A 114,754-nucleotide genomic window follows, 5' to 3' on the forward strand; every position below is an offset into this window, starting at 1 on the left:
CCCGCCGATTGGTTGCGTCCGGCCCCCGGCCTGTCCGATTCGCACCCCGGCGAGCAGTTTCCTCCAGCGCGTCGCCGATCACGAATCGGCTGCCGTCGAGGGTACGAGAACCGGGGTCCGGCGGCCGAACGCGGTGACGCCCAGGCCGGCGATGCTCGCGGCGGCGGCGACCAGCGCGCAGGTGACGAAGCCGTGAGCCAGATCGTGGGCGGTGCCCAGCAGCGGGCCGAACGTCGCCACACCGATCGCCCCGCCGATCTGCCGGGACGTGTTGAACGCAGCCGACGCGGCGCCGTGCAGGCCGGGCTCGACCGCGGCGATCGACTGTGCGGTCATGGTCGGTACGAGTAGGCCGGAGCTGAACCCGATCGGGACCAGCGCGAGCACCATCGGCCAAACCGCCGGCGACGTACTCGCCCAGGCCAGGGCGAGCAGCGCTACGGTCAGCACCGCTTGGCCGATCGCGAGCACGGCCGGTCTGCCGAGGCGGCGGGTGAGCGGCGCGGAGCACAGGTTGGCGATCGAGATCAGGCCGGTCAGCGGCAGGAACAGCAGCCCGGTGACGAGGGCGCTGAGGTGCCGTCCTTGCTGGAGCAGCAGGCTCATCGTGAACAGCACGCCGTAGAAGGCGAAGTTGAGCAAGGTGCCCTGCAGCGCCGCGGTCGCGAAGCCGCGCTCGGCGTACAGCTTCAACGGCAGCAGCGGCGACCGGACGGATCGCTCGACCAGGACGAAGCTCACCAGACCCGCGACGGTGACCGCGACCGCGACGACGACGGCCGGATCGAGCCAACCGCGTGCCGGAGCCTCGATCAGCGCGAACACCAGCCCGCCGATGAACGCGGTCGCGGTGGCCATCCCGGCGACGTCCGGTCGCCGGAACCGCCGCTCGACCGCCGGCATCGAACGCAGTGCCCAGAGCGCGGCGGGGATGCCGATCGCGACGTTGACCGCGAAGACGGCGCGCCAGTCCGCGAGCGCGACCAGGCCGCCGCCGAGCAACGGCCCGGCCGCCATCCCGGCGCCGCCGGCCGCGGCCCACCAGCTGACCAGGCGGTGGCGTGCGTGCTCGTCGGTCGCGGACGCGGTCGCGAGGACCAGTGCGCTCGGCAGCAGCAGCGCGGAGCCCGCGCCCTGGACCAGCCGGGCGAGGTTCAGCATCAGCATCGAGCCGGCGGCTGCGCAGACGGCGGACGACAGCGTGAACACGAGAAGTCCGGTGAGGAAGGCCCGCTTCGCGCCGAGGGTGTCCGCGATCGCTCCGGCGCCGAGCATCAGCGCCGCGAACGACAACGTGTAGGCGTTCAGCGACCACTCGAGCTCGGCGCGGGACGCATGCAGATGGGTGGCGAGCTGGGCGAGGGTGACGTTCACGATCGTGCTGTCGACGAAGACCATGAACGAGGCGATCAGCGCGAGCGCGACGACCGACCGGCGGTGCTCCAGGGGCATACCGCCACTCTACGACTTTGTTCGATATGCGTCGAACAGTATTTTCTCCGACCGGGACCGGATGCCGGTCGGCTGCGGGAGGGTCTGCGTCAGGTGTCGGGCGTGGCGACGTGGCAGGCGGCTTGGTGGTTCTTGCCCAGGGTGCGGAGGACCGGGGTCTCCTCGTGGCAGCGATCGACGGCGAGGGGACAGCGCCAGCGGAAGCGGCAGCCGGGGGTGGGGTCGATGACCTTGGGAGGTTCGCCGGTGTCGCCCTCGATGCCGGTCGTCAACGGTGCCCGCGGATCCGGTACGGCGCCCAGCAGGAGATCCGTGTACGGGTGCTTCGGGTTCTGCAGCACCGACTCGGTCGGGCCGGTCTCGACGACGTGCCCGGCGTACATGATCATCAACCGGTCGGCAACGTACCGGGCGCTCGCGATGTCGTGGGTGATGTAGAGGAACGAGACGCCTTCGGAGCTGCGCAGTTCCGCCATCAGGTTCAGCAGCCCGATCCGGATCGACACGTCGAGCATCGACACCGGCTCGTCGGCGAGGATCAGCTTCGGCTTGTGCGCCAGCGCCTGCGCGAACCCGATCCGTTGCCGTTGGCCACCACTCAGCTCGTACGGGTACCGCTGCATGATGTCTGCGGCCGGCGACAACCCGACCGCCTCGATGACCCGCTCCGCCTCCTCGAAGCGCTGTGCCCGTGACAGCGAGGGACGATGCAGCTTGAGCGACCGCAGTACGCCGTGCGACACCCGGAACGCCGGGTTCAGCGAGCTGAACGGGTCCTGGAACACCATCGGTACGTCGCCGCGGTACGACAGTTGGTCCTTGCGGGAGCGGTACGTCGACATCGCCCGCCCCTGGTAGAAGATCTCGCCGCCTGTCGGCCGGTACACCCCGGCCAGCAGCCGCGCGATCGTGCTCTTGCCGCTCCCGCTCTCCCCGGCGAGCGCGACGATCTCCTGCCGCCCGATCGAGAAGTTCACGTCGTCGACGGCGTGCAGCAGTTGCCGCGAGAACCCGCGGCCGACGCGGAAGTGCCGCGTCAACCCCTTTGCCTCAAGCAACGGTGCGGCGGCCGTGGACCCGGTCTCCACCTGGGAGATGTCGGCGGTGGTCACTGCGCCTCCCGAACGAGATCAGGGACGTGCAACAGGCAACGAGCCTGCCCGCCGCCCACCTGGTACAGCTCCGGAGCGATCTTCGGGCAGTCCTCGAACGCCTTCGGGCAGCGCGGCTGGAACCGGCAGCCGGGCGGGGGATCGGCCAGGTTCGGCGGGCTGCCCGGGATCCCCGTCAGCGGCACCTTCGGCCCGCGGATCGACGGGAAGGCGTCGAGCAGACCGGCGCTGTACGGGTGCTGCGGCGCGTCGAACACCGCGCGCGTGTCGCCGAACTCGACGACCTGCCCGGCGTACATCACCACCAGCTTGTCCGAGAAGTGGCTGACCAGCGACATGTCGTGCGTGACGAAGACGACCGCGAACCCGAGCTGCTTCTGCAGCTCCTTGATCTGCACCATCAGCGACCGCTGCGCGACCACGTCGAGCGCGGACGTCGGCTCGTCCATGATGATCAGATCGGGCGTGAACAGCAGCGCCATCGCGATCATCGCCCGCTGCCGCATCCCGCCGCTCAACTGGTGCGGGTAGCTGCGCAGGTGGATCGGATCGATGCCGACGAGCCGCAGCACCTCGGCCGGGCGGTTGCTGTCGACCGTCTCGTCGTGCGCCATGATCGCGTCGTGGAACTGCGCCCCGATGCTCTTCACCGGGTTCAGGGCGTTCATCGCGCTCTGCATCACGACCGAGAAGTCGCGCCACCGCAACGCGGACAGTTGCTTCTCGGTCATCGTCACCAGGTTCTGCCCCTGGAAGGTCACGCTGCCGCCGGTGATCGCGGCCGGGGACGACAGCAGCTGCGCGATCGCGAACAGCAGCGTCGACTTGCCGCAGCCGGACTCGCCGACGATGCCGACGAACTCGCCGGCATGGACGTCGAGGTCGACCTGATCGACCGCGACGACCGGGCGGTCCCCGGTGTCGTACGAGACGGTCAGGTCCCGGACCTCGAGAAGCTGCCTGCTCTCAGTGTTGCCGTGCACGTCGCCTCCGAACCGGCCGCAGCGCGGGGTTGCTGATCTCGTCGAACGCGTAGTTGAGCAGGGCGAACGACACACCGAGCAGGGCGACCGCCAGGCCCGGCGAGAGTGCCCACGCGGGCAGGCCGTTCACCAGGGCGCCCTGGTTCTGCGCCCAGTAGAGCATCGTGCCCCAGCTCAGCGAGTTGGGATCGCCGAGCCCGAGGAACTGCAGGCCGGCGGCGGTCAGCACCGCGTACAGCGCGGCGCCGAGGAAGTTCGCGACGATCAGCGAGATCATCGTCGGCAGCACCTCGACCACGATGATGTACGAGCGCCGCTCGCCGCGGACCCGCGCCGATTCCAGGAAGTCCCGGTTCCGCAGCGACAGCGCCTGCGCCCGCATCTGCCGGGCGCCGTACGACCACCCGGTCAGGATCAGCACGACGATGATCACGGTCAGGTTGCCCTTGCCGGCGTAGGTCGCCAGCACGATGATCAGCGGGAACGTCGGCAGCACCAGGAAGATGTCGGTCAGCATCGACAGCCCGTCGTCCGCGAACCCGCCCAGGTAGGCCGCGGAGACGCCGATCAGCACCGACAGGATCGTGGCGCCGAGGCCGGCGACCACGGCGATCACCAGCGATTCCCGGGTGCTGTAGATCAGCTGGGCGTACACGTCCTGCCCGAGTCCCGTCGTACCGAGCCAATGCTCGGCGGACGGCTTCTGCAGCGGCAGGTCGCCGATCGCCTGTGGATCGTGGTGCGCCCCCGGCACGAACAGCGCCGGGAAGGCGGCGAGCAGGATGAACAGGAGCAGCAGACCCGCCCCCACCATGGCCTTGCGGTTGCGTAGCACGGCCCGGAACAGACCACCGCGCGGACGGCGGGCGGAACCGGAGACAGGCGCGGCGGCGCCGGCGACGACTGCGCTCATCGGTTATCCCTTCGTCCGGGCGCGGGGGTCGAGCAGGAAGACCGCGAAGTCGCAGAGCAGGACACAGATCAGCACCGCCAGCGTGACCAGGAGGAAAAGGGCCTGCAGCAACGGGTAGTCGGTGCTCACCGTCGCGTTGTAGAACATGTAGCCGAGCCCGGGGTAGTTGAAGACGTACTCGACCAGGATCGTTCCGGAGATCACGAAGCCGAGCGACATCGCGAACCCGGACAGGTTGGGCAGGAACGCGTTGCGCCCGGCGTACCCGAACATGATCCTGCGGTTCGGGATGCCTTTCGCGCGGGCCATCCGGACGTAGTCCTCGGCCAGCGTGGTCACCATGTTGTTCCGCATGGTGAGGATCCAGCCGCCGACCGCGGTGATCAGGATCGTCGCGGCCGGCAGGATGCCGTGCTTGATCACGCTCCAGGCGAACTCCCCGGTGAACGCCGGCGTCAGGCCCTGGTCGTAGTTGAAGTCGTTCGGCAGGATCGGGTTGCTGCCGATCGCGAACAGCGAGATCAGCAGCAGCGCGACCCAGAAGTACGGCAGCGCCGAGGTGACGATGAACACCGGCGGGACGATCCCGTCGATCAGGCCGCCGCGCCGCCAGCCGGCCACGGTCCCGATCAGCGTGCCGATGACGAACGCCAGCACGGTCGCGATACCGACCAGGCCGAGCGTCCACGGCAGCGCGTCGCCGATCAGCGTCGTCACCGGGACGCCGAGACTGCTGCCGATCGACACGCCCCAGTGCCCGGTGACCATCGACCTCAGGTACTCGCCGTACTGCAAGATGATGTTCTTGTCCGGGTCGAAACCGAACTCGGCCAGGACCGTCCGCAACTGCTCGGGCGTCACCACCGCGCCGCCCTTGCTCAGCCGTTGCCGCAGTGCTTCCTCGGGGCTGCCCGGCATCATCCGCGGGATGAAGAAGTTCAGCGTCATCGCCGCCCACAGCGTGAGCACGAAGAACCCGAGGCGTCGTATCAGGTATCGCACTCCCACCAGCTCCTCGTGCTCACGCTTGTCAGATCCTCACTACTTCTGGGCGGACTTCGAGTACAGGCTGGTCAGCACCTGACCGACGTCGGGGATGTTGTACGGCGCCGGCTGCGCGTACGGGTTGTCCTGGGTCGGCCAGCCGTCCAGGTCCTTGGTGTTGTACTGGTACCAGTCGACCGACTCGGTGGTCGGGATGAGCGGCACGTCCTTGATCATGTACGACGAGATCTGCTTGATCAGCTTGACCTGCGTGTCCGGGTCCGCGGCGGCGTACTGGTCGAACAGCTTGTCCACCTCGGGCTTCATGTAGCGCGAGTAGTTGCTGTTCGCCTGCTTGCCGATCGGCGCCGAGTTCTTGGAGTACAGCAGCTGCCGCAGCTCGTAGTACGGCGTCGGACCGCCGGACAGGCTGGAGTACGCGAGGTCGTAGTCACCGGTGTACAGCTTCTGGTTGTACGACTGCTGCTGCAGGTCCTGGATGGTCAGCTCGATCCCGACCTTCGCGAGCTGCTGCTTCACGACCGCCAGCGACGCGTCCCAGTCGGTGTAGCCGGTGACGGTGATGACGTTCAGCTTCAGCGGGTTCGACTCCGAGTACCCGGCGGTCTGCAGCAGCTGCTTCGCCTTGTCCGGGTTCGGCTTGTCGTACCCGGCCGCGGCCAGCGCGTCCTTGTCGAAGTACTTGTCGAACGTCGGCGTCACCACACCGGTCTGGTTCGCGGCCGGCTGGTACCCGCTCTCACCGATCTTCGAGATCTGCTCGCGGTCGAGCGCGTACGCGATCGCCTGCCGGACCTCGAGCTTGCTGGTCGCCGGCCGGGACGGGTCGTTGTTCGGGACCAGGGCGACGTTCGCGGTCGGCGGGAACCAGTAGTTGTTCTCCGGCGACTTCGCCTTGTAGAAGTTGTCGATGTTCGGGATGTACTGCCCGCCCCACTGGGCCTTGCCGCTGGCGAGGTCGAGGTTGGCCGGGTTGTTGTCCAGGTACGCCGGGTACTGCACCTTCTCGACGTACGGCTTGCCCGGCTGCCAGTAGCTGCCGTTGGCGACGTACGAGATGTTGTTGCTGCTGCACGACTCGACGGTGAACGGCCCGGTGCCGATCGGCTTGGTGTTCGTCCAGGTGGCGGGCTTCGAGGCGGCCTCGCCGGTCGACCAGATGTGCTTCGGCACGATGCCGACCTGGCCGGCGAAGTTGAAGAAGTACGGCTCGGCCGCGGACTTGAACTTCAGCGTGACCTTGTTCCCGGCAGCGGTGACGCTGGTCAGGCCGGCGCCGGTCCACAGCGAGTACAGGTCGAGCGCCGGCTGCTCCTTCATCCGGTTGAAGGTGTAGACGACGTCGTCGGCGCTGAACGGCTGGCCGTCGCTCCACTTCACGCCGTCGCGGATGGTGAAGTCGATCGAGTCCTTCTTCGGTGACCAGGTGAACGCGGTGGCCAGCATCGGCGTGGTGGCCCCGGCCTTCAGCACGTTCACGAACGTCAGCGGCTCGTACACGAACCCGAGCGCCTGCTGGTTGACCGCCGGGTTGAACGGGTTGAACTGGCACGGCCAGGTCTGCCCGCCGACGTTCGCGATCGTGACGGTGCCGCCCTTCTTGTGCTCGCCGGTGGACCCGCCGCCGCTGCTGCTCGACGACGACGGGTTGGACGACGCCGCGTTCCCGATCGGCTTGTCACCGCCGCCGCATCCGGCGGTCAGTGCGCCGACCGCCAGGGCGGCGACGGCGATGCGTGTGATGCCCCTCATCGTCTTCTGCCTTTCGCTACTGGAATCCTGCTCATGCGAATGCTTCCGCGCCGAGGACGGCGCCTGCCGCCTCGACGCCCAGGGCGAGCGCGCCGATCAGCGGCGCCTCCGTCGGGAACCGTGCCACCGAGAGCTCCGGCGGAAACGGGACGGCCGCGTCGAGGGCGCGACGCAGGCCGGGTTCGAGCTGGTCCCAGGACCGGACCAGCCCGCCGCCGACGACGATCCGGGACGGGTCGACCGCGATGGCCAGGTTGGCCAGGTGCAGGGCCAGCTCCCGGACGAACTCGTCGGTGAGGACGGCGGCCGCCGGCTGGGTGCGCGCCATCGTGAAGACGTCGGCGGCCGTGACCGGTCGCCCGAGCCGGGCGCTGCCGGTGGTCTCGAGCGCCTGACCGCTGACGACGTGTTCCAGGATCGTGCGCCCGTCGCCGCCCGCGTACACGTCCGCGGCGGAGCGCAGGTTGTAGCCGATCTCGCCGGACGCGCCGTGCGCTCCGGTGATCACGGTGCCGCCGGCAACGATCGCGACCGCCAGACCGGTGCCGAGATTGACGTACAGCGCGGGGTCGGAACCTGCGAGGGCGCCCCACCGCAGCTCGGCCTCCGCGGCTGCCTTCACGTCGGTGGCCAGCCGGACCGGTACGCCGGGAAACGCGTCCCGCACCAGCCGCCCGAAGGGCAGCTCGCCCCAGCCCGGGAAGGTGGGAGCCAGTTCGACGCGGTCGTCGTACGGGATGCCCAGGGTGGCGGCGCCGACCCCGGCCAGCTGCTGGCCGGGCGCGAGCAGCTCGTGCGCCGCGGCGAGGCTCCGGGTGAGCGCCGCGGCGGCGTCGCCGGATCCGTCCCGGCTGTCGATGACCGTCCCGCTCAGCCGGCGGCCGGTGAGGTCGCCGACGGCGAGTGCGATCTTCGTCCCGCCGAAGTCCAGCCCGAGGACGACCGGTGTCGAAACCACAGGGTGGCACCTCCTCGCGCCGACCAATAGAATCGATAGGAAACTAACTTAACAACCAGCGGACCACAAGCCTTAACTCCGACTTGTTGGCCGAGTTGTTAGCGAGCGAGGGGGTCGACGTGACAGTTGTCGCCGGCGGGGCGCGACCACAGCTGATTCGCGAGATCAACGAGCAGGTCCTGCTCGACCACATCAGGCGGTCCGGCCCGCTCTCGCGCACCGAGCTCGCCGGGCTCACCGGTCTCTCGAAACCGACGGTGTCCGCGGCGCTGGGCTCGCTGGAGCGGACCGGTCTCGTGCATGTCACCGGTCAGCGCACCGGCGTGCCGGGTCCGGCGGCCAGTCTGTACGAGGTGCGGCCCGAGGCCGGTTTCGTGCTCGGCCTCGACGTCGGGCGCGAGTACCTGCGCGGCGGAATCGCGGATCTCGCCGGCACCGTGCGCAGCAGGCTGAGCGTGCGGACCAAGGCCGGCGACGCGATGGCGCGCGTTCAGGAGCTCGTCGATCTGACCGCCACGCTGGCTGCCGAGGCGGGGATCGAGGTCGGGCAACTCACGCAGACCGTGCTCGGCAGTCCCGGTGTCTACGACCCGCGGCTCGACGCGTTGACCCTGACCGGCAGGCTGTCGGGCTGGGATTCGCCGGCGACGCTGGCCGCGCTGCGGGAGCGGTTCGGGCCGTCGCTGATGATCGAGAACGACGTCGACGCGGCCGCGATCGCGGAACGGGTGCACGGCCACGGCAGGGACGTCGAGAGTTTCGCGTTCGTGAGCGTCGGCACCGGTATCGGCATGGGCCTGGTGCTCGACGGCAAGCTCCGGCACGGGTCGCACGGAGTGGCGGGGGAGATCGGGTACCTGCCGTTCACCGAAGGGAGCGGCAGCGATCCGCGCGACGCGCGCAAGCGGGGCGGGTTCGACGCCTCCGCGTCGGCGGCAGCCGTCGTCCGCGCCGCGCGCCGGGCCGGTGTCCGCGGCGCCGCGACGGCAGAAAAGGTGTTCGCGGCCGCCGCGCGGGGCGACGTACTGGCCGCTGCGGTCGTCGCGGAGGAGGCCTTGCTGGTCGCGAAGGCGGTCTGCACGGTGATCACCGTCGTCGATCCGGACCTGGTCGTGCTCGGCGGCGGTATCGGGCAGGCTCCGGGATTCCTCGAGGCCGTCACCAAGCAGCTGCGCCAGCTCGCGCCGGTGATGCCGGAGGTGAAGGCGAGTGTGCTCGGCACCGAGACCGTGGTGGCGGGCTGTCTCGCCGCCGGCGTCGACCGTGCGTGGCAGACGCTGGTCGGAAACTCGGCCGCATAACCGGACGCAGACCGTCCGGAACCGCGGCTAGGGTGCGAGCCATGGCTATCGCAATGTATCCAGCGTTCGTCCTGGATTGTCCTGACTCGGCGCGGCTCGCGCAGTTCTACGGCGAGCTGCTCGGCTGGAAGGTCGAGTCCCGCGAGGGCTGGGCGGACATCCGCCCGGAGGACGGCAGCAACTGCATCTCCTTCCAGCAGGTGGCGGACTTCAAACCGCCGACCTGGCCGACGCAGGACGTCCCGCAACAGCTGCACCTCGACGTCATGGTCCGCGACCTCGACGAGGCCGAACCGGAAGTGCTCGCGATCGGCGCCACCAAGCCCGACCACCAGCCCGGTACGTCGTTCCGCGTCTTCCTGGACCCGGCCGGTCATCCGTTCTGCCTCTGTGTTGATTGAGGATAGATTGAGGGGGTGACGAGCTGGCGGGAGGAACGACGGCAGGCAGCCGCCGAGCACGGCGCCGCGCTGGAACGCAAGCGGGCCGCCGAGGCCGCGCAGGCGCGTGAGCTGCTGGCCGGCTTCGTCGCGACGATGAACGAGCGCGGCGTGCCGCCCGAGCCGCTGCGGGCCCAGGTCGTCGGGTCGAACGCCAGCTACCGCACGGACCTGACCGGGTGGTACCTACGCCGCAACCGCTCGCTCGCCGTGGACGTCGACGGCAACTTCTACATCCTCGGCGTACCCGCCAGTCTGAAGGCCCGCGTCGCCGGGGTGCGGCTCCGGCCGTCCGACCCGCCGCTCGTCGTCGGTCAGGGTGCCCGCGACGGCGAGTCGATGCCGCTCGCCGAGCTGCTACGCCTCCGGCTCGAGTCCTAGCACGCTCGCGATCAACGCGGTGCCGGGCGCCGTCCGGCCGCCCGGTCCCGGCGACGGCTCGACGTCGCCCATGTCCAGCGCCTCGCCGCACTCCGAGCAGCAGACGGTCGGGGTCGTCAGCTTGCCGCAGGTCGAGTGCGTGAATCGGATCGGCTGACCCGCCGGGGGAGTCGCCCAGCGGTCGCCCCAGGCGGTGAGGGCCATCAGGATCGGCACGAGCTCCCGACCTGCCTCGGTCAGCTCGTAGCTGTAGCGCACCGGGTTCTGCTGGTACGGCGTACGTCGGACCAGGCCGCCGTCGACGAGTGTGGCGAGGCGGTCGGTGAGCAGGTTGCGGGAGATGCCGAGGTCGGCGACGAACTGGTCGAAGCGGTTCAGGCCGAGGTAGAGATCGCGCAGGACGAGCGGCGTCCACCAGTCGCCGATCAGCTCCAGGGACTGGGCGAGCGAGCAGTGCATCGAGGCGAAGCTGGTGTTCCGCATGCCCTGAGTGTAGTCAGTTGCGCTATTGAACTCACTGGTCCTACGGTGGAGGCATGGGGATCTACCACCGGATAGTGGCGCGGCAGGTGCGGCACGCGTTCGCACAGATCAGCGAGGGCAACTGGGAGGCGATGGTGGCCGGGATGGCGCCCTCGTTCACGTACCGGTTCTACGGAGACCATGCGCTCGGCGGCGAGCGCCGGACACACGACGCGCTGCGGCGCTGGTGGGAGCGGTGCTTCCGGCTGCTGCCGGGGACGCGGTTCGACGTACAGGACGTGATCGTCAGCGGGTGGCCGTGGAACACGCAGGTCGCGACCGCGGTCACCGTCCACGTCAACGTCGTGGACGGGTCGACGTACGAGAACGTCGTGCACCAGTTCCTGCGGATCAGGTGGGGAAAGATCACCGAGGTCCGCACCCTTGAGGACACGGCCGTCCTGCAACGCACCCTCGACCGCCTCGCCGCAGCCGGCTACCCCGAGGCCCACGCGGAGCCGATCGTCGGCTGACGAGATCTTCCGCCGCCGGGCTCGGGCATCTACCGTGTGGGGGCATTTTCCCTGCGAACGATCCGGAGCGAGCCATGCGGTCGAAGACCTGGAGAACATCCGTAGCCCTGACGTCTGCTGCCGTGCTGACTCTGGCGGCGCTGACGGCCCCCGCCGCGGACGCGAAACCGCCGACGGGCGCCACGACGGCCAAGGCGCTGGTCTTCATCCCGAACCCGGTGCAGTCGAGCGGCGACGAGTCGCTGACCGACCAGAAGGACTCGGCGACGGCTGTGCCGCGGGGCGACTACTACGAGGTGACGCTGACCGACCTGGACGGTTCGGGGTACCTGAGCGGCACCTGGGCGAACGTGCGCAGTACGACCGGCACCCCGGCGTACACGACGAACGGTACGTACTTCTACGACCGGCACGACGACCAGTTCGAGCAGGTGATGTCGTACTTCTGGGGGACCGAGGCCCAGAAGTACCTGCAGTCGCTCGGCTTCGGCAGCACGCTGCCCGCGGTGAACGCGGAGAGCCAGGACTACAAGGTCGACCAGTACGGCGTGGACAACTCGTTCTCCTGGGACAAGCACGACACCATCACGCTCGGCAAGGGCGGTGTGGACGACGCCGAGGACGGTGAGGTGATCGTGCACGAGACCGGTCACGCCGTGCACGACGCGCAGGTGCCGGGCTTCGGCACGTCGCTCGAGGCCGGGTCGATCGGCGAGGCGTTCGGCGACTACTTCGCGGTGAGCGTCGGCTACTGGGTCGCGAAGAAGTACGGCGTACCGATCCAGGCTGATCTGGCCTGCGTGATGGACTGGGACTCCACGTCCTACACGTCGACCGTCCCGCACTGCCTGCGCCGTCTCGATGCCGGCAAGCACTACCCGGAGAGCGTCGTCGGCGAGGTGCACGCGGACGGCGAGATCTGGTCGCAGGCGCTCTACGACATCCGTCTGGCCCTGGGGCCGACGGTGGCGGACCGGATCATCATCGACGCGCAGTTCGGCTTCGACCCGGACACGAGTTTCGCCGCCGCTGCCGAGAAGACGGTCGCGACCGCGCTGTCGCTGTACGGTCCGAGCCAGGCCTCCGCCGTACAGAAGGCCTTCGCGGCTCGCGGCATCGGCTGACGTTTTCCGGCCCCGGCCGGAAACTCGGATGCGTTTTGTCGGTGCGGCCGGTTACGGTCGGTCGAGTGCTGACGTTGCTGCGGTACGGGATTCGTGTTGCGCCTGGAAGCACCCTTCTGACGATGGGTCTGGCCGTTCTCGGCTCGTTGCTGGGAATGGCGGTCACGTTGCTGACCGGCCAGGTGGTGGGGGCGGTGCCGGGGGTCGTCGAGGGACGCCCCGGCGCGATGCCGCTCGGCGAGTTCAGCCTGCTGCTCGGCGCCCTGCTGGCGGTCTTCGTCATCGACAGCCTGTCGCCGGCGCTTCAGCACGTCGCCTCGCTGACGATGGACGCCGGCCTCGTCCGCGCGATCGGCAACCGGATCACCGAGCCGCTGCTCCGGCCGCGCCGGATCGCGCACCTCGAGGACGCCGAGGTGCTGGACGTGCAGGAGCGGGCGAAGGGCAAGGGCGGGTTCCATCTCGCCCAGGGCATGAGCCAGCTGCCGTGGCTGCTGGCCAGCCGGGTCACACTGATCGGGTCCGCGGTCATCGTCGGGGCGATGTTCCGCTGGTGGGTGGCCGCGATGCTGGTCGCGGTCACCCTGCTCCTGGAGTGGTACGGCGGTCGCCTGGTCGAGCGTGAGATCGACGTCTGGTGGGGCAACACCGAGGAACAGCGCCGGGCGCAGTACCTGTTCAACCTCGGCATGCGCGACGCCCCGAAGGAGCTACGGGTCTTCGGCCTGCACCACTGGCTCGTCGAGCGCTATGTGCGCGACTGGACCGCGGGCTACCGCCCGGTGTGGGCTCGTCGTCGCCAGAACGCGAAATGGTCGATGCTGATCGGCGGCGTGCACCTGCTGGCGAACGGCGTCGCGATCCTCGCGGTCGGCCGCGCCGCGATGAACGGTTCGCTGCCGCTCACTCAGGTCGCGACGACGTTGCCCGCGATCCTCGTCATCGGGCAGGCGAACAACGGGTTCGGTGTCGTGCAGGTCCGCCGCGGACTGTCGGCGTACCGGGCGATGCGCGACCTGCCGGACACGATCGCCGAGCGGCACCCGGAGCCGGCTGCCACGACGAAGCACCGGATCGAGTCGATGCCGGCGCGCGAGATCCGCTTCGAGAAGGTCAGCTTCCGCTATCCGGGTTCGGAGACCGACGTGCTGCGCGAGCTCGACCTCACGATCCACGCGCACGAGGCGCTCGCGCTGGTCGGCGTCAACGGGGCCGGCAAGTCCACGCTGGTCAAACTCCTCGGTGGCGCGTACCAGCCGACGAGCGGCCGGATCCTGGTCGACGGCGTCGATCTCGCCGACCTCGACCTCGCGGGGTGGCAGCGGCGGGTGGCCGCGATCGTGCAGGACTTCCTGCGGTTCCCGCTGCCGGTGACCGACAACGTGGTGTTCGGCGCGGTGGAGCGCGCGGGGGACGAACTGACCCTGGTCAGGGTCGCGCGCGAGTCCGGTATCGACGAAGTCGTCCGCGGTCTCCCGAAGGGCTGGGACACGGTGCTGGACAAGACGTTCGACGGCGGCGTCGACCTGTCCGGCGGCGAGTGGCAGCGGGTCGCACTGGCCCGGGCGTTGTTCGCGGTGCACGCGGGCGCGGGGGTGCTGGTGCTCGACGAGCCTGCGGCGGCGCTCGACGTCCGGGCCGAGGCCGAGCTGGTCGAGCGCTACCTCGAGCTCACCTCGGGGGTGGCGTCGCTGATCATCTCGCACCGGTTCTCGGTGGTGCGCAACGCCGACCGGATCTGCGTGCTGTCCGACGGGCGGATCGTCGAGGACGGGACGCATGAGGAGTTGCTCGACCGCGACGGTGAGTACGCCGGGATGTTCCGGCTGCAGGCGGAGCGCTACGTGACCGGACCGGAGGCGATCGATGTCTGAGCGGGGACGCACGGCACGGATCCTGTGGCTGTGGCTGAGCACGTCGTTCCGGGCGGCGCCGGCGCTGATGGCGATCTCGACCGTCCTGGTCGCGGCGCGCGCGATCACCGCACCGGCCCAGACGTACGGCGTCAGCCGACTCGTCGACGGGATCGCGTCGGACCAGTCGAGCACGATCGCGCTCGGCGTCGGCATCATCGTCGGCGGTCTGGCGGTGTCGTTCCTGGCGGACGGACTCGGCTGGCCGCTGCAGGACACCGCGCAGGAGCGGATGGCCGGTCGCGTGCATGCCGACCTGCTGGACGTGACCACCGGCATCCCGGGGCTGTCCCATCACGAGCGGCCGGACGTCGCCGACCGGCTCGAGCTGGTGCGGGAGCGGGCGTGGCGGATGGGCGTCGGGGCCGAGGTGCTGCTGTGGGCGTTCGCCACGGTCACGAACACCGCGACCGTGCTCACGCTGCTCGGTTCGGTGCATCCGCTGTTGCTCGTGCTCCCGTTGCTGGGCGGTGCACGGATCTGGTCGGCGTACCTGAGCAGCACGCGGCAGCAGAAGGCGTGGGAGGACTCGCTGCCGCAGGAACGCCTGGTGGACAAGCTGATCGAGGTCGCGAAGGATCCGCGGACCGCGCTGGAGCTGCGGGTGTTCGGGCTCGGGAACGTGCTGCTGGACAGGATCTTCGCGCTGCAGACCGAGCGCTTCGAGCGTCGCGTCGCCGCCGCCCGGTGGGGCGGGAAGGTGGACGGTTCGGTGCGGCTGGGGTTCGGTCTCGCGTATGCGGCGGCGATCGTCTGGGTGATCGTCCGCGCGCGGAACGGGCAGTCCGACGCGGGCGACGTCGTCCTCGTACTGTTGCTCGCACCGCAAGTGGACCAGATGACCGGCGGGATCGCGCAGAACGTGTACTGGGTCGGCGAGGTCGTGCGGAGTTTCAGCCGCTACGACTGGCTGCGTGAGTACGCGAAGCAGAACTCGTGGCAGTCGAGCACGACGCCCGCGCCCGAGCGGCTGACCAGCGGGATCGAGTTGCGGGACGTCGGATTCTCCTATCCTGGTTCGGAATCCGCCGTGCTGAGCGGGATCAACCTCAGTGTGCCGGCCGGGTCGGCGGTCGCGCTGGTGGGGGAGAACGGCGCCGGCAAGACGACACTGGTCAAGCTGCTCGCGCGGATGTACGACCCGACGACCGGGCGGATCCTGGTCGACGGCGCGGACCTCGCGACGATCCAGCCGGACGCGTGGAGGTCGCGGCTGTCGGCCGGGTTCCAGGACTTCGTGAAGTTCGAGCTCACCGCGCGCGAGGTCGTCGGCATCGGCGACGTGCAGCGGGCCGGCGACGACGACGCCGTACGGGCTGCCGTGCTGCGCGGCGACGCGGTGTCGGTAATCGCCGGGCTGCCGCGCGGGCTGGATTCCCAGCTGGGCAAGAAGTTCACCGACGGCGTCGAACTGTCCGGCGGGCAATGGCAGCGGCTGGCGCTGGCGCGGGCGTTCATGCGCGAACGCCCGCTGCTCCTGCTGCTCGACGAGCCGACCGCGGCCCTGGACCCGGAGGCCGAGCACCGGTTGTACGAGCAGTACGCCGCGGCCGCGAAGGTCGCCGCAGCCGAAACCGGCGGCATCACGGTGCTCGTCTCGCACCGCTTCTCCACCGTCCGGATGGCCGACCTGATCGTTGTCATGCACAACGGCCGCGTAGAGGAGTTCGGCACCCACGAGGATCTCCTGACCGCCAACGCCCGCTACGCCGAACTCTTCGAACTCCAGGCCCGCGCCTACCGCTGAGGCGGACGTTTGGTGCCCGTCGGCTGCAGTCGCCGGTGCTCGAGGACTACGGAAGCAGTTGGCGACCTTGGAGGAACCATCTGATTCGGGCCCACCGTGCCGGAGCACAACCCGCTGCCGCTGGCCGACCCAGTTGTCAGCACGCTCCGCCCCGGAGGCGCGGCCTGTCCTGTGCCTGCTGTCTGCAGACCAGCACCTCGGTCGCGTGGGTCGACGCAGTACCGATTCCTGTTGTGCTGGACCCGCGAAGATCGCCGGGTTGATCGGCCGGTTGTCTTCAGGTCCTTGCATGCCGGCCGAAACCGCGTGTCCACTGCCGTTTGGACCGCTTACGGGTGGCACCTCCACTGAGGCGGCTCCAGACTGGATGGCCCTGAGGGCTGTCGTCAGCTGCCGGATCGTCCTGCCACTCAACCCTTCGGACCGCTGGCCACGCTCTGCCCCGAGGTGCGAGGTGTTTGCTGGTGTGGGCCCACGAAAAGCCCACAAAATAAGGGCATTCCAGCTCAGAAACTGTCGGTGGGATCGTCTAGAGTCAATGCCATGGAACTTCTGGGCGAGCGGCCGGTGTGGTCGATGAGTGGCAGCGAATTGCTGTCCACCCTCGACGAGGTGGAGGCCGAGCTGGCCCGCCGGGAGGCGTACCGGCTGAGCGTGATCGCCGCGATCGAGTCCACCGGGTACGCCGAAGAGCTCGGCGCCCGCGACACTGCCGAGCTGCTGCGGTTCCGGTACCGGCTGGACGCCCCGGCCGCCCGCCGCACCCTGCGGCTGGCCCAGGCCGCCCCGCAGTACCCGGCCGTGGCGGCCGCCCTGGACCGCACGGCCTCCTCCGCACCCACCGACGCACGCACCGACGTCCCCGATGACAGCCGATCCGACGACAGCGGATCGGTAGACAGCGGATCCGACGGCGGGTGGTTGCTGCGGCCGGCGCAGGCGGCCGCGATCGTGTTCGGGCTGGACCGGGTCCGCTCACGGGTACCGGTGGAGCACCTGGACGCGGCCGCGGAGCAGCTGGTCGGGCTGGCCGGTCACCTGTCGCCCGGCGAACTGCGCACGGCCGCGAAGGAGATCGCCGACCTGCTGGACTCCGACGGCCCCGAACCCGACGAGCACAAGGCCTATGAACGGGAGTCCTTGACGCTGTCGGCCGCGGACAACGGCGTGAAGTTCAAGGGCTTCCTGGCCAACGAGAACGCCGAACTGCTGCGCGCGGTCGTGCATGCCGGTGCCCGCCCGCACAAGACCGTCGACGGCGAACACGACCCGCGCCCACGCGACAAGCGCCAGGCCGACGCCCTGTCCACCGCCCTGGGCATCGCCGCCGCCGCGTGGGACACCACCGGACCCACCCCGCCCACCGCACCTACCGGACCCACAGCGGCAGCCACGGCCGCCGCGGGCAGCGCCGGCAATCCCGGCAGTGCGGGCAGTGCGGGCAGTGCGGTTAAGGATCGTCAGGTGGCCGGGTACGGCGCGAAGGCGACCATCACCGTCACGATCGACTTCGACGACCTCAAGGCCGCGACCGCGGACGCGGTCGGGCGCACCGTCTACAGCGGCGGGCTATCGGCCGCCACGATCCGCCGGCTGGCCTGCGACGCGAACATCATCCCGCTGGTGCTCGGCTCGAACTCCGAACCGCTCGACGTCGGCCGCCGGGTGCGGCTGGTCACCAAGGCGATGCGCCGCGCCCTGGAGGCCCGTGACCGCGGCTGCGTGGTCTGCGGAGCCCCGCCGGTCATGTGCGACGCCCATCACCTGATCTCCTGGATCGACGGCGGCGACACCAAGGTCGACAATCTGGCTTTGCTCTGCCGTCGTCATCACACCGATCTGCATAGGGGCCGCTGGCACCTCGCCATCCTCGACGGCATCGTCCGCGTTGCCCGACCGAGCTGGGCCGAACCCGGACCAGCCCCCGCCACAGCGCGACGCACCGCACCGCCACACGCCCAGCCACCCGGACGTGCAGCGCCGCCGGACGCTCAGCCACGACCTACGGCACTCCCGGCTGCCCTGCCTGGATGCACGCCCCTGCCGGATGGTGAGCCAGATCGTGCGGGACCGCCGGACACGCAGCCCGGATGTGGGGCACTGCCGGACGTCCATCCACCTGCCGCCGGAGAGACCGACGCGGCCCGGTCGCGGTGGCGGGCGGACGATGCCGCTTTGCAACAAGCGGCTGCTTTCGCGGCAACCGGTTGAAGCCGGGTAATGCAACACCCTCTGGACTGACGGCACCAGACCAAGATCGGCAACCTGACTCTGCCCTTCCGCCACCACGCCGAGCAGCACAACGGCCCCTGGCATACCCCCATCGCCAGCGGGATCGTCCAGTCACCCGCCCGAGCCGGCCGCGCCGTCGCCGCACCACGACACTCGGCACCGCGGGACGCTCAGTCACGCCGTACGCGGCGCGGGATGCTCAGTCACGCCGTACGGCGCCGCGGGATGCTCAGTCACGCCTGCGGCACCGCAGGCCGCCGAGTCCCGCCGTGCGGCACGGCGGGATGTTCAGCTACGCCGTGCGGCGCCGCGGATGCCGAGTCACGCCGCAGGGCGCTGCGGGATGTTCAGCTACGCCGTGCGGCGCCGCGGATGCCGAGTCACGCCGCAGGGCGCTGCGGGCGGCTTAGCCAGACCGGTGGGAGGGCGTGAGGCTAGGCAAGGCCGTGGGGGGCTGTTGGACTCCGAGTCACGCTGTGCGGCACGGCGGGATGTTCAGCTACGCCGTGCGGCGCCGCGGATGCCGAGTCACGCCGCAGGGCGCTGCGGGAGGCTTAGCCAGACCGGTGGGAGGGCCCGAGGCTAGGCAAGGCCGTGGAGGACTGCTGGACTGCACCAGTCGGTCCGTCCGCGGTACCGACAACCCGAGCAGGTGATACGTCGCCACCAGGCGCGTGAGCTCCGCCTCAGTGTGCCGGTGCCGTTCCAGCAGCCAGGTTGGAGAAGTAGGTCCCTTCGCGCAGTTTGGGGACCGCGACATCCAACGCGCCGACTCGAGGCTCGCGGTGGCGGTCGCCGTTGCGGGAGTTCATCCGGCCGGGGTCGCGGGTCCGAGAGCGGCACCGCGCACGCCGTCGGCGTCCGAGGACAGCAACAGAGCAACGTGTTGATGAAGCCCTCTCCATCAGCCCCTGAGCAGGTCCTGGCCGGCCTGCTCGAGGTGCTCGTGCAGGGACCCGGCAGGGTTGATACCGGGCTGTGCGGTCATCGCAGTGGACCTTCTCTTCGAGTAGGTTGAGTGAGATCTTCGAAGAATCACGCGGTAACCGCACCCACGTCCACGCCCGAGCCGGCCACCACGCCGTACCCACCGTGCTGTAGGCAACTGTGCCGGATGCTCAGCCTGGCCGTGCAGGACTGCCGGACGCGCAGCCTGGATGTGGGGTGCTGCCGGAGGCGCGGGTGGTTGGGCGCTGCCGGACGTTTATTCAGCTGCTGGCGGGGGCCGGTCGTGGTGGCGGATGAGGCTGCTTGCGGGGAGCGGCTGCCTTCGCGTCGACCGGTGGAGGCCGCACGACACGACAACCGCCTACCCGCGGCACGTGGGCCGCCCTGCGAGAGTGCGCGGCTTGTTCTGTCGCCCAAGCCGGACCGTCGAGAGAACCGCCCGCTCGTGGTCAGCTCCACCTCGCGCGGCGGTCATCCGCACCGCACCCACGACTCGGAGCGGCGCCTGGCTTCTGCCGCTCGCGGGGCCGTGGAAAAGGACTGCCGCGAGGGCGGAGTGGTTGTCCTGTCCGCGCGGTTTGCCGGTGCTCGATCAGGTGCTGTGCCGGCGCGGAAACCGACCAGCGTGTTCGCCAACGGTCTGGCTGACGTTTTGGCGCAGGCACGGCGCGCGCCCTCCGAGCCTGTATTTACTGCCGGGCGCGGCGGTCGGCCCGTTCTCTCAGTTCGGCTTCTGGGACCAGGGTGAACATGTCCTGGTGAGGGGCGCACAGCATGGTGACGGTGAACTTCACCGGGATGTCGGAGCGGTTGTTGCCGTCCTGGTAGTGGATGACGTCGCCGCCCGGTTCCCAGAACGCCTCGCCGGCCTTGATCACGCGGGGTGGTTCGCCTTCGAGTTCGAAGAGCATCTCGCCCGCCACGACGTACCCGAAGGCCGGGCCCGAGTGGCGGTGCGGCGGCGCGCCGGGGTCGCCCGCCGGGTACTCGATGTCGACTGTCATCACGTGGAAGCCTTCAGGGATGTACGGCGGCTCGACCTCCTGCAGCATCGTCAGGGCGGTCTGCCAGGCAGTGGACCGGTGTTCGGTCGTGTCGGTCATCGGAGTTCACCTTCCAGTTGATCGGTCTGCAGTGAGAGACCAGGCAGGAAGGCGCGGTGTGACGGTCACAGGGGAGCCGGCTGGGCTGTCTCACCAGGTATGAGCCAGCGCATCGAGACAATTGACAGTCTTCACGAGCACCTGCAGTGGGCGATCGAGCTCGAGCACGCCACGATTCCGCCGTACCTGTGCGCCTTGTACTCGCTGGACCCGGCGCAGAACGCGGACGCGGTCGAGCTGGTGAGCAGTGTGTTCGTCGAGGAGATGATCCATCTCTCACTGGCGTCCAACCTGCTGAACGCCGTCGGCGGTGAGCCGCGTCTCGACACTCCGGACATGCTGCCCGGCTACCCGCGCCGGCTCCCGCACGGCTCGATCGAGCTGGCGCTGTTGCCGTTCGGGCCGGACGCGCTGGAGATGTTCCTGCGCCTGGAGAAGCCCGAAGCGCCCGGCGCTCCGGCCGAGAGCGACCACTACGAGACCATCGGCCAGTTCTACGACGCGATCGAGGACGGCCTGCGGTACCTGGCCGGCGCGCTCGGCGAGGAGAAGCTGTTCTCCGGCGATCCGGCCCGCCAGGTAACCGCCGGACCGTTCCACCACACCGGCGGCAGTCTGCAGCCGATCACCGGCCTCGCGTCCGCACTGGCCGCGCTGGACGAGATCGTCGAGCAGGGTGAAGGTACGTCGCGTGGCGAGGTATGGGACGGCGACCACGACATCTTCCATCCGGACCGCGACGAGGTCGCCCACTACTACCGGTTCGAGGAACTGAAGCTCGGCCGCCGCTACCAGCGCGGAGACACGCCGCAGTCCGGGCCGACCGGGGAACCGGTGACGGTCGACCTGACCGGGGTGTCGCCGATGCAGGCGAACCCTGTTCGCTCGGGCAACGCCCAGATCCGCGCCGCGCAGGAGCAGTTCGACACCACCTACTGCACGGTGTTGTTCCTGCTGGAGCAGGCGTTCACGGGCGAACCCGCGCTGATCCGCGACGCGGTCCGCGCGATGTTCGGACTGAAATCCGAAGCCCTGAAACTGATGCAGCTGAGCGAGGACGATCGCACCACGGCCGGCCCCACCTTCCACTACGTCGATCCGGAGCAACGCGACTGAGAGTCCGCTGAGAGCGGAGCTGAAAGGAGTTCCTCCCAGTTCGCCAATAGTTAACTCTCGGTCTTCACTTCGCCGTACATTGCTTTCTAATGTATTAACCATGGACGCCCCGCCCACTGTCCGTGCCCGCGACCTCGCCAAGTACTTCGGTGAGGTCGTCGCGCTTGACGGTGTAGATCTCGACGTCGCCCCCGGCCAGATCCACGGGCTGGTCGGACCCAACGGAGCCGGGAAGACCACGCTGCTCGGGCTGCTGCTCGGCCTCGCCGTCCCCGACCGCGGCACGCTGGAGATCCTGGGTACGCCGGTCGGTCGCGCCCTCGCCGTTCCCGAGGGCGTCGCCGGCTTCGTCGACGGCCCCGGCCTGTACCCCTCGATGACCGCCCGGCAGAACCTGGCCGCCCTGGCCGCCCTCCGCGGTGACACCACCATGGACATCGACGACGCTATCGACCAGGTCGGGCTGACCGACGTGGCCGACGACCGGGTCCGCGGCTTCTCGCTCGGCATGCGCCAGCGCCTCGGCCTGGCCGCAGCGCTGCTCACCAAACCGCGGCTGCTCATCCTCGACGAGCCGTCCAACGGCCTCGACCCGGCCGGCAAGAAGCATGTGTACGGCGTCCTCACCCGGCTTGCCGCCGATGGCACGGCGGTGATGCTGTCGAGCCACCGCATGGACGACGTCGAGGCGCTCTGCTCCGAGGTGACGATTCTGTCGACCGGACGCGTCGCGTTCTCGGGCCCGATCAGCAAGCTGGCCTCGGAGAACAGCGAGCTCGACTACCGGGTCCGTACCTCCGACCCGGCGGCCGCCCGTCGCCGGGCCGCCGGCGCGCGGGGCATCCGGCTCCGCGACCAGGACGCTGTACAGGACGGCGGAGAGGTGCTGGTGATCTCGGCGTCCGTACCGGCGCTGGACGAGTTCGTGAAGCGACTGGTCGGCGCCGACATCGCGGTCCGCGAGCTCGCGCCGGTGGTGTCGCCCCTCGAGGCCGCGTTCCTCGCCCTCACCGAGCAGCAGGAGACCAACTGATGACAGCCACCGTGGCTGCCCCCGAGACCCCTGCGGTCCGTCGAGTCCCCGTCGTTCGCGGCTACCGGTTCGAGCTGGTCAAGCTGCTGACGCAGTGGCGCGTGCGAGTGCTGATCATCGCGTGCTGGCTGGCGCCCGCGCTCTTCGTCGCCGTGGTCAGCCAGCAGGCCTCGCTGCCGGTCGACACGTTGTTCGGTCGCTGGATGCACAGCACCGGGTGGGCCGGACCCCTTGTCCTGCTGGGCTTTTCCGGCTCCTGGGCGCTGCCGTTGCTGACGTCGCTGATCGCCGGTGACGTGTTCGCCGCCGAGGACCGGCTCGGCACCTGGCGGCATCTCCTGGTCGCGGTCCGCTCGCCGCGCCGGATCTTCGTCGCGAAGGCGCTGGCGAGTCTCACCGTGATCCTCGCGCTCGTGATCGGTCTGGTCGTGTCGAGCACGGTCAGCGGTCTGCTGGTCGTCGGCAACCGGCAGCTGATCGGCCTCGACGGCCACCTGCTCTCGCCGGGCAGCGCGGCCGGCACCGTCTTCCTCGCCTGGTTGTGCGCGCTCGCGCCGACCCTCGCGCTGGCCGCGATCGGCCTCCTCGGCTCGGTCGCGCTCGGCCGGTCGCCGATGGGTCTGCTGCTCCCGGCTGTCGTCGCGCTCGCCATGCAGATCGTTCAGCAGCTTCCGGTGCCGGTGGCCTTCCGTCTCGCGCTACCCGGTTACGCGTTCATCAGCTGGAACGGCCTGTTCACCAGCCCGGCGCAGTTCGGCCCGCTGCTGATCGGAGTGATCGTCAGCCTGGCGTGGGCTCTCGTCGCGACCGGTCTCGCGTACTTGCTCTTCGTACGCCGTGATTTCACCAACCCGACCCACGACGGATCAGGCCGGCTCGCGCTGACGGCCGGCCTGCTGCCCCTCGTCGTCCTGCTCGGAGTGACGACGGCGGCGGTCGCTCCGGTGACCGGCTTCGGATCGGGCATCGACCAGGACAAGGTGCAGCGCGCGGTCGCGGTCGAGTTCGCGCACCTGTACCGGTTGCAGACCAAGCAGCTGAACCGCGCCGACGTCAGCGAGGAACAGCTGCAGACCGCGGCCGAATGCACCAAGGGCGGCGATCAGGTCGCGGCGCGCGGACCCGGCAACGACTGGCGCTGCGTCGTCAGCTGGCACATCCCCGGAGTGGCCGCGGCCGGCTCGGCGATCTACCAGCTCGACATCAACCCACTCGGTCGGTACGTGGCCGACGGGGACGGACCGAAAGAAGTGAACGGCTTCTTCCTGGTCCGCACCCCGTCCGGGGACGAACCGAACCCCCTGTGGCAGTTCGACGGCACTATCGAACTGCTACCTGTCAACCCGAAGGGATAACCCATGCAGGTAACACGCCGCCGCAGGCGTGACGACAAAGGCTCGTCGAGTCCCCTCCGGCGCAGAGTACCACTGCTGACGGCGGGCACCACGGCCGTCGCGGTGACGCTGGCCGGCACCGCTGTCGCCTCGACGACCGGCTTCGGTCACGACCAGGTCGGGCAGGTGACCGACAAGGGCCAGGTCGTCTCCGCCGACCAGTACATCAAGCCGATCGGCGACCGGCTCGTCCTCCAGAAGGGCAAGATCATGTCGTCCACCGTCAGTCCGGACGGCAGCCACCTGGCTGCCTCCGTGACCGACGGCGGGATGGCGATGGCGATCGTCGACCTGAAGAACTGGAAGGTCCAGCAGTACATCGGCAACAACGCCGCCGCGGACCTGAGGATCCCCGGCAACGACGTCGGCCAGGAGGGCCCGACGTACTCGCCGGACGGCTCGCAGGTCTGGCTCGGCCAGGCCGACGGCTACCGGAAGTTCACCGTGAATCCGGACGGCACGCTGGCGAACCCGACGTTCGTCGCGATCCCGGCCGACGGCAGCAAGCGCGCGCTGGCCTCCGAGGCGGTGTTCTCGGCGGACAGTTCGACGATCTACTCCGCCGTGAACGGCCAGAACAAGGTCGTCGCGATCGACACCGCCACCGGCGCGATCAAGCAGACGTGGGCGACCGGCAACGCGCCCCGCGACATGGTGCTGGTCGGCGGCAAGCTGTACGTGAGCAACGAGGGCGGCCGCCCGGCCAAGCCCGGCGACACGACCATCAACTCGTACGGCACCGAGGTCGTCTCCAACCGGAACGCGATCACCACCACCGGTACCGTCAGCGTGATCGACCTGGCGAACCCGTCGGCCGCACCGGCCAGCATCGACGTCGGCCTGCACCCGACGGCGGTCTACGCCAAGAACGGCGCGGTGTTCGTCACCAACACCGCGACCAACTCGGTGTCGGTGATCGACACCAAGCGCGGCAAGGTCACCCAGACCATCGCCACGCAGCCGTGGACCGAGGCGTCGGTCGGCTACGAGCCGGACGGTGTGACGCTGACCGACGACGGCCACCTGCTGGTGTCGCTCGGCCGTGCGAACGCGGTTGCCGTCTACAAGTACCGCAACCCGCTCGAGCCGGTCAGCTACGTCGGTCTGCTGCCGACCGACTACTTTCCGGCCGAGCTCGCACAGGTCGGCAAGGACATCGTCGTGTCGAACACCCGCGGTGTGGACGCCCGCCGGCAGACCACAGCTGCCGGCCACAGCACGCACGACACCACGTCGAGCCTGACCAGGTTCCAGCTGCCCGACGACCACGCGATCAAGAAGTCCACGCAGACCGTCTTCGAGCAGAACGGCTGGACGAACGGCTCCGCCCAGGTCGCGACCGACCAGGGGCACCGCAGCCCGGTGCCGGTCCCGGCGAAGCTCGGCGACCCGTCGACGATCAAGCACGTGTTCCTGATCGTCAAGGAGAACCGGACGTACGACCAGGTGTACGGCGACATCCCGGAGGGCAACGGCGACCCCGCGCTGGCGCAGTACGGCGAGAACGTCACGCCGAACCAGCACGCACTGGCCAAGCAGTTCGGGCTGTACGACAACACCTACGACATCGGCACGAACTCCGCCGAGGGTCACAACTGGCTGATGCAGGCCGACAACCCGGAGTACACCGAGTCCTCGGCCGGTGAGTACCTGCGCAGCTACGACACCGAGAACGATGCCCTCGGCCACCAGAAGAGCGGGTTCCTCTGGACCGGCGTGCAGGCGGCCGGCAAGTCGGTGAAGAACTTCGGCGAATTCCTGTCGATCGAGCAGAAGCCGGCCGACGGAACCTGGCAGAACTACTACTGCGACACGAAGAACATGATCGCCACCGGGGCGGACACCAAGTACCCGATCACGACCGGCTCGGCGATCCCGTCGCTGAACGACGTGTCGGTGCAGGGCTTCCCGCAGTTCGACACCAGCGTCCCGGACATCTACAAGACCGAGATCTGGCGCAAGGACTTCCGCACGAACGGCCCGGCGAACCTGAACATGTTCTGGCTGTCGAACGACCACACCGGTGGTCCCGCCAACGGTCCGGCGCAGGTCGCGGACAACGACCTGGCCACGGGGCGGATCGTCGACGAGATCACCCACAGCAAGTACTGGAAGGACTCGGCGATCTTCGTCGTCGAGGACGACTCGCAGGCCGGTCTCGACCACATCGACGGGCACCGGGCGCCGATCCAGATCATCAGCCCGTACGCGCAGCACGGCGCGGTGGACAGCCACTACTACACGCAGATCACGATGATCCGCACCATCGAGCAGATCCTCGGGATGAAGCCGATGAACCAGAAGGACACCGCGGCCACCCCGATGTTCGGCGCCTTCACCAGCAAGCCCGACTTCACGCCGTTCAGCGCGCTGCCGAACCGGGTGCCGCTGACCGACGGCCTGAAGACCCCGCCGGCGTGCGGTGTCGACGTGCCGGCGGCGCAGAACCCGACCGTCGCCGCCGCGCCGACGGTGTCAGTGCCGGCCGGTATGGAGTCGATGGCGGCGGAATGGTCGGCGTGGAAGGACCAGCAGCGCACCACCGGCCCGAACGCCCGGGCCGACTTCGCGAACCCCGCACAGATGAACCACTACAACTGGTACGAGTCGCACAGCTGGTCCCTGCCCTACCCGGGTGAGGCCCAGATCTTCGCGCCGCAGAACGTTCCCGGCGCGGTGATCCCGGCCGCCGAGAACGACGGCTGACACCGTCGGCCGGTAGAAAGAGCGCATGACTGAACGACCGTCGCGGGCGTCGGTCCGGATCGAGCAACCCGCCGATCCGGCCGACGTCCGCGCGGTCGGTTACGGCCCGGACGACGTACCGGTGGTGCCGGACAGGTACGCCCGGCTGCCCGTGCACAAGGAGGAGTCCGGTCACGTCGGAGACTGGAACGGCAGGTTGATGGAGCCGGCGGCGTCGGCCGTATACATCGTCGACCAGCGGTACCTGTACGTCACCGACGGCCACGGCCGGGTGTCGCACGCCGAGGGCTGGCTCGGCTGGCTGCCCACGGCGGAGAACGACGAGCGCCGCAACGTCGAGGCACAGCGGGAGGCCGGGATCCCCGACCGGCAGCGGACCGACGACGGCGGGCACCTGTTCGCGACGGTGTTCGACGGACCGGGGGAGTCGATCAACCTGACCGCGCAGTCGCAGGAGCAGAACCGCGCGGTCAAGGGCAGCGAGAACTGGCGCCGGATGGAACAGACCTGGCAGGCGATGCGGGTCGCCGGCGTCCAGGTGCACGCCGCGATCGACGTCAAGCACCCGAACGGTACGACCCGCCGCCCGTCCAGCCGGACGGTGGTCGACCGGCATCAGGGTGAACGGTCGCCCCGGCGTATCTTCAGGGAGACCAAGCCGACGACCCGAGGAGCGGGATGAGCGAGATCGAGATCATCGACACGATCGCCCGCGCGCTCGTCGCCGAGCTGCCCGCCGGGTGGCGTGAGGTCAGCGCGGTCTACCGGGCGACCACCTCGTACGCCGAACTCGACGCCGAGGTCGACGGCGCGCAACTGGATCCCCTGCCGGACGACCTCGAGGACCAGTTCGAGGAGCTGCGGCGCGTGATGTACCAGCCGGGCAAGGGCGCCTGGCTGACCGCGCGGGTGAGCGTGACCGCCGACGGGCATTTCGCCACGGACTTCGACTACGACAACCAGCCGGCCTGGTCGATCCCGGTCGACGAAGGCATCTACCCGGCGGACCTCGCCGAGTTCCCCAGGGCCCCGGAGAACACCCCGCCCTGGATGCGGCAAGCCTCCTCGAGTTAATCAGTGGCGACGCTCCGGTGGGGCTGGTAGCGTCGCCGGTCTGTCTTTTCGGGATCGAATCGAACCGGATGGATCTGCTCCGGGGCGGGACCCAGCTCACGATTCGAGGCTCCTCGACGATGGTCGAACCGGAATTAGCGGCCGAACGCGCCTATCTCTCCCAAGCTCGCACCGCACTGCGCGGTATGTACGCCGAGGTCGTGGACCGTGAGGTCCAGGTGATCGGCGGCGAGGACAACGACGAACGCTTCACCAACGAGGCCAACCAGCGGGCCAAACAGATGCGCACCCACGCGCTCCTCGACCTGCCCGACGTCCCGCTCTTCTTCGGCCGGCTCGACTACGAGTACGGCACGATCGAGGACCTGGACCAGATCTACATCGGCCGCCGCCATGTGCACGACGGCACCGGCGTCCCGCTCGTGATCGACTGGCGCGCGCCGGTCTCGGTGCCCTTCTACCGGGCGACCCAGAGCGATCGGCGGCGGGTGCTGATGCGGCGCCGCTACGGGTTCTCCGATCACGCCGAGCTGACCGGCTTCGAGGACGAGCCGCTGACGGGCGTCGTCGAGCCGGATCAGGCCGACGCCTTCCTGCGCGCCGAGATCGAGCGCCCCCGCACCGGTCCGATGCGCGACATCGTCGCCACCATCCAGCCCGAGCAGGACGACCTGGTCCGGGCGCCGCTGCAACCGAGTGTGTGCGTGCAGGGTGCGCCCGGCACCGGCAAGACCGCGGTCGGCCTGCACCGCGTGGCGTACCTGCTCTACACCGAGCGAGACCGGCTCGGCCGCGGCGGTGTCGTGATCGTCGGCCCGAACCGGTCGTTCCTGTCCTACATCCGCAAGGTCCTGCCCGCGCTGGGCGAGGTCGACGTCCGGCAGATCACGATCGACGAGCTGCTCACCCGCCCCACCGCGGCGACGGACGAACCGGGTGCCGAGGCCCTGAAGGGAGACGCGCGGATGTCCGCCGTCCTGCGGCGCGCTCTCTGGTCGTACGTCGGCACGCCGACCGAAGGAGTTCTGTACAGAAAGGGATCCCGGCGCTACCGGGTGCACGACTACGAGGTCGTCGACATCGTGTCGGACCTGCGCGAGTCGACCCGGTACGCGCCCGGCCGGAACGCTCTCGCGCAACGGATCGCCCACGTCGTGCTGGTCCGGATGGAGGAGCGCGCCGAGTCGCCCGACGACCGGGTGCAGAACGCGGTCGCGCGCTCCAAGCCGGTGAAGGACGTGCTCGACGCGGTCTGGCCCCGCGTCGTCCCCGAGCAGATCCTGCACCGGCTGCTCTCGGACGCCGACTTCCTGGCGGCCGCGGCCCCGGACCTGACGGACGCGGAACGGACGGCGCTGTTGTGGGCGAAGCCGCCGCGCTCGTGGAAGTCGGCGAAGTGGTCGTTCGCGGACACCGTCCTGCTCGACGAGCTGGAGGACCTCATCGAGCGGCGCACCGGGTCCCTCGGGCACCTGGTCCTCGACGAGGCGCAGGATCTGTCGGCGATGCAGTTGCGGGCGCTCGGCCGGCGCTGCCGGACGGGATCGGCGACGGTGCTCGGCGATCTCGCCCAGGCGACGACGCCGTGGGCGGCCGGGCCGTGGGACCGGGTGCTCGGTCATCTGGGCAAGAACGACGGCGTGGTGGCCGAGCTCGATCGCGGGTTCCGGGTGCCGGCCCAGATCATCAACTTCGCGGCGAAGCTGCTGCCCGAGATCGCGCCGACGCTCGGCACCCCGAGCGGCGTCCGGACGGTCGCGGACGCGCTGAGCATCGTGACGGCCGACGCGTCGACGTTCGCCGGGCAGGTCGTCGCCGAGTGCCGTGCGGCGCTCGCCGGTGAGGGCTCCGTCGCGCTGATCGCGGCCGACGACCAGATCGGCGGACTGCGGGACGCCGTCGTCGCGGCCGGGCTCGAGACCGCGATGCTCGGTGAGACCGAGGACGAGATCGACACCGTCCGGCTGGTATGCGTGCCGGCCACGCTGGCCAAGGGCCTGGAGTTCGACGCGGTCGTGGTCGCCGAGCCGGCGCACATCGTCGCGGCCGAGCCTCGCGGCCTGCACCGCCTGTACGTCGTCCTCACGCGGGCCGTCAGCCGCCTGCAGATCGTCCATTCCGAACCGCTGCCGGACGCCCTGGTCTGATCCCGTCGCGGCGCTATCGTGCAGGCAGCCGGGACGGATCGGGGGAGTGGAAGTGAGCGGACTGGTCGTCCTGATGGCGATCGCGCTGCTGCTGGTGGCGGCCGCGATCGCCTGGGGGATCGTCGCGCTCGTCCGCCGCCAGCGGTACATCGGGTCGATCCGGCAGCGCGGCTGGAGCTTCGTGAACAGCCCGACGTTCGACGCGGTGGCCCGGCTGAGCAACCCGCCGTTCGGTCTCGGCTTCCTCCGCAAACCCGACGACCAGATCACCGGGCTGACCGCGGCCGGCAGGCCGTTCCAGGTGATCGAGTACAAGTCGACGTACTGGTCGGGCTGGGTCGGCATGGTGACGTTGTCGCGGCGGCTCCCGGAGCTGTGGATCACCGGCGGCGAGACCGCGCCCCGGTACGGCGTCCTCGCGCACGGCGTGGTCGCCCCGCCGCAGCTCGGCCCGGGGTGGCAGATCGGCGCGATGGACCCGGCGTTCGCGCAGGAGGTCCTGACCGCGCAGCTGTGTGGCCGGCTCGGCGCGATGGCCGCCGGTCAGCCCGGGGTGAACCTCGGCATCGACGGCGACCAGGTCGTCGTGCTGAACCCGCCGCGCAAGCAGATCGATCAGCTCGGCCCGTGGCTGGAGCAACTCGGCGCGATCGCGGCGGCGATCGACGCCACGCCGCTCGACCACTGGATCCAGCCGGAGCCCGAGCCGCGGCTGCGGTTCTACCACCACCCGGACTGGTACTGGATCGGGGTCGACGACAGCCTGCTGCAGTACACGCCGATCAATCGCGGCGGCTACGGTCACCGCACCCAGGACGTGATTCGCGGCCGCGACGGTGACGGGCCGCCGTTCGTCGCGTTCCAGCACCACTGGAAGACGTCGCACACCGAGTCGTACACCGACAGCAACGGCAACTCGCAGACCCGGACCGTGGTCGACCACCACTCGGAGCCGATTCTGGGATTCCAGTTGCCGGTCCGGATGCCGCAGCTGAGCGTCGGGCAGCGCGGGCTCCGCAAAGGTATCGGCTTCGAGAGCAACGCGTTCAACGAGCGGTTCGCGGTGTTCTCGGCGGACACGAAGTTCGCCTACGACGTGGTCCACCCGCGCCAGATGGAGTACCTGATGGCGACGCCGGGGGCGCCGTTCCGGATCGAGGGGGACTGGGTCTGGTTCGCGCCGGGGGAGCACAGTCAGCCCGCGATCGCGTTCTGCTCGGCGTACCTGCGCGGCTTCCTCGGCCGGGTGCCGCGGTTCGTCTGGCGCAACCTCGGCCTCCCGGACACGCCGTACCCGAACCGCGAGACAACTGCCGGGTAGGGAATGCGGTTCCCGCTCTCGTGGTTGAGTGTGTCCGTGTCAAGTCAACGAACCGTCGTCATCTTCGGTGCCAGCGGCGACCTGAGCTCCCGGTTGCTGCTGCCGGGCCTGGGCAGTCTGCTCGCCGGACCGCGCGCCTCGAGCGTGCGGATCATCGGCACCGGCCGCTCACCGCTCGCCGCCGACGAGTGGACAGACCGCGTCCGCTCCGCCTTCGGGACCGAGCTGAGTCCCGCCGCGGCCGGCACCCTGGCGACCACGCAGTACCTCGCCGGTGACCCGACCGACGCCGCCCACCTGCGCAGGCTCCTGGAGCTCGCCGGTCCGGCCCCGGTGCTGTACTTCTCGCTGCCGCCCGCCGTGACGACGGAGATCGTCGCGAAGCTGCAGGAGACCGACCTCCCCGAGGGCACCGAGCTGGCGTTCGAGAAGCCGTTCGGCACCGACGCCGCGTCCGCCGCCGCGCTGAACAAGCTCGTCGGCGACCTCGTCCCCGAGGAGAACGTGCACCGCGTCGACCACTTCCTCGGCCGCACCGCCGTGCTGAACCTGATCGGCCTGCGCTTCGCCAACCGGCTGTTCGAGCCGGTGTGGAACGCGGAGCACATCGAGAGCGTCGAGATCGTGTACGACGAGACCCTCGGGCTCGAGGGCCGCGCCCAGTACTACGACAACGCAGGCGCGCTCGTGGACATGATCCAGAGCCACCTGCTGCTCGTCCTCGCGCTGCTGGCGATGGACGCCCCGGCCACGATGGACGCCGTCGAGGTGCGCAGCGAGATGGCCCGCGCGCTCCGCAGCACGCATCTGTACGGCGGCTCCGCCCTCGAGGCGAGCCGGCGGGCGCGGTACACCGCGGGTGTCGCGGACGGTCGCGTGGTTCCGTCGTACGCCGACGAAGCCGGAGTCGACCGGGCCCGGGAGACCGAGACGCTGGCCGAGGTGACCGTCGAGGTCGGCACCAACCGGTGGGCCGGCGTCCCGTTCACGCTGCGGTCGGGCAAGGCGCTCGGCGCGGCCCGCAAGGAGATCGTGGTCAAGTTCAAGCCCCTGCGCCACCTGCCGTCGGGTCTGCACGGCGGCCGCGACGGCGAGACGCTGCGGATCGGCCTGAACCCCGGCGAGCTGTCCCTGTCCGTCCCGGCGCTCGGCGTCGACGGCCCGTACACGATGGGCCAGGTCTTCCTGGACGCGACGCTGCCGTCGTCGTCGGTGCTCCCGTACGGCGAGGTGCTGAACGGCATCCTGCGCGCCGACCCGCTGCTGTCGGTGCGCGGTGACGTGGCCGAGCGGTGCTGGGAGATCGTGGAGCCCGTGCTGGCCGCCTGGCGTGCCGGCGAGGTGCCCCTGGAGGAGTACGCGGCCGGCTCCGACGGACCGGCCGACTGGCAGGCAGAGCGGGAGTCTGCCGCCTAGCCTGCCCGGCGGCAGGCACCGGACCAGGGACTTACCCTGGGGCGACGGGTGGACGTCCGGCCCGAGAGTGAAAGCAGTAGCGATTCACTCTCGAGCATAGGAACGGATCCATGACCACCATCCACTTCAGCGCGGTCACCACGCTGAAGCCTGAGCAGTTCGTCGCGGGGCTGACCGACTTCGGGCCGGGCCGCGCGGAACTCTTCGCCAACAGCCACGACGACTACCTCCGGGTCCACAGTCAGGGACCGGGGTACGCCGATGTCACCGAGGGTGGCGGCGGTGTGTGGGAGCGTCTGAGCTACGACTGGTCCGACCCGCGGCACATCGTCCTCACGACGACCGACTCCAGTCACTGGGGCGGGGCGTCCGGCCACACCTACACGCTCACGGAGCGTGCGGACGGCACGACCACGATCGACGTGGTCGTGGTCCGGGACGGCAAGAACCTCAAGGGCCGCCTGGTCGGCGGCCTGTTCGCGCTGGTCGGCAAGCAGGTCCTGGGCAAGGCATTCGCCGGCACCCTGCGGGCGATCGAGTCCCGCTACCCCCTGACAGACGAGGTACACGACGCATGAGAATCATTCGTTCCCGGCGCCCGCGCGTCCTGCTCGGCGCCGCGGCCGCGGTGCTGGCGGTCGGCGCCGGCGCACTGACCGCTGCCGGAGCCGCCGACGCCAGCTCCACCACCGCAATCTCCAGCTCCGACGAGAGCCTGGTCGTTGCCACCGACAAGGGTGCCGTCCGCGGCCAGTCCGTCGACGGCACGTCTTCGTTCCGCGGCGTGCCGTACGCCGCTGCACCGACTGCGAACCTGCGCTGGCGCCCGCCGCAGCCGGCGGCCGCTTGGCTCGGCGTCCGCGACGCCACGGCGTACGGCGCGAGCTGTCCGCAGGCGCCGAGCGTGGTCGCTCCGCCGAGCGCCGCGCTGTCCGAGGATTGCCTGTTCCTGAACGTCACGACGCCGGCGCTGCACCCGGTCGTCAAGAAGCCGGTGCTGGTCTGGATCCACGGCGGTGGCCTGACCGGCGACAGCGGCTCGAACTACGACGGCACGAAGCTCGCGAAGGCCGGTGCGGTCGTCGTGACCGTCAACTACCGGCTCGGCGCCTTGGGCTTCCTCGCCCACCCGGCGCTGGAGTCGAGGGGAGCGGCCGGCAACTACGGGCTGATGGACCAGCAGGCCGCGCTGCGCTGGGTGCAGCGCAACATCGGCCGGTTCGGCGGCGACCCGCACAACGTCACGATCGCCGGTGAGTCGGCGGGCGGCCTGTCGGTGCTCGCCCACGTCACCTCCCGCAGTTCGAAGGGCCTGTTCCAGCGCGCGATCGTGGAGAGCGGCGCGTTCGCGCTCGAGCAGGAGCCGCTGGCGAAGGCGGAGGCGTCCGGCACGGAGTTCGCGACGAAGGTCGGCTGCGCGGACCAGTCGGCGGAGTGCCTGCGAAACGTTCCTGTGCAGGCGCTGGTCGACAACGTCGACGCAGCCAGCGCCACGATCCCAGGTGTGGTCGACGGCGCGGTGCTGAAGGAGTCCATCGGTACGGCGCTCAGGGCCGGCCGGTTCAACGACGTGACGATCCTGAACGGCAGCAACCACGACGAAGAGGCACTGTTCACGCTGGGCGGCCATGTGGTCAGCCGCGGCTACAACGTCGCGTACACCAGCCCCGTCACGGCGGACAACTACGAGTCCAACATCGCTTCCGCGCTGCGCATCTCGCCGGCCCAGGCCGCGGCGATCGCCAAGGACTACCCGCTGTCCGCCTACCCGACGCCCGACAAGGCGTTCGGCACCTTGATCGGCGACGCGACCTTCGCCTGCGGCGTCGGTCAGGTCAACACCGCGACCGCGGGCCGCGTCCCGACGTACGGCTACGAGTTCAACGACGACACCGCCCCGTTCCTCTTCGCCCCGGCAGGCCTGCTCAACGTGGCCACGCACGGTTCGGAGATGTGGTACCTGTTCGACCTGCCGAACGCGCCCTTCCCGGTCGCGCTGAACGCCGAGCAGACCGCGCTGGCGGACTCGATGCGCGCGGCGTGGGTCAGGTTCGCGGCGACCGGCAACCCGTCGACGCCGTCGGTGCCCTGGCCGTCGTACGCCCACCAGGGCAAGGTCTTGTCGCTGGAGCTCCCGGCAGCACAGGTCTCGACGGACTTCGCGGCCCGTCATCACTGTGCGACTTTCGCACAGAATCTTGACAAGGTTAAGTAATAGTTCCAATATCCTATCCGATTCGGTTCTCTCAGAGAGGTCACCGCCATGACCAAGTCCGTTCGGAGCAGGGTGCTACGTGCCGCGGTTGCGGCGCTCGTGGTCGCCGGGCTGCTGCCGGCAGGTTCGAGTACGTCGACAGCAGCACCGGCCGCCACTGCCGCCACCGCCGTCACCGCCGCCACGGTCCTTCCCGGACCTGCTGGGGACAAGGCTGTTCGGCCGTACATGGGCTGGAGCAGTTACAGCATGCAGGTCTACAACCCGAACGGCGGCAGCTGGATCACGGCGGATCAGCTGATCGCCCAGTCCGACGCGATGCACGCCAAGCTGCAGCCGTACGGGTACGAGTACATCAATATCGACGCCGGCTGGAACGACGGCATCGACGAGTACGGCCGGCCGAAGCCGAGCACCAAGCTCTACCCGAACGGCCTGCAGGCGGTCATCGACCACATCCACGCCAACGGCCAGAAGGTCGGCCTGTACACGATCCCCGGCATCAGCAAGGCCGTCATCGACGCCAAGCTGCCGATCTACAACGCCCCGGGGTGCACGACCGGTGACCTTCCGGTGCTGCCGCTGCAGAAGGGCGACTACTGGGGGATCGGCTACCGTATCGACTTCTCGAAGCCGTGCGCGCAGAAGTACATCGACTCGATCGCCGACCTGTTCGGCTCCTGGGGCCTGGACTTCCTCAAGTTCGACAGCGTGACCCCGGGGTCGGGCATCAGTGACCTGTCGGTGGACGCCCGCGACGACGTGAAGGCGTGGTCGCAGGCCCTGAAGCGGCACAACATCTGGCTCGAGCTGTCCTGGGCGCTGGACATCAACTACGCCGACACCTGGAAGCAGTACGCCAACGGCTGGCGGATCGAGTGGGACGTCGAGTGCTACTGCACGGGGACGGCGCTGACCGCCTGGCCGAACATCAACCGGCTGTTCCCGAAGCTCGCCGAATGGTGGCGGCACGCGGGTCCGGGCGGCTGGAACGACCTCGACTCGCTCGACGTCGGCAACGGCCAGATGGACGGCCTCACCAAGGACGAACGCCGGACGGCAGCCACGCTGTGGGCGGTCTCCGCGGCGCCGATGTACATCGGCAACGACATGACCAGGCTGGACTCGTACGGTCTCGAACTGCTGACCAACCGCGAGGTGATCGCGGTCAACCAGGCCGGCCGTCCGGCGCACCCGCTGTCCATGAAGACCAACCGTCAGACGTGGTTCGCGCTCAACCCGGACAGCTCGTACACCGTTGCCCTGTTCAACCTCGGTCAGACCGACGCCGACATGACGGTGAACTTCGCCGACCTCGGCCTGGACGGCGCTGCGAAGGTGCGTGACCTGTGGGCCCGCACGGACCTCGGCACGTTCGCCTCCGGCTACACCGCGAAGGACGTCCCGATCCACGGCGTCCGGCTGCTGAAGGTCACGCCGCAGAAGGGCGCGGCGATCTCGGTCAACGACGACGACGCGCGGGTCACGTACGACGGCACGTGGCAGCGCAACGGCAACTACGAGGTCCCCGCGGTCTCGCAGGCCCTGACCGTCAACGTGTCGGACTCATCCGCCGCCGCCCCGCGCGCGGCCGCGCCGGAAGGTGTGCTGGAGAAGAAGCTGGCACCGACGGCCGACTCCGAGTCGCAGGCGACCACCACCGCGGACGTCGGCACCCGGACGGTTGAGATCAACAACAACAACTCGCAGATCGTCTACACCGGAAACTGGAACTACAGCGGCGGTCGTGGGCTCGGGGACTACCAGGACGACGTGCAGTGGACGGAGGGGAACGGCGACTCGTTCTCGTACAGCTTCGTCGGCAACGGCGTCGACTACGTCACCGAGACCGATCCGGGGCAGGGCGACGTCGACATCTACATCGACGGCGAGTTCAAGCAGACCGTGAGCACGTACATGGACCCGGCGCAGGGACACAACAAACCCCAGCAGGTCGTGTACAGCATCTCGGACCTGCCGAACGGCAGCCACACGATCCGCGGCGTGAAGAAGTCCGGCCAGTTCATGCTGCTCGACAAGCTGAACATCCGGCAGGAGAGTCTGCTCACCCCGGACACCGCGACGTTCGACAAGTTCGCGCCGGCCGACGTCAGCGTCCAGCTCGGGCGTGACCCGGGCGAACTGGACGGCATCGCGAACGCGGGCAAGGAACTGGTGAAGGGCACCGACTACACGGTCAACGGGAACACGGTGACGATCGGCAAGGCGTACCTGGCGACGCTGCCGGTCGGCAGTGCGGCGCTCGACGTCCGGTTCCGAGGCGACTACCGCGACGACATCCACGCCGCCAAGGCTGACGGTGCGGCGGTCAGCCTGACCTTCACCGGCACCGGTGTGGAGTGGAGTACGGCGCTGGCCCCGGACCAGGGTGACGCGGACGTGTACGTCGACGGCAAGGTGGTCCGCCGGGTGAACCTGCACAACGCCACCAGGGTGACGAACCGGACAGTGTTCACCGCGACGGGTCTGCGGAACGCGCAACACGTCCTGCGCATCGTCAAGGTGAACGGCGACGTGCTCCGCAACGACACGATCCGCTACAGCCTCGCCAAGTAGCTCAGAATAGATCGCCCAGTAATACAACGCCTTTGGTGGGCGGTGGTCCCCTGGACCGCCGCCCGCCGTGGTGTTGCCGGGCTCACAGAACCGGAGGCCGCTCTGACTGACTGATCAGTCAGTTACTTTGTTAGCCTTGCCTTCGGGGGATCACGTTGGCATCCCCGACGGACGAGCGAGGTGCCGCCTTATGTCGTTGAGCGATCTGACCGTTCCGCGCCGGCGAGGTCGCCGGCGGGAGGACTCCCGGCTCGCCGATCACGTCGACCGGCTGGGCGAGGAGCACCCGCCGATTCCGCTCGGCAGCGTCGACTACTCGATGAAGAAGCCGGGCCTGCTGGCCGAGCGGTTCGGGTCCGTGCTGGCCTACATGACCCGGGTCGAGCTCGAGGTCGAGCGCAACGTGCTCGAGCTGAACATCCTGCTGCCCGATCCGCCCGAGGTCGACCAGCACTTCTACGCCGACGTCTGGATGCCGCAGGAGACCCGCCACGGGCAGATCCTCGACAAGCTGCAGGATCTGCTCGGCGTCAACCCGCACGTCCCGAACCTGACCGACGTCTCGTTCAGCCTGAAGTTCCTCGGCGCGCTCGGCCGGGTGCCGGGTGTGCAGGACATCAGCCGGATGCTCTACTACCTGACCGGACTGGCCACCGAGCGGTCCGCGGTCCTTGCCTACAACAAGCTGCACGCCGGGCTCGTCGAGCTCGGCGAGCGCGCCGTCGCGGCCACCGTGATCGCGCCGATCCGCCGCCAGGAGCCGGGGCACTTCGCGTACTACCAGCTGGCCGCGCAGCAGCTGTGGGATCAGCTGTCGGGCTGGCAGAAATGGCTGACGCGCGGGCTGCGGAGGCGTACGTTCGAAGTAGTCGGTGCCTACAACAAGCGACAGGTGGCCGATTTCGGAGACGTGATGGACGCGCTGAGGATGACTGACGGCGGCGAGGCGGAGCTGCGGGAGTACGCGCGGCAGGTCGGGCGCGCCGAGCACGAGCTGATGTGGGCACACCGCCGCGGGCTGCGGGTGCCGGACTACGTCTTCAAGTCCCTGAAGCGGGCCGCCGTGCTCGCTGCCGAGCGGAAAGGCGAGGTCTGGCCCGCGGCCCAACCAGCAGGCTCATGACCACGCACGCGCACGCGCGCCACACCACCCGCCACCCGGGCCGCCACCCGGGGCGGCCGTCGAAGCGGCAGCTGATCATCGAGACCGCCGAGCGGCTGTTCGCCGAGCACGGGTACGACGCGACCTCGACGGCGCGGATCGCCACCGAGGCCGGCGTACCGTCGGGGCTGGTGTTCTACCACTTCGCGACCAAGCTCGACCTGCTGCTCGCGGTGGTCCAGGAGCGCCCGGCGCCGAGCGAGGTGCTGCGGTCCGCGGCGCGCGGCCGGACCGTACGGCGGCGGTTGCGTGCGATGGTCGCCGCGATGGCCGAGGAGCTGGAGAACGACCGCGCCGCGCGGATCATCGTCTTCCGCGAGGCGCAGGGGCGGCCGGAGATCGCGTCCCGGGCGGCCGAGCTGTTCGCCGAGGCGACCGAGACCGTCGCCGGCGTGCTGGCCGGCGCCGACGACGTGGTGGCCGATCCGGAGCGGGTGCAGGCGGCCGCGGAGCTCGTCGTCTCCCGGGTCTTCCTCGACACGGTCGCGCTCGGGCAGGCCGACACGGCCGTCAAGCGGCACGCGGCGATGATCGACCTGATCGCGGAGTCGCTGACCGCAGGCGTGCGCGCCCGGGACTGAGCGCGCACGCCGGCCGGGTCCGGCCCGTCTGGCCGGTCAGGCCCAGGGATCGAACGGGATCCCCGACGGCCTGGACGCGTTCAGCAGGTTGCGGAACCGGTCGTCCTTGTCGGTGATCTTGATCGTCGCCGAGCCGAAGTCGGCGTTCATCAGCGTGTCCCGCAGCGACGTACTGGGGTAGCCGTTCCAGTCGACGAGCGGCGGGTACCGCCAGTCGTGGTAGTGGTTCTCCGGCGGTTCGTCGTTGCTGTTGGCAAGCCGGAAGAAGTGCGTGCCGGCACCGTCCTTGTGGTAGACGACCTTCGGGTGCGAGCCGTCGAACCTGACCTGCGAGCGGGTGTAGGTGACCTGGCTCGAGTGCTGTGTCGTGGTCACGTACTCGACCTGGTTGGTGGACTGGTTCACCCACGAGATGACGTGCTCCCAGTCGTGCCGGTGTCCGCCGAGGCTGCTGCCCGGCACCGCCTGGTCCTTCTCGAAGTAGCTGGCGTACACGATCGCGCACCAGCCGTTGTCGCACTTCGAGCGGGCGTAGGTCTGCGAGTTGTCGAGGTCGGACTGGTCACGGCAGTTGCCGTTCACGGCGCCGGTCGGGTTGAGGCCGGGATTGAGCGCGCCGTCGGCGCCGATCGCGGGGACGGCGTAGCAGCCGTCGATGTCGTAGTCGTAGGCCGGTGAGAACGACTGCTCGTAGCCGCCGGCGTTCTGCGGCAGGTGCGGCGGCGGGGCGGCGTAGGCCAGCGCGGCCGAGGTCACCGTCAGCGCGACGGTGCCGAGGACGACGCCGAGCGTCCTGCGCACGCCGCGGCGGGGTGGGGCGGAATCCTGCATCGACTGCTCCTTCGACATTTAATTCAGGGCGGAAAGGAACGAGACGAGGGTGGCAGGAACCGGCCACTTCCGCCTATACCTCAGATGGATGGAGCGAGAACGGACATCTGCCGCGGTGGGGCGTGTGGGCCGCCGGACGCCGGGTACCGGCGGGGCATGCGCCTGACGGAAACCGCCGACGTCTGGTGGAAGAACGCGGTCATCTACTGCCTCGATGTCGAGACCTTCTTCGACACCGACGGCGACGGGCGGGGTGACCTGCGTGGTGTGTGCCAACGGATAGACCACCTGGCCGAACTCGGGGTCACCTGCCTGTGGCTGATGCCGTTCTACCCGACGCCGGATCGCGACGACGGCTACGACATCAGCGACTTCTACGGCGTCGACCCGCGGCTCGGAACCCACGGCGATCTCGTCGAGCTGATCACGCTGGCGCAGGACCGCGGCATCCGGGTGATCGCCGATCTGGTCGTCAACCACACCTCGGACCAGCACCCGTGGTTCCGCAGCGCGCGGGCCTCGCGCGAGTCGCCGTACCGCGGCTGGTACGTCTGGCGCGACGAGCCGCCGCCGGACGCGGACAAGGGCATCGTGTTCCCCGGCCAGGAGACCAGCCTCTGGCAGTACGACGAGGAGGCTGGACAGTACTACCTGCACCGGTTCCGGAAGTTCCAGCCGGATCTCGACATCGCGAATCGCGAGGTGCGCGAGGAGATCGAGCGGGTGGTCGGCTTCTGGTCGGAGCTGGGGCTGTCCGGGTTCCGGGTGGACGCGGTGCCGTTCCTGCTCGACACAGCCGGTGCCGAGGACGCGGCCGGGTTACCGGATCCGCACGACTTCCTCCGGGACCTGTGCGCGTTCCTGCATCGCCGGCGCGGGCAGTCGATGCTGCTCGGCGAGGTCAACCTGCCGTATCCCGACGTACGGCGGTTCTTCGGCGACGAGGACGGCGACGAGTTGACGATGTGTTTCGACTTCATCGGGATGCAGCGGCTCTACCTCTCGCTGGCCCGCAACGATCCGGCCGAGCTGGTGAAGGCGCTGCGGGAGCGGCCCGATCCGCCGGAGGAAGCGCAGTGGGGGACGTTCGTCCGCAACCACGACGAGCTGACCCTGGACAAGCTGTCCGACGCCGAGCGGCAGGAAGTGTTCGACGCGTTCGGCCCGGACGAGAACATGCAGCTCTACGGCCGCGGGCTGCGGCGCCGCCTGCCGCCGATGCTGGACAACGACCAGGACCGGCTCCGGATGGTCTACAGCCTGTTGTTCTCGCTACCCGGCACGCCGGTGCTGTTCTACGGCGAGGAGATCGGCATGGGGGAGAACCTCGCCGCCGAGGACCGGCACGCGGTCCGGACGCCGATGCAGTGGACGGCCGACGCCAACGGCGGGTTCTCGACCGCCGACCCGTCGCAGTTGCCGGCGCCGATGGTCGAGGGCGAGCTGGGCCCGGACAAGGTGAACGTGGCGGCCCAGCGGCGCGATCCCGACTCGCTGTTCAACTGGATGAAACTCCTGATCCAGCGGTACCGCGAGTCTCCCGAGCTGTCCTGGGGCACCTGCACGATCCTCGACAGCGGCGTGCGGTCGGTGTTCGCGCACCGCTCGGACCACGAAGACGGCACGATCGTTGCCGTGCACAACTTCGCGCCGGAGGCCGCCCGGGTCGACCTGGCCGTCGCGGGCAACGGTCTGGGGCTGCGGGCGGTCGACCTGCTCGCCACCGGTACGCAGAGCATCGGTGACGACGGCGTGTTGTCGCTCGATATCGCCCCGTACGGCTGCCGCTGGCTGCGGATCGTGCGCCCGGGGGATCGCTATCTCGTGTGATTCGCGGGGGGACGGCGCGGGTACCGGCTGCTCGTACGCAAGGAAGGGGAGACGACGATGAGCAACAAGGACAAGCTCGAGAATGCGGCCGAGGCCGCCAAGGGCAAGGCGAAGGAAGCGACCGGCGACGCCACCGACAACCGCGACCTGCAGGCCGAAGGGCAGGCCGAGAAGTCGAAGGCGAATCTGAAGCAGGCCGGCGAGAAGGTCAAGGACGCCTTCAAGGACTGACGGTCAGCTCTGCTCCCGGTTGCCGAGGGCGATGAAGGCGACAATCGCCAGGGCGGTCAGGCAGGCCGGAATGAAGAACACGTGCGGCAGGCCGATCACGGCCACGCCGACGCCGCCGATGGTCCCGCCGATCGCGGAGCCGAGGGGGATCGCGCTCAGGAAGATTCCGGACGCGGTCCCCACGCCTTCGGGATACAGCCGTTGGGCGATCGAGACGCCGAGCGCGCCGACACACGCCCACAACCCAGCGGTCAGCGCTTGGCCGACGAACAGGCCGACGACCGAGGTACTGAGGGCGTACGCGAGGTTCCCGGCCAGTCCGAGGACGGCGCCCACCGTCATGGCCCGGATCGCGCCGTACCGGTCGGCGAGCCGTGCTACGACGGGCAGCAGCAGGAGTTCGAGCAGTGGCTGGATGCCGATGACCGCGCCGCGCACCGAGTCCGACACGTGCAACTGCTCGGCCATGTAGATCGGCAGGTACCCGAACTTGATGGTGTCGCCGGTCATCGCCAGCACACAGACCGCGGTGAAGGCCAGCAGCGGCATCATGCGGTCGATCCGCCGGCGCTCGGACGGTCCGTCCGCGCCGGGGTCGTCGTACCGCTCGACGCGTTGCCGGCCGAGCGGGATCAGCTGCGCGAAGACGCAGACAGCTGTTGCCATCAGCAACGTACGCAGGCCGAAGACACCGCCGAACCAGCTGCCGAACACCGGTCCCAGGATCCATCCGGTGGTGAACGCCATCCGGACGGTCGCGACGACCCCGTTCTCTGCCCGGGTCGGGTGCCGGCTCAACTCGTCGCGGCAGGCCGCGAACAGCTGCGCCATCGATCCACCGGCCACGCTCAACGCGAGTGCACTGATCACGAACGGCATCCAGACCGCCGTCGCCGACGCCATCGCGGCCCAGCCGAGCGCGCCGACCACCGAGCAGATCCGGAACCACAGCAGCCGGTCCTGAGCACGGTCCGACCATCGCCCGACCAGGAACCCGGCGACCGGAGCGGCGAGGTTCGTCACGTAGTACAGACCGGCGACAGGCAGCGGCGTGTGCAGTTCCCGCACCAGGAAGAGCGTCAGTTGCGGGGTCGCGGCCGAGAGACCGACACCGGCGATCAGCAGGGACAGGAACGCCGAGCGATAGAAGCGTGATCGGAGGACTATCCCCAGCGCGGACTCCGACCGGTCGAGCATCACTCCAAGCCTCGGACAGCGAGGCACACCGTGCCGGCGAGGTCAGTCACCCGACAAGTTCATCATGCCCCGATAAAGTCTGGACATGGACCTGCGCGCCCTGCCCGCCGCCGCCTCGTGGACGCACCGCGGCGCCCGGGTCGGTTTCGAGGTGCTGTTCGCGGAGCCAGGCCGGTTGCGCGGCCGGACATCGGCCCGCGAGGACGACTCGACCTGGTACGTCGGGTACGAGATCACCATCGGCGCCGACTGGGCGACGGAGTCCGTGCACGCGGTGAACTCGACCGTGACCGGTGACCACCAGGTCGGGCTGACCCGCTCGGCGGAGGACCGCTGGAGCGTCGACGGTGTCGCCCGGCCGGATCTCGACGGCTGCCGGGACGTGGACTTCGAGTCGTCGGCGGTTACGAACACGCTGCCCGTCCACCGGCTCGCGTTCGTCCCCGGCGCGACCTTCGACGTACCGGCCGCGTTCGTCCGGGCCGACGACCTGAGCGTCCTGCGGCTCGAGCAGCGCTACACACTCGCCAGCTCGGCACCGGATCGGCACGTGTTCCATTACGAGTCCGCGACGTTCGGCTTCGAGTGCGAGTTGGTGTTCGACGCGTCCGGGTTGGTGGTGGACTACCCGGGCATCGCGACCCGGGACCGCTAACCCCAGACCGCTTCGCTGACGGCCACGCCCAGGAACACGCTGCCGAGGCCGGCGACGATGCTCGCGGTGACGTTGGCGACCGCGAGAAACCGCGCCCTGTCCTCGTAGAGGCGGATGGTCTCGTAGGAGAACGTCGAGTACGTCGTCAGCGCGCCGCAGAAGCCGGTGCCGACGAGCAGCTGGAGGTCACGGGGGAGGGCCGCTGCCGCGCCGGTCAGGAAACCCAGGACGAGGGATCCGAGGACGTTCACGCTGAACGTGCCCCACGGGAACAGCGAGTCGTGCCGGGCCTGGACAGCACGGTCGGCGACATACCGCAGCGGCGCCCCGACCAGGCCGCCGGCGATCACGAGCAGCAGCCGCGTCATCGGGTCCTCCAGGTGATCAGTGCCCGGGTCGCGGACACGGTCGTCCACACCGCGAGCAGCGCGCCGGCGATCGTCACCGCGAGGTAGAGCAGCGCGGTCGCGGCGTGGCCGTCCGTGACGAGTCGCTGGATGTCGACGGCGTACGTCGAGAACGTGGTGAACCCGCCGAGGACGCCGGTGCCGAGGAACGGGCGCAGCAGGCGTTGCCGGGTGAAGACGTCGGACACCAGCACCATCAGGATCCCGATCAGGCCGCAGCCGACCACGTTGATGATCAGCGTGCCGATCGGGAACCCGCCCGCCGGCGTCGGCCAGCCGAGCCCGATCAGGTACCGGGCCGACGCGCCGATCGCTCCGCCGGCCGCGATCGCGCCGAGGACCAACGGGTCGTGCGCGCGCCCGGCGCGGCCGTCGATCCGCAGGTCGACGTCAGGGTCGACCGGCCCCTTGGGCAAGGGGTTGACGGGGTGCTGCTCCACAGACAGTCCTCCTACCGGAATCGACCTCGCGGCACGGCGCCATGAGGTTCCTCGGGTAGGGACTGTTGGCCGCCGGATGGCGACAGTTGGATCCGGCGAGCCCCACCGCCGGTCGAACTCGGACCAGCATAGCTGCCGGCGCCACCGGCCGGCTCAGCGGTCCACGGGAACGCCGCCGTCCGGCCGGAGCCGGAGGGCGGCGTCCGGGTGGTAGGTCAGCCGCCGTTGAGGACGTCGTACTTCGGGGCGATCCGGAAGTACTGCGGGTCGGAGAAGGTCAGCGGGACCTTGCCCAGACTCTTGATCACGGTGCTCGTTCCGTTGGCATGACCAACGGCGTACAGGTAGCCGGACCTGGTGTCCCGGTCGATGCCGAGCAGCAGCGTGCCGGTCGCGCCGCAGTTGGTCGCGATCAGCTGCTCGAAGCCCTGCCAGGTGGAGCCGCGGACGACCCGGCTGGTCGGGCCGGACATGTACTTCGTCGGCCAGGTGACCGTGACCAGCGTGCCGGTGCGGGTGTTGGCCAGGAACGTCTCCGAGGTCGCGGTGCGGCCGATCAGCGCGATGCCCTTGACGGTGCTGAGTCCGCCGGCGCCGGCATTGACGCGCCAGGCGGAGCCGTCGGAGATCCAGCGGTGCGTTGTGCCGTCGGTGCGCTGGCCGTACAGCAGCGTGCGGGCCGGCTGAGCAGCGTTCGCCGGCTGCAGGATCGACTGCTCGATCCAGCGGTAGTTCGACCAGCCGCCACCGATCCGGAGGTTGTTGTGCGGGTAGTGCGGGTCGAGCTGGCTCTGCCCGTCGACGACGAACGAGCTGGAGTACAGCGCGCCGCCCATCACGGTGAGGCCGGACCGCGCCTCGCCGTTGGTGCCGACCGGCGTGCCGGTGAACGTGCTGATCTTCTGGACCTGGTTCGCACCGAACACCCCGGCGGTGCCGCGCACGCCCCCGATCGTGATCGGCGCGGTGGCGTTGACCATCCTGCTGGTGAACGCGCCGGTCGACGTCACCGAGCCGAGCCGCAGCGAACACGCCGCGGTGGTCGCCGTCGTGCCGGCGGCTGCGGACTGTCCGGCCGGACGGGCCTGCGCCTGCGGCATCATGGCCGCCCCCAGGCCCAGCGCGAGCACGCCGGCCGAGGCCAGACCTACGGTCATTCGAAACATCTGGATCGTCCCTCCCCTTCACGCGGAGGCACCCCAGCCTCCGTCGTACCGTCTTGGAGTCCGGCCGCGGGAGAAAAGTTCGCCGTCGATGTGACGTCCGCTACAGCGCTGCGCGGGTCCCGGTGACGCTGCGTACTGGTAGACACGGGAGTACGCACGCGGAGCGGACTGGGGAAGCGAATTCGATGGTGATGGCCTGGCGGTTCGGCGCCGTCGACGTCGACGCCGTCATGACCGTGATCCGTGACCCGGCAACGTTTGCGGAGTGGATGATCGCCGTCCCGCCGGAGCTCCGCGCCGCGGCGAACTGGCCGCAGGCGGGCAGTGTCATCCAGCGGGACGACGGCCGTCAGCCGCGCGCACGCCACGCCCACAACCGGCAGCTGGTCGTCGCGATCGTCGAGACCTGGCGGCCCGATCACGAGCTGGTCGTCCGGCTGCGCAGCGGTTTGGGCGGCTGGGTCCGCATCTCGGTGAACGTCCAGCCGCGCCCGGGTGGAGCGCTGATCGAGGTCCGCGCCGATCCGCTGACCGCCACCGCGCGGCTGCGCTTCACCGGCTCGGCCCGCGGCCGCGCCGAGGAACGCTGCGCCGAGGTCGCCGAACGCCTGATCGAGCTGGCCACCACGCCTGAAATGCCGTGAGACGGTCGCCGTACTGGCCGCCGGTCTTCTCGTCGACGAAGTCGCCGGCCTTGTCCAGGCCGTCGGACACCTTGTCGCTGTACTCGTTGCTGCTATCCCGGTCGTGAGTGTGTTCATCCTTCCTGCAGCACGCGCCGCAGCCGGTTCGTGGCGCGGAACTGCAGTTGTTTGACGGCGCCGTCGGTGCGGTCCATCGCGGCGGCGGTCTCGCTGATCGACAGGCCGGCGAAGAACCGCAGCAGCAGGCACTCGCGCTGGTCGTCGGGCAGGTGGGTCAGCGCGCCGCGCAGCGACGCCTCACTCACCGACGCCAGCGCGGCCTGCTCGGGCCCGATGGCGTCGTCGATCTGCGGGTCGACCTCGTCGGTGACGATCGCCAGCCGGCTCCAGCCGGACCGGTGATGATCGATCACCACGTTCCGGGCGATGGTCACCAGCCAGGCCGCGAAGTTCAGGTGCGCCCGCGGCCGCCGGGCGATCGCGCGGAACGCCCGCAGGAACGTCTCGCTGGTCAGATCCTCGGCCGCGCTGCGCGACGAGGTCTTGGAGTAGGTGTAGCGGTAGATCGACGGCAGGTACCGATCGTAGAGCCGCCCGAAGGCCGCTCCGTCGCCCGCTTGCGCGAGCCTGATCAGCTCTTCCTCGTCGTCGGCATCGTCGGATACTGCGGCGGTGTGTGTGGACATGTGTCGGCTACGCACCGCCCGGTGCGAAGTGGTTGATGGCCATGCGCTTCCTAAGCCCCGTTCTCAGTCAGCTACGCCGTGAACATCACGAAAAGGTTACCGAATGTCGCCCACCGTGTCACCACCTGTCCGCACAGTTGCCGAAGGCACGGGCGGCCGCCGGCTGCAGGGGCGCTGACCGGTCGGTTGCGGGCGGTGCAAGATGGGCGCATGGATCTGTCACTCGCCACGTCGTACGACGCCTCTCCGGAGGAGGTGTTCGCGATGATCACCGACATCACGTTCCAGGAGCAGGTGTTCCAGCGGCTCCGGGCGCAGTCGTACGACGTGGTGGTGGGCGACGACGGCGACGACCTGGCGGTGCAGTTCCACTGGCAGACGCAACTGTCCGACGTACCGGTGGTGGCCCGGAGGTTCGTCGGGAACAGCTTGCAGCTGGAGCAGTCGAAGATCTGGCACCGGCCCGACATCGACGGGGCGCGACAGGCCGACGTCGACGGAGCGGTGACCGGCGTGCCGGTGAAACTGACCGGCACGACGCGGATCGTGCCGGAAGGCCGCGGGACGACGCAGGCGTTCGACCTGCGGGTGACGGCGTCGGTCCCGGTCGTCGGTGCGCGCCTCGAGCAACTGGTCGCCGACGCGGTCCGGTCCCGGCTGGAGAAGAAGTTCGAGGTCGCCTGGTCCTGGCTGTCGGGCTCACTCTGAGGATGATGGCGAACCTGGAGCTCGGCTGATCACTCGCGCCACCCGGCCAGGTCCACCGACTTGCCGGTGTCGACCCGGAACGCGAACTTGACGACGGTTTCGGCGCCGGGCCCGAGGTCGAGTTTCCAGGTGACGACGCCGAGGTCGGTGGTCTCCGCCGGTTCGGGTTCGGCGGTCAGCGGTTTGACGGTGATCTCGTGGTCGCGGGCGACCGGGAACTGGTCGAGGACCGTGACCCGGGCGGCCCGCGGCGTGTGGTTCTCGATCTTCGTCTCGTAGTCGACCTGTCGCCGCCGCGTCGAGCCGAGCGTCGCCTTCGTCGCGCCGCGCCGGACCATCTTGCGCTCCACCCGGATGCGGTCGTCGAGGCCGAGGGCGAGTTCGACGTCCTCGCCGGGCGCCCACAGCGGCAGCGCGGCCGAGCCGACGAAGTCCGCGTCGTGGAAGACCGCGGCCTTCCCGGCCGGGAGCGTGTGGACGGACGAGTTCACCACGGTGGCCCGCAGATGGACGTCGGTGGATCGCACCGGGGCCGTGATGTAGTCCAGCTCGGCGTCGAGGTCGATCGCGGCGATGGTCGCGCGGTGGGTCGCGCCGTCCGCGGGTACGGCGACGGGACGCGGCGGGGTGTAGCTGGCCGCCGTCACGCCCTGCTCGACGATCGCTTGCTGCTCCACGAAGGCGGGTGCGGCCGACTGGAGGGTCTCGGCGAACGCGTCCGTCCGCGCCGCGCCGCGCATCATCGGGGCGGCGGCGACAGGCACCGGCGGGTGGAAGCGGTCGAGGTACCAGGGATCGAGCTCGGGGACCTTCGCCGTCACGGTCGGCCGGGCCGTCGACAGGGTGAGCTCGCACTCCGGCCAGTCCTCGCCGGTGGCCTGCGTGATCACGCCGTACCAGTTGAGCGTCAGCCGATCGCCCCGCAGCCGGACGTCGTACGAGCTGGACCAGCCGGCCGCGGGCACGACGTACGAGAGCTCGATCTCGACCTCCGCCTCGGACTCGGCCTCGAGCGTGACGGCCGCGGACCGCCGATCGGGTGTGCGTTTCTCCGAGAGCGCGGCGAGCCGCCGGCCGATCGCGGCGAGACGGTCGTCGACGTCCCGGCGCTGCGCAGTCAGCTCCCGGCGGGTCGCCCGTACGGCGGCCAGTCGGCTCGCGAGCGACTCGGTGAACCCGCCGAGCTCCGCGGTCGAGTCACCCGTCGCCAGCGTCCGCGCGAAACTTCCGCCGGCCCGCTTCGCCAGCTGCGCGAGGAACGTCTCGAGCTGGACCTGTACGTCGTCCGCGTCCGTCAGCGCGGCGACCTCGTCCTGTGCCGCACGCCGCTGCCGCTCGAGCTCGGCGACGGCCTCGTCCGGAGCTTGCGGATGGTGCTGAGTCGCCACGTCCACCCCGAGTACGGTCGCCGGCCCGCGCCCGGACACGCGCACCGAATCGTCCTGCAGCAACAGCGGTAGCGGCTCGACGTACACGGTCTGATCTCCGGCCGGCACCACCACCCGCCCACGCCGGGTGACCCGCGCCCGATCCGGATACACGGTCACCGCGACGATCGGCGCATCCACCACAAGTTCGCTCATGTGTTGACAGTAGCGGCGAGGAGTTCGAGTTGGCGGCGGTAATCGTCGAGGCCCGCGGCCGCGAGCCTGCAGACGAGGTGCGTGGCGCCGGCGTCGACGTACGCCCGGAGGTATTCGGTGACGTGGGACGGGGGTCCGGCGACGACGGCCTGGATCGTGCGGAGGTCTTCGAGGTCCATGCCGTAATTGGTGCGGGCGTAGCCGCGGAGGCGGTCCTCGCCTTCGGCCAGCGAGTCGGTGATCGCGACCGAGACGAACAGCGCAGACGTGACGTCGCGGCCGGACTGTTGCACGACCTTCAGGCCGGTGGCGTAGTCGTCGGCGCGCGGGGGATAGGGCAGCCAGCCGTCGTACAGCCGGCCGGTCCGTTCCAGTGCGGCCGGGGTCGATCCGCCTAGCCAGATCGGCGGTCCGCCGGCGGTGTGCGGCCTGATCGTCGGCGGTACGTCGTCCAGCTGGAGTACGTCGCCGTGGAATGTCACCGGCTCGTCAGCACTCCACAGCCGCCGCCAGAGCGCGACCGTCTCGTCCAGCCGCGCGAACCTGCGCTCCCACGGCACCTCCGACAACCTATGCAGCGGTACGCCGAAGCGCCCGGGGAATCCCGCACCGACTCCGACCACCAGCCGGCCGCCGGACAGCAGGTCGAGCGACGCCAGGCTGTGCGCCGCGTTCACCGGACGTCGGGTGACCGGCATCAAGGTCGCCGTACCGACCGTCACGCGCTCGGTCATCGCGGCAGCCGCGGTCAGCACCGTCAACGCCTCGATCCGCGGCGTCAGCACCGAGTCGTTGGCCCACACCGAGTCGTACCCCAGCCGCTCGGCCTCGACTGCCAGCCGGACCACCTGCCGTGGGTCGTCGCCTGCCGTCCACTGCGCTCTCACCGTCGGCAGCAGCACGCCGACCTTCGCATCCAAGTCCATACCGCCGATCGTCGCGAGTGCCGTCCGCCCGGGCAATTCCCGCCTGGGAATCGCCCGCTCGGAACGAGAGGCAGTTCGCCGTTTCGCCTTGCAGGCATGGGATTTCGTGGGTTCGGTGGATTTGGCGAATCGTCGTATGCGCGATAGAATCGAACGCATGTTCGAGAATGATCTGGGTGTGTTGCCGACCCGCGACCTGCTGGAGGCCGCGGCCGAATGCCGCGCGGTCGCCAGCAGGGCCGACGCGCGGGTGCTGGAGTGCGCCCAGATCTACGCCGACCGCTCCGACCCCGCAGGACGCGGGCTCCGGCCGGGCCGTCGCACCCGTGACGGCGGTGAGCGCGCGGTGGTGCTGGGTGGTGAGGGCTGCCCCGAGATCGCCGAGTTCGCGATTGCCGAGTTCGCCGTCGTGCTGGGCGTCTCTCCTGGTGTCGGCCGCCAGATCCTCGCCGACGGCCTCGCGCTGCGGCACCGCTTCCCCCGGATCTGGGCCCGCATCCAGGCCGGCGACGCAACGCCGTGGAAGGCGTGCCAGATCGTGCGGTCGTGCGCCAAGCTGGCCCACACCGCCGCCGCCTACGTCGACCGCCGGGTCGCGCCGTTCGTGGACACGATCTCGCCGTACCGGCTGGACAAGATCGTCGCCGCCGCGAAGAAACTCGCCGACGCCGAACTCGCCGATACCGAAGCCGCCGAAGCGGCCGACGAGCGCGGCGTGTTCGTCGGCCGCGGCGACGGCCACGGCAACAACACCATCTACATCAAGGCCGCTGCGGCGGCGGTCAAGCGCTGCGACGCGACCATCGCCGCGATCGCCGACGCCCTTCAAACCTTCGGCGACACCCGCCCCGTCCAGCACCGCCGCGCCGAAGCCGTCGGCATCATCGCCGACCCGGTCTTCACCCAAGAACTCCTCACCCAAGCCCGAGCTCAAGGCGCCGCGACACCGTACGACAACGCCCCACCTCAAGCCGCCCCACCTCAAGCCGCCCCACAGACCGAAGCCGACCCGACAACGGACGTTCGGGCCGGAGCCGACGTAGCGACCACGAGCGAGGGCACGATCAGGGCTGCCGACGAGCGCGTGCGTTCGGGAAGCGAGAAGTTTGTGACGGCCGACGGTGCCGGCTTCGCGTGGGTCGACGTCGCGGGTGCGGACGGCGAGGACGATCTGCTGGAGCTGTCTGATCCGCGAGAGCCGGTTGGACCGATGGAGGATCCGTGGTTGGAGGCGTCGGGGCCACGCGACCTCGATCTGCCGGTTGATCCGTACGACGGCCGCGCGCCCGACCCGAGGCCCCGGACCGCTGAGGCGCAACCGATGGATGCTGCCGCGCTCCGGGCGCTCGACGCACGACTCGCGCAAATCAAACAGGACGCCTACTCCGCAGACCCGACCGGGGTCGGCCGAATCAGGGGACACGTGCGTCCAGGACGGACCGAGGTGATCGTGCATCTCACCGACAAGACGCTGGCGAGTGGTGTCGGCGTCGTGCGGGCTGAGGGCATCGGGCCGCTGCTGGCCCGCCAGTTGGCCGAACTGGTCGGGCACGGTCCCTACACGGTGAAGCCAGTCATCGACCTGAACGACGCGGTCAGCGTCAACGCCTACGAGATCCCCACTCGGATTCGTGAGCGGGTGCGACTGATCCACCCGGTCGAACTCTTCCCGTACGGCACCCGCGAGTCCAGCGACACCATCGACCTCGATCACATCGAGCCCTACGACCTTCACGGGCCAACAGGCCAGACCAGTACCACCAACCTGGCGCCGCTCGGACGGTTCGGTCACCGGGTGAAGACGCACGCCCGCGGATGGTCCGTGCACCGCATCGACCACAAGACGCTCGAATGGACCACACCGCACGGCTTCACCTTCCATGTAGACCCCGACGGCACCCATCGAATCCCGCGTCCAGGCGGAACGTGAGGCGGCCAGCGCGGTTGGGCGTGAGTCGCGTTCAGCGGATTGGCGTATCGCGTGGTGGCCGCCGCGGTTCATGCGATGGCCGCGCCTCGAGCAGGCCAACCCGGATCGGGTGAACTCCCGCAACGGCTATCGCCACCGCGAGCTTGACACCCGGGTCGGCTCGCTGAACGTCGCCGTGTCCAAACTGCGCGAGAGCGCGAGAGCGCGAGCGCTCGTATTTCCCGGACCGGCTGCTCGAACGCCGCGCCCAGGCGGAAGCGGCTCTGACGTCAATGGTGGCGGCCAGCTACCTGTCCAGGGCCCGTCCACATTCCTGGCCGCGGACGCGCTGACGATGAAGGTCCACGAGGGCGGCGGCCAGGCGATCAAGATCGCGGTCATGGTCGCCACCGCTGGAGGTGATCACGTCCTCCCGCGCGTCCGGCAGCTCGCCGTGAACACCGACGGGTTCCGCGAGATCCTCGGCCATCGAGGTCACGGCCACCTCCGCCGCCGAGTCCGGGCCCTGCTTGTAACAGCTTCTTCAAGGCGCTGGTCGCCCGCGGTCTGAACGGCGTCACGTTGGTGACCTCCGACGCCCACGCCGGGCTTGGTCGTTGCGATCATCACCTGGACGTTGTGCTCCCAGGCGACCTTCGTCGGCTCGCCTAGCGTCCGCAGCTCGGCGAGCTGCGCGTCGTGCCGAGCGCGTCACGGCAGTGCTACCGGACCCACTACACGGCCAACCTCATATCAATGTCCCAAGCACGCCTGGGGCAGGGACAAGGCCATGCTGCACTCGGTGTTCGGCCGACGCCGCCGCCGTACACACCCAGGACGACTGGCCCTGGTGGGCGCGAAGCCGCCCGGGGCACAAGGATCAGCTTGTCTCTCGAGCAAGTCGAACACACCCTCGCCGAAGGTTCGGTCTGCGGGGCGCGACCCGCGAGACGACCGAGGACCTGGCACTACCGACGTCGTCGGCATCTTCCCCGACCGCGCCGCGGTCATCCGCCTCGCCGGAGCCGTTCTGGCCGAACAACACGACGAACGGGCAAGTGACGCCGCTGCCGCGGCCTCACTCCACAGGACTTGACCGTTCGCGCGGGGTGTCAGTTCCGACGCAGCACGACACCGACCTGCGAGACCTGGTGTCGCTGCACAAGATCAACCGGCCGCACCTGCACCTGTCCGACGACCAGGGCTGGCGGATCTAGGTGAACCGCCAGCGACCCGGGAGACCCTCGGGCGAGGCGCGCCTGCAGGGATCGGGCGATCATGCGGCCTTCGGGATGGCGTCGAGCTGCTCCAGGGCCTCGGTGAGTGGGGGGACCTCGTGGAGATGGAAGGTGCCGGTGGAGTAGTCGGTGACCTGGTGCCACTCGTTCTCGATCACGTAGTACACGTGCGGACTGACCGCGCCCGGGCTCATGGTGAAGAGCTCGGCGGTCCGGCTCACCATGGCAGCCAGTGCATTCAGCGCCGTGTGGTCTCGCAGCACATGAATCACGAGCTGGTCGCGCGCGGGCATGGCGACAAGACAACCGTGGGCAGGGTCTTCGACCCGCAGCGATTCGCGCAGCACCGTGTCGAACACGAGCGCTCTCGACGCGGTGAACATGCCTCCGCCGATAACGGTCAGCTCGGCCCCGGCCAGCTGCACGGTCTCGACCTCGTCCTGGATCCGGCGCAGGTTTGCGAGGCCGATCCGGGTGGCCTGATCTCGTGTCAGACCGAGTCTGTCGACGTCGAAATACATCGCGGCCGCGCGACCCACGTAGACAGCCGGCACCACGACGACACCCGGCACGAATTCAGGTGTGTCGCGGACCATGTCAGGATCGTGGAACGCTGCACACGCGAGCCTGAGATAGAGCTTGTTCTCCAGGTCGTCCGGCACCGTGACGACTTCGTCGGGTCTGGGCATCTGATCGAAGTGATCACTGACCTCGGCGTGCCACTGCTGTCGTGGCAGCTTCGCGACCTTGAGGGCGAGGTTGCCCAGACCTGCGGTCATTCCGCCGGCCGCGTCTGCAGACACATCCCCGGTTCCGACCGGCACCAGGGCCGCGACGCCGTCGTACCGCATCGCGAAGCCGCGCTTCGCCGCTGCTGCCTCTGCGAGGCGCACCAATCGCGCGGCCTGCCCGACGGTCAGCGGCCTGAGCTGCGGATGCGGGTGCTGGTCGGCTCCGAGCGTCTGCCGGCCACGCCGGCGGTGATTCCTGTGCTTGTTCATTCGAGCACCTCCTTGCCCCAAGAACGTACGGATTTCCGCCGGCCGCGGACGGAGGAACTTCGCGGCCTGTGGATAACTGCCCGAAGGGTTGCCGATTGTTAGCGTTAAAACCACCGACTCCGCTTCAGCTCTTGACGACGCCACTCGCGACTCAGTAGCTTGCAGACAATCTTTTTAACGTTAATATCCAGGAGCTCCGATGCAGCACACCAACCGAGGGCCGGCCCCGCACGGTCATGTCACGCTGGTGCAGGTCGCGCAGCGGGCGGGCGTCTCGGCGCAGTCGGTGTCGAACGCGCTGAACAACCCCGACCGGGTGGCGCCGGAAACCCGCAAGCGGATCCTGGCCGCGGTCGAGGAGCTCGGGTACGAGCCGAACCTGTCCGCCCGGGCGCTGCGCAACCGGAGCTCGTCGCTGATCGCCTTCAAGATGCGGCCGTCCCGGCCGGACAAGGCGTCGCTGCTGATGGACGACTTCCTGTACGTGCTGAACGCCGCCGCGGTCGAGGCGGGGTACCACCTGATCCTGTGCCACGCCGAGGACGGACCGGCCGGCGAGATCAAGGCGTACCGGGACCTGCTGAAGAAGACTTCCATCGACGCGTTCGTGCTGGCCGAGACGCATCACAACGACGACCGGGTCGCGGCGTTGCGTTCCTGGGGCGTGCCGTTCGCGTCGTTCGGCCGCTCCTGGGACGGCGATGACAGCCTGGCCTGGGTCGACGTCGACGGCCGTGCCGGGACCCGGGCGGCGACCGATCACGTGGCCGCCCAAGGACACCGGAGGATCGGCCACATCGGCTGGCTCGCGGAGTCCGAGCTCGGCCAGGACCGCCGCGAAGGATGGCTCGACGCCTGCCGCGACCGGGAGCTGGAGACCGACCTGCAAGCGGCGGTGGTCGATTCCCTCGAAGCTGGCCGGCAGGCCGCGCACCGGATGCTCGACGCCTCCCGCCCCGCGACCGCCCTGGTCTGTGCCTCCGACACGCTCGCGCTCGGCGTGATGCGCGCCCTGCACGAGCGCGGGCTGCGGCCGGGCGCCGACGTCGCGATCACCGGGTACGACGACTCGCCGACGGCCGCCCTGGTGAGCCCGGGACTGACCACCCTGCGCCAGCCGATCGACGAGGTCGGACGGCAACTGATCCAGGCCATCGACAACCTGATGGCCGGCGATCCCCGTGAGCCGCAGCACGTGCTGCTCGAGCCGGAGCTGGTGGTCCGCGGATCCAGCCTCCCCGGGCCCCGCACGTCCGCTGTGCCAACCTCCTGAAGGGACACAAGATGAGGCACGGAACCAGAATGCTCGCGGCGGTCGGCGCCGCGGCACTCGTGGTGACCGCAGTGATCTCCGCCCCGGCCGCTCCGGCGGCCACCCCGCCCGCCGACCCGTTCGTGGTCGGCGTCGAGAACCTCCCCAACGGCCGCGGCGTCGGCGCCATGGACCTGACGTCGTACGGCAACCTCGACTGGGTCCATGTGACAGGTTCAGGGATCGACCGGAAGGCCGGCGTACCGCAGGCGCTCACCGTCGACGACCTGAACCCGGCGGGCGGCCGGACGACGCTCGACGACAGCCCGATCTCGTTCGGGTGGTCGGACGGCGCCTCGCCGGCGACCGGCGTCACCACGGGTGGCGTTTTCAACTACGACACGACGACGGTGGGCGACACGACGGCCCACGACGCCGGGTACCGGCTCACGGTCCCGGCCGCAGACTCGCCACGACGCCTGGTGTTCGTGGGTGGGATCTGGCAGGCCCGTGGATCGGTGACCGTGACCGCTACCGACGGCAGCAGTGCGTACACCACGCAGATCAACGCGGGCGGCACCGCCGCGGCGAAGCGCTACACCGTGACGATCCGGCCGGGGCAGGGCGTTGTCGTGACCGGCCGCTTCGCGAGCAAACTCAATGCCGCCGGCAATCTGTCGTTGTCGGCCGCGGCGCTCTCGTCGCTTCGTACCGGGTTCTCGGCGACCGCTGCGCCGGTGTCGATGAACCTGACGGCCGAGGGGGTCAGCGACTGGATGCACCTCGACGGATCGACGGTGAACCGCCGGGCCGGTACGCCGGTGCTCGCGGTCGCGAATCGGCAGCCCGGGGGAGCGATCGGCTCGCAGAGCGACAACCCGGTGAGCTATGCGTGGACCGACGGTACGCCGACCCCGTCCGAGCCCGGCACGCGTCACGGCGGCATCTTCTTCGCCGACGGCGCGAACACGGGCGTGGATCTCATCGATCCGTACGGCTACGACCTCACCGTCCCGGCCGCAGCGGAACGGCGTACCCTGCACTTCGTCTCCGGCGTCTGGCGCGCCGCGGCGAAGATCTCGGTCTACCTCGACGGTGCGTCGACGCCGACCTACGTGAGCACCGACCTGGTCAGCACCGACCCGTCGGTCACCCGAGTGTTCGAGCTGAACCTCGAGGCGGGGCAGTCGGCCCGCGTCACTGCGCAGTTGACCCGCAAGACGCATGCCTCCGGCAACGTCACGCTCGCAGGTGTGACGCTGGCGTCGGCCGGTAGCTATCGAGCTCTGGTGCAGAACACGCTCGACCAGGCCGCGGCGGCCGACGTGTACGCGGCGAGCGAGTCCGCGCAACGGCAGCTGGACAACGAGATCGCGGCGGCGACCGCGACCCTCGCGGACGGCGGCGCGGAAGCGGACGACCTGCGGCTCGCGTACGACTTCCTCAAGGCGGCGTTCGACGAGGCGGTCTCGTCCGCGGCGAACGCGCAGTACACCTACGTGACCAACCCGGGGCTCACCTCCTCGTTCGGTTGGGAAGGCGACCTGAACGCGCCGATCGCCTTCATCGACGGCAGCTATCGGCTGCGCAGCCGCGGCGACGCGATGATCACCTTCGGGGTGCCGAACATCCCGGGCAAGATCAAATGGTCCAACGCCGAGGGATACCTGCCTGCGTTCGTCAGCGAGTACGCCAAGGACGGTCTCGGGATCAAGGTCGAGAACTTCGCCGACCTCGCCGTTGTCAACGGCAACCGCTTCGAGATCGCGTACTCGCGGACGACCGTCACCAACACCACGTCGGCGCCGGCTCGCCTGCCGCGGGTGTCGAGCCTGCTGACGCCGTTGAACGATGCCGCTGAAACGGTCGGCGCCGGGCAGACAGTCGTCCGCGACTACGCCGTGGCAGCAGATCGGTTCGGCGGCACGTACGACTGGCCGACGACTGAGCAGGTGCAGACCCTTGGCGGCTTCGACGAGCACTACCGTCACATGCGGCAGTACTGGAACAACCGGCTGTCGGCGATCGCGGACATCACGGACCTGCCCGACCGGCGGCTGATCAACGCCTACAAGGCCGGCTACATCTACACGCTGATCATCCGCGACGACATCAACGGCGCCAAGGAGCTGCACGTCGGCGAGAACGGGTACGACGAGATGTTCGACCACGACACGATCGGCATCGTGTCGACGCTGCTGACGGTCGGCGACTTCACCTACGCGCGGGACTACCTGTCGACGCTGCCGGCGCAGCTGCAGTACGACGACGCGAAGTGGAAGTACAGCTGGCCGTACGCGCTCTACCTGCAGCGCACCGGCGACAAGGACTTCATCCGCAGCCGGTTCGAGACGATCAAGAAGAACACGCACACGATCGAGACCGACCGGATCGACGGCGGCACGGGCATCATCAAGCAGACCGACGCGATCGACTCCCACGGGTACTGGACGATCGACAACTGGTCGGCGCTGACTGGGCTCACGACGTACCGCTATCTCGCCACGGCACTCGGCGAGACCGCGGAGGCCGCGTGGGCGAAAGCCGAGTACGACGACCTGCTGAAGGTGGCGACCGCGCGCATCGAGCAGACCATGAAGCAGTACGACCTGGACTATCTCCCGATCTCGATGGTCGAGCCGAACGAGACCGGGCCGCGCAAGGACCCGCGGGACGCGAACTGGGCCTCGATGTTCCTGTTCGGGCGCTGGGCGTGGGACGGGTACCTGTTCGGCGCCGACCAGCACGGGACGATGTTCGACAAGATCGACGACACGTACACGCACGGGTTCGAGCGCCGCAAGGACGTCTCGGACACCATCTACAACTTCGGCGGGTACCCGCACGGGTACTTCTCGAGCGCGTACAACGCCGGGTACGGGAGCGCGGCGCTGCGGGGTGAGCAGTACCGCGACCTCGGGATCAAGTCGTACCAGTACATGATCGACAAGACGATGAGCGGGCCGTTCGGCTGGTGGGAAGGCGTCGACTACCCGAGCGCCGACTCGCCGTGGACCATCGACCACGCCCGGGGCGGCGGCGGTTCGAACCAGCACATGTGGGGTCAGTCCACCGCGACCAAGGTGCTGTTCGACTCGCTGATCGCGGAGAAGTCGGACGGGACCGTGATCATCGGCCGCGGTGTGCCGAACGAGTGGATCCGCAACCGGCAGCAGATCGCGCTGGACAGCTACCCGGTCACCGGAGGCCGCATCGGCTACCAGCTCACCACGTCAGGCAGGACGGTGACGCTCCGGCTCAGCGGTAACACCGCGAAGCCGACCGGTTACAGCATCGAACTCCCGGTGCTGCGCGACAACATCGCCCAGGTCTCGACCAAGGGCGCCGTCGTCGACCAGGTCACCGGCACCGTCCGCCTTCCCCGCGGCACCACCCAGGCGACCGTGGTGCTGCGCCGCGCCCCGTAGGTCGGCGAAACGGCCCCGGCTGGCGCATACTGGGGCCAAATGGAGACAACACGAGCGACGCGCCGCCTGGCCACAAGTCCCTTCAAGCAACCGGTGCCCGCACCGATCAAGACGTTCGAGATCGGTGGCCGGGTTTCCCACGACAAAGAGGGCATCGGCCGGATCACCGCGGTCGAGGGCGCCGAAGCGGTGGTGGTGGACCTCGGGAAGGGCCGTCTCCTCCGGGTCATGGCGCCCTTCCACAAGCTTCACACGCTCTGACCGGGTCCCGAGGCGATCATCCGCTCGGCCGGACGACCTCCACCAGAGGCCGTCCGGCCGGGGCGCGGATCCGCACGCGTCACGGCTGCCGGAAGCTGAGCTCGACGCGGGTCCCGGCGGGATCACCTGGATGGCGAAGCCACAGCACGCCGTCCTCGTACTTCGACTGACTGACGCCCTGCACCGCCGTCGGCTCGGACGGCACGCGAAGCGCCGTCGTGACCTGTACGCCGCGCGGCGCCTCGCAGCTGAACCTGATCGTGGTCGTGTCCCGCTGCCAGTCCACGACACGGCCCGCGGAGGCGAGGAGCGTCTCGTCGTCGTACGTGAGGTCGCGCAGCCAGGCCAGCTGTCCCGGCCCGAGCTCCCGGCGCCGGACGATCGGCAACTGCGGGTCGAGCAGGTCGAGATAGGTGCCCTCGACAACCTGTGAGCCGCCCGCCTCCTCCAGCACGGCGCCGATCAGGTACGGACCGCGCTGCACCGACAGCCAGTTGCTCGACTTCCAGGTGTGCCCGCCCGCTTCGGCCAGCTCGCGGATCGCCGACACCAGCTCGGCCGCGCGCTCCGGCGACTCGGTGAACTCGGCCGGCCGGGAAGCGATGAACCGCACCCGCCCCTGACCGCTCGCCTGGACGCCGTCACGCGAGCGGTCCGCGCCGAGCGCCTCGGCCAGGTGGTCGGCGCAGGTGTCGTACCGCCCGGTCCACCACGAGCGGATCTCGTGGTACGGGTCCGCGCCGTCCCCGATGTACAGCAGGCTGCCGCCACGGCTGACCCACCCGGCCAGCGCGTAGTGGATGCCTGGCGCCAACGGCTTCTGGAACTCGTAGCTCAGAACGAGTACGTCGATGTCGTCCAGCGCGTCCGGAGCGTCGATGACGTTCTCCAACTGGACCGGGCAGACCCGCTGCCCCTCGAACAGCGCAGGCAGCGCCAGTCCGTAGAAGTCGGAGAAGTGCAACTGCTCACGGCCCTCCAGCGCCAACGCGTCCTGCAAACCGTCGTAATGGCCGCTCTCACCACCGGGCGCCCAGCGCTGGAACATCGCGGTGTCGGACAGCGCGATCCCGATCCGCGGACCCTCCTGGGACCAGCGCACGTCGGGCTGGTCGAGATCGCGCAGGCTGTTCATCGCGATCAGGTAGCTGGTCGCCGTGTCCGGCGGGATGAGCTCGCGCTCGGCGGATCCCTCCCGCAGGTACGGGCGGTTGAAGATCCGGTGCGGCCACGGCGCCACCTCGTACCGCGCGACGCCGGGGTGCAGCAGCGACGCGACCAGCGTGCGCCGGTAGTTGGCGAGGTAGTCCTCCCAGGTGCGGTCCGGGTGGTCCTCGATCGGGTCGTGCAGGAACCACATCCGCCGGTCCGTGCCGCGGGTCAGGTCCTGCGCGATGCCGTACTCCAGGTACGCCGTCTCGAACGTGCGCTCGGCGACCTTTCCGGCGTACACGTTCGGCGTCCGGGACGTGCCGGTCCAGACCTGCGCGATCGCGCCGTCGATCGACGGCAAGGTCCGCAGCCGTGATTCGGGGCTGATGATCTGCCACTGCGTGTAGTTCAGCAAGCTGTGTGTGGGGACGTAGAAGCGCACCTCGCGCCCCTGCGCGAGCGCCTCGTCGCGGAGCACGGACGTGACGCGGTCCAGGCTGCGGGAGAGCAGGTGCTGCTTGAGCTGCCCGGAGCGGAAGTGCGCCTCGGGTGTGCTGTGCGGCGCCTGCCACGGCTCCTTGAAGAACGCCTGCCATTCGCGCTTGAACGACTCCGAGTAGCCGGCCCGCGCCCAGAACTCCGGCTCCTCGAGGTGGATGCCCTCGACACCGAGCTCGATGATCGGGCGGAGCTTCTGCACCAGGTACTCGGTGAAGGCGAAGGTCGGCACCATGTACGGGATGTCGGTGCTCTCGCCGTGCAGGATCGGCGAGCCGTCGCCCGCGGTCTGCGCGTCCGCCCAGTGGCCGGAGCCGTCCCAGCGGCCGTCCAGGTAGTCCTGGTACGTGCCCCAGGAGATCCCTGTCATCAGGTGGATCCGGTACCCGGCGGCGCGCCACCGCGCGATCCGCTCCGGCGTGCTGTCGTTCAGGCCGTAGACCATCACGAAGTCGGTGCGGAGGTCGATCGATTCGTCGTACGGCGCCTGCTCCTGGAAGCCGGTCGCCTCGCCGTGCTTGTCGGTGCTGTCGGTCATGCGCTCTTCCGTTTCCTCGACGTCCGACCACCCTTTCCCGCCGGAGCGGCCGGGCGCCAGGGCCCTGTCAGGAACTGGACAGCGCGCTAACCGAGCAGGTCTGCCTCCCGGAGTTGGCGCCAGATCTCGGACTGGTCCACCACCTCGACGCCGAGCTTGTCCGCCTTCGTGAGCTTGGCGGCGCCGACGTCGGCACCGGTGATCAGGTAGTCGGTGCTCGCCGAGACGGAGGAGGCGATCGTCGCGCCCGCCTTCTCGCAGAGCCGCTGGAAGGCGGGCCGGGCCACCTTCTCGCCGGAGCGTGGGTCGCTGATCGCGCCGGTGACGACGACGGTCTTGCCGGCCAGCGGCGCGCCGGCCGCGACGACCGGCGGCAGGTCCTCCTCGCGGACGTCGAGCGACACGCCGGCGGCGCGCAGCCGCTCGAGCTCGGGGCGCAGCCGGGTGAGGTGCTCGATCAGCGAGGCGGCGACCTTCGGGCCGATGTCGTCCACGGCGACCAATCCGTCGACGCCGGCGTCGGCGACCTCCTCGAGCGAGCCGAACCCGGCCCGGCACAACCTGGCCGCGGTGCCCTCGGACGCCATCGGGATCGCGAGACCGATCAGCGCCCGGCGCAGGCCGACCTGCCGGCTGGTGTCGATCGACTCGATCATCCGGGCCGCCGAGATCTCGCCGATCCGGTCGAACTCCAGCAGTCCCTCGGCGGTCAGCCGGTAGAAGTCCGACGGGTTCTCCAGGATGCCGGCCTCGGCCAGCCGCTCGATCCAGACGCCGCCGATCGCGTCGATGTCGGCGGCCGCGCGGGACGCCCAGTGGATCAGCCGCCGCACGGTCTGTGCCGGGCAGGAGACGTTGGTGCAGAACAGCTCGCGACTGTTGCCCTGCTCGGTCAGCGGCTGGTCGCACGACGGGCAGGTGCTGGGCGGCACGATGTCGCGCTCCTGCCCGGTGCGCTTCGACGCGTCGAGCACGCCGGCCACGAACGGGATCACGTCACCGGCCCGGCGGACCAGCACCGTGTCGCCGATCTTGATGTCGCGGGCGCGGATCACCTCCTGGTTCGCCAGGGTCGCGCGGGTGACCGTCGTACCGCCGACGAAGACCGGCTCGAGCCAGGCGACCGGCGCGATCTTGCCGGTCTTGCCGACGTCCCAGACCACGTCGGCGAGCAGCGTGGTCTTCTCCTCGGCGGCGAACTTGAACGCCAGCGCGCCGCGGGGCGAGCTCGAGCGGGTGCCGGCGGCGGCGAAGGCGTCCCGGTCGGCGAGCCGCAGCACAGCGCCGTCGAGGTCGTAATCGAGCTCGTTGCGCTGCTCCTCGATCGTGGTGATCACCGCCTGCGCCGCCGCGGCGTCGTCGCAGTGGCGCATGTCGGCCACCGTGAACCCCATCGTCTGCAGCGCACGCTCGAGGTCGGCCTCGGCCTGGTCGCTGAGCAGGTCGAACGCCAGGAACTGCAGCCGCCGCTCCGCGACGGTGGCCGGATCCTTCGCGCGCAACGTCCCGGCCGCAGCGTTCCGCGGGTTGATCAGCGGCTTGTCCGGATGTGCGGCGTTGTAGGCGGCGAAGGTGGAGCGCAACATGACCGCTTCACCGCGGACCTCGGTCCGGTCCGGCACGTCGAGGCGGTCCGGGACGCCGTCGGCGAGCGCGCGCACGAGCGGGGTCACGTCGTCGCCGGTGGTGCCGTCACCTCGCGTGACCGCGCGGGCGAGGCGCCCGTTCTCGTACACCAAAGCCAGGGACAGGCCGTCCAGCTTCGGCATCACGACCACCGGCTGGCCGGGGAAGCGGGCGAAGAACGCCTCGACCTGCTCGGGACGGGTCGCCTTCTCCAGCGACAGCATCGGTCGCGAATGCCGGACCGGCGCGTGCAGCACCGCGGGCGCGCCGACCTGGTCCAGCGGATTCGGGTCGGGGGTCAGCTCCGGGTTGGCCTGGACGAGCGCCCGCAGCTCGTCCTCGATCGCATCGTACTCCGCGTCGGCGACCGTCGGCGTCCCCTGGTAGTAGGCGTCCCGCAGCACGACGATGCGCTCGGCGAGTTCCTGAATCCGCTCCCCAATATCCACGCCAGGACCCTACCCGGGGCGTCGGACAATCCGTGCGATCTCCTGGACCGTGGTGCGAGAACGGCGACGGCTACTCGATGACCGCGCTGCCCTCGGTCAGGTGGGTCTCCTCGCGTTTGCGGGGCAGCATCAGCGCCGGGATCAGGGTCAGCAGGACCAGCACCCACGCCACCCAGAACGTGCTCGAGAACGCGGCCGCCGCGTCGGCGAGGCCGCGGGCGAGCGCAGCCGGATCCAGGTGCAGCGCGGCGATGATCACCGGGCGGGTGTTGGCCAGGATGGCGGCCTCGGTCTCGCGGAGCCCGTCGCCCAGCCCGGGGATCTGGTCCGTCCCGGGAATGATCGGCGAGTCGTTGAGGTGGTTGGTGAGGATGACCGACATCGTCGCGACACCAACCGAGGACGCGATCTGCTGGGTGATGTTGAGCAGCGTCGAGCCGCGCGCGACCTGGGGCCCGGCGAGCGTCCGCAGCGCCGAGGTGAACAGCGGCATCATCGTGCCGCCCATCCCGAAGCCCATCACGACCAGCATCACGATGATGATGCCGTACGGCGTCGTCGCGGTGAGCTGGGTCAGCCCGAACATGCCGATCACGATCAGGGCGAGCCCGAAGGGCACGATCCGGCCCACCGGCACCTTGTCGACCAGCCGTCCCGCGATCGGCATCGTCACCATCGCGCCGAGCCCCTGCGGCGCGACCAGCAGGCCGGCCTGCAGCGTCGACTCGCCGCGGATCTGCTGGAAGTACGTCGGCACCAGCAGAAGCCCGCCGAAGAAGGCGGCCGCGAACAGGAACATCGTCACGATCGACACCGTCAGGTTGCGGTTCTTGAACAGCCTCAGGTCGAGCAGCGGATGTTCGGGCCGGAACGAGTGCCACACGAACGCCCCCATCAGCAGCAGCCCGACCAGGATCGAGACCCAGACCCGCGGCGCACCGAAGTCACCGTTCTCGGCGGGCAGCGACGAGACGCCGAACAAGAACAACGCCAGCCCCGGCGACATCAGCAGGACGCCCACGACGTCGAGGGTCTCGGAGCGGTGCGGCGTGTCCCGCTGCAGCGCGAACCACGCGTAGACGAGCGCGATCACGCCGAGCGGGACGTTGATCAGGAAGATCCAGTGCCAGCTCGCCACCTGGATCAGCCAGCCGCCGAGGATCGGGCCGAGGATCGGGCCGAGCAGCATCGGGACGCCGAGGATGGCCATCAGCCGGCCCATCCGGTGCGGCCCGGCGGCCCGCGTCATGATCGTCATGCCGAGCGGCATCAGCATGCCGCCGCCGAGACCCTGCAGCACCCGGAAGCCGATCAGCATGTTGATGCTGGTCGCGGTGGCGCAGAGCGCGGAACCGAGGGTGAACAGGAGGATCGCCATCATGTACAGCCGCTTGGTGCCGAACCGGTCGGCGGCCCAGCCGGTCAACGGGATCACCGTCGCCAGCGCGAGCGTGTACGCCGTGACGGTCCAGGCGACCGTCGAGTAGGCGACCGGACTCTCGGGTGTGCCGAACTCGTCCTGGAACGTCGGCAGCGCGACGTTGACCACGGTGATGTCGAGGATCGACATGATCGCGCCGAGCACGACCACGCCGGCCACCTTCAGGACCGCGGCGTCGATGTTGTCGGGATACTCGGAACGGGTCGCTGGTTCGCTCACGGTCTGGCCCCCCTCGCACGATGCGCTCTGTGCAGACACTACGCCCCTCCACCCGCCCGGTGGCCAGACCTTTTCGCCCGACTACCCAGGGTGACGCGGCGGCCAGCGGCCAGTCTTGGTGCACCGCCCGGCGCTTCTACCGGATCATGACCGTTCCGTCGGCGGGTGCTGTTCGAACGAGGTCTTGATGTCGGCGAGGGCCTGTTCGAGTTCGCGGTCGACGTCCGCGGCGGCGGTGGTGTCCAGTTGGACGGTGAGTTTCGACGTACCGTCGGCGACGAAGTCCACGGCCAGTTCGCCGCGGTAGGCGTGCGGCCCCTCGATCTGCCAGCGGAGGATGCGGTCCTCGTCGAGGACGTCGATCCAGCCGTCGCGGTGACCGTCGCCGGCGGTGACGTCGACCTCTTCGTGCACTGCCTGGTGCGGCCGGCGCGCTTCGGGGCCCTGCGCCTCGACAGGCGTCGCCTCGGTACGCCGCAGCGAGGTCAGCCACGGCAGGTAGTCGGGGAGATGCTCCAGGTCGGACAGCCGGTCGAACAGGATGTTCGGCGCGACGTCGACGGTGGTCCAGGCTTGGTGGCTAGTCATGGGACTGCTCCTTGCGGAGACGGAGTTCGGGGAGGACCTCGGTGCGGTAGAGATTCATCATGTCGACGCTGTGCGGGCCCATGTTCGCGACGTACACCTCGTCGAACCCGGCGTCGAGGTACGGCGTGAACGCCTCGACGTGGGTCTCGGCCTTCGGCCCGCAGGCGACCGACTGCGCGGTGGACTCCTTCGTGACCAGCTCACTGGCCTGCTCGAAGTGCCGTGGGGAGGGGAGAACCTGGGCGAGCTCGCCGGGAAGACCGGAGTTGCGCCAGATCCGGTGCGCCTGCTCGACGCCCTCGTCCTCGGTCGGCGCGTAACTCACCTTGAATCCGGCCTGGGCCGGCTTGTCGAGACCGCCGTGGTCGCGGAACCGCCGGAGCAGGTCCCGGTCGGGCGACGTCGTGATGTACCCGTCCGCGATCCGCGCCGCGACATCGGTTGCCTCCGGCCCGAATCCGGACATGTAGATCGGCAGCGGGTCCGGTGGCCGGGTGTAGATCCGCGCGGTGTCGACGGTGTAGTGCTTGCCGTGGTGGTTGACGAACCCGTCCTCGGTCCACAGCCGGCGCATGATCTCGACCGCTTCCTCGAGCATCTCCAGGCGCACGTCGAGGGTCGGCCAGGCCGACCCGAGGATGTGCTCGTTGAGCGCCTCGCCGGTCCCGACGCCGAGCGTGAACCGCCCGTTCAGCAGGACCGCGCTGGTCGCCGCCGCCTGGGCGATCACGGCCGGGTGGATCCGCACGGTCGGACAGGTGACCGCGGTCGTCACCGGCAGCTCGCACACCCGGGAGACCGCGCCGATCGTCGACCAGACGAAGGCGCTCTCGCCCTGCTCGTCGTTCCACGGATGGAAGTGGTCACTGATCCACAAGGCGTCGAACCCGGCCTCCTCGGCCATCCGTGCCTGCTCGATCAGCTCCGCCGGCGTGTACTCCTCGCTGGACAGGAAATATCCGATCTTCACGCGCACCTCCGCGTCGTCGCTTACCTTTCGGGTGCCCGATGCGGCGTTCTCCAATCAGATCGGTTACCGCCGGCCCCGGGCGAAGTACAGGGTCGCCGCGGTGACCCCGGCCGCTGCCGCGCCGATCAGGCCGCGATGCCTCGACGCCCACATCTGGTAGCTGCGCGTCGACGAGCGCTCGTCGAAGGCTCCGTGGGCGCCGTAGTCGCGACTGCGGTCGTCGGCCGGACCCCACAGGTTGGCGGCCTGTTCGTTGGGCATGTTCGTCTGTTGGGACTTGTAGCCGGTCCGCCCGAGGTAGTGGTCCAGCAGGCCCGGCGCGAACTTGTTGGCGATCAAGGTCGCGGCGGTCGGCGCGCCGACCCAGTACTCGCGCCGGCGCGGATGGTCGGCGGCGTACACGATCGCGTCCGCGGCCACCTCGGGCTGGAAGATCGGCGGCACCGGCTGCGGGTGTTTCGGCAGTCTGGACAGCACCCAGCTGAACTGCGGCGTGTTGACGGCCGGCAGTTGGACCATGGTCACGCGCACCCGGGACTTGTCGTGCAGCAGTTCGCAGCGCAGCGAATCGTGGAAGCCCTGGATCGCGTGCTTCGCCCCGCAGTACACCGACTGCAGCGGGATCCCGCGGTAGGCCAGTGCCGAGCCGATCTGCACGATCGTGCCGTGGTCGCGCGGTTTCATCCGCGTGAGCGCCGCCCTGGTCCCGTAGACGTACCCGAGGTAGGTGACCTCGGTGGCGCGCTTGAACTCGCCCGGCTCGATCTCCAGGAACGGCGCGAACACCGAGGTGAAGGCAACGTTCACCCAGACGTCGATCGGGCCGAGTTCCTTCTCGACCTGATCCGCGGCGGCCTCGACCCGGGCGGCGTCGGAGACGTCCACCGCGATCGGCAGCGGCGTTCCGCCGGCCTCGGTCACGTCCCGCGCCGCGGCCTGCAGGCCGGTCTCCCCGCGGGCCAGGAGCGCGACCTTGGCGCCGCGCCGGGCGAACGCGATTGCGGTCGCCCGGCCGACGCCGGCGCTGGCTCCCGTCACCACAACAACCTGTCCCATCGATGACTCCTCAGTTGGTTGCCCGGGGCCAGAACCCGATCCGTACCCAGGCATGGTTGAACGTGCGGGGCAACTCACCGCCGAGCTTCGCGCGGGTGGTGGGGTCGACGTCGAGGTCGTAGCGATCGGCGATGTGGCTGACGGCGGCGCTCGCGGTGAGCAGGACGACGTTGCGCCCGGGACACTCGGCCGGACCTTCGCTGAACGGGATGATCGGCCACGCGCCGTCGGTGCGGCCGTCCAGCCAGGCGCTGGGCTCGAAGCGATTCGCGAAGTCGAGTGCGTCGTCGTCGCGGTGGAACACCGAGCTCACGATCACGAACTCGGTGCCGGCCGGCGCGGATCGTCCCCGCCACTCGGTGTCTGCCGACGACTGGCGCAGCACGACCAAGGTGGTCGGCCAGAGCCGGAGGGATTCCTGCAGCGCCGCTCCGGCCTCGGCCAGCAGCGGTGAAGCCTCCGGGTGGCGGGCCTCGGAGACGATCGTCCGGAGAGCCGACGGATGAGTGCCGAGAACGGCGAGCAACCGCCACAGCGCGATGCCGGCGGCGTCGAACGCGAACAGCCAGTGCGGCACCTGGCCCGCAGGATCCAGCGCTCCGGGCCGGTGGTCGAGCCCTTCGACGAGGCTGCCTGGTTCCGACTTGTCGACGTACTGCGACAGCGAGGCGAGGAACCGCGAGCGCTGCTCGTCGTGGCTCGGACCGAACCGGGCCCAGTTGGCGTCGGCGCGGAGCTGGTCGAGGTGCGCGGTGAGCTCCACGTCGTCGCGGGCGCCGTCGCCGAGCACGATCCGGCATACGATCCGCGACCAGACCGCACGAAACTCGTTCCAGCCGAGGGTCGCGTGCAGGTCGGACAGCTCCTCACGGACCACCTCGACGAACCGATGGCCGTGGCGGTGCACAGGGCTGTGGCTGTCGAGCGCCTGTTCGTTCAGCTCCCGGCGCGCGGCGCGGAGCGGGGGATCGGTCACCAGGACCGCATGCGGCTGGAAATGCTTCAGCGCGTCGACCTTCTCGTCGGTCGCGGCGGCGAACGGATCGGGTGTCTGCGCGAGCAGTCGATGGACGTCGTCCGCGGCGAGAACGAGCGCGAGCGTACGGCCGGGGATGCGGAACAGCACGGGCCCGTCACCGTACGTACGACGCAGGCGGCGGACACAGCGCAGCGCCCGGTCGTCGGCGTGCAGCCTCTCGGCGAGCGCCCCCAGACCGGGTCGGCGCAGGATCGCCCCTTGGGCCACGACGGGTCCCAGGACGTCGCGCAGGATTCGGCCGCTGTCCGGCGCGGAGGCGGTCGGCAGGAGTGTCGGCATGGGTGTCCGGTGTCCGCCGGTCCGCGGCCGAAACGGTCAGGTTTGCGCCCGGAACGCGCGGGCACCGAAAGGTCGCACGGGGATTTCAACTGCCGGGCGTGCCCGGTGTCGGAAAGGGAAGGGCCATGGAGTTTGTTCTGTGGATCATCGCTGTGATCCTCGTCGTGTCCGGAATCGTGTCGCTGTTCCGCGGTCAGATGTTGTGGGGCGCGGCGCTCATCGTCATCGGCCTGCTGGTCGGCCCGGGTGGCGTCAGCCTGTTCACCTGACCGAAGTCGGCGCGGCGTCACCCCCACGGAGTTTCGCCGTGGGGGTGACGCGGCTGCCGTTCAGGCGTGCCCGCCGTCGAGCAGTTCATGAATCTGCTCGAGGGCTCGCTGGATCTCGGGGTGGTTGTACTGCGCGGCGCGCGACTCGGCGCTGATCACGCCGCAGCGGTGCACCCGCCGGAAGTCGCCGTACGGGAACTCGTAGTGTCCCTTGGTCTCCTCGTCCATCTCGGTGTCGATCCCGAGGAACCACAGCCCGTAGTCCTGCCAGCCGTGCTTGTCCAGGTACGCGTTCTGCTCGGCAGCGGTCGGGGCGTGCTCACTCCAGTCGTCCCGCTCGTCCTTGGCCGTCTGCCCCTTCCGTACCAGCGACTTCGCGTGTTCGAAGGCCTTCTCGTTCAGCTTCACAGTCATGACCCGCCGGTGCCCGATCGGGCGGCATGCACGCCTGTCGATCGTGGTCAGCGGGTGCGGAAGTCGATGCGGCGGGCCACGACGTGGTCCGCGATCTCGTTCAAAGTCGTGTCGTGGGCGAACGCGTGGGCGCGCAGCATGGCGAGTGCGTCGTCGGGGGACACCCGCAGTTGCACCGACACCATGCCGGTGGCCTGATAGACGATCGACCTGCTCGACCAGATGTCGTCCGTGCCGGGGGCGGACGCCTCCCGCAGTACGGCGGTTCCGATGACGTCGGCCAGGAACTGTACGACCTCGTCCGGCTCGGTGAGTTCGTCGTACGCGTAGACGGCGTAGACACCGAACGGACGGCTCGCCGCCCGCATCGGGAAGCAGTGCAGGGTGACTTCGCCCGCCGACTCGAGGGCCGAGCGGGTGAACTCCGGCCACAAGGTGCTGACGGCATCGTCCAGGTCCGTCACGATCGCCTCGTCCTGCCGGTACGCCTCCCGGCACGGTCCCTCGCCGAGGATGTCCTGCAGGCTCTCGAGCTCGGCCGCCACCTCGTCGGTCGCGGCCAGCGTCAGCCGGGCTTCGGTGTCGTCACTGTTCACACTGATCGAGCCGCCCTGGCCGCCGACGAGCCGCCGGCTCGCGTCGCACAGGCGGGTGGCGAACTGCTCGCGGCGATCAGTGGCAGCCAGCAACCTGCCGAGTCGTCCGAGCACCGCCGCGCGATCCACTGCGTCTCCGTGGGTTCAGTTGGGCTTCTCCGGTCCCTTGTGCCTGACGTACGCCGGCAGCGCGAGCCACAGCGCCAGGAACACCACCAGCACACCGCCGACCATAGCGCCCGCAGCAGGTCGGGGGAGTACGACGTCCAGCGCGATCAGGACGCCGCCGGACATCGAGGCGAGCAGGAGCGTCATGCCGCCGCGCGCCAGCCGGTCGGTGACAGTGACCAGACGATCACGCAGACCTCGCCCGTACAGCACCCGGTGGAGTGCGACCGGAGCGAGGAAGAACGCCGCCGCCAGCGCGCACGCGACCAGGGTGCCCGCATACACCGCGTGCGTGAAGGCGTCCGCCGAGTGAAACTGATTCTGGAACGCAATCCCCAGTAAGAAGGCGAACAGGATCTGCGTCCCGGTCTGAGCGAGCCGCAACTCCTGCAGCAGCTCGTTCCAGTGCCGATCGAGGCGCTCACCAGAACTCTCGTCGTCCCGCACGTACGTCACGAGCCAGCCGGTACCCAGCGGAACCGGCCACCACACGGGAAACACCGCAACTACAGCAGGTGCGGCGGGGTACCGGGTCGGTTGACGTCGAGGGAGGTTCGTCGTGCGGATCGGGTTCAAGTTGATTGCGGAGGCGTACTCGCCGGGTGACATCGTCGGCCAGGCGGTGGCCGCGGAGGAGGCCGGTTTCGACTTCGTGGAGGTGAGTGACCACTTCCATCCGTGGGTGAGCGAACACGAGCATTCGGGCTTCGCGTTCTCGATGCTCGCCGCGATCGCCGTGCGGACCTCCGCGATCGAACTGGCGACCGGTGTCACCTGTCCGTTCCTGCGCTACCACCCGGCGATCGTGGCGCAAGCCGCCGCGACCACCGCGCTGCTGTCGGACGGCAGGTTCACGCTCGGCCTGGGCGCGGGCGAGCGGCTCAACGAGCACGTCGTCGGCCGCGGCTGGCCCGCGGTCGCGACCCGGCACGAGATGCTGCGCGAGTCGCTCGAGATCATCCGCCTGCTGTGGAGCGGCGGCTACCACTCCTACGACGGCAAGCACCTGCGCCTGGAGGACGCCCGGGTCTTCGACCTGCCCGCCGAACCTCCCCGGATCGCGGTCGCCGCGGGCGGATCCGACGCCGCGGAACTCGCCGCGCGGTACGGCGACGCACTGTTCGCCACGGAGCCGAGCGCGGACCTCGTCACGGCGTACCGGCAGGCAGGCGGCGACGGACCACGGTACGCCGAGGTCCCGCTGGCCTGGGCCGACTCCGTGGAGGCGGCGGCGGAGTCGGCACGGCGGCTGTTCCGGTTCGGTGTGACCGGCTGGAAGGTGCAGGCGGAGCTCCCGAACCCGGTCAACTTCGACGCGGCGACCGAACTGGTGACGGCCGCACACATGGCCGAACAGTTCGGGTGCGGTCCGGACGTCAAGCGGCACGTAGAGGTCGCGAGTCAGTTCGCCGATGCCGGTTTCGACCGGTTGGCGCTGATCAACGCCGGGCCGGACATGGAGGGCTTCTTCGACTTCGCCCGGACCGATCTACTGCCGGTCCTGCGGGAGCTCTGACCTCAGGTGCGTGGCAGCCGGCGGCTGTCGACGAGTTGCCGGGCGACCTCGCGGAGCTTGGTGTTGGTGTCTTGGGAGTAGCGCCTGAGGACCTGGAAGGCCTCGTCGCCGGTCAGGTTGTAGCGCTCCATCAGGATGCCCATCGCCTGGCCGACCAGCTTGCGGGCGTCGACGGCGACCGACAGGTTCTCCTCGCGCCGGGCGGTCGCGACGGCCACCGCCGCATGGCGGGCCAGGATGGAGGCGATCGCCTCCTCGTCCGCCCCGAACGCGCTCGTCTGCTTGCTGTACAGGCCCAGGACGCCGACCGTGCTCCCGCCGGCCCAGAGCGGTACGTCGAGCACGCTGTGGACACCGAGTTCGCGGACCTTCGCGGACCACTCGGGCCAGCGGAGCTCCTGCACCGTGTCCGGAACCCGAATCGTCGACCGGTCGCGCATGCACTGCACGAGCGCGCCCTCCGCGCCCGCCAGCTGGAAGTTGTAGATGTCGGCGACCACCGGATCAGTGACTGCCGGCACTTCCGGCCGGCCGTCGGCAGTGCGCAGCGCCACGCCAGCGTAGTCGCAGTGCAGGGCGTGCAGAGCGAAGTCGACGACAGCCTGGACGGTCTCCTCCACGCCCTCCGCCTTGTGCATCTCCATCGCCAGTTGCGCGAAGGTTGCCGCGGTCGGGGTTGCGTCACCGGCATTGGTCCCGCTGATCTCGTCCACCTGTTCATGATGCATCGCCGCTGTCCGCGACCACGGCAGGTGAGCACCTGAGCTCATCGGGCGTCCCCGCCGGTCAGGGCGTCGCGGAGCCTGTCGATCATCCCGGTGCCCGGAGCCAGGACGAGGTCCTGCGGTGGGGTGTCCGGGGCGGACGGATGCGGCCGGGTGGGCGCCGCCGCGTTGATGCGAGCAACGAGTTCGCCGAGCTCCCGCAGCTCGTCGGCCTCGCACGCGTCCTGCACGCGGGGGAGCAGCTCGCGTTCCTCCTGCGCGACGTGGTCCAGGACGTCGACGTACAGCCTTCCGATCAGTTCGTCGAACAGGCGATCGGCCGGGTCCACGCCTTCCAGGTCCTTGAGGATCCGCTCGATGTCGGCGTGCTCCTCGATCCCGCGGTCGGCGACCTGGTCCCCGTCCGGCAGCGCCCGGCGGGCTGCCGGATACAGATACAGCTCCTCGGCCACCGAGTGCCGGACCAGCTCGGTCGTCAGGTGGTCTGCCAGGTCCCGGCGATGCTGCGCGTCGCCCGCGCCCGCGATCAGCTCGGCGAAGAGCCGCTCGGCCGCTCGGTGGTCGCCGACGATCTGTCCGATCAGGTCCTCGCGGTCTCCGGGGGAGACGGTAGCCATGTCATCTCCTCAGCTCCTCGTACTCGACGTGTACGAGCGGTGCCCCGGCGCTCGGTCCGCAAACGCGCCGCCGGTTCGATGGACGGACCAAGCGTTGTGCGTTGCTGCGCGAATCTGCATCATTGGTTTCACGAACACGCAGGATCGGGAGAGGAGTGGTCCGGAGTGACCGCGAAGTGGGAGTTCGTGCTCTGCGATGCGCTGGCCAAGGTGCACCCGGTCCGGGAGCCGCGTCCGGTGTCCCCGGAGACTCGGTTCCAGGCGTTCCTCGGTGAGCCGGCGTCCTTCCAGCTGGCGTACCGCCCGCCGCTCGACCCGGCGTTCCGCAACCCGAGCCCGCTGCGGGTGCGCGTCGAGGGCGCGGCGGCCGATCTGGTCGCCGTGTCGTGTGTGGAGCTCGTGCCGTGCGCGTTCGTCGCCCTCCCGGGACACGACGACGGGTACGAGTACGACGAACCCGGCCTCTACCCGGACGTGCTGCGCCCGCTGCCGCACGGCGAGGTCCCGGTGCGGTTCGGCAGCTGGGGAGCGCTCTGGTTCGACGTCACGACGACCGATCCGGCGCGGGCCGGCGTCCACGAGCTCACGATCGTGGTGGACGCGCCCGACGGCTCCGAGCTGCACCGCGCTCCCGTCACCGTCGAGCTCACCGGGATCCAGTTGCCGCCGCTCGACATCGTGTCCAGCCACTGGATGCACGTCGACGCGCTCGCGGATCACTACGGCCTCGAAGTCTTCGGCGAAGAGCACTGGGCCGTCGTCGAGCGATTCATGGCGTCGGCCGCGGAGATGGGCGCGACGTCATTGCTCGCGCCGGTCTGGACGCCGCCGCTCGACACCGCGATCGGCACGTACCGCACCGTGGTGCAGCTGATCGAGATCACCACGACCGACGACGGGTACCGCTTCGGGTTCGAGCGGCTGCGCCGGTGGCTCGACCTGTGCCGGCGTACCGGGATCACCGGGGTCGAGGTCGCGCATCTGTTCACCCAGTGGGGCGCGAAGGCCACGCCTGGCATCGTGGTGAACCAGGAGCGCGCCTTCGGCTGGGACGTGCCGGCCACCGACGCGCGGTACCGCGAACTGATGGAAGCGCTGCTGCCGGCGCTGCAAGCCGTGCTGGACGAGGAGTGGGACCGTGAGCATGTGGTCTTCCACGTCTCGGACGAGCCGTCAGGTGAAGAGGGCCTCTCCGGCTACCTCGCGGCGAAGGCCGTCGTCTCCGATTTGCTGAAGGGCTGGACGGTCGTCGACGCGCTCAGCGAGCACTCGTTCTACACGTCCGGCGCCGTCGCCGTACCCGTCGTCGCCACCGATCACGTCGAACCGTTCCTCGCCGAGCGGCCGGAACGCCTGTGGGTGTACTACTGCGTCAGCCAGGATCGCGATGTCGCGAACCGCTTCGTCGGGATGCCCTCGGCCCGCAACCGGGCGATCGGGCACCAGCTCTTCGCATCGGGTGTGGACGGTTTCCTGCATTGGGGATTCAACTTCTGGTACACCTGGCACGCGCTGGGCCGGATCGACCCGTTCGCGGACACCTCGGCCGGTGGTGCGTTCCCGTCCGGCGATCCGTTCGCCGTCTACCCCGGCCCCGACGGCACGCCCTGGCCGTCGCTCCGGCACCGCGTCTTCGCCCAGGCGATGTGGGACCACCGCGCGCTCCAGGCCGTCCGTGCCTCCCGAGGCAGCGCCGCCGCGCAGGACATCGTCGACCCCGACCGGACCTTGCGCTTCGACCGTCCGGTCCTCGACCCGAACCACTACTACGAAGCCCGCCGGCGCATGACCGCGGCGCTGACAACGACCTAACGCAGGGGGTTACGCGGTCCAGGGGCGGTAGCGGGCGATGAGTGTGTCCATCGCCTCGTCGACGGCCGGGTCGACGCGGCGGCGAGCCGGGTCCTCGTCGTACCAGGCGACGATCTCGCGGGCGCCCGTCTCGAACGGGATGGTGGCGACGTAGTCGGGGACGACGCTGCGCAGCTTGCTGTTGTCGAAGACTGCCGAGTGGGTCTTGTCACCGAGCAAACCGTCGCCCCAGCCCTGGTGGACCGCAGCGATGGCGTCCGAGGGGACGTGGACGATCTGCGCCGTCGTACCGGCCGCGGCGGCCAGGGTGTGCGCGATCTGGTCCCAGGTGAGAACGTCGTCGGACGTGATCTGGAAGGTGTCGCCCAGGGTGCGGGGATGGCCGAGCAGCGGGACCAGGCCGCGCGCGAAGTCGCGATGGTGCGTCAGGGTCCACAGCGAGGTGCCGTCGCCGTGGACGACGACCGGCTGCCCGCGGCGCATCCGCTCGACGATGGTCCAGCCGCCGTCGAAGGGGACCAGCGTGCGGTCGTAGGTGTGCGACGGCCGGATGACCGTCACCGGGTAGCCCTCGTCGCGGTAGAGCGCGGTGAGCAGGTCCTCGCAGGCGATTTTGTTGCGCGAGTACTGCCAGAAGGGGTTCCGCAGCGGCGTCGACTCGGTGATCGGCAACCGAGCGGGCGGCGTCTGGTACGCCGATGCCGAGCTGATGAAGACGTACTGGCCGACGTGCCCGCGCAGCGCATCGGTCCGGGCACGCACGTGATCGGGCGTGAACGCGATCCAGTCGACCACCACGTCGAAGTCCTGCGCGGCGATCTCGGCCAGCGTCGCCGGGTCGTCGAGGTCGGCGGTGATCACCCGCGCCTCGGGCGGAACCGGACGGCCGGCGGTCTTGCCGCGGTTGACGACCGTCAGGTCGAGACCTGACTCGATCGCTCGCCACGAGCAGGCCGAGCTGATGATTCCGGTCCCGCCGAGGAACAGCACACGCAGGCTACTCATACCTCGCAATCTACTCGCAATCTACTTGCGTTCGGGGCTCGTCCGGCCGCCTTCGTCCGCCTGGTCGACAGCTGGCACCAGGACCTGCTGCTCAGATGACCTGGAAGCGGCCGAGACCGAGGTTGGTGAGGTCCTTCGGGCCCGGGATGCCGTCGATGAACTTGGGCGCGCTGCCGATCGCCTTCTGGTGCTTCTTGTAGGCCTCCCGGGTGAACTTGCCGGCCTTGCCGTCGACGAGCAGGGTCAGCTTGAGCCGGGCGTTGAGCGCGAGCTGGATGGTCTTCACGTCAGGCAGTGCTTTGGTGCCGCCGGCCCGGAACTGCGCCTGCACCGACGCCAGGTGCACGACAGGTCGTGCCGCGCGCACGGCCGGGGCGATGCTCGCCGGCATCGTCAACGGGAACACCGTGATCTTCACGCGTGGACCGTCGAGCGGTCCGTTGCCCTTCAGCCCGTCCCGGCCGTTCTTGTACGCCTCCACCTGCCGAGCGGCGGACGGGTCGAGACCGGGATCGCCGATCGCCACGGCGTGGATATGGTCGGCGAAGCCCTGCTTCGTCGTCCGGTGGAACGCCGCGAACGAGATCTTGCGCAGTTCGAGCAGCGTCTGCGCCTGCTGTGCGGGCGTCTGGTCCTTGGTGCGGATGTCGATCACGCCGGCCCGGTTGTGCGTCGGGCCGGAGCGCTTCGCGGCCTTCCCGGCCAGGAACGATCCCTGCACGATCACGAGTTTGCGCCCGAGTTTGCGCTCGGCGGCCTCGAGCATCGCCATCGTGCGGCGATTGACCACCAACGGTCGTCCCGACGAGTCCCTGCCCAGTGAAACCTTGTCCAGAAATGGATTCGGCACGGTCTTCCTCCCCCCTCGAGGCCGGACCCACCCGGCCTCGAACCCGCGGCGCCGCCCCCGACCCCCCGGGTCCGCGAACATGTCCATCTCAGTGAACGCCCGCCGCCGCCCACTGGCAAGGTCTCTACGAGGCAGAGCGCAGCCCTGCTGATTGGTTTGCTCTCCGTGGGCAGCTGGCGTGATGCTCGGCAGGTGGCCGGTGAGGCGAGTAGGGGCCGGGAGGTTCGTACGGCGAGTGGCGTGCTGCGCGGCAGCATTGCGGACGGGCTGCTGGTGTTCCGCGGCATCCCGTACGCCGCGCCGCCGGTCGGCCGGCTCCGATTCCAGGCGCCTGAACCGGTGCGCGCGTGGGACGGCGTCCGGCCCGCGACGACGTACGGTCCGCCGCCGCCGCAGTCCGGTCTGCTCGGATCGGTTCAGGCTGCCTCCGGTGACGACTGGCTGACTTTGAACGTGTGGACGCCGGATCTCGCGGCCCGGCTCCCGGTCATGGTGTGGATCCCCGGCGGCGGTTATGCACTGGGCAACTCGAGCCTCCCGGAGTACGACGCCACACACCTCGCCGCGAGCGGTGTCGTGGTCGTGACCGTCAACTACCGCCTCGGGATCGAGGGGTTCACACAGCTCGACGGAGCGCCGGTCAACCGGGGACTGCTCGACCAGGTTGCCGCGCTGCGCTGGGTACAGGACACCATCCGCGTGTTCGGCGGCGACCCGGACCGGGTGACGATCTTCGGGGAGTCGGCCGGCGGCGGCTCGGTCGCCGCACTGCTCGCTGTGCCGCGCGCCGCCGGACTCTTCCGCCGGGCGATCGCGCAGAGTGTGCCGGGTACGTTCTTCTCCACCGAGTTGGCCGCTGAGATCGCTGTCGCCCTGGCCGGCGAGTTGGGTGTCCGGCCGACAGCACAGGCGCTGTCCGCGATACCTCCCGTCCGACTACCCGAAGCCGGCGATGCGATCCTGCCGAAGATGGCCGGGTGGCGGGAGCGGTGGGGACCGATCACCCACCGGCCGATCCCGTTCGCGCCAGTTGTCGATGGCAACGTTCTTCCTGTGGCCCCGTGGCAGGCGCTGGCCGCCGGCGCCGCGCGCGACATCGAGCTGCTGGCCGGGCACACCCGTGACGAGCAGCGGCTGTTCAGCCTGATCGACGGCGTTCTCGGCCAGGTCACCCGCGAGCAAACCGAGACCGCCCTGCGGATGCTCGCACCAGAGCCTCGCCGCTACCGCGACGCGTACCCGGCCGCCTCCGACGAGGAGCTGTACGAACTCGTCAACGCGGACTGGTTGTTCCGGATGCCGAGCCTGCAACTGGCCGAGGCGCAGGTCGCCGGTGGCGGCCGGGCGCACCTCTACGAACTGACCTGGCAGGCACCGGCCCTCGGTGCCTGCCACGGCCTCGACGTACCGCTGGTGTTCGGCAACCTCACGAGCGGTCAGTCCGCGATGCTCATCGGCGATCCGCCGTCCCGGGAGGCGATCGACCTGTCCGCGCAGTTCCGTACGGCATGGACCGCGTTCGCCACGCACGGCGATCCAGGCTGGCCGGCGTACGACGCCGATCGTCGCCTGACGCGGCTCTTCGATGCGCCGTCGACCGTCACGGCGTACCCGGAGGAAGCCTCCCGCCTGCTCTGGCGCAAGCACGAGTTCGCGGCGCTCGAGCCGATCAGGTCCCGCTGACTGCAATCCCGCTCTTACCGCTGGCAGGGGGGTCCTCGCTCGGCAGGCCGGTCGCGTACCCGGCTAGCTGGAAGCCGGAGTTGGGTGCCTGCAGCGACGAATTCACCCGCCCTTCGAACGCATGCTGACGGAGTACTGCGGCTCTCGGAGTACGACGGGCTCCATCTCGCACGATCAAAGGACGCACCGATGCGAACACCAAGGAGGGCGGTAGCGCTGGCCGGAACGGTCCTGGCGCTGATGGCCACACTGACCGCCTGTGGCAACAACAGCACATCGACCGGCAGCGCCGCGCCGGCGAACACGAAGGTAGGGATCCTGCTCCCCGACACGGCGTCGTCGCCGCGCTGGGTGTCGGCCGATCCCACCGAACTGAAGCAGCAGTGCGCGGCGAACAAGCTCACCTGCTACATCGACAACGCCAACGGCAGCGCCACCACGCAGCAGGCCCAGGCCCAGGCGCTGATCAACGCCGGCGTAGGCGTCCTGCTGGTCGTGAACCTCGACTCCGGCTCGGGCAAGGCGATCGAGTCCCTCGCCCGGCAGCACAACGTCGTGACCATCGACTACGACCGGCTGACCCAGGGCGGCAGCGCGTCGTACTACGTCTCGTACGACAACGTGAAGGTCGGCGAGGACCAGGGCACCGCACTGACGCAGGCGCCGCAGGTGAAGGGCAAGAGCTCGGTCAACTACGTCGAGATCGACGGCGCACCCACCGACAACAACGCGACGCTGTTCGCTGAGGGCTACAACTCGGTGCTGTCGAAGCAGCCCGGCTGGAAGAAGCTGGCCGACCAGACCGGCAACTGGGACGCCGCGACCGCACAGACGGTGTTCACCACGATGCTCGGACAGCACCCCGACATCAACGCGGTGATGGTGGCCAACGACACGATGGCGCAGTCGGTCATCAACGTCCTGAAGGCCCAGGGCCTGGCGGGCAAGGTCGCGGTCTCCGGACAGGACGCCACCGCCGGCGGTCTCGACAACATCATGGCCGGCACCCAGGCCTTCACCATCTACAAGCCGGTCGCCGGAGAGGCGGACGTGGCGATCAAGCTGGCGGCCCAGATCCTGGCGGGTCAGAAGCCGACCGCTCCCACGACGACCAAGGACCGCACGACCGGTCGTGAGATCCCGTCGTACCTGGCGAACCCGACCGTCATCACCAAGGCGAACGTAGCGCTCCCGGTCACCGACGGGTACGAGACCGCCGCGTCCGTCTGCCCGACGCCGGCGCTGCAGCAGCTGTGCGCCGCCAACGGCATCCACACACCGTAGGGGGACGGCATGACCACTGTTCCTACTCTCGAGCTCCGGGGCGTCGACAAAGCCTTCGGACCGGTCCAGGCGCTGTCGTCGGTGAACCTCGTCGCGAAGGCGGGCGAGGTGACGGCCCTGGTCGGCGACAACGGCGCCGGCAAGTCGACGCTGGTGAAGTGCATCGGCGGCATCCACCGGATCGACGCGGGGGAGCTGCTCTTCGACGGCACGGCGCACAGCGTCGGCGAGCCGCGCGACGCCGCGCGGCTCGGCGTCGAGATCGTGCACCAGGACCTCGCGTTGTGCGACAACCTCGACGTCGTCGGCAACATGTTCCTCGGCCGCGAGCACCTCACGCGACTGCACACGCTGGACGAGAACTCGATGGAGACGCTGGCCCGTCAGGCACTGGACTCGTTGTCGGTGACCACGATCCGGTCGGCGCGCCAGCTGGTGGCGAGCCTGTCGGGCGGCCAGCGGCAGACCGTGGCGATCGCCAAGGCGGTGCTGTGGCAGTCGAAGATCGTGATCCTCGACGAGCCGACCGCCGCACTCGGCGTCGCCCAGACCGCGCAGGTGCTCGATCTCGTCCGCCGGCTCGCGGAGCAGGGCGTGGCGGTGATCCTGGTGTCGCACAACATGAACGACGTACTGCGGGTCGCCGACTCCATCGCCGTCCTGTTCCTCGGCCGGACGGCCGCACAGGTCAGGCGCGCGGAGGTGACCCAGACGCAGGTGGTCGAGCTGATCACGACCGGGCGATCGGGCGCGCTGGGACTGTCGCCCACACAGGCGGGAGCGACGCTGTGAACGCGCAACTGCTGGAACACGGCGGCGCGGAGCAGCGCCACGGGTCGCCGGCCGGCCCATCAGGTGTCGGCGCCTATGCGAGGGCCTATGTCGCGCGGCTGCGGGGCGGCGAGCTGGGCGCCGTTCCCGCACTCGTGGGTCTGGTCGTCATCACGGCGTTCTTCGCCATCGTGCACCAGGGATTCCTCAGCGCCTACAACCTCGAGGCGCTGGTGATCCAGGCCGCGCCGATCATCGTGATGGCCATGGGCCTGGTGTTCGTCCTGCTGCTCGGCGAGATCGATCTCTCCGCCGGTACGACGGGAGGGCTGTGCTCGGCGATCGCGGCGATCCTGATCCTGCGGCACGGGGTCGCGTGGTGGATCGCGGCGGTCGCCGGACTCGCGGTGGGCATGCTGGTCGGGTTCGGCACAGGCTGGCTCCGGGCGCGGATCGGCATCCCGTCGTTCGTCATCACGCTGGCCACGTTCCTGGCCTTCCAGGGCGTCACGCTCATCATCGTCGGCGGCCAGGGATCGGTGACGCTCCCGGCCGGCTCGCCACTGATCGGCCTGGAGAACAGCTTCCTGCCGCTCTGGCTCGGCTGGACGCTGATGGCGGTGTTCGTGATCGGGTACGCCGCGCTCAAACTGGCCGACGCACGGGCCGCCCGACGGGCCGGGCTCCCGGGCACGCCGTACGCCGTGATCGCGATGAAGGTCGCCGTGGTGGCCGCGCTCGGGGCGGCGTTCACCTTCGAGATGGGCGTCAACCGCAACGTCACGACCAACGCGTTCTTCACCAACAAGGCGCAGGGGATGCCCTGGGTCGTCGTCCTGCTGGTGGTGCTGTTCGCGGTGTGGCACCTCGTCCTCAGCCGGACCCGCTACGGCCGGCACGTGTACGCCGTCGGCGGCAACGAGGAGGCTTCACGACGCGCGGGGGTGGTCGTGTCCCGGATCCGCATCTCGGTGTTCGTGATCTGTTCCGGGATGGCGGCGGTCTCCGGTGTCGTCGCGGCCTCGTTGCTGCAGTCCGTCCAGTCGAACGCCGGCGCGGGCAACACGCTGCTGCTGGCGGTCGGTGCCGCGGTCATCGGCGGTACGTCGCTGTTCGGCGGGCGCGGCCGCGTCATCGACGCCGTCCTGGGTGGTCTCGTCGTCGCGGTCATCATCAACGGTATGAGCGACCTGATCCAGGGCGCGAACTCGGCCGGCTACGAATGGGTGGTCACCGGCGCGGTCCTGCTGCTGGCGGCCGGCTTCGATGCCGTCGTCCGCCGCGCCCGCAGATAGGCCGGTCGGGAATACCAAGGCCGCCGGGTCGTCACCGACCCGGCGGCCTCAGTGCGTGGCGCGCCGGAGAAGGTTGCCGATGGCAATGGCCGACAGGCGCGTCTTCGGCACGAAGCCGATCGCCGCACTGGCGTCGATCAGCTCCGCGTAGTCCTGCTCGGCGTACGTCGAGATCAGGATCACCCGGGGCGGCGGGCTCAGCCGGTGCAGCCGGGCGACGATGTCGAAGCCGCTCTCCGCGCCGAGGTCGATGTCCACCAGGACCACGTCCGGGTGCGAGTCCTCGACCAGGTCGACGGCGCCGGCGCCGCTCGTCGCCGTACCGACGACGGCGACGCCTTCGCGTTCCAGGAGTCCGCGTGCGGCGTCGAGGAACCGCCGGTTGTCGTCGACGATCGCGCACCGCAGCATGACACCAGGGTCGCAGGGTCCGGCCGCGGTGGCATTCCTGCTAGCTGGAGATCTCCTCTGTGGCCACCGGCAACGAGACCTGCAGGGTGGTGCCCTGGCCGGCCGGGCTGTCGACGGCGAGCGTGCCGCCGAGCGCCTGGACCCGGTCGGTGAGCCCGATCAGGCCGGTGCCGTTCGCCGGGTCCGCTCCACCGGCTCCGTCGTCGCGGACGGCGAGCCGCAACGAACTGTCAACCAGCCGCACGTCGACGTACACGACGGACGCGTCCGCGTGTTTCGCGGCGTTGGTGAGTGCTTCGGAGACGACGTAGTACGCGGCCGACTCGACGGCCGGCGGGAGGCGCTGGGTGACGGTGACCTCCGCCTCGACCGGGATCGCGGACCGGCGGGCCAGCATCCTGACCGCGGGACCGATACCGCCGTCGGACAGGATCGCCGGGTGGATGCCGTGGGAGATCTCCCGCAGTTCGTCCAGGGTGTTGCCGAGGTCGTCCGTGATCTCGTCGAGCCGGGCCCGCAGGCCGCCCTGATCGCCGGTCAGGCCGGCCCGGACCGTGCGCAGCTCCAGGGCCAGGGTCACCAGGCGTTGCTGGATGCCGTCGTGCAGGTCGCGCTCGATCCGTCGCCTGGCCTCGTCGGCCGACGCCACGAGCCGGGCCCGCGAGGACGCCAGATCGGTACGGGCCTGGTCGAGCGAGGCGGCCATGCTGTTGAAGGTGCGCTCCAGACTGCCGATCTCGCCGACTCCGTCTTCGGGCACCCGAACGGCGAGGTCGCCCGCCGCGAGCCGGTCGGCCATGGCGGCGGTGATCAGCACCGGGCGGACGACGGCGCGGGACAGGTACCAGGTGAACCCCAGGATGAGCAGCACCGATCCGACGAGCCCGGTCGCGGCCGCGACGACCGCCCGGCCGGCCGCGGCGTCGGACCGGGCCTGCGCGGCGGCCGAGAGACCTCGCTCGGTCGTGATCAACTCGTCGAGGACGGTCCTGATCGCATCGACCCTGCGCTGACCCTCCGTTGTCGCGGCCTGCGACGGTGCCGAGACAGGACGACCGCGGATCGCTGCGACCAGCGGTTCCGAATAGTCCCGGAGGTACGACGTCGCGCTGCGGCTGATCTCCTCGGCGCCGGCGCGTTGCGCCGGCTCGTCCGCGACCACGCGTTCCAGCGCCGCGAGCCGGTCCGGAAGCTGGGACCGCGCGGTCTGCCACGGCGCGAGGAACTGCTCCTGACCGGTGATGGTGAACGCCTGCCGGCCGGTCTCCAGGTCGACGACCGAGCGCTCGACCTGGTTCGCGGCCGCGAGCACCGCCGCAGCCTGCCGGGCCTGGCGCTCCGAGTGGCGCAGGTCCTGAACCGACAGCAGCAACACGGCGAACCCGGCGCCGACGAGCAGCACCAGCAGCGCACTGGCGACGATCACGCGACGCGAGACCCCGCCGGTCATGGGCCGGTCACCCCGAGGTCGCCGGTGCGAACAGCTCCGTCACCGGTCGTCCGCCGTACGACGGTCGCCCTGGAGGTAGGCCAGAACCGCCCGGACGCGACGATGGTCGTCGTCGGTCTCCGGCAGGTCGAGCTTGGTGAGGATGCTGCGGACGTGCTTCTCGACGGTGCCCTCGGTGACCCACAGGCGCCGGGCGACGCCGGCGTTGGAGCGGCCCTCGGCCACCAGCGCCAGCACCTCACGTTCCCGGTCGCTGAGGGAGGCGAGCGGGTCGTGGCGGCGCCGGACGTCGACCAGTTCCTGCACCAGGGCGGGATCGACGACGGAGCCGCCGTTCGCGACCCGCCGTACGCTGTCGAGGAACTCCTCGACATCGGTGACCCGGCGCTTGAGCAGGTACCCGATTCCGTGACCGGCGGCCATCAGCTGCACGGCGTGCTCGACGTCCACGTACGCCGACAACAGCAGGACGGCGGTCTTCGGGCGCTCGCGACGGATCACCTCGGCGGCCTCGAGCCCTTCGGTCGCATGGCCAGGCGGCATCCGGATGTCCACGACGACCAGCTCCGGACGTCGGCTCCGGACCAGGTCCAGCAGCTCCGGGCTGTTTCCGGCCTGCCCGACCACGTCGAATCCCGACGCTGCCAGCAGACTCGCGAGCCCTTCCCGTAGCAGGACGTCGTCGTCCGCAATCGCCACCCGCGTCCCGCTCATGGCGGCGAGTGTAGCCCCGGGCACCCGGTGCCCGGGGCAGGTGATTGGACGGATCGCAGCGGGGGACTCATGCTCTACTCATGGCCGCGACCGACGACGAACAGTTGTTCGGTCGCGACCAGATCCTCGGCCGGCTGACGGCCAGGCTCGACGAGGTGCAGGCCGGCGGTTTCGCGGTCGGTCTGAGCGGCGAGCCGGGAGTGGGCAAGAGTGTGGTGCAGGCGCGCGTCGCCGAGCACGCGGAGTCCCGGGGCTTCACGGTTCTGCGCGCGCACGGCAGCCAGTCCGAGACCAACCTGCCCTACGCCGGTCTGCATCAACTGCTGCGGCCGGTTCTGTCGCACGTGGACACTCTCCCGGCCCAGCAGCGCGACTCCTTGCTGGCCTGTTTCGGAATGGTCGAAGCAGGCCAGGTGAACCCGTTCTTCACGTCGCTCGCGGTCCTGGAGCTCCTGGTCGACTGCGCCGGGCGGGCGCCGGTCCTGATGAGCCTCGACGACCTGCACTGGATGGACCGGCCCAGTGTGGACACGCTCGCCTTCGTGACCCGTCGGGTCGCGGCCGAGCGGGTGGTGCTGCTGTGTACAGCTCGCTCCGCATCGCAGCTTCTCGGTGACGAACAGACCGTCAGCTGGATCGAGCTGGACGCCTTGCCGGACGCGGACGCGCAGGCGTTGCTGCGGTCGCGGGCTCCCGATCTGGCGGCGGGGTTGCGCGATCGGGTTCTCGGCCACGCCGCGGGTAATCCCCTGGCGCTGGTCGAGTTCGCCGCCGCCTGGCAGTCCGGGATGTACGCCTGGACCGAAGTGGACGACGACCTGCCGATGACGGCTCGCCTGGAGCGCGCCTTCGCAGCGCGTGCCGACGAACTGGAACCGCCCGCTCGCGCGGTCCTCGACGTGGCCGCGCTGGATGACGGCGACGACATCGAGCAAGTACTGACCGCGGCAGCGATCCTGTCCGGCGCCGCCGTCGACCGCGGCACGGCGCTACCGGCCGTCGAGCTCGGCTTCCTCACGATCGCCGGACCGACGTACGCCATCGGGCACCCGTTGATGGGGTCGGCACTGCGCCAGGTGATGCCCGCGGAGCGCCGGACGCGGGCACACGCCGCCCTCGCGACCGCTCTGTCCGCCGACCCCGACCGCGCGATCTGGCATCGGGCCGGCGCGGTGGCCGGCCGCGACGAACCCATCGCGGCAGAGCTCGAGCGGGCGGCCGGCGAGGCCCGCCGGCGCGGGGCGTACGCCACTGCGCTGGCGCGGCTCGAGCGGGCGGCGGCCCTGAGCCCCGATCCTCTGGACCAGGCGGCCCGGCTGCTGGGGGCGGCGGAACTGGGCTATGAACTCGGCAGGTTCACCCAGGTCGAACAGATCAAGGCCCGGGTGACGCGGATGGCACTTCGACCGCGAGACCGGTCCCGCCTCACCTGGCTGATGGGTGTCTTCCACGACGGCGCCACGAGCGATCCGGCGGAGGTCCGTCACCTGGTCGATCTGGCCCGGCAGGCCACCGCCGAGGACGACGTCGAACTCGCCATGCAGTTGCTGTTCGGGGCCGCCCGCAGGATCTGGTGGCGCGATCCGGGCGAGTCGGTGCGGCGGGAGATCGTCGGCGCCGCGCGGGAGGTTCCGCTGGCTGCCGGTGACCCCAGGTTGCTCGCGGTGCTCGGTCTCGCGGAGTCGCTGGAATCGAGCGCGCCGATCATCGAGCAGCTCGGACTGTGGCCCGCGGACGGCGGCGGCCGGGCGGAACCCGCGGCCCTGCTGGGCATCGCGGCGTTCGGCGCCGGTGACTTCGTGCGTGCGGAGTCGTACCTGTCGGTGGCCGTGCGCGAGCTGCGCGCGGACGGGCGGCTGAGTCTGCTCGCCGAGGCACTCGCGATCCGCGCCTGGGCGGAGATCAACCTGGGCGTCTTCGACGCGTCGCGGTCCGCGGCCGAGAGCATGCGCCTGGCCGACGAGACCGGCCAGCGGGTGTGGGCCGGTACTGCCCGGATCGCGGCGGCACTGATCGACGCGATCGGCGGCGGCTGGAACCCCCGGCACGCCCTGCTCGCCGACGCCGAGCGCACCGCTCTGCAACTGCCGAACGCGAGCTCGTCCCTGCTCGCGGGAGCTCAGTTGGTCCGCGGGCTCGGCGAACTCGGCGCGGAGCGTGCCGAGCAGGCGTACGGCGAGATGCTCCGCGTGTTCGTACCGACCGACGCCGCCTATCAGCGCGTTCAGCAACTGTGGACGGTCAGCTACCTCGCCGAGGCCGCCGTACGGGCCGGTCGCCGGGACGAGGCGAGGTCGTTGGTCGGCACCGTCGAACGGGCGGCGCGAGGCACGCCTGCCGTCGGTACGACGATCGCTCTGGAGTACTCCCGCGCGGTTCTGGCCGACGACGCATCGGCCGAGGAGTTGTTCCGGGGCGCGCTGGACGGTGCGAGCCGGCCGTTCCCGTGGCATCAGGCCCGCCTGCAGTTGGCGTACGGCTCCTGGCTGCGCCGCCGGCGGCGGGTGACCGAGTCCCGCGATCCGCTCCGAGCGGCACGCGGCGCCTTCGACGCGCTGGGTGCCAAACCGTGGGCGCTTCGCGCAGACCAGGAGCTGAGGGCGACCGGAGAGCGTGGCTGGCAGCCGACGTCGACTGGCCGGGAGCAGCTGTCGCCCCAGGAGGCGCAGATCGCCGAGCTCGCCGCCCGGGGACTGTCCAACCGGGACATCGCGCAGCGACTCTTCCTGTCGCACCGCACGATCGGCTCGCACCTGTACCGGATCTTTCCGAAGCTCGGCATCACCAGCCGCCAGCAGCTCGCCGGCGTACTCACCGGTGCTCCGGAACACGTGCTGAGGCAGGCACAGTCATTCGACTGAAGACGGCCGCGGCCCGGACGTCCTAACGTCTCTACCAACGCGGTGTGTCCAGCACCTCGGGACCGACCAGGAGGACGACTGTGGGAACACCGGTGCTCTTCATCCACGGGCTCTGGCTGCACGCGACGTCGTGGGACGCGTGGCTGACGCGATTCCGCACCGAAGGGTACGAGCCCGCGGCGCCGGGCTGGCCCGGCGACGGCCCGACCGTCGAGGCGTCCCGGCGCGACCCGGAGTCGATCGGCGATCACGGCATCGACGACGTCGTGGCGCACTTCGCCGCCGTCATCGAGGAGCTCCCCGAGCCGCCGATCCTGATCGGGCACTCGTTCGGCGGCATGGTCGCGCAGAAGCTGCTCGGCCAGGACCGCGCCCGGGCGGCGATCGCGATCGACGCCGCCCAGATCAAGGGCGTGCTGCCCGTCCCGCTGTCCGCGCTGCGGGCCACGCTGCCGGTGTTCAAGAACCCGGCCAACAAGCACCGGGCCGTCTCGCTGACCGCTGAGCAGTTCCGGTTCGCGTTCGGCAACGCGGTCTCGCGGGAGGAGTCCGACCTGTTGTTCGAGCGCTGGACCATTCCGGCGCCCGGCCGGCCGCTGTTCGAGGCGGCGTCGGCGAACTTCAACCCGCACTCGCCGGCCAAGGTCGACACCGGCAACCAGAAGCGCGGGCCGCTGCTGCTGATCGCCAGCGGGAAGGACCACACCGTCCCCGAGTCCGTGACCCGCGCGACGCTCAAGCAGTACCGCCACTCCGACGCCGTCACCGACCTGAGGACCTTCCCGGACCGCGGCCACTCGCTCGTCGTCGACTCCGGCTGGTCCGATATCGCCACCGCGTGCCTGGCCTGGCTGAAGGAGCAGTCCCTGTGAAGCTCGACCTGGCCGGCCGGACGGCAGTGGTGACCGGCGCGAGCAAGGGCATCGGTCTTGCGGTCACGCAGGCGCTGCTCGGCGAGGGCATGCGGGTCGCCGCCGGCGCGCTCGGCGGTTCGCCCGAACTGGAGGCGTTGGGCGAGGACGGTGAGGTCGAGGTCGTGCTGGGCGATCTCACCACCGTGGCCGGATGCGAGGCGCTGGTGGGTGCGGCCGTGACGCGATTCGGTGGCGTCGACGTGCTCGTGAACAACGTCGGCGGAGTACGCCCGCGCACCGAGGGTTTCCTCGCCGTCACGGACGCGGAGTGGCAGTGGGCGCTGGAAGTGAACCTGCTGTCGGCAGTGCGTGCGACGCGGGTCGCGGTGCCGCACCTGGTGGCGAGTGCGCCGTCCGCCATCGTCACGATCTGCTCGGTGAACGCCACGCTCCCCGATCCCGGCGTCATCGACTACAGCGCGGCGAAGGCCGCGCTGCGCAGCTTCTCCAAGTCGCTGTCCAAGGAGCTCGGACCCGCTGGTGTCCGGGTGAACACGATCAGTCCGGGGCCGGTCGAAACCGCGCTCTGGCTGGGCCCCGGCGGTGTCGCGGAGACCGTCGGCCGGGCCCAGGGACTCGATCCCACCGCGGTCCGGGACGCGGCAGTCGCCGGTACACCGACCGGACGATTCACTCGTCCGGAGGAGGTGGCGCAGCTGGTGCTGGTCCTCGCCTCCGGAGCCGCGGGCAACATGACCGGCTGTGACGTGCTGATCGACGGCGGCATGGTCACCACGACCTGACTACCGGTGGGCGCCGGCCTCGGCGTCGGAGATGAGTTCGGCGGCCACGTCGCGGAGTTTGCGGTTGGTCTGGCGGCTGAAGCGGACCAGGGTGCTGAAGGCGCGCTCCGACGTGATCGAGTAGCGCTCCATCAGCAGGCCGACCGCCTGGCCGATCTGGTCGCGGGTCTCGAGGGCGGCCAGCAGGTTCTCCGTGCGCTGGGCGCCCGCGTAGGCCACCGCGGCGTGGACGGCGATCAGGCAGCCGATCTGCTCGGACTCCTCGGAGAACGCGTGCGCGGTGCCGGCGTACAGGTTGAGCGAACAGAGGTTGTCGGCCTTGGAGAACAGCGGGAACGTCAGCACACTGAGCGCGCCCAGCTCGGCGGCCCGCGGAGCCAGTTGCGGCCACCGGGACTCGGTGCGCATGTCGTCGACGCGAACCACCGCCTTGTGATCGCGCAGCGCGTCCAGGCACGGACCTTCGCCGAGCTCCGACACCAGGGCGTCGACGCGCGTCGGCAGGGTGCCGGACTCGGCCTTGTGGGACACGAGTTTGCCGACCACGATCGTGGTCGCCGAACCGTCCTCGGCGCCGGGCACCAGCTCGAGGGCGGCCTGCACCGCCTCCCGCAGCACGTCGTCCGGCGCCTCGGCGCGGTGCAGGTCACGGGCCAGTTCGCTGAGGGCGTGGGCGAGCTGGTCGTGCCTGGCGTTCGGCGCCGAGCCGGGATCGGTCATGGCATTTCCCTCGGACCATTTCTGGATAGCACCGACCGGCCGGGGTCGTCCAGCACGCAGAGAAATGTTCCGGAAGGGCCTTGCCCGGAACGCGTTCCTCCGGTCATAGTGGTTCCGCCTCAGACAGTCGGGCGCCGAATTCTTCGAGCTTGCCGAGGCTGTCATGCGAGATTCCGATCCCCGCACCGTTCGTGAACTGCTCCATGCCTTGCACGCCGTCGAAGACGAATTGCGGACGGCGCGCCGGCAGGCCGATCGCGAACAGCTGACGGCCGTGATCGAGCGCAAACGGCGGATCCTGATCACCTTGTCCTGCCGTCGCCGGCATCGGTCCGCTGTCGCGTGACCCACAGTCCGATTGCGGGTCCGTCGCAGTGCAGGGGAGGGGGACGGGCCCGCAATCGCAATCCTTCAGTCCGTGGTGACCTCGACGATCGTCTTGCCGCGGCTGCCGAACGCGGCCGGTACGTCGGCCAGCTCACGGACAGCGGTGACGAGGGGGACGAGCCGGCCGTCGCGCAAGCGGGCGGCCAGCTGGGCCGTCTGCGCACGATCGGGCTCGACGACGAAGAAGATCGCCCTGCCGTCGCGAGGCCGGACGGTCGGCGGCTCGGCGACGGTGACGAGCGTGCCGCCCGGCCGCAGCAGTGCGGTGGAGCGGTTGAGGATCTCGCCGCCGATGACGTCGAACACCACGTCCACCTCACCGGCGTCCTCGAGGCGGTCGTTGTCCAGGTCGACGAACTCGTGGGCGCCCAGGCTCTCGGCGAGCTTCCGGTCCGCGGCCCGGCCGGTGCCGATGATGTGGGCGCCGGTCTCCCGGGCGAGCTGTACGGCGAGCGAGCCGACGGAACCGCCGGTGCCGTGGATGAGGACGGTCTGACCCGGCTGCAGGTGAGCGTGGTCGTAGAGCGCCTGCCAGGCCGTCAGACCGGGCATCGGAAGGGCGGCCGCGGTGACGTGGTCGACGTCGGCGGGCAGCGGCGCCAGGTTGCGGGCCTCGACGGCGGTGTACTCGGCGAGCGTTCCGTTGCGGGCCCAGTCGGTCAGGCCGAAGACGCGCTGACCGATCGAGAGGCCCGTCGTGCCGAAGCCGAGCTCGACGACCACGCCGGACAGCTCGTGGCCGAGCACGCTCGGCGTGCGGTCGCGGCCGGCGCGGTCGACCCAGGTCGCGGGCCACTGCGGTTCGGTGCGGATGAAGCCCGCGGCGTGGACCTGCACGACGACGTCGTTCTCGGCGGCATGGGGATGGGGGAGCTCGGTGAGGGACAGCCCGAAGTCCTCGGCCTCGGGGTCCCGAACGGTGATGGCACGCATGATGATCCTCGGGGTAGACAGCTGCTGGTTCACCGTCGACGCTACGCGCTGGTGGACCGCTGCCGGGACGCCATTCGCAGCCTGTGTCGATGGGCCATTTCGGCGGCCGGTGGCCCAGCATCCCGCCGTCGGAATGGACCAGCTGCGCGGGCCTTCCGCGTCGTACGGTCGAGGCATGATCGCGATTCCCGACACGCCTGCCTCGTCGGCGGCCCTCGACGTGGCCGCCACCTATCTGTCCGCCGCCATGCTCAGTCACTCGCACCGCGTGTACCTGTGGGGAGCGGCGTACGGCGATGAGCACGGCCTGCGGTACGACGCAGAGCTGCTGTTCGTGGCGGCGATGTTCCACGACGTCAGCCTGGTGCCGGTGTTCGACAGCCACACCGTCTCCTTCGAGGAGACCAGCGGGCACGTCGCGCGGGTGTTCGCGGCCGGTGCGGGATGGCCGGACGAGCGCCGCGAACGCCTGGGGGAGGTCATCGTCCGGCACATGTGGCCGGAGGTGGACCCGGCCGAGGACGTCGAGGGACATCTGCTGTCGCGGGCCGCGGCGGTCGACATCGTCGGCCGGGGCCTCGACGACTTCACCCCGGCCTTCCGCGCCGAGGTCCTCGAGCAGTTCCCGCGCTCGGGTCTCGCCGCCGAGTTCCTCGCCTGCTTCCGGGCGCAGGCGGACCGCAAACCCGACAGCTCCGCGGCCCGCGCCGTCCACTCCGGCCTCGCGGACCGGATGGCGGCGAACCCTCTCGACCGCTGAGCGGAGCCGTGCGGCGAGTTCCTCAGCCTCGGCGGGTCCATTGTTCGAGGACGACGAGCGTCTTGGTGCTGGCGATCGCTTCCGCGGAGCGTAGTGAGCTGACGACGCGGCGCAGATCCTCTACGCCCTCGACCTGGATCCGGACCAGCGCGTCCGGGTCGCCGGCCAGGGTGAGGACTTCCTTGACCTCGGGGACCTGAGCGACGAACTCCATGATCTGCGCGAGGTCGAGGTCGTCGGCGAAGTGCAGCTCGGTCATCGCCTCGATGCCGCCGGCGATCCGGCCGTGGTTGATCTGCACCGTGTAGCGCTCGATGACGCCGAGTTTCTCCAGCCGGGTGATCCGGCGCTGGACGGGCGCGACGGTGAGGCCGACCGCGGTCGCGATCTCGCGCAGCGGGCGGCGGGCGTTGTCGCGCAGCAGGTCGAGGATCGCGCGATCGGTGTCGTCCAGGCTGGCTTGCTCGGGCACGCAACGAACTCTACTCCGAAGACGGTCTTTGTTGCGTCTGGACGGTGGTCGTCGCAGCAAGGATTGCGGATCGTCGCCAAACTCGACGACAACTCTTGTGACTCGGCCCACCCGGCCCGCACTCTCTGGGGAACTGCCGCGGACCCCTGGAGAGCCGATGACCGCCATCGCCCCCGCCGAAATCAGCGCGGAGCGACTCGCCGCTGCTCCGCCCTACGACCTCGACGACCGGTTCCGGCCGGCCGGCCCGCCGACGCTGCTGACCGGCGTCCAGGCGATCGCGCGCCTCCTGGTCGAGCACCGCGCGCTCGACCGGCGCCGTGGGCTGCGGACCGCGTCCTTCGTCTCCGGCTACCAGGGCAGCCCGCTCGGCGGCCTCGACCGGCTGCTGGCGGGCATGCGGGACGTGCTGGACGAGAACGACATCCGGTTCGTGCCCGGGCTCAACGAGGAACTCGCCGCGACCTCGGTGTGGGGCAGCCAGATCGAGCTGCCGCTCGGAACCGGCACCCATGACGGCGTCACCGGCTTCTGGTACGGCAAGGGCCCCGGTGTGGACCGCGCGACCGACGCGCTGCGGCACGCCAACATGTACGGCGTGAACCCGCGCGGCGGCGCCGTGCTCCTGGTCGGTGACGACCCTGCCTCGAAGTCGTCGACCGTGCCGGCGGTCAGCGAGCGATCCCTGGCCGCACTGGGGATCCCGGTGCTCTTCCCGCGCAACGCGGCCGAGATCGTGACGCTCGGCCTGCACGCGATCGAGCTGTCGCGGGTGACCGGCTGCGTCGTCGCGCTGAAGATCGTCGCGGACGTCGCCGACGGCGCCTGGGCGGTCGACGCCACCGCGGGCGACGTCCTTCCGGTCGTCCCCGCGATCGAGTGGGACGGCAAGCCCTACCGGTACGAGCAGCGTCCGATGGTCGTCCGGCCCGACGCGATCGTGCGCGCCGAGGCGGACCTGGTCGGGCCGCGCACCGAGCTGGTCCGTGCGTACGCCGTCGAGAACGGCCTGGACGTGGTCGACGTCGACCCGGCGCACGCCCGCGTCGGATTCGTTGCCTCCGGCAGCTGCTACGACTCGATGCGGCAGGCGATGAAGGACCTCGGTGTCACCGACGAGGCGCTCGAGCGGGCGGGGGTCCGGGTGCTGCGGCTCGGGCTGATGAGCCCTGTCGCGCCCGGCACCGTGCGTTCATTCGCCGAAGGGCTGGACCGGATCGTCGTGGTCGAGGACAAGACCGCGTTCGTCGAGACCCAGATCCGCGAGATCCTCTACGGTACGCCGGACGCGCCGCAGATCGTCGGCAAACGCGACACCGCCGGCCGGCTGCTGATTCCCGCCGACGGTGAGCTCACGGCGGGCCGGCTGCTCGCGCCGCTGCGGTCCTTGCTGCAGGACCTGGTCGCCGTCACGCCGCCCCCGTCGCGGCGGATCTCGCTGCCGTTGCTGTCGACCAGCCGCTCGGCGTACTTCTGCAGCGGCTGCCCGCACAACCGCTCGACCGCGCTTCCCGAGGGGTCGATGGGCGGCGGCGGGATCGGCTGCCACGCCATGGTGACGATCTCCGACCGGCAGGACAGCGCCGTCACCGGAGTCACCCAGATGGGCGGCGAGGGAGCCCAGTGGATCGGCCAGGCATGGTTCACCGACGCCGGCCACATCTTCCAGAACGTCGGCGACGGCACCTTCTTCCACTCCGGGCAGCTCGCCGTCCAGGCCTGCATCGCCGCCGGCGTGAACATCACGTACAAGGTGCTCTACAACGACGTCGTCGCGATGACCGGCGCACAGGACGCCGAGGGCGCGCTCAACGTGCCGCAGCTGACCCACAAGCTGTCCGTCGAGGGCGTGCGGAAGATCGTGGTCTGCGCCGACGAGCCGGAACGGCACCGTCGTCGCGACCTCGCGCCGGGCACGCTCCTGTGGAGCCGTGACCGTCTCGACGAAGCCCAGCGGATGCTGCGCGAAACCCCGGGTGTCACGGTGCTGATCTACGACCAGCACTGCGCGGCCGACGCGCGGCGGCAGCGCAAGCGCGGCAGTCTGCCCGCCCGCACGCAGCGCGTCGTCATCAACGAGGCGGTGTGCGAGGGCTGCGGCGACTGCGGTGTGAAGAGCAACTGCCTGTCGGTGCAGCCGGTCGAGACCGAGTACGGTCGCAAGACCCGCATCGAGCAGACCTCCTGCAACACCGACTACAGCTGCCTCGACGGCGACTGCCCGTCGTTCGTGGTCGTCGAGACGGCGCCGCGGTCCACCCGGACGGCAGCCCGGAAGAGTGCGGCGTTTCCGGCGCCGCCGTCGGTGCCGCCGAGCAGCGCCGAGGACCGCGTTGCCGGTACCCAGAACGTCTTCCTGGCCGGCATCGGCGGCACCGGAATCGTCACGGTCAACCAGGTGCTCGCGACCGCCGCGCATCGCGCCGGGTACGCGGTCGAGTCGCTCGACCAGACCGGGCTGAGCCAGAAGGCCGGCCCTGTCACCGGACACCTGCGGTTCGCCGACGGCGAGCTCGAGCCGGCCAACCGGCTCACTCCCGGGTCCGCGGACTGCCTGCTCGGATTCGACCTGCTGACCCTCGCCGAGGACCGGAACCTTGCCTACGGCAACGGTGCGGTGAGCCGGGCCGTGGTCTCGACCAGCCGCACCGCGACCGGCGCGATGGTGTACGACCCTGCCGTCCGGCACCCCGACGAGACCGGGCTGCTGGAGCGGGTCCGGACCGCGAGCGTCGAGACGTTCGACTTCGACGCGCTCGAGGCCGCGGAGCGGATCCTCGGCAACACGATCGCCGCGAACTTCCTGCTCGTCGGCGCCGCCTACCAGACCGGTGCTCTCCGCCTGCCGGCGGCGGCGATCGAGGAAGCCATCACGATCAACGGCACCGCGGTTGCCGCGAACATCGCCGCTTTCACCTGGGGACGTGCGGCGGTCGCCGACCCAGCCGCGTTCCGCGCCGCCGGGAAGAAGTCGGCCGCGGTCGCGAGTCCCGACGTACCGGCCTCGGTCGCGGCCTCCGGGCTCGAAGGTGAGGTGCTGCGCCTCGTCGCCCGCCGTGCCGCTGACCTGGTCGCCTACCAGAACGTGAAGCTCGCGAACTCGTACGTCGACTTCGTGGCGCGGATCGCTGCCGCCGAGAGAGCCGTCACCACGCAGACCCGGTTCAGCGAGGCGGTCGCCCGCAACCTGTTCAAGCTGACGGCGTACAAGGACGAGTACGAAGTCGCGCGGCTTCTCACCGACCAGGCGTTCCTCGACTCGACCGGCGAGTCGTTCCCGGGTGGGGTGGTGTCGTTCAAGCTGCACCCACCGGTGCTGCGGGCGATGGGCCGCCAGAAGAAGATCTCGTTCGGCCCCAAGTCGCACGGCACGCTGCGCGTCCTCGCCAGGCTCAAGTCGCTGCGCGGTACGCGCGCGGACCTCTTCGGCTACGCCCACCTCCGCAAGGTCGAGCGCACCCTGCGGGACCATTACCGCACCCTGATGACCGGCCTGGCCGCCGACCTCAGCCTCACGTCGTACGACCGCGCAGTACAACTCGCCGAACTCCCGGACCTCGTCCGGGGCTACGAGTCCGTCAAACTCCGCAACGTCGACCGCTACGCCACCGCCCTCCGCGAACTGAACGTCGAACCACCCACACTGGACAGGCCGAAAGCCAACTGAACTATCTGGCTCGGCGGACGAGGACGAGGCCTGCGCCGGTGAGGAGCATGACGAGTGCTGCGACGGCCAGGCCTTGGCTCAGGCCGGGTGGGTGGTAGGTGCAGGAGACCGTGGACGCGCCTGCCTGAAGGGGGACGGCGAGGAGGCCTGCTCGGTTGTCGGGGGTGTGGGCGGGGCCGTTGTCGACGGAGCAGCGCCAGCCCTCGATTCGGATGGTTGCGATGACGAGCGAGGCGGACGTATCGCTCGGGTGCAGGCGGATGTGGATTGCGTGGCCGCTGACGTCGACTGCCGGCGGGCTGGGTGGAGTGAGAGTGTGGACGGCGGTGGCGAGGCGGGATCGGTCGAGGCAGCCGATGGGGGATGGGGGGAGTGTCGCGCGGGGGCTGAGGCGGATCGGTACGGCGGCGACGCCGTCCGCGCCCACGGCGCCGACCCGGAGCATCGGCGCGCCCGCGTAGACGCCGGGCGACTTCACCTTCGCGGACAGGTTGACGACCCAGCCGCGGCCGGCGACCAGGACCGAGCCGACGAACTCCGGCGCCGCGAACCAGATCTCCGAGCCGGGCGCGCAGGACGCGAGCAACACCTGCCCCTTCTCGGTGCGCACACGCGGCACGGTGTAGACGTCCGCGCCGAGCGCCGACTCCTGCGCGCCGAACGGTCCGGGATCGCTCGACGACCAGGCCGCCGCCGGTCGAACGGTGACCAGCGGCGGTACGTCGTACCTCTCCAGCGACAGCCGGCCCACGGCGCGCGACCGGATCGCGAAGATCGCGTCGACGACCGGGTTCCGTGGGTCGACCACGGCCCGCCCGTACGAGCTGTACCCGAACCCGAGATCGAGCAGCTGTTGCGACACCCGGTCGGGAATCGTGCTCGAGTAGTACTGCGGCCCCTGTCCGCCGATCAGCATCGGATCGTTGACGGTCTGCTCGGCGCCGGGCGCCGTACGGTACGTCGGCCAGTCCGCCGCCGAGGTGACCAGCGAGCGCAGCGCGGTGTGCTCGGCGCCCCACGGCGCCTTCGCGCTCAGGATCTTGCTCCGCCGCTCGTCGATCGCCACCGACGACAACGCGACCTCCACGAACACGGCGGCGACGAGGACCGCCGCCGCGCCCCGCCGTACCCATCGAGGCGACCGGCTCAGGAACCACGCCCCGAGCGCGACGACGATCAGCACGGGTACGACGAGATGCGTGGCCCGCGTCGTACTGCGGACGTCCCAGGACAAGCCGTACAGCACCAGCACAGCGCCGATCGGGGCAGCGACCGGCAGCACGGTGCGGATCCCGGCGGACCAGGAGATCCAGCCGACGATGACCAGCAACCCGGCCACGACGAACGCCTGCCGGTACGGGCTGCCGTTCGGCGCGTCGAAGCCGTGCCAGATCTCGTGGGTGATCCGGATCTGGAGGCTGAGCATCGTGAGCACGACGGTGGCGGTCCACACGATCCGTTCGCGGGCCGGGACGAGCCGGTTGAACGGCAGGCTGATCGCCAGCAGCAGCATGACTGTGCCGACGGTGAGTCCCGGGGTCGTGCCGACTCCTTCGCTGCCGGGCAGCAGCCGGGCCAGGAAGGTGAGCGGGAGGACCGGCTGGAAGACCATATCCGGGCTGGGCCGCGCGGCGCGCACGGCCTCGAACGTCGGCAGCAGCAGCGGAGCCGCCAGTCCGGTTCCGAGGCCGACGGCAACGAAGCAGCGCAACGCGCCGGTCAGCCGATGCCGCCACGACACCGTCGCGTCGTCCGCGAGCAGACGCGCCACCACGACGAGCGCCGCGCCGATCATCGCCATGTAGACGGTGTAGAAGTGCGACGTCCACAACAGCGCGACGACGAGCGACGTCACCAGCAACGACAGCGCGGACCGCCGCCGCAGGATCCACTCGCACAGCAGGCAGATCACCGGGAACGCGACCAGCCCGTTCAGCCAGACACTCATGTACGCCGCGTCGTCGATCGCCCACCCGCACGCGCCGTACGACACGCCGGCGATCACCGCCGGCCAGGCCGGGCCCGGACGCAGGTAGCGCAGGTACGCCGTCATCGCGCCGGCCGCGAGCCCGATCGCCAGCACGTCGACGAGGAACAAGGCCAGGTCGACGCGATCGCGTGGCATCAGCACGGTGATCCACGACAACGGGGAGCCGACGTAGGCCATGAAGTCGCCCAGGAACGGTACGCCGAACCCGCTCGACCAGTTGAAGAACAGATCGCCGCCGTGGCCGGTCAGGACGTCGCGATAGTGCGCGTACATCGGCACGATCTGCTGGCCGAGGTCGTTGGTGCTCCGCGGCAGGTTCCCGAACGGATAGGTGTGGCGCAGGATCCCGCTCAGCACGAATGTCAGCCCGGCGGCGAGCGCGGCGACCGGGGCCGGCCAGTGCCGCGTCATGAACCGGTCCCGACTGTCGCCGGGACCTGCGCAGGGGCTGGATGTGTCAAATAGCTCAACCGCGCGGCCTCCTGCCTGCTCCGGCCGATCGCGTCGAGCAGATAACCGAGCACCAGCGTCAGGATCGCCGCCAGCCCGATGGACGACGCGAGGATCGCGGTCGGGAATCGCGGGACGAGCCCGGTTCGCAGGAACTCCAGGACGACGGGAGCGCCCAGCGCCGACGCCGCCGTACCGAGTATCGCGGCGATCACGCCGTGGAACAGCACCGGCCGCTCCAGCCGTGCGAGCTGCAGGATCCAGCGCAGGATCCGTAGGCCGTCGCGATACGTCCGCAGCTTGCTCTCGCCGCCGGCCGGCCGCTCACGGTAGCCGACCTCGACCTCCGCGACCGGGACCCGGAGGTGCAGTGTGTGGATCGTGAGCTCCGTTTCGATCTCGAACTCCTGGGCGAGCGCCGGGAACGACTTCACGTACCGCCGCGAGAAGGCCCGGTAGCCGCTGAGCATGTCGGTGATGTCGCGGCCGAACAGCGCGCCGACGGCGGCGGTCAGCATCCGGTTCCCGAGCGTGTGGCCCGGACGGTACGCCGCGGCGTTCGAATGCCGCCGGACGCCGACCACCTGGTCGTACGGACCGGCCAGCAGGGCGTTCACCAGGTCGGCCGCGCGGGCCGCCTCGTACGTGTCGTCGCCGTCGATCAGCAGGTAGACGTCGGCCTCGATGTCCGCGAACGCACGCCGGACCACGTTGCCCTTGCCGCGGCGCGCGACGTGCCGGACGGTCGCTCCCGCGGCGGCGGCGATCGCGGCCGTGTCGTCGGTCGAGTCGTTGTCGTAGACGTAGATCTGTGCTGCCGGCAACGAGTCGCGCAGTTCGGTGACCACCTTCCGCACCGCCGCGGCCTCGTTGTAGCACGGCACGATCACCGCGACCGCGGCCATGTCCCTCCTTCGGTGTGGGCGGCCGCGAACCCGGCGGCCAGGGCGATGGGCGAGGAGCATGCGGGGGAGTCTGCGGCCGGCGGGCCAAAGGGGGCCTGAAGCAACCTGAAGACTTCTTCAGGATGCTCCGCGGGATGTGTGATCCTGGGACGGTGCGGCTACTGGTGGTGGAGGACGAGCGCCGGCTCGCCGCCGCGCTGAAATGGGGCCTGGAGTCGCACGGCTTCACCGTCGACGTCGTGCACAGCGGGCCCGAGGCGCTCTGGGCCGCGGAGGAGAACGCGTACGCCGCGATCATCCTCGACGTGATGCTGCCCGGCCTGAACGGCTACCGCGTCTGCGAGAGCCTGCGCCGCGGCGGCGACGGTACGCCGATCATGATGCTGACCGCGAAGGACGGCGAGTACGACCAGGCCGAAGGGCTGGACACCGGCGCCGACGACTACCTGACCAAGCCGTTCTCGTACGTCGTCCTGGTCGCCCGGCTGCGCGCACTGCTGCGCCGCAGCGGCGCGGTCCGGGTCGAGCTCGAGGTCGGCGATCTGGTCATCGACCCGGCCGCCCGGACCTGCCGCCGCGGCGAGCGGGCGATCGACCTGACCGCGCGCGAGTTCGCGATCCTGGAGTGCCTGGCACGGCGGCGCGACGTGGTGGTGACCAAGCGCGAGATCCTCGAACAGGTCTGGGACGCCCACTACGACGGCGACGTGAACGTGGTCGAGGTCCATGTCAGCGCCCTGCGCCGCAAGATCGACCGGCCGTTCGGCCGGAACACCCTGCAAACCGTGCGCGGCATGGGCTACCGACTCACCGGCAGCAACCATGCCTGACCTCCGGCTGTCGACCGCCCTCCGCGCCGCCCTGGTCGCGGGACTGGTCGCTGCGGTGCTGGCCGTCGGCTTCGCGTTCTGGATCCATCACCAGATCTTCACTTCGCGCTACCACGACCTCGAGCGTCAGGCGGACAGCGACCGGCAACAGCTCATCGCCAACATGTACGGTTACCGAACCGTCCAGCCCGTCGCCGGAAGCCTTTCACCCCTCGACGCGGTGTTCGAGGTTGTCGACGACACCGGCAAGGTCCTCGAGTCGAGCCCTGCTATCCGGGCGTTCGGACCGGTTCCGGTCGCACCCGGCCCGAACCGCTACGACCTGAAGGACAGCAGCTTCGTGACTGTTCGCGCCCTCGGCCCTGACGCGCGCTGCGCCGGCGCGCCGCGGCAGGGCGACTGCGCCATCGCCACGAGGATGGCCGGACGGCGTGTGTGGGTGAACCGGGAAGCCGTCTCGGTGCGCGGCGTGACGCTGAAGGGGGATCCGAACAGGGTCGCGGTGGTCTCGGTCTTCGTCGTGCCGTTCGAAGCCGAGGACGCGGCCGCCGAGGTGGACCGCGTGCTGCAGCGGACGCTGCCGCTGGCGGTCCTGCTGATCATGGTCGGCGCGTACGTCGGCACCCGCCTGGCGCTCCGGCCGATCGAGCGGATGCGGTCCCGGGCGGCGGCGATCAGTCAGCGGAACCTGCACGAGCGCCTGCCGATTCCTCCGACCGGAGACGCGGTCGCGCGGCTGGCGGCGACGCTGAACGACACGCTCGCCCGGCTGGAGGCGGCCGCCGAGCAGCAACGCGGCTTCGTCGCCGACGCGGCGCACGAACTACGCAGTCCGATCGCCACGCTGCGTACCACCTTGGAGGTGGCCGGCGCACATCCCGAGCGCGCCGACTGGCCGCGGGTGAACCGGGTCGCGGTCGAGGAGGTCCAGCGGCTCCAGCAACTCGCCGACGACCTGCTCCTGATGGCGCGCCTCGACGCCGATGCCACAACCACCGTGCAGCCGGTCGACCTGGCCGAGCTGGCCCGCCGGCAGCTCGCGCGGCGCATCGACGACGGCCCGGGCCTGCACTTCGAGTCGGCCCGGTCCGCGATGGTGGAAAGCGATCCCCGGCAGCTGGACCGGCTGCTCCGCAACCTGCTCGACAACGCCGTACGGCACGCGCGGAGCAGCGTCACCGTGCGGATCGAGCAGCGCGCCGAGCACGTCGTACTGCACATCGAAGACGACGGCCCCGGCATCCCGGCGGCCGATCGCGAGCGCGTCTTCGAGCGGTTCACCCGCCTGGACGAGGCCCGCACCCGCGACGCCGGGGGAGCCGGGCTCGGCCTGGCCATCGCGCGGGAGATCGCCCATCGCCACCACGGCACGCTCACCGCCTCCGCGCCGGAGTCCGGCGGCTCCCGGTTCACGCTGAGCATGGTCGCCGGCTGAATTGGTCCGCGATTCCGCGGGCCGATTGGGCGTGGATACCGCCGGACCCGCACCTAGATTGGCCGTGCGGAGTGACCAACAGTGCAAAGGAACTGGATCGATTCATGGAGTACCGCAATCTGGGGAGGACGGGACTGAAGGTCAGCGAGGTCTGTCTGGGCGCGATGCACTTCGGCGGCCCGACGGACGAGCAGACCAGCGTCCGGATCCTCGACGAGTTCGCCGACGTCGGCGGCACCTTCGTCGACACGGCCGACGTGTACAACGCGGGTGAGTCCGAGGCGGTTCTCGGTCGCTGGCTCAAGGGCCGCGACCGCGACGCGTTCGTGATCGCGACCAAGGTGTACGGCGCGATGGGCGACGGACCGAACGACGACGGGCTGAGCCGCAAGCACATCCTGTCCGCCGTCGAAGCGAGCCTGCGGCGCCTCGGCACCGACTACATCGACCTGTACTACACCCATGTCTGGGACACGGCGACGCCGATCGAGGAGACGCTGGCGACGCTCGACACCCTCGTGACGTCGGGCAAGGTGCGGTACCTCGGGGCGAGCAACGTCACCGGCTGGCAGCTGCAGAAGGCCATCGACCTGGCAGGGCCGAACCGGTACGTCGCGCTGCAGCCGCTGTACAACCTGCTCGACCGTGAGGCCGAGTGGGAGCTCCTGGCGATCTGCCGCAACGAGGGTCTCGGCGTGATGCCCTGGAGTCCGCTGCGGGCTGGGTGGCTGGCGGGCCGGTTCCATCGCGGCATGGAGGCGCCGCCGGCGGACAGCCGGGTGGCGGCCGCGGCGGATCGTGGGCTGCTGGAGGCGTGGGACTACTACGACAACGAGCGGACCTGGAGCGTTCTCGACGCGCTGCACGACATCGCGGCCGCGACCGGTCGGAGCGTGTCTCAGATCGCGCTGCGGTGGCTGATCCAGACGGAGCCTGTCACCGCTCCGATCATGGGACCGCGCACGCTCGAGCACTACGTCGACAACATCGGCGCCGTCGGCTGGTCCCTCACCGAGGAGCAACTCGACCGTCTGACGGCAGTCAGCGAGAAGCAGCCGGTCTACCCGTACGACCTGCTCCGCAACTTCCAGCGCTGACCTGGGGCCGGTGCGGCGACGCGCCGTACCGGCCCTCGGACGTCGTGACTAGGATCTGTGGTCATGGCGAGGCAGTCCACGCGCGTGGCCTGGACTGTGGTCCTGACCCTGGACGGTCTCGGCAAGCTCCACCAGCAGGTCGAGCGGGCGTTGCGGGAGGCTGTCCGATCGGGACGGGTGTCGAGCGGCACGGTGCTGCCGCCCAGCCGGGAGCTCGCAGCGCAGCTCGGCTGCTCGCGGTGGGCCGTCACCCAGGCGTACGGCCAGCTCGTGACCGAGGGCTACCTCGCTACGCGGGTAGGGTCCGGGACCTGGGTCAGCTGGTCCGGCCCCAGCCGGCGCCCGGTTCGCCGTACGACCACGGCCAGCGTGCCGACGTACAGGTTCGATCTGGCGCCGGGCGCTCCCGACCTGCGCGCGTTCCCGCGCACGCGGTGGGCGGAGGCGGCGCGGGTGGCCGCGCGGACGGTACCGACCGCCGGCCTCGGGTATCCCGACGAGCAGGGCTATCTGCCGTTGCGCGAGCTGATGTCCGACTACCTGCAGCGCAGTCGCGGAGCGATCGTGACGGCCGACGACGTCGTCATCCGCAGCGGTGTCAGCGCGAGTGTCCGCCAACTCTGCACGGGCCTGCGCGCGCTGGGCATCGACCGGATCGCGGTCGAGGACCCGGGCTGGACGCGCCTGCGGGCCGTGATCGAGTCGGCGGGTGTGCGGACCGAGCCGGTGCCGGTCGATCAGCACGGTCTCGACGTCGAGCACCTCGCCCGGCGGGACGATCTGCGCGCCGTGCTCGTCACCGCGGCCCACCAGTTCCCCACCGGCGTCGTCCTCGCGCCGCAGCGACGGCTGGAGCTGATCGAGTGGGCGCGGCGGAACGACGGCGTGATCCTGGAGGACGACTACGACGCCGAGTTCCGGTACGACCGCAGCCCGGTCGGCACGCTGCAGGGGATGGCGCCGGAGCATGTCGTACTGCTCGGCTCGGTCAGCAAAACGCTGAGCCCCGCGATCGGGATCGGCTGGCTCGTCGCCCAGGGACGCTGGCGGGAGCTGCTGGAACGCTCGTCCGGCCACGGGCCGTCGACACTCGACCAGGCGACCTTCGCGGAACTGATGGCGGCCGGTGCGTACGACCGCCATCTGCGCGCCATGCAGCGCCGCTACAAGCGCCGCCGGGATCACCTTCTCGCGGCGGTACGACGTGAGCTGCCGACGTGGACGATCGGCGGCGCGGCGGCAGGCCTTCATCTGACGCTGACCCATCCGGCGGGCCTCGACATCGATCGGCTCACGGTCGCCGCCCGCGACGCCGGGACCCGGATCGTCCCGCTCGCCGCGTACCGGATCCACGCCGACGGCAGCGACGACGGCATAGTCCTCGGCTACGGCAACATCGCCGACAACGAGGTCGCCCCGGCCGTCCGATCGCTGGCAACGGCCTTCGAATCCCTCACCGCAGGGTGAGCGCGGTCTCCCGCTCGAGCCGGGACAGCTTCTCCGGGTTGCGGACGTAGTAGATGCCGGTGACCTGCCGGTCCTCGATCCGCAGCGCGACGACGCCGTCGAGCCGGCCGTCGAAGCTGAACAGCAGCGCCGGGTTTCCGTTGACCTGCGTGGGCCGGGTGCTGAGCGTGCCGCCGATCTTCTGCATGCTGCCGAGGAACATCCGGATCACCTTGTCCACGCCGACGATCGGGTGCATCGCGTTCAGCTTGAGCCCGCCGCCGTCGCTGACCGCGACCACGTCCGGCGCGAGCACCTGCATCAGCTCCTCGAGATCGCTGGCCTCGACCGCGCGCTGGAAGGCCTTCACCACCGCCTCGCCCTCGCTCGGCGTGGCGGTCCGGTGCGGGCGGCGCGCATCGACGTGCCGCCGGGCACGGTGGGCGATCTGCCGCACCGCCGCGGGCGTCTTGCCGATGGCGGCCGCGATCTCGTCGTACCCGAGCTCGAACGCCTCGCGCAGCACGAAGACGGCCCGCTCGGTCGGCGAGAGGGTTTCGAGGACGAGCATCATCGCCATCGACACGCTCTCGGCCAGTTCGAGGTCACTGGCCGCGTCCGGAGCGGTGAGCAACGGTTCGGGCAGCCACGGACCGACGTACGCCTCGCGTCGCCGTTGCAGGGTGCGCAGGCGGTTCAGCGCCTGGCGCGTGGTGATCCGGATCAGGTACGCGCGCGGATCGCGGACCTGGTCCGGATCGACCTTCGCCCAGCGCAGCCAGGTCTCCTGGAGCACGTCCTCCGCATCGGCCGCCGATCCGAGGATCTCGTAGGCGACGGTGAACAGCAGGTTGCGCAGGGCAACAAAAGTGCCGGTTGCCGGCGCCAGGTCGTCGCTCATAGGGCGTTGCTCCTCAGGCCGCGGGGCCGGCGTCCACCGGCGCCTCGGCGGCCTTGGCCGGCAGCATCTTCGCGCGTTGCCGGTCCTTGAACCACAGATTGAGCTGACCGGGTCGGCGCGCCTCCTGCCGCAGCTGCCAGACGGTGCTCCAGCACACGGCCTCCTTGAGCATGGCCATCGACTTGCCGCCCTCGTGGTACATTCTCGACACGGTGTCGTCCTTACGGGCGAACTGCACCACGCCCGCGCGCCGTCCCAGGCTGATGCATTCGCCGAAGAACCCGACCTCGAAGTCCTTCGGCTGCTTGCCGGCGATCCGGCTGAGCACGGTTTCGGCGGCCTGCGGGCCGAGCTGGACCGCCGACTGGCAGCTCATCCGGACGGGCAGGTTCGACGGCGCCACCGAGTCACCGGTGGCGATCACCCGCGGGTCGTCGATGCTCGTCAGTGTCTCGTCGGTGAGCAGCCGCCCGATCGCGTCGGTACTCAGACCGCTGCGGGCGGCCAGATCCGGGACGCCGAATCCCGCGGTCCAGATGGTCACGTCGCTGGGGAACTCGCGGCCGTCGGCCAGCTGGACCGCGTCCGCCGTCACACCGATCACTGTCGCGTCGGGTCCTTCGAGGACGGTCATGCCGAGCTTGGCGAACCGCTTGGCGACCGCACGCCGGGCCCGCGGATGCAGGTAGGGCCCGAGGGTCCTGCCGCACACCAACGTCACATTCCGCCCCTGCTCGGCCAGCTCGGACGCGGTTTCGAGACCGGTCGGACCGGCGCCCACCACGGTCAGCCGGGCCGACGCGTCCCGGGCATCGACGACCGGCCGCAGTCGCTCCGCTTCTTCCAGCGTCGAGATCCGGTAGGCGTGCTCCGCCGCTCCGGGTACGTCGGGCACCGGACTCCCGCTGCCGACCGCGTAGATCAGGTAGTCGTACCGCAGGTCGCCGCCGCTCGCCAGCCTCACGCGGCGTCCCGGCGCATCGATGCGGGTCACAGTGTCGACGACCAGCCTGACGCCACCGGCGAGAATCGTCCGGTAGTCGACCACGGCGTCGTCCGATCCGGTGACGAGCTGGTGCAGGCGGATCCGTTCGACGAACTCCGGCCGGGCGTTGATCAGCGTCACGTTCACGTCGGGCCGCCGGGTCAGGCGGTTCGCCGCCATCACGCCGGCATAGCCGCCGCCGATCACGACGACATCGGTCCTCTTTGTCATGGCAACTCCTTCGGTCCACGGTGCAGCCTTAAAGACACCGGCTCCCGGGCGGTTGTGACAGTTCCGCGTGCACGAGTCCGGCGTCGTGTGTCACACGGCGGGGGACTGTCCGGTCTGTCCTGGTGAGTAGTCACTCATCGCCACGAGGTGGGCCATGCGGGACATGATCAGTGGAGGTTTGGCGACGCTGCCGCGCCCGGTCGCCGCGGTCCTGGGCGGCGGCGGCGTGCTCGGCGCGGCCCATGTCGGGATCGGGCACGCGCTGGAACGTCGCGGGTTCGTACCGGACCTGATCGTCGGTACGTCGGTCGGCGCGCTCACCGGAGCGATCGCGGCGGCGCATCCTGCGTCGGCGGCGGCCCGGCTCGACGAGTTGTGGGTCCATCTGCGCCGCCGCGAGGTGTTCCCGCTCGGCTACCTGTCCTCGCGGGCCAGTCTGTTCTCCGACCGTGGCCTGCGGCGGCTGATCTCCGGCGCCGAGCTGCCGGCCCGGATCGACGATCTGCCGATCCCGTTCACGGCCGTGGCGATGGATCTCGGCTCCGGTGCGGAGGTACCGCTGGATCACGGAGACCTCGAGTCGGCGTTGCTGGCGAGCTCTGCCATCCCCGGCGTCCTGCCTCCGGTGGTACGCGACGGCAGGACGCTCGTGGACGGCGGCCTGATCGCCTACGTTCCGGTGCGGGCGGCGTACGCGGCCGGTGCGGCCAGTGTGCTGGTCCTGTCGACCGGGCCGTCGAGCTGGCCGTTGCCCCCGGCATCACCGCATCGGCGCGCGGGTGCGATCGCCTGGAGGTCCGCCGTCCTGCAGGTCCACCATCAGATCGAGTGTGACCTGCGGGACGTGTCCGGGCACATTCCGGCCGTCGTGCTGCCGACCGGCATCGACAAGTGGCCCGCCCCGTGGGACTTCGGGCACTCACAACGACTGATCACCACCGCGATGGCCACGGCGGAGCGCTTTCTCGACGAGCTCGAGGTCGACGGCCCCGGGCTGTATCGCGCCGACCCCGACCGCGAGCTGTTGCCCGCTCGCGCCGAGACAGGAACCAGCCAGTGAGCACAATCGCCTTCCTCAACATCGCGATGCACGGCCGGGTCAACCCGACCCTGCCGATCGTGGCCGAACTGGTCCGGCGCGGCCACACGGTCAGCTATCACACCTCGCCCGCCTTCGGTCCGGAGGTCGAAAGGGCCGGCGCCACAGTGCGGTTCTACGCCGGCGGAGAGCAGGCGCTCCCGGATCCGCCGACGCCGATCGCGTTGCTGGCGGGCCTCGCGGACACCGCGGTCCAGGTGCTGCCCGGCGTACTCGACGAGCTCCGTGCGCTTCAGCCTGATCTCGTCGTCCACGACTCGGCGTGCCCGTGGGGTGCGATCGCTGCTCGGGAGCTCGGAGTGCCCGCGGCGTCGTCGTTCACCACCTTCGCCTTCAACCAGCAGGCGCCCAGCCCGACGGGGCCGTCGCGGAGCCTGCTGCGGACAGCGGCCGCGAACCCGTCGCACGTCAAGCGCTACGTACGTTCTCGGTGGGTACTGCGTCGGGGCTTCGACGCCGGCGGCCTGCCATTGGTTGACCTGGGCAACATCCGTCAGAGGCTCAACCTGGTCTACACGTCCACGACGTTCCAGCCCGGGGCCGACGAGTTCGACGACTCGTTCTGCTTCGTCGGTCCGAGCATCGGAGCCCGCCCACCCGACCCGTCGTTCCCAGTCGACCAGCTGGGGTCCCGGGTCGCGTACCTCTCGCTGGGAACGGTCTTCACGGCAGATCCGCAGCTGCTCAGGACGATTGCGACCGCGCTCGCGCCGCTGGCCGACACCGTCGTCGTCGCGACCGGGCAGACCGATCCGTCGGCGCTCGGACCGTTGCCTACGCACGTCATCGTTCGGCGCTCGGTCCCGCAGCCGGAGATACTGGCCCGTGCTTCGCTGTTCGTCACGCACGGCGGCATGAACGGCGTCAACGAGGCAATGTACGCCGGAGTGCCCATGCTGCTGGTTCCGCAGGGCGCCGACCAGCCGTTGGTGGCCGGCCGGGTCGTCGAGCTGGGGGCGGGGCTGACGATCAGGAACGAGGACATCACCGAGGACGCCGTACGGACCCTCGCCGGGCGACTTCTCGACGGCCCCGGTTTCCGCGAGGCGGCGCTCGTCCTGCAGGCCGCCGAGCGGGACGCGGGTGGGTTCCGCCGGGCCGCCGACGAGCTCGAGCGGTACCTCGGTGCGGCCGGGTGCGGTGATCTTGCAACGCCTGTCGATCCCTCACGGCGAGCGTGACCGATGTCGCCGGTCCTGGTGTTGCTGCTGATCGCAGGCTTGTCCGAGGCAACCGGGCGGGTACTGCCGCTGGTGGCCCGCCGCCCCGGGATGTCCCGGCCCGTGGTCGTCGGGCTGCTGTTGACCGGCACGCTGATCGAGAGCGCCGTGATCGCCCTCTGGCCGCCGACCGCCTGGGCCCTTGCCGAGGCGCTGCAGTCCGATCCACTGTCCGGCAGCTTGGCGTGGACACCGAGCCTCGTAGCGCCACTGGTGCTCGCAGGCATCCTGGCCTTTCCGTGGCTCGGCCCGGCGCTGCACCTGCTGCTGCTGGCCGCGGTGGGTGCCACTCTGGCTGGACCGTTGGCAGACGCCAGCGGCCTGAGTTGGGTTGCGGCGGCGTGTTGCTTGGCCGTCGCCGGCTTCGGCCTGGCGAGTGCGGTCGAGCTGTTTCGACGACTTGTCGCGAGGGTGCTGGCGTTCCGGGTGCGGGATTCGCTCGCATGAGCAGCTTGTTGTTGTTCCTCGGCGCCGTCGGACTGGTCCTGATCGTCGAGGGCGTGCTGGCCCGGTACGAGTTGCTCGCGTACAGCGTGGGCTGGCGGGTCTCGACGTCTGAATTGCCGGAGGGCCTTCCGTATGCGCGCGGTGCGGCGCCTGATCGCCCGCCCGCGGCGTACCTGGTCTATCTCGACGGCATCGGGAAGCGTCAGTTCCGCGATACCCGGGACGGCGGCCAGTTGGTGCAGGCCGTGATCGCAGGGGCTCCGGAGCTGCGGGTGCTCGGCCAGGTGCAGCCCTACTCACCGTTGGCCGCGCCGCTCGCGGACCGGCCGGTGTGGGCATGGCTGCGTCGTCGAGCGGGTCTCCTGCTGTTCCTGCACAACGTCATGCAGACCTTCGTCGCAGCCGATCGCCGGTACCGTCCGCTCTACAACCGGGCCGTCGGTCAGCAGATCGTCGTACAGCTGCGACTGGCCGGCTATCAGGACCGCAGCAACATCCCGGTGGTGCTCCTCAGCTACAGCGGCGGCGCCCAGGTGTCCACCGGCGCGGTCGGCGAGATCCAGCGCGCGCTGAGGGCGCGGGTGCTGGTGATCATGCTGGGCGGTTTCCACAACGGCGCCAACGACCTGTCGCGCGTCGAGCACGTGTACCAACTGACCAGCTCGAAGGATCGCATCGAACGGGTCGGGACGTGGATCTTTCCGCAGCGGTGGCGGCTGTTCCGCGCCAGCGGCTGGAATCGCGCTGTGCGAGCGGGGAAGGTCACGGTCCGCCGGCTCGAGCCGGCCACGCACGTCGGCCCGCGCAGCTACATCAGTCCCACGGCCACCTTGCCTGACGGTCGCACGCACCTTGATCGAACGGCCGAGACGGTCATCGACCTCGTCAGGGAGTACTGCGCCGCACCGCGCTCAGACCTGCAGCCCGGCGTGGCGGAGGCCTGACAGCTCGATCGCGTTGCGCAGCGCCGACAGGATGTACTGCGGCACCTGGAGACCGGCGTGGCGGGCCCAGAGCAGCTCGCGTTCCACCAGGCTGATCTGCCGAGCGACCTCCAGCAGGTCGCGGTCGAGGCCGAGCGAACGAGCCACGTCGCCGAAGTCGGCCAGCTGCCGGCGGTTGTTCACACCGACCGGTTTGAACGATCGCCGGCGCAGGATCCGGGCGAGCTGGAGCTGCCAGTCGCGCAGCCCTTCCGCGCCGACGAGGACCTCGGCCGACAGTCGGTAGAACGCGAAATGCCCCGGTTCCTGGCGTTTGATCGGCGCGACGACGGTCTCGGCGATCGCGTGCTCGCCGATCCGCCGGAGGCCGTCGACCAGTCGCGAGTACGCCACCACGGCGGAGCGCTCGGTGGCAGCACCGGTCAGGTAGTAGAGCAGCCGGACGACGCCGAGCATGCCCGGCAGGTGGGAGAGCAGACCGACCAGTTGGATCCTGGCGCTCACGTTGACGTCGCCAGTCGCCGGAGTGAGCCCGCAGCGTTGCTGGACCGCGTCCAGCAGCACCCCGTGCTGGAGCTCCTGTGGTGACCACACATCCTCGTAGAAGAACCTGTCCGTGTCGGTCGCGTCGGGCATCAGGGCACGCAACTCGAGGACGTTGCGCTCCACATCGAGCTCGACCCGGGCCAGGTAGTTGAACACCGCGCCGTACCGCTGACGGACCAGGTCCGGACGGCGGATCGTCAGATCCGCGCCGCCGAGTGACAGGGGCGGACGGTCCTCGGCGAACTGCTCGACGAAGCGGCGAAGGCCCTGTGGACTCACTCGGTGAGGCATGGCGCTGTCGTCCGTCGAGTCAACAGGTCTTCCAGGCCGGTGAGGTTGCCGCCGCGGGTCGCGTCGAGGAACGTCCGCAGGAAGTGCCGGTGATGGGCCGGGTTCACAACCGCGGACCGGTCGGTGGCGAGGTGCCGCCGGGCCCGGCACACCAGTTGGCGGCTGTAGACCGGACTGACCTGCAGCAGCGTGCCGATCCGGTCGTACGGATAGTCGAACAACTCGCGGAGGACGTACGCCGCGCATTCGTCGGCGGTGAGGCGGGTCAGGACGAAAGCGACGGCCTCCTCGAGTGCTTCGCCCTGTTCGATCCTGGTCGCGGGGTTCGCGTCCGGATCCGCGACATCGGGCGCCGACGGGCCGTACGTCTCATGCCGGCGCCGGGCCGACCGCCGGACGTTGATGGCTCTGCGGGTCGTCATGGTCACCAGAAGTGCGCCCGCGTTGCAGACGCTCGTCCGGTCGGTCTGCTGCCAACGGAGCCAGACCTCCTGGACGACGTCTTCGGCCTCGGTGCGGCTCCGCAGGATCCTGGTAGCGATCGCGGTCAGTCGCCGGCGCTCGCCGAGGAACACCGCGAGCGCTTCGGCGAGGCCGGACTCGGCCGCACCGTCGAGGACCGGGTGCGGGCGCCGCCTGTCCTGCTCGACTCCGACAACCATGGGTCCTGGCCCTTCTCGCGTCCCGGCCGCTTGTGCGCTGATGCCCCACTCATCACGGTCGCGTCCCTGCCCCTGGTTGCGGGCCCCCGAGCGCCCGTGGCCGACCACGTAGGCATGTCCACCACGCGCCCGGTACGGCTACGTGCCTCGTAGCCGTACCGGCCTGACAGCGATTACGGGTACTCTCGATCGGTGGTACCTGGGCCCCAGGGCGCCGGACTGATCGGGCGGCGAAACGAGTGTCGAGCCCTTGATGACCTCTTGCGAGGCGCCAGGGTGGGGCGGAGTGCGGCCCTGGTCCTGCGTGGGGAGGCGGGGATCGGCAAGACCGCCCTGCTGAAGTACGTCCTCGAGCGGTCGGACGGCTGCCGCCTCGTGCGAGCGGCCGGGATCCAGTCGGACATGGAACTGTCGTACGCCGGCCTGCACCAGCTGTGCGGTCCGCTCCTAGCCGGTCTCGATCACCTTCCGGAGCCGCAGCGCGACGCGCTCGGTGCGGCGTTCGGCCTCCGCACGGGGATCGCGCCGGACCGGTTCCTGGTCGGCCTCGCTGCCCTCGGGTTGCTCGCGCACGCGGCAGCCGAGCGGCCGCTGCTCTGTCTCGTCGATGACGCGCAATGGCTGGACCAGGCGTCGGCGTTGACGTTGGGCTTCGTCGGCCGACGGTTGCTGGCGGAGTCCGTCGTACTGCTCCTGGCCGTCCGTGAACCCGCGCCGCAGCAGTCGCTGGCCGGGCTTCCCGACCTGCCGGTCACGGGTTTGCGCGACCGTGACGCCCGGCGGCTGCTGGACTCGATCGTCACCGGTCCGCTCGATGCGCGGATCCGCGACCGCATCGTGGCCGAGGCCGCGGGCAATCCGCTGGCCCTGCTCGAACTGCCGCACAGCTGGACGGAGGCGGGAGCGGCCGACGGCCTCGCGTCGCCGGACGGGCGGCTGCTGGAGAGCCAGATCGAGCGGGAGTTCGTCCGCCGGATCCAGTCGCTCCCGGCCGGGGCCCGATCGCTGATGGTCGTCGCCGCCGTCGAGCCGGTCGGCGACGCCGGGCTGTTGCACCGGGCGGCCGAGCGTCTGGGGATCGACGTCGGTCCCGCCGTCGCGAGCGCGTCGGAGCTCCTGGACGTGCGCACCGACGTCCGGTTCCGGCATCCGCTGGTCCGCTCCGCGACGTACCGGGCCGCATCCGGGACGGATCGCCGGGCGGTGCATCGCGCGCTGGCGGACTCGATCGATCCGGAGGTGGATCCCGATCGCCGGGCCTGGCATCGCGCGCAGGCCGCGCAGGGCCCCGACGAGGACGTGGCGGCGGAGCTCGAGCGCTCGGCCGTTCGCGCTCAGGCGCGTGGCGGCGCCGCGGCGGTGGCCGCGTTCCTGGAGCGCGCGTCCGAGCTGACCGGCGATCCCGGCCGCCGCTCGACCCGCGCGCTGGACGCCGCCTACGCGAAGTTCCAGGCAGGGGCGTTCGAACCGGCGACGAGTCTGCTGGCGACGGCGAGCGCCGACCCGCCCGACGAGCTGACGCGAGCCCGCATCGACGTCCTGCGGGGCGGGCTCGCGTTCGCGCAGGGCCGGGGGCTGGACGCTCCAGCGCCGCTGCTGGCCGCGGCACGCCGGCTCGAGAAGCTCGACGCCGGACTGGCTCGCGACACCTACCTGGAAGCCGTTTCGGCAGTGATCTTCAACGGGCACCTCGCGAGGAGTCCCGGCTGGTCGGAGGTCGGAGCGGCGGCGCGTGGTGCGCCGCCGTCGCCGTCGCCGCGGGCCACCGACGAGCTCCTCGATGCGCTGGCCGTCCGTCTGACCGACGGCTTCACTGCCTCGGTGCCGATGATCGAGAGCGCACTGACAGCCTTCTCGGCCGACGACCTCCCGATCCAGGAGTCGCTCCGCCGGCTCCTGCTGGCGGGAGTGATCGCCGCGGACCTGTGGGATCTCGAACGGTGGCAGACGGTCACGACACGCCATGTGGAACTCACCCGCCGGACAGGAGCGCTCAGCGGGCTTCCACTGGCGCTGGACTCGTCGGCCGTGGTGCTGGTCTTCGCCGGTGAGCTGACGGCAGCGGCCGCGGTGGTGGAGGAGGTCCGAACAGTGAGTACGGCGACCGGCACCGTCCAGCCGCCCTTCGGAGCGCTGGCCCTGGCCGCGGCGCGTGGTCAGGCGAGCGATGCACGCGCGCTGATCGATGCGACTGTGAAGGAGGGGACCCTGCACGGTCAGGGACTCGGCGTGACGGTCGCGAACTGCCACCATGCGGTCCTCTGCAACGGCCTGGCCCAGTACGACGAGGCGATGAGCGCCGCAGGGAGGGCAGCCAGGTACCAGGAGGAATTCGGTGCCCCGCGATGGGCGCTCGCCGAGCTGATCGAGGCGGCCGTCCGCAGCGGTTCACCCCAGTCGGCGTACGACGCCCTGGACCAGCTCTCGGAGACGGCGCGGGCCAGCGGCACGGACTGGGCGCTCGGCGCCGAGGCGTGCGCACGTGCTCTGCTGAGCGAGGGGATGGCTGCCGAGGATCAGTACCGCGAGGCGATCGAGCGACTCACCCGGACCCGCGTCCGGCTGAACCTGGCCCGGGCGCATCTGCTGTACGGCGAGTGGCTGGTGCGGGAGGACCGCGGCGCCGATGCGCGGGCACAACTCGCGACGGCCCACGACATGCTCAGCCAGTTCGGCGCCGACGCCTTCGCCGAGCGTGCGCGTCGCGAACTGCAGGCCACGGGCGCGACGATCCGCGAGCCCACCATCGCCCGGCGAACAGCCCTCACCGCTCAGGAGTCCCAGATCGCCCGTCTCGCCGGCGACGGCCTGACGAACCAGGAGATCGCGGCGAGGATGTTCCTCAGCCCGCACACCATCGACTGGCACCTCCGCAAGGTCTTCCACAAG

The 114,754-nt window shown here is 70.0% G+C and carries 99 protein-coding genes and 3 pseudogenes (1 of these 102 only partly in view); 55 read left to right on the forward strand and 47 right to left on the reverse strand.

From position 1 onward, the window contains the following. Positions 1-78 precede the first annotated feature (78 nt). The 7 genes from ABZX12_RS11300 to ABZX12_RS11330 form a co-directional block, all read right to left on the reverse strand. On the reverse strand, positions 79-1,452 hold the full coding sequence (locus tag ABZX12_RS11300) for an MFS transporter (protein WP_355692095.1): 1,374 nt from the start codon (positions 1,450-1,452) through the stop codon (positions 79-81). An 89-nt stretch (positions 1,453-1,541) separates the two neighbouring features. Then, positions 1,542-2,564, reverse strand: a complete 1,023-nt coding sequence (locus ABZX12_RS11305; protein WP_355692097.1) for an ABC transporter ATP-binding protein — start codon at positions 2,562-2,564, stop codon at positions 1,542-1,544. Next, complete coding sequence (locus ABZX12_RS11310) at positions 2,561-3,547, reverse strand: ABC transporter ATP-binding protein (RefSeq protein ID WP_355692099.1); 987 nt, start codon at positions 3,545-3,547, stop codon at positions 2,561-2,563. Before ABZX12_RS11310 ends, ABZX12_RS11305 begins: the two co-directional genes overlap by 4 nt. Further along, complete coding sequence (locus ABZX12_RS11315; protein ID WP_355692101.1) at positions 3,531-4,460, reverse strand: ABC transporter permease; 930 nt, start codon at positions 4,458-4,460, stop codon at positions 3,531-3,533. Before ABZX12_RS11315 ends, ABZX12_RS11310 begins: the two co-directional genes overlap by 17 nt. A gap of 3 nt (positions 4,461-4,463) precedes the next feature. Then, a complete protein-coding gene (locus ABZX12_RS11320; protein WP_355692103.1) occupies positions 4,464-5,468 on the reverse strand; it encodes an ABC transporter permease in 1,005 nt (334 codons plus the stop codon). 33 nt (positions 5,469-5,501) lie between these two features. Continuing rightward, positions 5,502-7,217 (reverse strand): ABC transporter substrate-binding protein, encoded by a 1,716-nt coding sequence (locus ABZX12_RS11325; RefSeq protein WP_355692105.1) that lies wholly within the window; start codon positions 7,215-7,217, stop codon positions 5,502-5,504. Between the two features lie 31 nt (positions 7,218-7,248). Further along, positions 7,249-8,175, reverse strand: coding sequence for an ROK family protein (locus ABZX12_RS11330; RefSeq protein ID WP_355692107.1), 927 nt, complete (start codon positions 8,173-8,175; stop codon positions 7,249-7,251). A 119-nt stretch (positions 8,176-8,294) separates the two neighbouring features. Between ABZX12_RS11330 and ABZX12_RS11335 the strand changes: the two genes are divergently transcribed. Genes ABZX12_RS11335 through ABZX12_RS11345 form a run of 3 tightly spaced genes read left to right on the forward strand, consistent with a single transcriptional unit; the run spans position 8,295 to position 10,297 of the window. Then, positions 8,295-9,476, forward strand: coding sequence for an ROK family transcriptional regulator (locus tag ABZX12_RS11335; protein WP_355692109.1), 1,182 nt, complete (start codon positions 8,295-8,297; stop codon positions 9,474-9,476). Between the two features lie 41 nt (positions 9,477-9,517). Further along, entirely contained in the window at positions 9,518-9,877 is a 360-nt protein-coding gene (locus ABZX12_RS11340; protein ID WP_355692111.1) for a VOC family protein, read from the forward strand. Between the two features lie 15 nt (positions 9,878-9,892). Continuing rightward, positions 9,893-10,297 carry a hypothetical protein gene (locus ABZX12_RS11345; RefSeq protein WP_355692113.1) on the forward strand — a complete coding sequence of 135 codons (405 nt, stop codon included), beginning with the start codon at positions 9,893-9,895 and terminating at the stop codon, positions 10,295-10,297. Here ABZX12_RS11345 and ABZX12_RS11350 read toward each other — a convergent pair. Then, complete coding sequence (locus tag ABZX12_RS11350) at positions 10,274-10,780, reverse strand: helix-turn-helix domain-containing protein (RefSeq protein WP_355692115.1); 507 nt, start codon at positions 10,778-10,780, stop codon at positions 10,274-10,276. The two genes, ABZX12_RS11345 and ABZX12_RS11350, sit on opposite strands and share 24 nt — an antisense overlap. 53 nt (positions 10,781-10,833) lie before the next feature. Between ABZX12_RS11350 and ABZX12_RS11355 the strand changes: the two genes are divergently transcribed. From ABZX12_RS11355 to ABZX12_RS11375, 5 genes are all read left to right on the forward strand, one after another. Beyond that, complete coding sequence (locus tag ABZX12_RS11355) at positions 10,834-11,292, forward strand: nuclear transport factor 2 family protein (RefSeq protein ID WP_355692117.1); 459 nt, start codon at positions 10,834-10,836, stop codon at positions 11,290-11,292. 74 nt (positions 11,293-11,366) lie between these two features. Next, entirely contained in the window at positions 11,367-12,416 is a 1,050-nt protein-coding gene (locus ABZX12_RS11360; RefSeq protein WP_355692118.1) for a M4 family metallopeptidase, read from the forward strand. Between the two features lie 122 nt (positions 12,417-12,538). Further along, complete coding sequence (locus tag ABZX12_RS11365; protein WP_355692119.1) at positions 12,539-14,290, forward strand: ABC transporter ATP-binding protein; 1,752 nt, start codon at positions 12,539-12,541, stop codon at positions 14,288-14,290. Continuing rightward, complete coding sequence (locus ABZX12_RS11370; RefSeq protein WP_355692121.1) at positions 14,283-16,076, forward strand: ABC transporter ATP-binding protein; 1,794 nt, start codon at positions 14,283-14,285, stop codon at positions 16,074-16,076. The genes ABZX12_RS11365 and ABZX12_RS11370 overlap by 8 nt, the downstream gene beginning before the upstream one ends. 543 nt (positions 16,077-16,619) lie before the next feature. Then, positions 16,620-18,287: a DUF222 domain-containing protein gene (locus ABZX12_RS11375; protein WP_355692123.1), complete on the forward strand. Its 1,668-nt coding sequence runs from the start codon at positions 16,620-16,622 to the stop codon at positions 18,285-18,287. A gap of 707 nt (positions 18,288-18,994) precedes the next feature. Here the strand turns inward: ABZX12_RS11375 and ABZX12_RS11380 are convergent. After that, positions 18,995-19,213: a transposase gene (locus tag ABZX12_RS11380; RefSeq protein ID WP_355692125.1), complete on the reverse strand. Its 219-nt coding sequence runs from the start codon at positions 19,211-19,213 to the stop codon at positions 18,995-18,997. Positions 19,214-19,945: 732 nt separating this feature from the next. Beyond that, complete coding sequence (locus ABZX12_RS11385; protein ID WP_355692127.1) at positions 19,946-20,359, reverse strand: cupin domain-containing protein; 414 nt, start codon at positions 20,357-20,359, stop codon at positions 19,946-19,948. Between the two features lie 99 nt (positions 20,360-20,458). Here ABZX12_RS11385 and ABZX12_RS11390 point away from each other — a divergent pair, with 99 nt between their 5' ends. The 14 genes from ABZX12_RS11390 to ABZX12_RS11455 all read left to right on the forward strand — a co-directional run bounded on the left by ABZX12_RS11390 (position 20,459) and on the right by ABZX12_RS11455 (position 39,101). Continuing rightward, complete coding sequence (locus ABZX12_RS11390) at positions 20,459-21,475, forward strand: ferritin-like protein (RefSeq protein ID WP_355692129.1); 1,017 nt, start codon at positions 20,459-20,461, stop codon at positions 21,473-21,475. Positions 21,476-21,575: 100 nt separating this feature from the next. Continuing rightward, positions 21,576-22,508 (forward strand): ABC transporter ATP-binding protein, encoded by a 933-nt coding sequence (locus tag ABZX12_RS11395; protein ID WP_355692131.1) that lies wholly within the window; start codon positions 21,576-21,578, stop codon positions 22,506-22,508. Then, positions 22,508-23,863, forward strand: a complete 1,356-nt coding sequence (locus tag ABZX12_RS11400) for an ABC transporter permease (protein ID WP_355692133.1) — start codon at positions 22,508-22,510, stop codon at positions 23,861-23,863. The genes ABZX12_RS11395 and ABZX12_RS11400 overlap by 1 nt, the downstream gene beginning before the upstream one ends. A gap of 3 nt (positions 23,864-23,866) precedes the next feature. Then, positions 23,867-26,608, forward strand: a complete 2,742-nt coding sequence (locus tag ABZX12_RS11405) for an alkaline phosphatase family protein (RefSeq protein WP_355692135.1) — start codon at positions 23,867-23,869, stop codon at positions 26,606-26,608. 25 nt (positions 26,609-26,633) lie between these two features. Beyond that, positions 26,634-27,290, forward strand: a complete 657-nt coding sequence (locus ABZX12_RS11410; protein ID WP_355692137.1) for a DNA/RNA non-specific endonuclease — start codon at positions 26,634-26,636, stop codon at positions 27,288-27,290. Beyond that, positions 27,287-27,682, forward strand: coding sequence for an immunity protein YezG family protein (locus tag ABZX12_RS11415; protein WP_355692139.1), 396 nt, complete (start codon positions 27,287-27,289; stop codon positions 27,680-27,682). The genes ABZX12_RS11410 and ABZX12_RS11415 overlap by 4 nt, the downstream gene beginning before the upstream one ends. A gap of 68 nt (positions 27,683-27,750) precedes the next feature. Then, entirely contained in the window at positions 27,751-29,829 is a 2,079-nt protein-coding gene (locus ABZX12_RS11420; RefSeq protein ID WP_355692140.1) for an AAA family ATPase, read from the forward strand. A gap of 52 nt (positions 29,830-29,881) precedes the next feature. After that, positions 29,882-31,150: a hypothetical protein gene (locus tag ABZX12_RS11425; protein WP_355692142.1), complete on the forward strand. Its 1,269-nt coding sequence runs from the start codon at positions 29,882-29,884 to the stop codon at positions 31,148-31,150. Between the two features lie 36 nt (positions 31,151-31,186). Beyond that, a complete protein-coding gene (locus ABZX12_RS11430) occupies positions 31,187-32,566 on the forward strand; it encodes a glucose-6-phosphate dehydrogenase (protein ID WP_355692144.1) in 1,380 nt (459 codons plus the stop codon). 110 nt (positions 32,567-32,676) lie between these two features. Further along, on the forward strand, positions 32,677-33,144 hold the full coding sequence (locus ABZX12_RS11435) for a hypothetical protein (RefSeq protein ID WP_355692145.1): 468 nt from the start codon (positions 32,677-32,679) through the stop codon (positions 33,142-33,144). Then, complete coding sequence (locus ABZX12_RS11440) at positions 33,141-34,781, forward strand: carboxylesterase family protein (protein ID WP_355692147.1); 1,641 nt, start codon at positions 33,141-33,143, stop codon at positions 34,779-34,781. The genes ABZX12_RS11435 and ABZX12_RS11440 overlap by 4 nt, the downstream gene beginning before the upstream one ends. Positions 34,782-34,829: 48 nt before the next feature. Then, positions 34,830-37,358, forward strand: a complete 2,529-nt coding sequence (locus ABZX12_RS11445; RefSeq protein WP_355692149.1) for a X2-like carbohydrate binding domain-containing protein — start codon at positions 34,830-34,832, stop codon at positions 37,356-37,358. A 190-nt stretch (positions 37,359-37,548) separates the two neighbouring features. Then, a complete protein-coding gene (locus ABZX12_RS11450) occupies positions 37,549-38,481 on the forward strand; it encodes a GTP-binding protein LepA (protein ID WP_355692151.1) in 933 nt (310 codons plus the stop codon). Further along, positions 38,478-39,101: a helix-turn-helix domain-containing protein gene (locus ABZX12_RS11455; RefSeq protein WP_355692153.1), complete on the forward strand. Its 624-nt coding sequence runs from the start codon at positions 38,478-38,480 to the stop codon at positions 39,099-39,101. Before ABZX12_RS11450 ends, ABZX12_RS11455 begins: the two co-directional genes overlap by 4 nt. Positions 39,102-39,137: 36 nt before the next feature. On the opposite strand, the gene ABZX12_RS11460 is transcribed toward ABZX12_RS11455, so the two are convergent. After that, positions 39,138-39,932 carry an NPP1 family protein gene (locus ABZX12_RS11460; protein ID WP_355692154.1) on the reverse strand — a complete coding sequence of 265 codons (795 nt, stop codon included), beginning with the start codon at positions 39,930-39,932 and terminating at the stop codon, positions 39,138-39,140. 156 nt (positions 39,933-40,088) lie between these two features. Here ABZX12_RS11460 and ABZX12_RS11465 point away from each other — a divergent pair, with 156 nt between their 5' ends. Both ABZX12_RS11465 and ABZX12_RS11470 read left to right on the forward strand, forming a co-directional pair. Then, the gene (locus tag ABZX12_RS11465) at positions 40,089-41,762 is read left to right on the forward strand and encodes an alpha-amylase family protein (RefSeq protein ID WP_355692156.1); all 1,674 of its coding nucleotides are present in this window, start codon (positions 40,089-40,091) and stop codon (positions 41,760-41,762) included. Between the two features lie 57 nt (positions 41,763-41,819). After that, on the forward strand, positions 41,820-41,993 hold the full coding sequence (locus tag ABZX12_RS11470; RefSeq protein WP_355692158.1) for a CsbD family protein: 174 nt from the start codon (positions 41,820-41,822) through the stop codon (positions 41,991-41,993). A gap of 3 nt (positions 41,994-41,996) precedes the next feature. Here the strand turns inward: ABZX12_RS11470 and ABZX12_RS11475 are convergent, their stop codons facing one another. Further along, the gene (locus ABZX12_RS11475; RefSeq protein WP_355692160.1) at positions 41,997-43,190 is read right to left on the reverse strand and encodes an MFS transporter; all 1,194 of its coding nucleotides are present in this window, start codon (positions 43,188-43,190) and stop codon (positions 41,997-41,999) included. 85 nt (positions 43,191-43,275) lie between these two features. Here ABZX12_RS11475 and ABZX12_RS11480 point away from each other — a divergent pair, with 85 nt between their 5' ends. Further along, positions 43,276-43,845, forward strand: coding sequence for a putative glycolipid-binding domain-containing protein (locus ABZX12_RS11480; RefSeq protein ID WP_355692162.1), 570 nt, complete (start codon positions 43,276-43,278; stop codon positions 43,843-43,845). Here ABZX12_RS11480 and crcB (ABZX12_RS11485) read toward each other — a convergent pair. The 3 genes from crcB (ABZX12_RS11485) to ABZX12_RS11495 form a co-directional block, all read right to left on the reverse strand. Further along, positions 43,842-44,213, reverse strand: a complete 372-nt coding sequence (gene crcB / locus ABZX12_RS11485) for a fluoride efflux transporter CrcB (RefSeq protein ID WP_355692164.1) — start codon at positions 44,211-44,213, stop codon at positions 43,842-43,844. The two genes, ABZX12_RS11480 and crcB (ABZX12_RS11485), sit on opposite strands and share 4 nt — an antisense overlap. Further along, a complete protein-coding gene (gene crcB, locus ABZX12_RS11490) occupies positions 44,210-44,692 on the reverse strand; it encodes a fluoride efflux transporter CrcB (RefSeq protein ID WP_355692166.1) in 483 nt (160 codons plus the stop codon). Before crcB (ABZX12_RS11490) ends, crcB (ABZX12_RS11485) begins: the two co-directional genes overlap by 4 nt. A gap of 215 nt (positions 44,693-44,907) precedes the next feature. Beyond that, positions 44,908-45,849, reverse strand: coding sequence for a hypothetical protein (locus tag ABZX12_RS11495; protein WP_355692168.1), 942 nt, complete (start codon positions 45,847-45,849; stop codon positions 44,908-44,910). Positions 45,850-46,043: 194 nt separating this feature from the next. Between ABZX12_RS11495 and ABZX12_RS11500 the strand changes: the two genes are divergently transcribed. Continuing rightward, entirely contained in the window at positions 46,044-46,502 is a 459-nt protein-coding gene (locus ABZX12_RS11500) for a hypothetical protein (RefSeq protein WP_355692169.1), read from the forward strand. A 13-nt stretch (positions 46,503-46,515) separates the two neighbouring features. Here the strand turns inward: ABZX12_RS11500 and ABZX12_RS11505 are convergent. Together ABZX12_RS11505 and ABZX12_RS11510 are read right to left on the reverse strand one after the other, a co-directional pair. Continuing rightward, positions 46,516-46,572 (reverse strand): annotated as a pseudogene (locus ABZX12_RS11505) (Rv0909 family putative TA system antitoxin); the annotation flags it as partial. A gap of 43 nt (positions 46,573-46,615) precedes the next feature. Beyond that, entirely contained in the window at positions 46,616-47,188 is a 573-nt protein-coding gene (locus ABZX12_RS11510; RefSeq protein ID WP_355692171.1) for a sigma-70 family RNA polymerase sigma factor, read from the reverse strand. A 210-nt stretch (positions 47,189-47,398) separates the two neighbouring features. Between ABZX12_RS11510 and ABZX12_RS11515 the strand changes: the two genes are divergently transcribed. Further along, positions 47,399-47,896: a DUF2505 domain-containing protein gene (locus ABZX12_RS11515; RefSeq protein ID WP_355692173.1), complete on the forward strand. Its 498-nt coding sequence runs from the start codon at positions 47,399-47,401 to the stop codon at positions 47,894-47,896. Between the two features lie 29 nt (positions 47,897-47,925). Here the strand turns inward: ABZX12_RS11515 and ABZX12_RS11520 are convergent, their stop codons facing one another. Next, the gene (locus ABZX12_RS11520; RefSeq protein ID WP_355692174.1) at positions 47,926-49,479 is read right to left on the reverse strand and encodes a mucoidy inhibitor MuiA family protein; all 1,554 of its coding nucleotides are present in this window, start codon (positions 49,477-49,479) and stop codon (positions 47,926-47,928) included. Then, a complete protein-coding gene (locus ABZX12_RS11525) occupies positions 49,476-50,405 on the reverse strand; it encodes an LLM class flavin-dependent oxidoreductase (RefSeq protein WP_355692176.1) in 930 nt (309 codons plus the stop codon). Before ABZX12_RS11525 ends, ABZX12_RS11520 begins: the two co-directional genes overlap by 4 nt. A gap of 115 nt (positions 50,406-50,520) precedes the next feature. On the opposite strand from ABZX12_RS11525, the gene ABZX12_RS11530 reads away from it, so the two are divergent. From ABZX12_RS11530 to ABZX12_RS11545, 4 genes and pseudogenes are all read left to right on the forward strand, one after another. Then, positions 50,521-52,335 (forward strand): hypothetical protein, encoded by a 1,815-nt coding sequence (locus ABZX12_RS11530; protein WP_355692178.1) that lies wholly within the window; start codon positions 50,521-50,523, stop codon positions 52,333-52,335. A gap of 118 nt (positions 52,336-52,453) precedes the next feature. Then, positions 52,454-52,926, forward strand: a pseudogene (locus tag ABZX12_RS11535) (transposase); the annotation flags it as partial. 358 nt (positions 52,927-53,284) lie between these two features. Next, a pseudogene (locus ABZX12_RS11540) lies at positions 53,285-53,365 on the forward strand (transposase); the annotation flags it as partial. 58 nt (positions 53,366-53,423) lie between these two features. After that, positions 53,424-53,531, forward strand: coding sequence for a family 20 glycosylhydrolase (locus ABZX12_RS11545; protein WP_355692180.1), 108 nt, complete (start codon positions 53,424-53,426; stop codon positions 53,529-53,531). Positions 53,532-53,590: 59 nt separating this feature from the next. Here the strand turns inward: ABZX12_RS11545 and ABZX12_RS11550 are convergent, their stop codons facing one another. Then, complete coding sequence (locus ABZX12_RS11550; RefSeq protein ID WP_355692181.1) at positions 53,591-54,697, reverse strand: hypothetical protein; 1,107 nt, start codon at positions 54,695-54,697, stop codon at positions 53,591-53,593. A gap of 55 nt (positions 54,698-54,752) precedes the next feature. On the opposite strand from ABZX12_RS11550, the gene ABZX12_RS11555 reads away from it, so the two are divergent. The 3 genes from ABZX12_RS11555 to ABZX12_RS11565 are packed head-to-tail and all read left to right on the forward strand — an operon-like array spanning position 54,753 to position 59,494. After that, complete coding sequence (locus ABZX12_RS11555; RefSeq protein WP_355692183.1) at positions 54,753-55,826, forward strand: LacI family DNA-binding transcriptional regulator; 1,074 nt, start codon at positions 54,753-54,755, stop codon at positions 55,824-55,826. 11 nt (positions 55,827-55,837) lie between these two features. After that, on the forward strand, positions 55,838-59,233 hold the full coding sequence (locus ABZX12_RS11560) for a sugar-binding protein (RefSeq protein ID WP_355692185.1): 3,396 nt from the start codon (positions 55,838-55,840) through the stop codon (positions 59,231-59,233). 39 nt (positions 59,234-59,272) lie between these two features. Further along, positions 59,273-59,494, forward strand: a complete 222-nt coding sequence (locus ABZX12_RS11565) for a hypothetical protein (protein WP_355692187.1) — start codon at positions 59,273-59,275, stop codon at positions 59,492-59,494. A 79-nt stretch (positions 59,495-59,573) separates the two neighbouring features. Here the strand turns inward: ABZX12_RS11565 and ABZX12_RS11570 are convergent, their stop codons facing one another. From ABZX12_RS11570 to ABZX12_RS11600, 7 genes are all read right to left on the reverse strand, one after another. Then, positions 59,574-61,682, reverse strand: a complete 2,109-nt coding sequence (locus ABZX12_RS11570) for a hypothetical protein (RefSeq protein WP_355692189.1) — start codon at positions 61,680-61,682, stop codon at positions 59,574-59,576. Between the two features lie 86 nt (positions 61,683-61,768). After that, complete coding sequence (gene ligA / locus ABZX12_RS11575; RefSeq protein WP_355692191.1) at positions 61,769-63,757, reverse strand: NAD-dependent DNA ligase LigA; 1,989 nt, start codon at positions 63,755-63,757, stop codon at positions 61,769-61,771. A 70-nt stretch (positions 63,758-63,827) separates the two neighbouring features. After that, positions 63,828-65,417 (reverse strand): DHA2 family efflux MFS transporter permease subunit, encoded by a 1,590-nt coding sequence (locus ABZX12_RS11580; RefSeq protein WP_355692193.1) that lies wholly within the window; start codon positions 65,415-65,417, stop codon positions 63,828-63,830. A gap of 144 nt (positions 65,418-65,561) precedes the next feature. Next, positions 65,562-66,005 carry an SRPBCC family protein gene (locus ABZX12_RS11585; protein WP_355692195.1) on the reverse strand — a complete coding sequence of 148 codons (444 nt, stop codon included), beginning with the start codon at positions 66,003-66,005 and terminating at the stop codon, positions 65,562-65,564. Continuing rightward, a complete protein-coding gene (locus ABZX12_RS11590; protein ID WP_355692197.1) occupies positions 65,998-66,975 on the reverse strand; it encodes a TIGR03557 family F420-dependent LLM class oxidoreductase in 978 nt (325 codons plus the stop codon). Before ABZX12_RS11590 ends, ABZX12_RS11585 begins: the two co-directional genes overlap by 8 nt. Before the next feature lie 63 nt (positions 66,976-67,038). Beyond that, positions 67,039-68,031, reverse strand: coding sequence for an SDR family oxidoreductase (locus ABZX12_RS11595; RefSeq protein ID WP_355692199.1), 993 nt, complete (start codon positions 68,029-68,031; stop codon positions 67,039-67,041). A 10-nt stretch (positions 68,032-68,041) separates the two neighbouring features. Next, the gene (locus ABZX12_RS11600; protein WP_355692201.1) at positions 68,042-69,349 is read right to left on the reverse strand and encodes a cytochrome P450; all 1,308 of its coding nucleotides are present in this window, start codon (positions 69,347-69,349) and stop codon (positions 68,042-68,044) included. Between the two features lie 125 nt (positions 69,350-69,474). On the opposite strand from ABZX12_RS11600, the gene ABZX12_RS11605 reads away from it, so the two are divergent. Beyond that, positions 69,475-69,618 (forward strand): GPGG-motif small membrane protein, encoded by a 144-nt coding sequence (locus tag ABZX12_RS11605; protein WP_355692203.1) that lies wholly within the window; start codon positions 69,475-69,477, stop codon positions 69,616-69,618. Between the two features lie 60 nt (positions 69,619-69,678). On the opposite strand, the gene ABZX12_RS11610 is transcribed toward ABZX12_RS11605, so the two are convergent. The 3 genes from ABZX12_RS11610 to ABZX12_RS11620 are packed head-to-tail and all read right to left on the reverse strand — an operon-like array spanning position 69,679 to position 71,252. Further along, positions 69,679-70,032, reverse strand: coding sequence for a hypothetical protein (locus ABZX12_RS11610; protein WP_355692205.1), 354 nt, complete (start codon positions 70,030-70,032; stop codon positions 69,679-69,681). Between the two features lie 47 nt (positions 70,033-70,079). After that, positions 70,080-70,757 (reverse strand): GAF and ANTAR domain-containing protein, encoded by a 678-nt coding sequence (locus ABZX12_RS11615; RefSeq protein WP_355692207.1) that lies wholly within the window; start codon positions 70,755-70,757, stop codon positions 70,080-70,082. A 15-nt stretch (positions 70,758-70,772) separates the two neighbouring features. Continuing rightward, positions 70,773-71,252 carry a DUF6328 family protein gene (locus tag ABZX12_RS11620; protein WP_355692209.1) on the reverse strand — a complete coding sequence of 160 codons (480 nt, stop codon included), beginning with the start codon at positions 71,250-71,252 and terminating at the stop codon, positions 70,773-70,775. Positions 71,253-71,355: 103 nt separating this feature from the next. Between ABZX12_RS11620 and ABZX12_RS11625 the strand changes: the two genes are divergently transcribed. Continuing rightward, entirely contained in the window at positions 71,356-72,312 is a 957-nt protein-coding gene (locus ABZX12_RS11625) for a TIGR03557 family F420-dependent LLM class oxidoreductase (RefSeq protein WP_355692211.1), read from the forward strand. Between the two features lie 2 nt (positions 72,313-72,314). Here the strand turns inward: ABZX12_RS11625 and ABZX12_RS11630 are convergent, their stop codons facing one another. Both ABZX12_RS11630 and ABZX12_RS11635 read right to left on the reverse strand, forming a co-directional pair. Further along, positions 72,315-72,956: a GAF and ANTAR domain-containing protein gene (locus ABZX12_RS11630; RefSeq protein ID WP_355692849.1), complete on the reverse strand. Its 642-nt coding sequence runs from the start codon at positions 72,954-72,956 to the stop codon at positions 72,315-72,317. Between the two features lie 122 nt (positions 72,957-73,078). Beyond that, positions 73,079-73,654 (reverse strand): hemerythrin domain-containing protein, encoded by a 576-nt coding sequence (locus tag ABZX12_RS11635; RefSeq protein ID WP_355692213.1) that lies wholly within the window; start codon positions 73,652-73,654, stop codon positions 73,079-73,081. Positions 73,655-73,819: 165 nt separating this feature from the next. On the opposite strand from ABZX12_RS11635, the gene ABZX12_RS11640 reads away from it, so the two are divergent. After that, entirely contained in the window at positions 73,820-75,466 is a 1,647-nt protein-coding gene (locus ABZX12_RS11640) for a DUF4091 domain-containing protein (protein ID WP_355692215.1), read from the forward strand. A gap of 9 nt (positions 75,467-75,475) precedes the next feature. Here the strand turns inward: ABZX12_RS11640 and ABZX12_RS11645 are convergent, their stop codons facing one another. Together ABZX12_RS11645 and ABZX12_RS11650 are read right to left on the reverse strand one after the other, a co-directional pair. Further along, on the reverse strand, positions 75,476-76,471 hold the full coding sequence (locus ABZX12_RS11645) for an NAD-dependent epimerase/dehydratase family protein (RefSeq protein ID WP_355692217.1): 996 nt from the start codon (positions 76,469-76,471) through the stop codon (positions 75,476-75,478). Positions 76,472-76,562: 91 nt separating this feature from the next. Further along, positions 76,563-77,321, reverse strand: coding sequence for a peptidoglycan-binding domain-containing protein (locus ABZX12_RS11650; RefSeq protein WP_355692218.1), 759 nt, complete (start codon positions 77,319-77,321; stop codon positions 76,563-76,565). Positions 77,322-77,513: 192 nt separating this feature from the next. Here ABZX12_RS11650 and ABZX12_RS11655 point away from each other — a divergent pair, with 192 nt between their 5' ends. From ABZX12_RS11655 to ABZX12_RS11670, 4 genes are all read left to right on the forward strand, one after another. Continuing rightward, positions 77,514-79,004: a carboxylesterase family protein gene (locus ABZX12_RS11655; RefSeq protein WP_355692220.1), complete on the forward strand. Its 1,491-nt coding sequence runs from the start codon at positions 77,514-77,516 to the stop codon at positions 79,002-79,004. 189 nt (positions 79,005-79,193) lie between these two features. Continuing rightward, the gene (locus ABZX12_RS11660; RefSeq protein ID WP_355692222.1) at positions 79,194-80,288 is read left to right on the forward strand and encodes a substrate-binding domain-containing protein; all 1,095 of its coding nucleotides are present in this window, start codon (positions 79,194-79,196) and stop codon (positions 80,286-80,288) included. Between the two features lie 9 nt (positions 80,289-80,297). Beyond that, positions 80,298-81,080: an ATP-binding cassette domain-containing protein gene (locus ABZX12_RS11665; protein WP_355692224.1), complete on the forward strand. Its 783-nt coding sequence runs from the start codon at positions 80,298-80,300 to the stop codon at positions 81,078-81,080. Further along, positions 81,077-82,354 (forward strand): ABC transporter permease, encoded by a 1,278-nt coding sequence (locus tag ABZX12_RS11670; protein ID WP_355692226.1) that lies wholly within the window; start codon positions 81,077-81,079, stop codon positions 82,352-82,354. The genes ABZX12_RS11665 and ABZX12_RS11670 overlap by 4 nt, the downstream gene beginning before the upstream one ends. Positions 82,355-82,402: 48 nt before the next feature. Here ABZX12_RS11670 and ABZX12_RS11675 read toward each other — a convergent pair whose 3' ends face one another. The 3 genes from ABZX12_RS11675 to ABZX12_RS11685 are packed head-to-tail and all read right to left on the reverse strand — an operon-like array spanning position 82,403 to position 84,929. Beyond that, positions 82,403-82,765, reverse strand: a complete 363-nt coding sequence (locus ABZX12_RS11675; RefSeq protein WP_355692228.1) for a response regulator transcription factor — start codon at positions 82,763-82,765, stop codon at positions 82,403-82,405. Positions 82,766-82,805: 40 nt separating this feature from the next. Next, complete coding sequence (locus tag ABZX12_RS11680) at positions 82,806-84,215, reverse strand: CHASE3 domain-containing protein (RefSeq protein ID WP_355692230.1); 1,410 nt, start codon at positions 84,213-84,215, stop codon at positions 82,806-82,808. Between the two features lie 39 nt (positions 84,216-84,254). After that, on the reverse strand, positions 84,255-84,929 hold the full coding sequence (locus ABZX12_RS11685) for a response regulator transcription factor (protein ID WP_355692232.1): 675 nt from the start codon (positions 84,927-84,929) through the stop codon (positions 84,255-84,257). 80 nt (positions 84,930-85,009) lie between these two features. Between ABZX12_RS11685 and ABZX12_RS11690 the strand changes: the two genes are divergently transcribed. The 3 genes from ABZX12_RS11690 (at position 85,010) to ABZX12_RS11700 (ending at position 89,447) form a co-directional block, all read left to right on the forward strand. Next, positions 85,010-87,790 (forward strand): AAA family ATPase, encoded by a 2,781-nt coding sequence (locus tag ABZX12_RS11690; protein WP_355692233.1) that lies wholly within the window; start codon positions 85,010-85,012, stop codon positions 87,788-87,790. An 80-nt stretch (positions 87,791-87,870) separates the two neighbouring features. Further along, positions 87,871-88,662: an alpha/beta hydrolase gene (locus ABZX12_RS11695; RefSeq protein ID WP_355692235.1), complete on the forward strand. Its 792-nt coding sequence runs from the start codon at positions 87,871-87,873 to the stop codon at positions 88,660-88,662. Then, on the forward strand, positions 88,659-89,447 hold the full coding sequence (locus tag ABZX12_RS11700; protein WP_355692237.1) for an SDR family oxidoreductase: 789 nt from the start codon (positions 88,659-88,661) through the stop codon (positions 89,445-89,447). Before ABZX12_RS11695 ends, ABZX12_RS11700 begins: the two co-directional genes overlap by 4 nt. Here the strand turns inward: ABZX12_RS11700 and ABZX12_RS11705 are convergent, their stop codons facing one another. From ABZX12_RS11705 to ABZX12_RS11715, 3 genes are all read right to left on the reverse strand, one after another. Then, a complete protein-coding gene (locus ABZX12_RS11705) occupies positions 89,448-90,167 on the reverse strand; it encodes a GAF and ANTAR domain-containing protein (protein ID WP_355692239.1) in 720 nt (239 codons plus the stop codon). It abuts the gene before it with no gap. A gap of 103 nt (positions 90,168-90,270) precedes the next feature. Continuing rightward, positions 90,271-90,495 (reverse strand): hypothetical protein, encoded by a 225-nt coding sequence (locus tag ABZX12_RS11710; protein WP_355692240.1) that lies wholly within the window; start codon positions 90,493-90,495, stop codon positions 90,271-90,273. Between the two features lie 83 nt (positions 90,496-90,578). Further along, positions 90,579-91,487: an NADP-dependent oxidoreductase gene (locus ABZX12_RS11715; protein WP_355692241.1), complete on the reverse strand. Its 909-nt coding sequence runs from the start codon at positions 91,485-91,487 to the stop codon at positions 90,579-90,581. Positions 91,488-91,662: 175 nt separating this feature from the next. Here ABZX12_RS11715 and ABZX12_RS11720 point away from each other — a divergent pair, with 175 nt between their 5' ends. Beyond that, positions 91,663-92,247: an HD domain-containing protein gene (locus ABZX12_RS11720; RefSeq protein ID WP_355692242.1), complete on the forward strand. Its 585-nt coding sequence runs from the start codon at positions 91,663-91,665 to the stop codon at positions 92,245-92,247. 22 nt (positions 92,248-92,269) lie between these two features. On the opposite strand, the gene ABZX12_RS11725 is transcribed toward ABZX12_RS11720, so the two are convergent. Further along, entirely contained in the window at positions 92,270-92,719 is a 450-nt protein-coding gene (locus ABZX12_RS11725) for an Lrp/AsnC family transcriptional regulator (protein ID WP_355477749.1), read from the reverse strand. A 157-nt stretch (positions 92,720-92,876) separates the two neighbouring features. Between ABZX12_RS11725 and ABZX12_RS11730 the strand changes: the two genes are divergently transcribed. Continuing rightward, positions 92,877-96,386 (forward strand): indolepyruvate ferredoxin oxidoreductase family protein, encoded by a 3,510-nt coding sequence (locus ABZX12_RS11730; RefSeq protein ID WP_355692244.1) that lies wholly within the window; start codon positions 92,877-92,879, stop codon positions 96,384-96,386. 1 nt (position 96,387) lies between these two features. Here the strand turns inward: ABZX12_RS11730 and ABZX12_RS11735 are convergent, their stop codons facing one another. Together ABZX12_RS11735 and ABZX12_RS11740 are read right to left on the reverse strand one after the other, a co-directional pair. Continuing rightward, complete coding sequence (locus ABZX12_RS11735; protein ID WP_355692246.1) at positions 96,388-98,787, reverse strand: YfhO family protein; 2,400 nt, start codon at positions 98,785-98,787, stop codon at positions 96,388-96,390. Further along, positions 98,784-99,731: a glycosyltransferase gene (locus ABZX12_RS11740; RefSeq protein ID WP_355692248.1), complete on the reverse strand. Its 948-nt coding sequence runs from the start codon at positions 99,729-99,731 to the stop codon at positions 98,784-98,786. The genes ABZX12_RS11735 and ABZX12_RS11740 overlap by 4 nt, the downstream gene beginning before the upstream one ends. Positions 99,732-99,883: 152 nt before the next feature. On the opposite strand from ABZX12_RS11740, the gene ABZX12_RS11745 reads away from it, so the two are divergent. From ABZX12_RS11745 to ABZX12_RS11760, 4 genes are all read left to right on the forward strand, one after another. Beyond that, positions 99,884-100,561, forward strand: coding sequence for a response regulator transcription factor (locus ABZX12_RS11745; protein WP_355692250.1), 678 nt, complete (start codon positions 99,884-99,886; stop codon positions 100,559-100,561). Next, positions 100,554-101,996 carry an ATP-binding protein gene (locus ABZX12_RS11750; protein WP_355692252.1) on the forward strand — a complete coding sequence of 481 codons (1,443 nt, stop codon included), beginning with the start codon at positions 100,554-100,556 and terminating at the stop codon, positions 101,994-101,996. The genes ABZX12_RS11745 and ABZX12_RS11750 overlap by 8 nt, the downstream gene beginning before the upstream one ends. A gap of 104 nt (positions 101,997-102,100) precedes the next feature. Continuing rightward, positions 102,101-103,093 (forward strand): aldo/keto reductase, encoded by a 993-nt coding sequence (locus ABZX12_RS11755; protein ID WP_355692254.1) that lies wholly within the window; start codon positions 102,101-102,103, stop codon positions 103,091-103,093. Positions 103,094-103,156: 63 nt separating this feature from the next. Further along, positions 103,157-104,560 (forward strand): PLP-dependent aminotransferase family protein, encoded by a 1,404-nt coding sequence (locus ABZX12_RS11760; RefSeq protein ID WP_355692256.1) that lies wholly within the window; start codon positions 103,157-103,159, stop codon positions 104,558-104,560. Here ABZX12_RS11760 and ABZX12_RS11765 read toward each other — a convergent pair. Together ABZX12_RS11765 and ABZX12_RS11770 are read right to left on the reverse strand one after the other, a co-directional pair. Further along, positions 104,547-105,440 carry an RNA polymerase sigma-70 factor gene (locus ABZX12_RS11765; RefSeq protein ID WP_355692258.1) on the reverse strand — a complete coding sequence of 298 codons (894 nt, stop codon included), beginning with the start codon at positions 105,438-105,440 and terminating at the stop codon, positions 104,547-104,549. The two genes, ABZX12_RS11760 and ABZX12_RS11765, sit on opposite strands and share 14 nt — an antisense overlap. 13 nt (positions 105,441-105,453) lie before the next feature. Further along, positions 105,454-106,656 (reverse strand): FAD-dependent oxidoreductase, encoded by a 1,203-nt coding sequence (locus ABZX12_RS11770; RefSeq protein ID WP_355692259.1) that lies wholly within the window; start codon positions 106,654-106,656, stop codon positions 105,454-105,456. A gap of 154 nt (positions 106,657-106,810) precedes the next feature. Between ABZX12_RS11770 and ABZX12_RS11775 the strand changes: the two genes are divergently transcribed. Genes ABZX12_RS11775 through ABZX12_RS11790 form a run of 4 tightly spaced genes read left to right on the forward strand, consistent with a single transcriptional unit; the run spans position 106,811 to position 110,366 of the window. Next, positions 106,811-107,716 carry a patatin-like phospholipase family protein gene (locus tag ABZX12_RS11775; RefSeq protein ID WP_355692261.1) on the forward strand — a complete coding sequence of 302 codons (906 nt, stop codon included), beginning with the start codon at positions 106,811-106,813 and terminating at the stop codon, positions 107,714-107,716. After that, positions 107,713-108,936 carry a macrolide family glycosyltransferase gene (locus tag ABZX12_RS11780; RefSeq protein WP_355692263.1) on the forward strand — a complete coding sequence of 408 codons (1,224 nt, stop codon included), beginning with the start codon at positions 107,713-107,715 and terminating at the stop codon, positions 108,934-108,936. The genes ABZX12_RS11775 and ABZX12_RS11780 overlap by 4 nt, the downstream gene beginning before the upstream one ends. Positions 108,937-108,939: 3 nt before the next feature. Next, positions 108,940-109,422: a hypothetical protein gene (locus ABZX12_RS11785; RefSeq protein WP_355692264.1), complete on the forward strand. Its 483-nt coding sequence runs from the start codon at positions 108,940-108,942 to the stop codon at positions 109,420-109,422. Continuing rightward, complete coding sequence (locus tag ABZX12_RS11790; protein WP_355692266.1) at positions 109,419-110,366, forward strand: hypothetical protein; 948 nt, start codon at positions 109,419-109,421, stop codon at positions 110,364-110,366. Before ABZX12_RS11785 ends, ABZX12_RS11790 begins: the two co-directional genes overlap by 4 nt. Here ABZX12_RS11790 and ABZX12_RS11795 read toward each other — a convergent pair. After that, positions 110,334-111,191: a GTP-binding protein LepA gene (locus tag ABZX12_RS11795; RefSeq protein WP_355692268.1), complete on the reverse strand. Its 858-nt coding sequence runs from the start codon at positions 111,189-111,191 to the stop codon at positions 110,334-110,336. The genes ABZX12_RS11790 and ABZX12_RS11795 overlap by 33 nt on opposite strands. Beyond that, positions 111,188-111,865 carry a sigma factor gene (locus ABZX12_RS11800; protein ID WP_355692270.1) on the reverse strand — a complete coding sequence of 226 codons (678 nt, stop codon included), beginning with the start codon at positions 111,863-111,865 and terminating at the stop codon, positions 111,188-111,190. The genes ABZX12_RS11795 and ABZX12_RS11800 overlap by 4 nt, the downstream gene beginning before the upstream one ends. Before the next feature lie 192 nt (positions 111,866-112,057). Here ABZX12_RS11800 and ABZX12_RS11805 point away from each other — a divergent pair, with 192 nt between their 5' ends. Further along, positions 112,058-114,754 carry the 5' portion of an AAA family ATPase gene (locus tag ABZX12_RS11805; RefSeq protein ID WP_355692271.1) on the forward strand. The gene runs 66 nt beyond the window's last position, so only the first 2,697 of its 2,763 coding nucleotides appear in the window; the start codon lies at positions 112,058-112,060; its stop codon lies off the right edge, out of view.

The sequence above is a fragment of the Kribbella sp. NPDC003505 genome (genome assembly GCF_040610875.1).
Taxonomy (GTDB): domain Bacteria; phylum Actinomycetota; class Actinomycetes; order Propionibacteriales; family Kribbellaceae; genus Kribbella.

What these genes read in the sequence shown, in the direction of transcription:
- ABZX12_RS11605 (WP_355692203.1), top strand. Translation starts at nt 69,475, where the DNA reads ATGGAGTTTGTTCTGTGGATCATCGCTGTGATCCTCGTCGTGTCCGGA.
- ABZX12_RS11555 (WP_355692183.1), top strand. Translation starts at nt 54,753, where the DNA reads ATGCAGCACACCAACCGAGGGCCGGCCCCGCACGGTCATGTCACGCTG.
- ABZX12_RS11680 (WP_355692230.1), bottom strand. Translation starts at nt 84,215, where the DNA reads ATGACCGGCGGGGTCTCGCGTCGCGTGATCGTCGCCAGTGCGCTGCTG.
- ABZX12_RS11355 (WP_355692117.1), top strand. Translation starts at nt 10,834, where the DNA reads ATGGGGATCTACCACCGGATAGTGGCGCGGCAGGTGCGGCACGCGTTC.
- ABZX12_RS11710 (WP_355692240.1), bottom strand. Translation starts at nt 90,495, where the DNA reads ATGCCGGCGACGGCAGGACAAGGTGATCAGGATCCGCCGTTTGCGCTC.
- ABZX12_RS11690 (WP_355692233.1), top strand. Translation starts at nt 85,010, where the DNA reads ATGGCCGCGACCGACGACGAACAGTTGTTCGGTCGCGACCAGATCCTC.
- ABZX12_RS11595 (WP_355692199.1), bottom strand. Translation starts at nt 68,031, where the DNA reads ATGGGACAGGTTGTTGTGGTGACGGGAGCCAGCGCCGGCGTCGGCCGG.
- ABZX12_RS11390 (WP_355692129.1), top strand. Translation starts at nt 20,459, where the DNA reads ATGAGCCAGCGCATCGAGACAATTGACAGTCTTCACGAGCACCTGCAG.
- ABZX12_RS11600 (WP_355692201.1), bottom strand. Translation starts at nt 69,349, where the DNA reads ATGCCGACACTCCTGCCGACCGCCTCCGCGCCGGACAGCGGCCGAATC.
- ABZX12_RS11735 (WP_355692246.1), bottom strand. Translation starts at nt 98,787, where the DNA reads ATGACGCGGCACTGGCCGGCCCCGGTCGCCGCGCTCGCCGCCGGGCTG.
- ABZX12_RS11495 (WP_355692168.1), bottom strand. Translation starts at nt 45,849, where the DNA reads ATGACCGTAGGTCTGGCCTCGGCCGGCGTGCTCGCGCTGGGCCTGGGG.
- ABZX12_RS11560 (WP_355692185.1), top strand. Translation starts at nt 55,838, where the DNA reads ATGAGGCACGGAACCAGAATGCTCGCGGCGGTCGGCGCCGCGGCACTC.
- ABZX12_RS11515 (WP_355692173.1), top strand. Translation starts at nt 47,399, where the DNA reads ATGGATCTGTCACTCGCCACGTCGTACGACGCCTCTCCGGAGGAGGTG.
- ABZX12_RS11755 (WP_355692254.1), top strand. Translation starts at nt 102,101, where the DNA reads ATGGAGTACCGCAATCTGGGGAGGACGGGACTGAAGGTCAGCGAGGTC.
- ABZX12_RS11465 (WP_355692156.1), top strand. Translation starts at nt 40,089, where the DNA reads ATGCGCCTGACGGAAACCGCCGACGTCTGGTGGAAGAACGCGGTCATC.
- ABZX12_RS11480 (WP_355692162.1), top strand. Translation starts at nt 43,276, where the DNA reads ATGGACCTGCGCGCCCTGCCCGCCGCCGCCTCGTGGACGCACCGCGGC.
- ABZX12_RS11730 (WP_355692244.1), top strand. Translation starts at nt 92,877, where the DNA reads ATGACCGCCATCGCCCCCGCCGAAATCAGCGCGGAGCGACTCGCCGCT.
- ABZX12_RS11380 (WP_355692125.1), bottom strand. Translation starts at nt 19,213, where the DNA reads ATGGAGAGGGCTTCATCAACACGTTGCTCTGTTGCTGTCCTCGGACGC.
- ABZX12_RS11570 (WP_355692189.1), bottom strand. Translation starts at nt 61,682, where the DNA reads ATGACCGACAGCACCGACAAGCACGGCGAGGCGACCGGCTTCCAGGAG.
- ABZX12_RS11455 (WP_355692153.1), top strand. Translation starts at nt 38,478, where the DNA reads ATGACCACGCACGCGCACGCGCGCCACACCACCCGCCACCCGGGCCGC.
- ABZX12_RS11790 (WP_355692266.1), top strand. Translation starts at nt 109,419, where the DNA reads ATGAGCAGCTTGTTGTTGTTCCTCGGCGCCGTCGGACTGGTCCTGATC.
- ABZX12_RS11765 (WP_355692258.1), bottom strand. Translation starts at nt 105,440, where the DNA reads ATGAGCGACGACCTGGCGCCGGCAACCGGCACTTTTGTTGCCCTGCGC.
- ABZX12_RS11350 (WP_355692115.1), bottom strand. Translation starts at nt 10,780, where the DNA reads ATGCGGAACACCAGCTTCGCCTCGATGCACTGCTCGCTCGCCCAGTCC.
- ABZX12_RS11565 (WP_355692187.1), top strand. Translation starts at nt 59,273, where the DNA reads ATGGAGACAACACGAGCGACGCGCCGCCTGGCCACAAGTCCCTTCAAG.
- ABZX12_RS11325 (WP_355692105.1), bottom strand. Translation starts at nt 7,217, where the DNA reads ATGAGGGGCATCACACGCATCGCCGTCGCCGCCCTGGCGGTCGGCGCA.
- ABZX12_RS11445 (WP_355692149.1), top strand. Translation starts at nt 34,830, where the DNA reads ATGACCAAGTCCGTTCGGAGCAGGGTGCTACGTGCCGCGGTTGCGGCG.
- ABZX12_RS11415 (WP_355692139.1), top strand. Translation starts at nt 27,287, where the DNA reads ATGAGCGAGATCGAGATCATCGACACGATCGCCCGCGCGCTCGTCGCC.
- ABZX12_RS11750 (WP_355692252.1), top strand. Translation starts at nt 100,554, where the DNA reads ATGCCTGACCTCCGGCTGTCGACCGCCCTCCGCGCCGCCCTGGTCGCG.
- ABZX12_RS11660 (WP_355692222.1), top strand. Translation starts at nt 79,194, where the DNA reads ATGCGAACACCAAGGAGGGCGGTAGCGCTGGCCGGAACGGTCCTGGCG.
- ABZX12_RS11460 (WP_355692154.1), bottom strand. Translation starts at nt 39,932, where the DNA reads ATGCAGGATTCCGCCCCACCCCGCCGCGGCGTGCGCAGGACGCTCGGC.
- ABZX12_RS11400 (WP_355692133.1), top strand. Translation starts at nt 22,508, where the DNA reads ATGACAGCCACCGTGGCTGCCCCCGAGACCCCTGCGGTCCGTCGAGTC.
- ABZX12_RS11770 (WP_355692259.1), bottom strand. Translation starts at nt 106,656, where the DNA reads ATGACAAAGAGGACCGATGTCGTCGTGATCGGCGGCGGCTATGCCGGC.
- ABZX12_RS11635 (WP_355692213.1), bottom strand. Translation starts at nt 73,654, where the DNA reads ATGGCTACCGTCTCCCCCGGAGACCGCGAGGACCTGATCGGACAGATC.
- ABZX12_RS11385 (WP_355692127.1), bottom strand. Translation starts at nt 20,359, where the DNA reads ATGACCGACACGACCGAACACCGGTCCACTGCCTGGCAGACCGCCCTG.
- ABZX12_RS11410 (WP_355692137.1), top strand. Translation starts at nt 26,634, where the DNA reads ATGACTGAACGACCGTCGCGGGCGTCGGTCCGGATCGAGCAACCCGCC.
- ABZX12_RS11450 (WP_355692151.1), top strand. Translation starts at nt 37,549, where the DNA reads ATGTCGTTGAGCGATCTGACCGTTCCGCGCCGGCGAGGTCGCCGGCGG.
- ABZX12_RS11665 (WP_355692224.1), top strand. Translation starts at nt 80,298, where the DNA reads ATGACCACTGTTCCTACTCTCGAGCTCCGGGGCGTCGACAAAGCCTTC.
- ABZX12_RS11645 (WP_355692217.1), bottom strand. Translation starts at nt 76,471, where the DNA reads ATGAGTAGCCTGCGTGTGCTGTTCCTCGGCGGGACCGGAATCATCAGC.
- ABZX12_RS11420 (WP_355692140.1), top strand. Translation starts at nt 27,751, where the DNA reads ATGGATCTGCTCCGGGGCGGGACCCAGCTCACGATTCGAGGCTCCTCG.
- ABZX12_RS11685 (WP_355692232.1), bottom strand. Translation starts at nt 84,929, where the DNA reads ATGAGCGGGACGCGGGTGGCGATTGCGGACGACGACGTCCTGCTACGG.
- ABZX12_RS11740 (WP_355692248.1), bottom strand. Translation starts at nt 99,731, where the DNA reads ATGGCCGCGGTCGCGGTGATCGTGCCGTGCTACAACGAGGCCGCGGCG.
- ABZX12_RS11360 (WP_355692118.1), top strand. Translation starts at nt 11,367, where the DNA reads ATGCGGTCGAAGACCTGGAGAACATCCGTAGCCCTGACGTCTGCTGCC.
- ABZX12_RS11585 (WP_355692195.1), bottom strand. Translation starts at nt 66,005, where the DNA reads ATGACTAGCCACCAAGCCTGGACCACCGTCGACGTCGCGCCGAACATC.
- ABZX12_RS11315 (WP_355692101.1), bottom strand. Translation starts at nt 4,460, where the DNA reads ATGAGCGCAGTCGTCGCCGGCGCCGCCGCGCCTGTCTCCGGTTCCGCC.
- ABZX12_RS11300 (WP_355692095.1), bottom strand. Translation starts at nt 1,452, where the DNA reads ATGCCCCTGGAGCACCGCCGGTCGGTCGTCGCGCTCGCGCTGATCGCC.
- ABZX12_RS11705 (WP_355692239.1), bottom strand. Translation starts at nt 90,167, where the DNA reads ATGACCGATCCCGGCTCGGCGCCGAACGCCAGGCACGACCAGCTCGCC.
- ABZX12_RS11775 (WP_355692261.1), top strand. Translation starts at nt 106,811, where the DNA reads ATGCGGGACATGATCAGTGGAGGTTTGGCGACGCTGCCGCGCCCGGTC.
- ABZX12_RS11375 (WP_355692123.1), top strand. Translation starts at nt 16,620, where the DNA reads ATGGAACTTCTGGGCGAGCGGCCGGTGTGGTCGATGAGTGGCAGCGAA.
- ABZX12_RS11630 (WP_355692849.1), bottom strand. Translation starts at nt 72,956, where the DNA reads ATGGAGATGCACAAGGCGGAGGGCGTGGAGGAGACCGTCCAGGCTGTC.
- ABZX12_RS11760 (WP_355692256.1), top strand. Translation starts at nt 103,157, where the DNA reads ATGGCGAGGCAGTCCACGCGCGTGGCCTGGACTGTGGTCCTGACCCTG.
- ABZX12_RS11395 (WP_355692131.1), top strand. Translation starts at nt 21,576, where the DNA reads ATGGACGCCCCGCCCACTGTCCGTGCCCGCGACCTCGCCAAGTACTTC.
- ABZX12_RS11435 (WP_355692145.1), top strand. Translation starts at nt 32,677, where the DNA reads ATGACCACCATCCACTTCAGCGCGGTCACCACGCTGAAGCCTGAGCAG.
- ABZX12_RS11475 (WP_355692160.1), bottom strand. Translation starts at nt 43,190, where the DNA reads ATGCTCGACCGGTCGGAGTCCGCGCTGGGGATAGTCCTCCGATCACGC.
- ABZX12_RS11610 (WP_355692205.1), bottom strand. Translation starts at nt 70,032, where the DNA reads ATGACTGTGAAGCTGAACGAGAAGGCCTTCGAACACGCGAAGTCGCTG.
- ABZX12_RS11510 (WP_355692171.1), bottom strand. Translation starts at nt 47,188, where the DNA reads ATGTCCACACACACCGCCGCAGTATCCGACGATGCCGACGACGAGGAA.
- ABZX12_RS11365 (WP_355692119.1), top strand. Translation starts at nt 12,539, where the DNA reads ATGGGTCTGGCCGTTCTCGGCTCGTTGCTGGGAATGGCGGTCACGTTG.
- ABZX12_RS11525 (WP_355692176.1), bottom strand. Translation starts at nt 50,405, where the DNA reads ATGGACTTGGATGCGAAGGTCGGCGTGCTGCTGCCGACGGTGAGAGCG.
- ABZX12_RS11720 (WP_355692242.1), top strand. Translation starts at nt 91,663, where the DNA reads ATGATCGCGATTCCCGACACGCCTGCCTCGTCGGCGGCCCTCGACGTG.
- ABZX12_RS11520 (WP_355692174.1), bottom strand. Translation starts at nt 49,479, where the DNA reads ATGAGCGAACTTGTGGTGGATGCGCCGATCGTCGCGGTGACCGTGTAT.
- ABZX12_RS11405 (WP_355692135.1), top strand. Translation starts at nt 23,867, where the DNA reads ATGCAGGTAACACGCCGCCGCAGGCGTGACGACAAAGGCTCGTCGAGT.
- ABZX12_RS11440 (WP_355692147.1), top strand. Translation starts at nt 33,141, where the DNA reads ATGAGAATCATTCGTTCCCGGCGCCCGCGCGTCCTGCTCGGCGCCGCG.
- ABZX12_RS11800 (WP_355692270.1), bottom strand. Translation starts at nt 111,865, where the DNA reads ATGGTTGTCGGAGTCGAGCAGGACAGGCGGCGCCCGCACCCGGTCCTC.
- ABZX12_RS11675 (WP_355692228.1), bottom strand. Translation starts at nt 82,765, where the DNA reads ATGCTGCGGTGCGCGATCGTCGACGACAACCGGCGGTTCCTCGACGCC.
- ABZX12_RS11370 (WP_355692121.1), top strand. Translation starts at nt 14,283, where the DNA reads ATGTCTGAGCGGGGACGCACGGCACGGATCCTGTGGCTGTGGCTGAGC.
- ABZX12_RS11470 (WP_355692158.1), top strand. Translation starts at nt 41,820, where the DNA reads ATGAGCAACAAGGACAAGCTCGAGAATGCGGCCGAGGCCGCCAAGGGC.
- ABZX12_RS11500 (WP_355692169.1), top strand. Translation starts at nt 46,044, where the DNA reads ATGGTGATGGCCTGGCGGTTCGGCGCCGTCGACGTCGACGCCGTCATG.
- ABZX12_RS11715 (WP_355692241.1), bottom strand. Translation starts at nt 91,487, where the DNA reads ATGCGTGCCATCACCGTTCGGGACCCCGAGGCCGAGGACTTCGGGCTG.
- crcB (WP_355692164.1), bottom strand. Translation starts at nt 44,213, where the DNA reads ATGACGCGGCTGCTGCTCGTGATCGCCGGCGGCCTGGTCGGGGCGCCG.
- ABZX12_RS11340 (WP_355692111.1), top strand. Translation starts at nt 9,518, where the DNA reads ATGGCTATCGCAATGTATCCAGCGTTCGTCCTGGATTGTCCTGACTCG.
- ABZX12_RS11785 (WP_355692264.1), top strand. Translation starts at nt 108,940, where the DNA reads ATGTCGCCGGTCCTGGTGTTGCTGCTGATCGCAGGCTTGTCCGAGGCA.